This window comes from Bradyrhizobium sp. SPXBL-04, from assembly GCF_051853035.1.
GTDB classification, from domain to species: domain Bacteria; phylum Pseudomonadota; class Alphaproteobacteria; order Rhizobiales; family Xanthobacteraceae; genus Bradyrhizobium; species Bradyrhizobium zhanjiangense.
The window spans coordinates 680,799-794,337 of sequence record NZ_CP182472.1 but is presented as its reverse complement, the minus strand read 5'-3'; the positions used below and the strand labels follow the sequence as shown (position 1 = coordinate 794,337).

102 protein-coding genes, 2 tRNA genes, 1 other RNA gene and 3 pseudogenes (2 of these 108 only partly in view) are annotated in these 113,539 nt (G+C 64.5%); 52 read left to right on the top strand and 56 right to left on the bottom strand.

Annotation, left to right across the window (positions count from 1 at the left end):
* The 7 genes in view from ACNJX8_RS03620 to phnG are tightly spaced (at most 8 nt apart) and all read right to left on the bottom strand, a layout consistent with a single transcriptional unit that may run on beyond the window.
* Positions 1-19, bottom strand: partial view of an alpha-D-ribose 1-methylphosphonate 5-triphosphate diphosphatase gene (locus tag ACNJX8_RS03620; RefSeq protein WP_439359653.1) — the beginning only. It extends 1,139 nt beyond the left edge of the window; the window shows 19 of its 1,158 coding nt (coding positions 1-19); it begins with the start codon at positions 17-19; its stop codon lies off the left edge, out of view.
* Positions 20-24: 5 nt separating this feature from the next.
* Positions 25-723 (bottom strand): phosphonate C-P lyase system protein PhnL, encoded by a 699-nt coding sequence (phnL, locus tag ACNJX8_RS03615; protein WP_249759257.1) that lies wholly within the window; start codon positions 721-723, stop codon positions 25-27.
* Positions 724-731: 8 nt separating this feature from the next.
* The gene (gene phnK / locus ACNJX8_RS03610) at positions 732-1,529 is read right to left on the bottom strand and encodes a phosphonate C-P lyase system protein PhnK (protein WP_439361801.1); all 798 of its coding nucleotides are present in this window, start codon (positions 1,527-1,529) and stop codon (positions 732-734) included.
* A 7-nt stretch (positions 1,530-1,536) separates the two neighbouring features.
* Positions 1,537-2,427, bottom strand: a complete 891-nt coding sequence (locus ACNJX8_RS03605; protein WP_439359652.1) for an alpha-D-ribose 1-methylphosphonate 5-phosphate C-P-lyase PhnJ — start codon at positions 2,425-2,427, stop codon at positions 1,537-1,539.
* Positions 2,424-3,524: a carbon-phosphorus lyase complex subunit PhnI gene (locus ACNJX8_RS03600; RefSeq protein ID WP_439359651.1), complete on the bottom strand. Its 1,101-nt coding sequence runs from the start codon at positions 3,522-3,524 to the stop codon at positions 2,424-2,426. Before ACNJX8_RS03600 ends, ACNJX8_RS03605 begins: the two co-directional genes overlap by 4 nt.
* A 3-nt stretch (positions 3,525-3,527) precedes the next feature.
* Positions 3,528-4,136 carry a phosphonate C-P lyase system protein PhnH gene (gene phnH / locus ACNJX8_RS03595; RefSeq protein WP_439359650.1) on the bottom strand — a complete coding sequence of 203 codons (609 nt, stop codon included), beginning with the start codon at positions 4,134-4,136 and terminating at the stop codon, positions 3,528-3,530.
* A 4-nt stretch (positions 4,137-4,140) separates the two neighbouring features.
* Positions 4,141-4,554, bottom strand: coding sequence for a phosphonate C-P lyase system protein PhnG (gene phnG / locus ACNJX8_RS03590; RefSeq protein ID WP_439361800.1), 414 nt, complete (start codon positions 4,552-4,554; stop codon positions 4,141-4,143).
* Positions 4,555-4,711: 157 nt separating this feature from the next.
* On the opposite strand from phnG, the gene phnF reads away from it, so the two are divergent.
* Positions 4,712-5,440 (top strand): phosphonate metabolism transcriptional regulator PhnF, encoded by a 729-nt coding sequence (gene phnF, locus ACNJX8_RS03585; RefSeq protein ID WP_128931091.1) that lies wholly within the window; start codon positions 4,712-4,714, stop codon positions 5,438-5,440.
* A gap of 132 nt (positions 5,441-5,572) precedes the next feature.
* Here the strand turns inward: phnF and phnE (ACNJX8_RS03580) are convergent, their stop codons facing one another.
* The 4 genes from phnE (ACNJX8_RS03580) to phnC all read right to left on the bottom strand — a co-directional run bounded on the left by phnE (ACNJX8_RS03580) (position 5,573) and on the right by phnC (position 9,200).
* Positions 5,573-6,421, bottom strand: a complete 849-nt coding sequence (gene phnE, locus ACNJX8_RS03580) for a phosphonate ABC transporter, permease protein PhnE (RefSeq protein WP_439359649.1) — start codon at positions 6,419-6,421, stop codon at positions 5,573-5,575.
* Complete coding sequence (gene phnE / locus ACNJX8_RS03575) at positions 6,418-7,302, bottom strand: phosphonate ABC transporter, permease protein PhnE (protein WP_439359648.1); 885 nt, start codon at positions 7,300-7,302, stop codon at positions 6,418-6,420. The genes phnE (ACNJX8_RS03580) and phnE (ACNJX8_RS03575) overlap by 4 nt, the downstream gene beginning before the upstream one ends.
* Before the next feature lie 92 nt (positions 7,303-7,394).
* On the bottom strand, positions 7,395-8,330 hold the full coding sequence (phnD, locus tag ACNJX8_RS03570) for a phosphonate ABC transporter substrate-binding protein (RefSeq protein ID WP_439359647.1): 936 nt from the start codon (positions 8,328-8,330) through the stop codon (positions 7,395-7,397).
* 60 nt (positions 8,331-8,390) lie between these two features.
* Positions 8,391-9,200: a phosphonate ABC transporter ATP-binding protein gene (gene phnC / locus ACNJX8_RS03565; protein WP_128947232.1), complete on the bottom strand. Its 810-nt coding sequence runs from the start codon at positions 9,198-9,200 to the stop codon at positions 8,391-8,393.
* 174 nt (positions 9,201-9,374) lie between these two features.
* On the opposite strand from phnC, the gene ACNJX8_RS03560 reads away from it, so the two are divergent.
* The 3 genes from ACNJX8_RS03560 to ACNJX8_RS03550 are packed head-to-tail and all read left to right on the top strand — an operon-like array spanning position 9,375 to position 11,953.
* On the top strand, positions 9,375-10,046 hold the full coding sequence (locus ACNJX8_RS03560; protein WP_439359646.1) for a chloramphenicol acetyltransferase: 672 nt from the start codon (positions 9,375-9,377) through the stop codon (positions 10,044-10,046).
* On the top strand, positions 10,043-11,236 hold the full coding sequence (locus ACNJX8_RS03555) for an alpha-D-ribose 1-methylphosphonate 5-triphosphate diphosphatase (RefSeq protein WP_439359645.1): 1,194 nt from the start codon (positions 10,043-10,045) through the stop codon (positions 11,234-11,236). The genes ACNJX8_RS03560 and ACNJX8_RS03555 overlap by 4 nt, the downstream gene beginning before the upstream one ends.
* Positions 11,237-11,254: 18 nt before the next feature.
* Entirely contained in the window at positions 11,255-11,953 is a 699-nt protein-coding gene (locus ACNJX8_RS03550) for a DUF1045 domain-containing protein (protein WP_439359644.1), read from the top strand.
* A gap of 212 nt (positions 11,954-12,165) precedes the next feature.
* Here the strand turns inward: ACNJX8_RS03550 and ACNJX8_RS03545 are convergent, their stop codons facing one another.
* The 12 genes and pseudogenes from ACNJX8_RS03545 to ACNJX8_RS03490 form a co-directional block, all read right to left on the bottom strand.
* Positions 12,166-12,774 (bottom strand): hypothetical protein, encoded by a 609-nt coding sequence (locus tag ACNJX8_RS03545; RefSeq protein ID WP_439361799.1) that lies wholly within the window; start codon positions 12,772-12,774, stop codon positions 12,166-12,168.
* A gap of 83 nt (positions 12,775-12,857) precedes the next feature.
* Entirely contained in the window at positions 12,858-14,258 is a 1,401-nt protein-coding gene (locus ACNJX8_RS03540; protein WP_439359643.1) for a selenium-binding protein SBP56-related protein, read from the bottom strand.
* Positions 14,259-14,530: 272 nt separating this feature from the next.
* Complete coding sequence (locus ACNJX8_RS03535) at positions 14,531-15,472, bottom strand: dihydrodipicolinate synthase family protein (protein WP_439359642.1); 942 nt, start codon at positions 15,470-15,472, stop codon at positions 14,531-14,533.
* A 139-nt stretch (positions 15,473-15,611) separates the two neighbouring features.
* Positions 15,612-17,693 (bottom strand): methyl-accepting chemotaxis protein, encoded by a 2,082-nt coding sequence (locus ACNJX8_RS03530; RefSeq protein ID WP_439359641.1) that lies wholly within the window; start codon positions 17,691-17,693, stop codon positions 15,612-15,614.
* A 121-nt stretch (positions 17,694-17,814) separates the two neighbouring features.
* Positions 17,815-18,585, bottom strand: coding sequence for an enoyl-CoA hydratase (locus tag ACNJX8_RS03525; protein WP_249759243.1), 771 nt, complete (start codon positions 18,583-18,585; stop codon positions 17,815-17,817).
* Between the two features lie 13 nt (positions 18,586-18,598).
* Positions 18,599-19,048, bottom strand: a complete 450-nt coding sequence (locus ACNJX8_RS03520) for a MarR family winged helix-turn-helix transcriptional regulator (RefSeq protein WP_128931079.1) — start codon at positions 19,046-19,048, stop codon at positions 18,599-18,601.
* Between the two features lie 48 nt (positions 19,049-19,096).
* Positions 19,097-20,758: a tannase/feruloyl esterase family alpha/beta hydrolase gene (locus ACNJX8_RS03515; protein WP_439361798.1), complete on the bottom strand. Its 1,662-nt coding sequence runs from the start codon at positions 20,756-20,758 to the stop codon at positions 19,097-19,099.
* An 82-nt stretch (positions 20,759-20,840) separates the two neighbouring features.
* Positions 20,841-22,085 (bottom strand): phosphoglycerate dehydrogenase, encoded by a 1,245-nt coding sequence (gene serA, locus ACNJX8_RS03510; protein WP_128931078.1) that lies wholly within the window; start codon positions 22,083-22,085, stop codon positions 20,841-20,843.
* 326 nt (positions 22,086-22,411) lie between these two features.
* Entirely contained in the window at positions 22,412-23,644 is a 1,233-nt protein-coding gene (locus ACNJX8_RS03505; RefSeq protein ID WP_439359640.1) for a rhodanese-like domain-containing protein, read from the bottom strand.
* Between the two features lie 107 nt (positions 23,645-23,751).
* Entirely contained in the window at positions 23,752-24,663 is a 912-nt protein-coding gene (locus ACNJX8_RS03500) for a DUF1963 domain-containing protein (protein WP_439359639.1), read from the bottom strand.
* Positions 24,664-24,863: 200 nt separating this feature from the next.
* A pseudogene (locus tag ACNJX8_RS03495) lies at positions 24,864-24,989 on the bottom strand (PepSY domain-containing protein); the annotation flags it as partial.
* Between the two features lie 410 nt (positions 24,990-25,399).
* The gene (locus ACNJX8_RS03490) at positions 25,400-26,284 is read right to left on the bottom strand and encodes a dihydrodipicolinate synthase family protein (protein WP_439359638.1); all 885 of its coding nucleotides are present in this window, start codon (positions 26,282-26,284) and stop codon (positions 25,400-25,402) included.
* Between the two features lie 180 nt (positions 26,285-26,464).
* On the opposite strand from ACNJX8_RS03490, the gene ACNJX8_RS03485 reads away from it, so the two are divergent.
* Positions 26,465-27,877 (top strand): FAD-binding oxidoreductase, encoded by a 1,413-nt coding sequence (locus ACNJX8_RS03485; RefSeq protein ID WP_439359637.1) that lies wholly within the window; start codon positions 26,465-26,467, stop codon positions 27,875-27,877.
* An 11-nt stretch (positions 27,878-27,888) separates the two neighbouring features.
* Positions 27,889-28,599, top strand: a complete 711-nt coding sequence (locus ACNJX8_RS03480) for a GntR family transcriptional regulator (RefSeq protein WP_439359636.1) — start codon at positions 27,889-27,891, stop codon at positions 28,597-28,599.
* A 6-nt stretch (positions 28,600-28,605) separates the two neighbouring features.
* On the opposite strand, the gene ACNJX8_RS03475 is transcribed toward ACNJX8_RS03480, so the two are convergent.
* Positions 28,606-28,743 carry a hypothetical protein gene (locus ACNJX8_RS03475; protein ID WP_164934848.1) on the bottom strand — a complete coding sequence of 46 codons (138 nt, stop codon included), beginning with the start codon at positions 28,741-28,743 and terminating at the stop codon, positions 28,606-28,608.
* A 283-nt stretch (positions 28,744-29,026) separates the two neighbouring features.
* On the opposite strand from ACNJX8_RS03475, the gene ACNJX8_RS03470 reads away from it, so the two are divergent.
* Complete coding sequence (locus ACNJX8_RS03470) at positions 29,027-31,048, top strand: YgiQ family radical SAM protein (RefSeq protein WP_439359635.1); 2,022 nt, start codon at positions 29,027-29,029, stop codon at positions 31,046-31,048.
* A gap of 293 nt (positions 31,049-31,341) precedes the next feature.
* Here ACNJX8_RS03470 and ACNJX8_RS03465 read toward each other — a convergent pair whose 3' ends face one another.
* Complete coding sequence (locus ACNJX8_RS03465; RefSeq protein ID WP_439359634.1) at positions 31,342-31,584, bottom strand: hypothetical protein; 243 nt, start codon at positions 31,582-31,584, stop codon at positions 31,342-31,344.
* A 117-nt stretch (positions 31,585-31,701) separates the two neighbouring features.
* Here ACNJX8_RS03465 and ACNJX8_RS03460 point away from each other — a divergent pair, with 117 nt between their 5' ends.
* The 3 genes from ACNJX8_RS03460 to ACNJX8_RS03450 are packed head-to-tail and all read left to right on the top strand — an operon-like array spanning position 31,702 to position 33,924.
* Positions 31,702-32,160, top strand: coding sequence for an Rrf2 family transcriptional regulator (locus ACNJX8_RS03460; protein WP_439359633.1), 459 nt, complete (start codon positions 31,702-31,704; stop codon positions 32,158-32,160).
* A 20-nt stretch (positions 32,161-32,180) separates the two neighbouring features.
* Positions 32,181-32,864, top strand: a complete 684-nt coding sequence (locus ACNJX8_RS03455; RefSeq protein WP_439359632.1) for a class I SAM-dependent methyltransferase — start codon at positions 32,181-32,183, stop codon at positions 32,862-32,864.
* A 37-nt stretch (positions 32,865-32,901) separates the two neighbouring features.
* Entirely contained in the window at positions 32,902-33,924 is a 1,023-nt protein-coding gene (locus ACNJX8_RS03450; RefSeq protein ID WP_439359631.1) for an LLM class flavin-dependent oxidoreductase, read from the top strand.
* Positions 33,925-33,949: 25 nt separating this feature from the next.
* Here ACNJX8_RS03450 and ACNJX8_RS03445 read toward each other — a convergent pair whose 3' ends face one another.
* From ACNJX8_RS03445 to ACNJX8_RS03435, 3 genes are all read right to left on the bottom strand, one after another.
* Entirely contained in the window at positions 33,950-35,269 is a 1,320-nt protein-coding gene (locus ACNJX8_RS03445; protein ID WP_439359630.1) for an aminotransferase class V-fold PLP-dependent enzyme, read from the bottom strand.
* 241 nt (positions 35,270-35,510) lie between these two features.
* Entirely contained in the window at positions 35,511-36,554 is a 1,044-nt protein-coding gene (locus ACNJX8_RS03440) for a zinc-binding dehydrogenase (RefSeq protein ID WP_439359629.1), read from the bottom strand.
* A 13-nt stretch (positions 36,555-36,567) separates the two neighbouring features.
* A complete protein-coding gene (locus tag ACNJX8_RS03435; RefSeq protein WP_439359628.1) occupies positions 36,568-37,233 on the bottom strand; it encodes a class I SAM-dependent methyltransferase in 666 nt (221 codons plus the stop codon).
* A gap of 352 nt (positions 37,234-37,585) precedes the next feature.
* Here ACNJX8_RS03435 and ACNJX8_RS03430 point away from each other — a divergent pair, with 352 nt between their 5' ends.
* The 3 genes from ACNJX8_RS03430 to ACNJX8_RS03420 all read left to right on the top strand — a co-directional run bounded on the left by ACNJX8_RS03430 (position 37,586) and on the right by ACNJX8_RS03420 (position 44,098).
* Complete coding sequence (locus tag ACNJX8_RS03430; protein ID WP_439359627.1) at positions 37,586-38,377, top strand: phytanoyl-CoA dioxygenase family protein; 792 nt, start codon at positions 37,586-37,588, stop codon at positions 38,375-38,377.
* 508 nt (positions 38,378-38,885) lie between these two features.
* The gene (locus ACNJX8_RS03425; protein ID WP_439359626.1) at positions 38,886-43,712 is read left to right on the top strand and encodes an NAD-glutamate dehydrogenase; all 4,827 of its coding nucleotides are present in this window, start codon (positions 38,886-38,888) and stop codon (positions 43,710-43,712) included.
* 65 nt (positions 43,713-43,777) lie between these two features.
* On the top strand, positions 43,778-44,098 hold the full coding sequence (locus ACNJX8_RS03420; protein ID WP_091887339.1) for a hypothetical protein: 321 nt from the start codon (positions 43,778-43,780) through the stop codon (positions 44,096-44,098).
* A 180-nt stretch (positions 44,099-44,278) separates the two neighbouring features.
* Here the strand turns inward: ACNJX8_RS03420 and ACNJX8_RS03415 are convergent, their stop codons facing one another.
* On the bottom strand, positions 44,279-44,857 hold the full coding sequence (locus ACNJX8_RS03415; protein ID WP_439362067.1) for a hypothetical protein: 579 nt from the start codon (positions 44,855-44,857) through the stop codon (positions 44,279-44,281).
* Positions 44,858-45,049: 192 nt separating this feature from the next.
* Between ACNJX8_RS03415 and ACNJX8_RS03410 the strand changes: the two genes are divergently transcribed.
* Together ACNJX8_RS03410 and ACNJX8_RS03405 are read left to right on the top strand one after the other, a co-directional pair.
* Positions 45,050-47,914, top strand: a complete 2,865-nt coding sequence (locus tag ACNJX8_RS03410; RefSeq protein ID WP_439361797.1) for a penicillin-binding protein 1A — start codon at positions 45,050-45,052, stop codon at positions 47,912-47,914.
* Positions 47,915-47,924: 10 nt separating this feature from the next.
* A complete protein-coding gene (locus ACNJX8_RS03405) occupies positions 47,925-48,944 on the top strand; it encodes a hypothetical protein (RefSeq protein ID WP_439359625.1) in 1,020 nt (339 codons plus the stop codon).
* Between the two features lie 191 nt (positions 48,945-49,135).
* Here the strand turns inward: ACNJX8_RS03405 and ACNJX8_RS03400 are convergent.
* Positions 49,136-49,212 (bottom strand) — tRNA-Arg (locus ACNJX8_RS03400).
* Positions 49,213-49,341: 129 nt separating this feature from the next.
* On the opposite strand from ACNJX8_RS03400, the gene ACNJX8_RS03395 reads away from it, so the two are divergent.
* Positions 49,342-49,695, top strand: coding sequence for a hypothetical protein (locus ACNJX8_RS03395; RefSeq protein ID WP_439359624.1), 354 nt, complete (start codon positions 49,342-49,344; stop codon positions 49,693-49,695).
* Positions 49,696-49,756: 61 nt separating this feature from the next.
* On the opposite strand, the gene ACNJX8_RS03390 is transcribed toward ACNJX8_RS03395, so the two are convergent.
* The 4 genes from ACNJX8_RS03390 to ACNJX8_RS03375 form a co-directional block, all read right to left on the bottom strand.
* The gene (locus ACNJX8_RS03390; protein WP_439359623.1) at positions 49,757-51,727 is read right to left on the bottom strand and encodes a sigma-54-dependent Fis family transcriptional regulator; all 1,971 of its coding nucleotides are present in this window, start codon (positions 51,725-51,727) and stop codon (positions 49,757-49,759) included.
* 201 nt (positions 51,728-51,928) lie between these two features.
* On the bottom strand, positions 51,929-53,122 hold the full coding sequence (locus tag ACNJX8_RS03385; protein ID WP_439359622.1) for a serine hydrolase domain-containing protein: 1,194 nt from the start codon (positions 53,120-53,122) through the stop codon (positions 51,929-51,931).
* An 82-nt stretch (positions 53,123-53,204) separates the two neighbouring features.
* The gene (locus ACNJX8_RS03380; protein WP_439359621.1) at positions 53,205-54,839 is read right to left on the bottom strand and encodes a flavin-containing monooxygenase; all 1,635 of its coding nucleotides are present in this window, start codon (positions 54,837-54,839) and stop codon (positions 53,205-53,207) included.
* Positions 54,840-55,128: 289 nt separating this feature from the next.
* Positions 55,129-56,010, bottom strand: a complete 882-nt coding sequence (locus ACNJX8_RS03375; RefSeq protein WP_439359620.1) for a LysR substrate-binding domain-containing protein — start codon at positions 56,008-56,010, stop codon at positions 55,129-55,131.
* A 185-nt stretch (positions 56,011-56,195) separates the two neighbouring features.
* On the opposite strand from ACNJX8_RS03375, the gene ACNJX8_RS03370 reads away from it, so the two are divergent.
* From ACNJX8_RS03370 to ACNJX8_RS03350, 5 genes and pseudogenes are all read left to right on the top strand, one after another.
* The gene (locus ACNJX8_RS03370) at positions 56,196-56,564 is read left to right on the top strand and encodes a nuclear transport factor 2 family protein (protein ID WP_439359619.1); all 369 of its coding nucleotides are present in this window, start codon (positions 56,196-56,198) and stop codon (positions 56,562-56,564) included.
* 3 nt (positions 56,565-56,567) lie between these two features.
* Positions 56,568-56,801 (top strand): annotated as a pseudogene (locus ACNJX8_RS03365) (ribbon-helix-helix domain-containing protein); the annotation flags it as partial.
* Positions 56,802-57,064: 263 nt separating this feature from the next.
* On the top strand, positions 57,065-57,349 hold the full coding sequence (locus ACNJX8_RS03360) for a GYD domain-containing protein (RefSeq protein WP_091887314.1): 285 nt from the start codon (positions 57,065-57,067) through the stop codon (positions 57,347-57,349).
* A gap of 70 nt (positions 57,350-57,419) precedes the next feature.
* On the top strand, positions 57,420-57,662 hold the full coding sequence (locus tag ACNJX8_RS03355; RefSeq protein ID WP_439359618.1) for a hypothetical protein: 243 nt from the start codon (positions 57,420-57,422) through the stop codon (positions 57,660-57,662).
* A gap of 48 nt (positions 57,663-57,710) precedes the next feature.
* The gene (locus tag ACNJX8_RS03350) at positions 57,711-58,166 is read left to right on the top strand and encodes a nuclear transport factor 2 family protein (RefSeq protein ID WP_439359617.1); all 456 of its coding nucleotides are present in this window, start codon (positions 57,711-57,713) and stop codon (positions 58,164-58,166) included.
* Positions 58,167-58,317: 151 nt separating this feature from the next.
* On the opposite strand, the gene ACNJX8_RS03345 is transcribed toward ACNJX8_RS03350, so the two are convergent.
* Complete coding sequence (locus ACNJX8_RS03345) at positions 58,318-58,701, bottom strand: antibiotic biosynthesis monooxygenase family protein (protein WP_439359164.1); 384 nt, start codon at positions 58,699-58,701, stop codon at positions 58,318-58,320.
* Between the two features lie 368 nt (positions 58,702-59,069).
* Between ACNJX8_RS03345 and ACNJX8_RS03340 the strand changes: the two genes are divergently transcribed.
* The gene (locus tag ACNJX8_RS03340; protein WP_439359163.1) at positions 59,070-59,960 is read left to right on the top strand and encodes a LysR substrate-binding domain-containing protein; all 891 of its coding nucleotides are present in this window, start codon (positions 59,070-59,072) and stop codon (positions 59,958-59,960) included.
* A gap of 227 nt (positions 59,961-60,187) precedes the next feature.
* Here ACNJX8_RS03340 and ACNJX8_RS03335 read toward each other — a convergent pair whose 3' ends face one another.
* Positions 60,188-60,427 carry a hypothetical protein gene (locus ACNJX8_RS03335; protein ID WP_439359162.1) on the bottom strand — a complete coding sequence of 80 codons (240 nt, stop codon included), beginning with the start codon at positions 60,425-60,427 and terminating at the stop codon, positions 60,188-60,190.
* 1,692 nt (positions 60,428-62,119) lie between these two features.
* Here ACNJX8_RS03335 and ACNJX8_RS03330 point away from each other — a divergent pair.
* A complete protein-coding gene (locus ACNJX8_RS03330; protein ID WP_439361796.1) occupies positions 62,120-63,769 on the top strand; it encodes a recombinase family protein in 1,650 nt (549 codons plus the stop codon).
* Here the strand turns inward: ACNJX8_RS03330 and ACNJX8_RS03325 are convergent.
* Together ACNJX8_RS03325 and ACNJX8_RS03320 are read right to left on the bottom strand one after the other, a co-directional pair.
* A tRNA-Arg gene (locus ACNJX8_RS03325) sits at positions 63,725-63,801 on the bottom strand. The genes ACNJX8_RS03330 and ACNJX8_RS03325 overlap by 45 nt on opposite strands.
* A 270-nt stretch (positions 63,802-64,071) precedes the next feature.
* A complete protein-coding gene (locus ACNJX8_RS03320; protein ID WP_128940839.1) occupies positions 64,072-65,574 on the bottom strand; it encodes a sensor histidine kinase in 1,503 nt (500 codons plus the stop codon).
* Between the two features lie 349 nt (positions 65,575-65,923).
* On the opposite strand from ACNJX8_RS03320, the gene rpmH reads away from it, so the two are divergent.
* The 13 genes from rpmH (at position 65,924) to dapE (ending at position 76,603) form a co-directional block, all read left to right on the top strand.
* Positions 65,924-66,058, top strand: a complete 135-nt coding sequence (gene rpmH / locus ACNJX8_RS03315) for a 50S ribosomal protein L34 (RefSeq protein ID WP_008542748.1) — start codon at positions 65,924-65,926, stop codon at positions 66,056-66,058.
* 28 nt (positions 66,059-66,086) lie between these two features.
* On the top strand, positions 66,087-66,485 hold the full coding sequence (rnpA, locus tag ACNJX8_RS03310; protein WP_128940840.1) for a ribonuclease P protein component: 399 nt from the start codon (positions 66,087-66,089) through the stop codon (positions 66,483-66,485).
* Between the two features lie 16 nt (positions 66,486-66,501).
* Positions 66,502-68,355, top strand: coding sequence for a membrane protein insertase YidC (yidC, locus tag ACNJX8_RS03305; RefSeq protein WP_128930898.1), 1,854 nt, complete (start codon positions 66,502-66,504; stop codon positions 68,353-68,355).
* Between the two features lie 141 nt (positions 68,356-68,496).
* Entirely contained in the window at positions 68,497-69,150 is a 654-nt protein-coding gene (gene yihA, locus ACNJX8_RS03300) for a ribosome biogenesis GTP-binding protein YihA/YsxC (protein ID WP_128930897.1), read from the top strand.
* Positions 69,150-69,515 carry a DUF423 domain-containing protein gene (locus ACNJX8_RS03295; RefSeq protein ID WP_439359616.1) on the top strand — a complete coding sequence of 122 codons (366 nt, stop codon included), beginning with the start codon at positions 69,150-69,152 and terminating at the stop codon, positions 69,513-69,515. The genes yihA and ACNJX8_RS03295 overlap by 1 nt, the downstream gene beginning before the upstream one ends.
* 116 nt (positions 69,516-69,631) lie before the next feature.
* Positions 69,632-70,519, top strand: a complete 888-nt coding sequence (gene argB / locus ACNJX8_RS03290; protein ID WP_128930895.1) for an acetylglutamate kinase — start codon at positions 69,632-69,634, stop codon at positions 70,517-70,519.
* Between the two features lie 182 nt (positions 70,520-70,701).
* Positions 70,702-71,688: a DUF1036 domain-containing protein gene (locus ACNJX8_RS03285; RefSeq protein WP_439361795.1), complete on the top strand. Its 987-nt coding sequence runs from the start codon at positions 70,702-70,704 to the stop codon at positions 71,686-71,688.
* A gap of 215 nt (positions 71,689-71,903) precedes the next feature.
* On the top strand, positions 71,904-72,593 hold the full coding sequence (locus ACNJX8_RS03280; RefSeq protein WP_439359615.1) for a pyrimidine 5'-nucleotidase: 690 nt from the start codon (positions 71,904-71,906) through the stop codon (positions 72,591-72,593).
* Positions 72,594-72,616: 23 nt separating this feature from the next.
* The gene (locus ACNJX8_RS03275) at positions 72,617-73,522 is read left to right on the top strand and encodes a LysR family transcriptional regulator (RefSeq protein ID WP_439359614.1); all 906 of its coding nucleotides are present in this window, start codon (positions 72,617-72,619) and stop codon (positions 73,520-73,522) included.
* Between the two features lie 106 nt (positions 73,523-73,628).
* Positions 73,629-73,988, top strand: a complete 360-nt coding sequence (locus ACNJX8_RS03270) for a carboxymuconolactone decarboxylase family protein (RefSeq protein ID WP_439359613.1) — start codon at positions 73,629-73,631, stop codon at positions 73,986-73,988.
* Positions 73,985-74,428, top strand: a complete 444-nt coding sequence (locus ACNJX8_RS03265; RefSeq protein ID WP_439359612.1) for a DUF302 domain-containing protein — start codon at positions 73,985-73,987, stop codon at positions 74,426-74,428. Before ACNJX8_RS03270 ends, ACNJX8_RS03265 begins: the two co-directional genes overlap by 4 nt.
* 140 nt (positions 74,429-74,568) lie before the next feature.
* The gene (gene dapD, locus ACNJX8_RS03260) at positions 74,569-75,414 is read left to right on the top strand and encodes a 2,3,4,5-tetrahydropyridine-2,6-dicarboxylate N-succinyltransferase (RefSeq protein WP_439359611.1); all 846 of its coding nucleotides are present in this window, start codon (positions 74,569-74,571) and stop codon (positions 75,412-75,414) included.
* A gap of 10 nt (positions 75,415-75,424) precedes the next feature.
* Entirely contained in the window at positions 75,425-76,603 is a 1,179-nt protein-coding gene (gene dapE / locus ACNJX8_RS03255; protein ID WP_439359610.1) for a succinyl-diaminopimelate desuccinylase, read from the top strand.
* 136 nt (positions 76,604-76,739) lie between these two features.
* On the opposite strand, the gene truA is transcribed toward dapE, so the two are convergent.
* From truA to def, 3 genes are all read right to left on the bottom strand, one after another.
* Complete coding sequence (truA, locus tag ACNJX8_RS03250; protein ID WP_128930887.1) at positions 76,740-77,477, bottom strand: tRNA pseudouridine(38-40) synthase TruA; 738 nt, start codon at positions 77,475-77,477, stop codon at positions 76,740-76,742.
* Positions 77,478-77,595: 118 nt separating this feature from the next.
* Positions 77,596-78,531: a methionyl-tRNA formyltransferase gene (gene fmt / locus ACNJX8_RS03245; protein WP_439359609.1), complete on the bottom strand. Its 936-nt coding sequence runs from the start codon at positions 78,529-78,531 to the stop codon at positions 77,596-77,598.
* Positions 78,532-78,723: 192 nt separating this feature from the next.
* The gene (gene def / locus ACNJX8_RS03240) at positions 78,724-79,251 is read right to left on the bottom strand and encodes a peptide deformylase (protein WP_091887295.1); all 528 of its coding nucleotides are present in this window, start codon (positions 79,249-79,251) and stop codon (positions 78,724-78,726) included.
* A 171-nt stretch (positions 79,252-79,422) separates the two neighbouring features.
* Between def and ACNJX8_RS03235 the strand changes: the two genes are divergently transcribed.
* Together ACNJX8_RS03235 and ACNJX8_RS03230 are read left to right on the top strand one after the other, a co-directional pair.
* Positions 79,423-80,622 (top strand): DNA recombination protein RmuC, encoded by a 1,200-nt coding sequence (locus ACNJX8_RS03235; protein ID WP_439359608.1) that lies wholly within the window; start codon positions 79,423-79,425, stop codon positions 80,620-80,622.
* Positions 80,623-80,824: 202 nt separating this feature from the next.
* Positions 80,825-82,183 (top strand): AmpG family muropeptide MFS transporter, encoded by a 1,359-nt coding sequence (locus ACNJX8_RS03230; RefSeq protein ID WP_439359607.1) that lies wholly within the window; start codon positions 80,825-80,827, stop codon positions 82,181-82,183.
* A gap of 166 nt (positions 82,184-82,349) precedes the next feature.
* Here the strand turns inward: ACNJX8_RS03230 and ACNJX8_RS03225 are convergent, their stop codons facing one another.
* The 5 genes from ACNJX8_RS03225 to ffs form a co-directional block, all read right to left on the bottom strand.
* Entirely contained in the window at positions 82,350-82,784 is a 435-nt protein-coding gene (locus tag ACNJX8_RS03225) for a hypothetical protein (RefSeq protein ID WP_128947261.1), read from the bottom strand.
* Between the two features lie 27 nt (positions 82,785-82,811).
* On the bottom strand, positions 82,812-83,414 hold the full coding sequence (gene recR / locus ACNJX8_RS03220) for a recombination mediator RecR (RefSeq protein ID WP_091887285.1): 603 nt from the start codon (positions 83,412-83,414) through the stop codon (positions 82,812-82,814).
* A gap of 1 nt (position 83,415) precedes the next feature.
* A complete protein-coding gene (locus tag ACNJX8_RS03215; protein ID WP_128930882.1) occupies positions 83,416-83,736 on the bottom strand; it encodes a YbaB/EbfC family nucleoid-associated protein in 321 nt (106 codons plus the stop codon).
* A 133-nt stretch (positions 83,737-83,869) separates the two neighbouring features.
* On the bottom strand, positions 83,870-85,711 hold the full coding sequence (locus ACNJX8_RS03210) for a DNA polymerase III subunit gamma/tau (RefSeq protein WP_439359606.1): 1,842 nt from the start codon (positions 85,709-85,711) through the stop codon (positions 83,870-83,872).
* A 94-nt stretch (positions 85,712-85,805) separates the two neighbouring features.
* Positions 85,806-85,902, bottom strand: an RNA gene (ffs, locus tag ACNJX8_RS03205) — signal recognition particle sRNA small type.
* Between the two features lie 184 nt (positions 85,903-86,086).
* Between ffs and ACNJX8_RS03200 the strand changes: the two genes are divergently transcribed.
* The 9 genes from ACNJX8_RS03200 to ACNJX8_RS03160 all read left to right on the top strand — a co-directional run bounded on the left by ACNJX8_RS03200 (position 86,087) and on the right by ACNJX8_RS03160 (position 93,632).
* A complete protein-coding gene (locus tag ACNJX8_RS03200) occupies positions 86,087-86,941 on the top strand; it encodes a transporter substrate-binding domain-containing protein (protein WP_439359605.1) in 855 nt (284 codons plus the stop codon).
* 186 nt (positions 86,942-87,127) lie between these two features.
* Positions 87,128-87,790 carry an amino acid ABC transporter permease gene (locus ACNJX8_RS03195; RefSeq protein WP_439359604.1) on the top strand — a complete coding sequence of 221 codons (663 nt, stop codon included), beginning with the start codon at positions 87,128-87,130 and terminating at the stop codon, positions 87,788-87,790.
* Entirely contained in the window at positions 87,787-88,593 is an 807-nt protein-coding gene (locus tag ACNJX8_RS03190; RefSeq protein ID WP_439359602.1) for an amino acid ABC transporter ATP-binding protein, read from the top strand. The genes ACNJX8_RS03195 and ACNJX8_RS03190 overlap by 4 nt, the downstream gene beginning before the upstream one ends.
* On the top strand, positions 88,593-89,348 hold the full coding sequence (locus ACNJX8_RS03185) for an SDR family NAD(P)-dependent oxidoreductase (RefSeq protein ID WP_439359600.1): 756 nt from the start codon (positions 88,593-88,595) through the stop codon (positions 89,346-89,348). Before ACNJX8_RS03190 ends, ACNJX8_RS03185 begins: the two co-directional genes overlap by 1 nt.
* The gene (locus tag ACNJX8_RS03180) at positions 89,345-90,472 is read left to right on the top strand and encodes a muconate cycloisomerase family protein (protein WP_439359598.1); all 1,128 of its coding nucleotides are present in this window, start codon (positions 89,345-89,347) and stop codon (positions 90,470-90,472) included. The genes ACNJX8_RS03185 and ACNJX8_RS03180 overlap by 4 nt, the downstream gene beginning before the upstream one ends.
* Positions 90,473-90,713: 241 nt before the next feature.
* Positions 90,714-91,133: an HIT domain-containing protein gene (locus ACNJX8_RS03175; protein ID WP_164939773.1), complete on the top strand. Its 420-nt coding sequence runs from the start codon at positions 90,714-90,716 to the stop codon at positions 91,131-91,133.
* A gap of 10 nt (positions 91,134-91,143) precedes the next feature.
* Positions 91,144-92,088, top strand: coding sequence for an NAD(+) diphosphatase (nudC, locus tag ACNJX8_RS03170; protein WP_128930876.1), 945 nt, complete (start codon positions 91,144-91,146; stop codon positions 92,086-92,088).
* Between the two features lie 13 nt (positions 92,089-92,101).
* Positions 92,102-93,055, top strand: coding sequence for a sugar kinase (locus ACNJX8_RS03165; protein ID WP_439359596.1), 954 nt, complete (start codon positions 92,102-92,104; stop codon positions 93,053-93,055).
* A 67-nt stretch (positions 93,056-93,122) separates the two neighbouring features.
* Positions 93,123-93,632 carry an Lrp/AsnC family transcriptional regulator gene (locus tag ACNJX8_RS03160; protein WP_008542650.1) on the top strand — a complete coding sequence of 170 codons (510 nt, stop codon included), beginning with the start codon at positions 93,123-93,125 and terminating at the stop codon, positions 93,630-93,632.
* A 153-nt stretch (positions 93,633-93,785) separates the two neighbouring features.
* Here the strand turns inward: ACNJX8_RS03160 and ACNJX8_RS03155 are convergent, their stop codons facing one another.
* The 4 genes and pseudogenes from ACNJX8_RS03155 to ACNJX8_RS03140 all read right to left on the bottom strand — a co-directional run bounded on the left by ACNJX8_RS03155 (position 93,786) and on the right by ACNJX8_RS03140 (position 100,186).
* Positions 93,786-95,285: a phosphomannomutase/phosphoglucomutase gene (locus ACNJX8_RS03155; RefSeq protein ID WP_091887264.1), complete on the bottom strand. Its 1,500-nt coding sequence runs from the start codon at positions 95,283-95,285 to the stop codon at positions 93,786-93,788.
* A gap of 192 nt (positions 95,286-95,477) precedes the next feature.
* On the bottom strand, positions 95,478-95,990 hold the full coding sequence (locus ACNJX8_RS03150; protein WP_164934860.1) for a TIGR02281 family clan AA aspartic protease: 513 nt from the start codon (positions 95,988-95,990) through the stop codon (positions 95,478-95,480).
* Positions 95,991-96,149: 159 nt separating this feature from the next.
* Positions 96,150-98,728 (bottom strand): annotated as a pseudogene (gene hrpB / locus ACNJX8_RS03145) (ATP-dependent helicase HrpB).
* A gap of 141 nt (positions 98,729-98,869) precedes the next feature.
* Positions 98,870-100,186: a UDP-glucose dehydrogenase family protein gene (locus ACNJX8_RS03140; protein ID WP_439359592.1), complete on the bottom strand. Its 1,317-nt coding sequence runs from the start codon at positions 100,184-100,186 to the stop codon at positions 98,870-98,872.
* Between the two features lie 194 nt (positions 100,187-100,380).
* On the opposite strand from ACNJX8_RS03140, the gene ACNJX8_RS03135 reads away from it, so the two are divergent.
* The 3 genes from ACNJX8_RS03135 (at position 100,381) to ACNJX8_RS03125 (ending at position 105,644) form a co-directional block, all read left to right on the top strand.
* Complete coding sequence (locus ACNJX8_RS03135) at positions 100,381-101,448, top strand: acyltransferase family protein (RefSeq protein WP_439359590.1); 1,068 nt, start codon at positions 100,381-100,383, stop codon at positions 101,446-101,448.
* 192 nt (positions 101,449-101,640) lie between these two features.
* Entirely contained in the window at positions 101,641-104,736 is a 3,096-nt protein-coding gene (gene polA, locus ACNJX8_RS03130) for a DNA polymerase I (RefSeq protein ID WP_439359588.1), read from the top strand.
* A gap of 272 nt (positions 104,737-105,008) precedes the next feature.
* On the top strand, positions 105,009-105,644 hold the full coding sequence (locus ACNJX8_RS03125; protein WP_128940864.1) for a LysE family translocator: 636 nt from the start codon (positions 105,009-105,011) through the stop codon (positions 105,642-105,644).
* A gap of 13 nt (positions 105,645-105,657) precedes the next feature.
* On the opposite strand, the gene ACNJX8_RS03120 is transcribed toward ACNJX8_RS03125, so the two are convergent.
* Positions 105,658-107,511: a feruloyl-CoA synthase gene (locus ACNJX8_RS03120; RefSeq protein WP_439359586.1), complete on the bottom strand. Its 1,854-nt coding sequence runs from the start codon at positions 107,509-107,511 to the stop codon at positions 105,658-105,660.
* Between the two features lie 151 nt (positions 107,512-107,662).
* Here ACNJX8_RS03120 and ACNJX8_RS03115 point away from each other — a divergent pair, with 151 nt between their 5' ends.
* Together ACNJX8_RS03115 and atzF are read left to right on the top strand one after the other, a co-directional pair.
* Positions 107,663-108,157 carry a MarR family winged helix-turn-helix transcriptional regulator gene (locus ACNJX8_RS03115; protein WP_439359585.1) on the top strand — a complete coding sequence of 165 codons (495 nt, stop codon included), beginning with the start codon at positions 107,663-107,665 and terminating at the stop codon, positions 108,155-108,157.
* A 180-nt stretch (positions 108,158-108,337) separates the two neighbouring features.
* Positions 108,338-110,143 (top strand): allophanate hydrolase, encoded by a 1,806-nt coding sequence (gene atzF, locus ACNJX8_RS03110; protein WP_439359583.1) that lies wholly within the window; start codon positions 108,338-108,340, stop codon positions 110,141-110,143.
* Positions 110,144-110,253: 110 nt separating this feature from the next.
* Here atzF and ACNJX8_RS03105 read toward each other — a convergent pair whose 3' ends face one another.
* The 5 genes in view from ACNJX8_RS03105 to ACNJX8_RS03085 are tightly spaced (at most 26 nt apart) and all read right to left on the bottom strand, a layout consistent with a single transcriptional unit that may run on beyond the window.
* Positions 110,254-110,976 (bottom strand): GntR family transcriptional regulator, encoded by a 723-nt coding sequence (locus ACNJX8_RS03105; RefSeq protein ID WP_128930865.1) that lies wholly within the window; start codon positions 110,974-110,976, stop codon positions 110,254-110,256.
* Positions 110,973-111,368 (bottom strand): oxalurate catabolism protein HpxZ, encoded by a 396-nt coding sequence (gene hpxZ, locus ACNJX8_RS03100; RefSeq protein ID WP_128930864.1) that lies wholly within the window; start codon positions 111,366-111,368, stop codon positions 110,973-110,975. Before hpxZ ends, ACNJX8_RS03105 begins: the two co-directional genes overlap by 4 nt.
* 12 nt (positions 111,369-111,380) lie before the next feature.
* The gene (locus tag ACNJX8_RS03095) at positions 111,381-112,775 is read right to left on the bottom strand and encodes an AtzE family amidohydrolase (protein WP_439359580.1); all 1,395 of its coding nucleotides are present in this window, start codon (positions 112,773-112,775) and stop codon (positions 111,381-111,383) included.
* Between the two features lie 7 nt (positions 112,776-112,782).
* Positions 112,783-112,962 carry a DUF4089 domain-containing protein gene (locus ACNJX8_RS03090; RefSeq protein WP_128930863.1) on the bottom strand — a complete coding sequence of 60 codons (180 nt, stop codon included), beginning with the start codon at positions 112,960-112,962 and terminating at the stop codon, positions 112,783-112,785.
* A gap of 26 nt (positions 112,963-112,988) precedes the next feature.
* Positions 112,989-113,539, bottom strand: the 3' end of a protein-coding gene (locus ACNJX8_RS03085; RefSeq protein WP_439362061.1) for a dipeptide ABC transporter ATP-binding protein. The gene runs 1,288 nt beyond the window's last position; the window shows 551 of its 1,839 coding nt (coding positions 1,289-1,839); the start codon falls outside the window, past its right edge — the gene reads right to left on this strand; it ends in the stop codon at positions 112,989-112,991.

The window sequence follows — 113,539 nt, the reverse complement described above, 5'->3', positions numbered from 1 at the left end:
CCTTGGCGTTCATATCCATTCCCTTCAGGCCGCGGCGGCGAAGCTGGTGACATCGACGATGCGGTCGGCAATCAGATGACGTATTTCGTCGTCATGGACAATGGCGACCATGGCGACACCCTGGCGCTTCTTTTCAGTGACCAGCTCGACCACGACGGCGCGGTTGGCGGCATCGAGCGAGGCGGTCGGCTCGTCCAGCAGCAGGATCGGCAAATCCGAGATGAAGCCGCGCGCGATGTTGACGCGCTGCTGCTCGCCGCCGGAAAAGGTCGCAGGCGGAAGCTGCCAGAGCCGCTCGGGGATGTTGAGGCGATGCAGCAGGCTGCCTGCGCGCTGCTGTGCATCGGATCTGGCCACGCCGTTCACGATCAGCGGCTCGGCCACGACGTCGATAGTGGCAACCCGCGGCACCGCCCGCAGGAACTGGCTGACATAGCCGATGCTGGAACGGCGAACGTTGAGCACTTGCCGCGGCTCGGCACTGGCGAGATCGATCAGCGCGCCGCGATGGCGGATGCCGATGCGGCCGGAGTCGCACCGGTAATTGCCAAAAATCATCTTCAGGATCGACGATTTGCCGGCGCCTGATGGCCCTGACAGCACAACGCACTCGCCCGGATTGACGTGGAAGGTCACGCCGCGCACGACAGGCAGCTCGATCCCGCCTTGCAGGTGCATCGTAAAGGTCTTTTGGGCATCGGCAACGTCGATCATTGCGGTCATCGAAAAGCTCATGGCGGGAGAATCGAGGAGACGAGGAGTTGGGTATAGGGCTCACGGGGATCGTCGAGCACCTGGTCGGTGAGACCGGTCTCGATAACGCGGCCGCCCTTCATCACCATCACGCGGTGCGACAACAGCCGCGCCACCGCAAGATCGTGGGTCACGATGATGACGGCGAGGTGCAGCTCGGCGACCAGGCTGCGCAGAAGGTCGAGCAGGCGGGCCTGCACGGAGACGTCGAGGCCGCCGGTCGGCTCGTCCATGAACACCAGCCGCGGCTCGGTGACGAGGTTGCGCGCGATCTGGAGGCGCTGGCGCATGCCGCCGGAATAAGTGCGCGGCGCATCGTCGATGCGGGCGACGTCGATCTCGACCCGCGTCAGCCAGTCCGACGCGGTGTCGCGGATGCGGCCGTAATGATCCCACCCGACCGCCATCAGCCGCTCGCCGACATTGGCGCCGGCCGAGACCGCCATGCGCAGGCCCTGCGCGGGATCCTGGTGCACATAGCCCCAGTCGGTGCGGAACAGGAATCGCCGCTCGGCTTCGCCCAGCGTGGTGAGATCGCGAGTGACGCCGTCGCGCATCCGGTAGGAGACCTGGCCGGCGCTCGGCGCGAGCTGGCCCGACAGCATTTGCAGCAGCGTCGACTTGCCCGAGCCGGACTCGCCGACGATCGCCAGCACTTCGCCGGGGTAGAGCGCGAAGGAAACGTCGCGGCAGGCGGCGATGCGGCCGAAGGACTTGCTGAGCGACTCCGCAACCAACAACGGCTGGTCGTTTTCGAGCGTATCGAGATCAGCCATGTCTTGGTCAACCATGTGAGCCCGCCTTCTCCTTGTACGGCGCGGCGCTCAGGCTGCCGTGATGGCCGGCGGCCTGCCGTCCCTCGCAATAATCGGTATCCGAGCAGACGAACATGCGTCCGCCCTTGTCGTCCGTGACGATCTCGTCGAGATAGGAATTTTCGGCGCCACACAGCGCGCAGGGCGCGTTGAAGCGGTAAGGCTCGAACGGGTGGTCCTCGAAATCGAGCGATACCACCTGCGTATAGGGCGGGATCGCATAGATGCGCTTCTCGCGACCGGCGCCGAACAATTGCAGCGCCGGGCAATTGTCCATCTTGGGATTGTCGAATTTCGGCGTCGGCGAGGGATCCATCACATAGCGCGCGTTCACCTTCACCGGATAGGCATAGGCGGTCGCGATATGGCCGAAGCGGGCGATGTCCTCATAGAGCTTCACATGCATCAGGCCATATTCGGCGAGCGCATGCATGCGCCGCGTCTCGGTCTCGCGCGGCTCGAGGAAGCGCAGCGGCTCCGGGATTGGTACCTGATAGACCAGCACCTGGTTTTCATTCAGCGCCGTCTCCGGGATGCGGTGACGGGTCTGGATCACGGTCGCATCAATCGTCGCCGTCGTCGTGGCGACGCCCGCGGTCTTGGCGAAGAACTTGCGGATCGAGATCGCGTTGGTGGTGTCGTCGGAACCCTGATCGATCACCTTCAGCACGTCCTCGGGACCGAGGATCGCGGCGGTGACCTGCACGCCGCCGGTGCCCCAGCCATAGGGCATCGGCATTTCGCGGCTGGCGAACGGCACCTGATAGCCGGGGATCGCGATCGCCTTGAGGATCGCACGGCGGATCATCCGCTTGGTCTGCTCGTCGAGATAGGCGAAGTTGTAGGCGGGCGCGTTCATTCCGCGGCCTCCTTCATGGGCTCAGCATTGGCCTCGGCAAATTCTTGGCGCAGCTTGCGGAGCAGGCCGAGCTCGGACTGGAAGTCGACATAGTGCGGCAGCTTGAGATGCTCGACGAAGCCGGTCGCCTGGACATTGTCCGAATGCGACAGCACGAATTCTTCATCTTGCGCCGGGGCGAGCGCCTCTTCGCCAAGTTCGCGGGCACGCAGTGCGCGGTCGACCAGCGCCATCGACATGGTCTTGCGCTCGCTCTGGCCGAAGGCGAGGCCATAGCCACGGGTGAAGCACGGCGCTTCCGTCGCCGATCCCTTGAACTGGTTGACCATCTGGCACTCCGTGAGCTCGATCGAGCCGAGCGGCACGGCGAAGCCGACGTCTTCAGCGAAGAATTCGACCTCGACCTCACCGAAGCGGATCTCGCCTGCGAAGGGATGGTTGCGGCCATAGCCGCGTTGGGTGGAATAGCCCATCGCCAGCAGAAAGCCTTCGTCGCCACGCGCCAGATTTTGCAGGCGCAGGTCGCGGTCCGCCGGAAAATTCAGCGGCTCGCGGGTGAGATCGCCGACGCCGGCGCCGTCCTCGGCCTGTGGCGAAGATTCGATCAGTCCGTCACGGCCGAGAATATCCGTCACGCGCGGCGTCGCCGCGGTCGAGGCTTCGGCTATCGCCGGTGCTTCCGGTACAAAGCCTTCGGCGAGCGAGGGATCGAGCAGGCGGTGGGTATAATCGAAGGTCGGCCCGAGGATCTGGCCGCCCGGAATGTCCTTGAAGGTCGAGGACACCCGCCGCTGCACGCGCATGGCGCCGGTGTCAACCGGCTCGCTCGCGCCGAAACGCGGCAGCGTGGCACGGAAGGCGCGGACCAGGAAGATCGCCTCGATCAGATCGCCGCGCGCCTGCTTGATCGCAAGCGCCGCGAGCTCGCGGTCGTAGAGCGAGCCTTCGCTCATGACGCGGTCGACGGCGAGGCCGAGCTGCTCCGAGATCTGGTCGAGCGTGACTTCCGGAACGCTTTGGTCGCCGCGCCGCGCATTGGCGAGCAGGCGATGAGCGTTCTCGATGGCGCGTTCGCCGCCTTTGACTGCGACATACATGCTTCAGCTTCCCTTGTTCGCGACGCGCGTGGTGCGCGGAATCGCAACCACGGCATCATCGGCGACCAGCACCACATCGAGGCCGCGCGGAAACAGCGCCTCGTTGAACCGCAGGCGTTCGAACAGGTCGAACGGCTTGACCGACGCCTGGAGCGTGGCGACGCCGTCAATGCCGGGCCCGCGCAGCTCGAAGCCGCGTCCCGAGCCCAGACTCTCGACCTGCAGGATCAGTGTGGTCGAACGATCCGGATATTCGTTGGTGCCCAGCGCGAAGCGCTCGAACGGCGGAAGCAGTGCGCCATCGCCGATCAGCGCGAAGCTCGCAATCGAGGTGTCCTGCACCACCGGCGCGCCGGTGTGGAACCTGAGCCACTTCACCACGTCGGAATTTTGCGCCATGCACGCATCGAGCCAGAGTGGCGTGTCGTGATCGAACAGCGTCAGCGCGATCGCGGCGGTGCCGCGCATCATCGTATGGGGCGTTCCGGCTGTCGGCACGATACGCTGGACCGAGCCCGGCCGCGCCATCGCGTCCATCACCGAGCGGAAGGTCGATTGCGCCGACAACACCTTATCGGCGAACCCCGGCGGCAGTTCCGCAATCGTGGTCATGACCTCACCCCTCACCGCGCACCATGGTGTAGAAATCAACCTTGGTTGCGGCAGTCTTCGCCGCCACCTGCTGGCGCCTCGTCATAAGCTGCTCGCGCAACGGCGCGATCACGTCGCGCTCGACGGCTGCGTCGAAATCGCAGGACTGCACCAGCGCGTCGCACAGCGCGATCAGCCGCGCCTTCTCACCATCGCGGCCAAGGGTGTAGCCGAAGCCGACCTCGCCGCTGGCAAGCCGGACCGCCGCGCGCGACACCGTGGCTTCGCCGAGGTTGAACGGCGCACCGTCGCCGCCGACCCGGCCGCGCAGCATGACCAGACCGTTTTCGCCTTCGCGCAGATCCTGATGGGCCGGCAGGGCTAAGTTGCGGAGGCGAGCGGCGATCTCGCCCGCCTCCGCGTGCGCCAGCACGGCCATCGCGGCCTTGCGCTGGGCTTGCTGATTGTTGTGTTGGGTCACCGGTTCACCGATCTTGCCGATTCTAAGTTGTCTATGATACTAGACAACTCCATAGTGGAGCGCCATGACTGTTTCGTGACAAAGGCGTGATTTCTGGGCTAGGCTGACCGGCGATATGAGCATGCAAGACACTGCATCGTCGGGCGTCGCGCTGTGGCGCCTCGTCGCCGACGGCATCGAGCGCGGCATCGCCGACGGCCGCTTTGCCGCCGGCGACAAATTACCGGGCGAGATGGAGATCGCCGAAACCTACCGCGTGAATCGCCACACCGTGCGGCGCGCGCTGGCCGCGCTTGCCGAGCGCGGCCTCGTGCGCGCCGAGCGCGGCAGCGGGACCTATGTCGAGGCGCAGAAGCTCGCCTATCCGCTGCGCTCGCGCACGCGCTTCTCCGAGATCGTCGGCGCCGGCGGCCGCGAGCCGCGTGGCCAACTGATCGAAGCTTCCGATGACGTCGCGACCCGGGAGCTGGCGCGCGAACTGGGTTTGAAGACCGGTGCGCCGCTGGTGCGGATCGAGGCGATCCGCCTCGCCGACCGCACGCCGATCTGCGTCTCTACCACCTGGCTGTCGGCGGAATTGTTTCCGGGCGCAGGCGCCGTGTTCGCCACGACGCGCTCGATGACGAAGTTGCTCGAGCACTACGGCATTCGCGACTACCGCCGCGGCGCGACCCGGATCACCGCCGGCATCGTCGACGCGACCGACGCCGCCCGGCTCGATCTTGCGCTGGGACGTCCGATCTTGGTGGTCGATGCGACCGACCACGCTCTTGACGGCAAGCCGCTGGTGACGAAGCATTCGCGGTTCGCGGCGGAGCGGGTGGAGTTTCTGGTGGAGTCGTAGCAGCGGAGCTCTCTCCGCGAAACCGGAGCCGTAGGGTGGGCAAAGGCGCACTTGCGCCGTGCCCACCATCTTTCCAAGATTCGCGAGAAGCGGTGGGCACGCTTCGCTTTGCCCACCCTACGGCAGCGGTGATTAAGCGACAGCCCTTCGCCCGATAATCGCAAAGCGCAGCTTGCCCGAGATGAAATCGATCGCAGCAACCGCAATCAAAATCATCAGGATCAGGAACGACACCTTCTGCCATTCCAGCACGCGGATCTGCTCGGCGAGCTGGAGGCCGATGCCGCCGGCACCGACGATGCCGATGATGGTGGCCGAGCGCGTGTTGGATTCGATGAAGTAGAGCACCTGGCCGGCGATCACGGGCAGCACCTGCGGCAGCAGGCCAAAGCGGATCTCGTGCAGCGTGCTGCCGCCGGAGGCGCGGATGCCTTCGACCTGCCTCTGGTCGGCGCCCTCGATCGCCTCCGAGAACAGTTTGCCGAAGGCACCGAAATCCGACACGGCGATGGCGAGCACGCCGGCGAACGGGCCGAGCCCGACCACATTGATCCACACCAGCGCCCAGATCAGCGTGTCGACGCCGCGGATCGAATCGAGGAAGCGGCGAACCGGGAAGCGCAGGATGATTGACGGCACCACGTTGCGCGCGGCCAGCAGGCTGACCGGCAGCGCGAACAGGGCGGCGAGCGTCGTGCCCAGCAGCGCGATCGACAGCGTCTCGCCCAGCGCTTTCAGATAGACCGGCAGCGAGGAGCCGGGATCGGGCGGGATCATCATCAGGCTGATCCAGCCGAGCTGGCTGAGACCGGCGAGGAACCGCGACGGCGAGAAGTCGAGATCGACCAGGCCGTAAGTGAGGATCGCAAACGCCGCGACGATCATCGCGGGCGTTGCAAGCCGCGCCGAGGCCGGCCGGTCGAATACATCGGGGTAGCGCGCACGGATCTCTCGCGTGTCGACCTGCTGCGGCTTCGTCACGTCCGCGCCTCCTTGCCGAACAGGCGGCCGCGCAGCCAGCCGGTGGCGATGTCGATGATGAAGACGGTGACGATGATGGTGAGCAGGATCGCGCTGACGTCGGAGTAATAGAACTTGCGGATAGCGACCACGAGTTCCTGGCCGATGCCGCCGGCGCCGACAAAACCCATCACAGAGGCTTCGCGGACGTTGATCTCGAAGCGCAACAGCGCGTAGCTGGCATAACCCGCGGTGACCTGCGGCACGACGGCGAAGCGCATGCAGGAGAGCCAGCTCGCGCCGGTCGAGCGGATTCCCTCGACCGGCTTCATGTCGGCATTCTCGACGATCTCCGAGAACAGCTTGCCGAGCGCGCCGGTGGAATGGATCGCGATCGCGAGCACGCCGGCCATGGGTCCGAGTCCGAAGGCGATGACGAACACCAGCGCGAATACGATGCCGGGAACGGTGCGGGCGAATTCGAGCAGGCGACGCACGACAAAGCGCAGCCAGGGCGCGGGCGAGGTATTCTCCGCCGCGAAGAAATTCAGGGCAAAGGCGAAGGTCGCGCCAATCAGCGTGCCGACATAGGAGATCAGCAGGGTCTCGCCCAGCATCCTCAGCCATTTGCGCCAGCCCCACAGCCACTCGCCGACATCGGTCCAGACCCGCTGGCCGCTGTCGAGTGTGAGGACGCGGTCGAAATAGCTGATGAAGTTGCCGAAATAGGTGAACAGCGTGCGCAAATTCACTTCGGCGCCGATCGCGGCGAGAACCAGCGCTGCGGCAAAGATACCGGCTCCCACCAGCAGACGCCATCGCCTGCGCGCGACCGCCTGGCGATAGGCGGCGTTGAGCACGGCAAGCTGCTGCTCGGGGAGGATCGAAACCGCGGCGGTCATCTTGTCAGGGAGAGTGGCCTGTAAGAGAGAATGGCCTGTAAAAAGAGAAAGAGCCGGGTCCGTCGACCCGGCTCGAGTAGCTCGTCCTGAGATCAGGACGCCTTCTTCTTACGCAGCGCATCGACGAACTTGATCAGCTCGATCGTGCCATCCCAGTCCTTGGTGGTGGCGGGATGAAAACCCTTCTTCTGGCCGTCGGAGAGACGGTCGAATGCCGCCTTGTCCTTGCTCGGAGCGTCGAAGAACGCCTTGGCGATGGCGGCCTTGGCATCTTCCGGGAGATCCGAGTTGTAGGCGTAGGGGCCGTTGATGATCGGCGCCGACTTGTGGATGATGCGGAAATCGTCCTTTTTCATCGCCGAGCCATCGGCACTCTTCAGCATGCCCTTGGTCAGCATCTGCGCCAGCGTCGAATCGTCATCGCTGGTCCACTGGTTGGCGGCAACGTCGACCGTGCCCTGCGCCAGCGCCAGCATCGCGTTCTCGTGGCTGCCGGTGAAGACGACCTTGCTGAAATAGCTGTCGGCATCGTGGATGCCCATCTTGTCGAGCTCGAAGCGCGGCACATTGTTTCCGGAAGTCGAGTTCGGATCGACGAGGCCGAGATTCTTGCCCTTGAGGTCATCGACCTTCTTGTAGGCGCTGCTCGCCTTGACGAAGAACACGGAGTAGTAGCCGGTCGAACCGTCGGCGTTGATGTCGTTAGCGAAGGCATCGGTCTTGACGCCGGTCAAACGTGCGCGCGCGAACGAGGCCGAGCCGTAGCTGGCGATATGGATGTTGCCGGCGCGCTGGCCTTCGATGACGGCGGCGTAGTCGTTGGCGATGCGCAGCGTGACCTTCACGCCCAATTCCTTGGAGAGATAGGTCATGAACGGCGCCCAGCGCTCGGTGACGCCGGAGGCGTTCTCCGCCGGCACGACCGCGAAGGTCAATTCGGGATATTTGGTTTTCCAGTCGTCCGCGGAGGCGGAAGTCGTGAACGCGAGCGCGGCGGCGCCGGCAAGGATCAATCTGCGAGTGATCATGATACCCTCTTCATCGGTTGGGGTCGGTTGACGCAAAGACTTGAACTAAACAGGCTAGGCTCAGGCCGCCGCGGCCGTCCCGAGCGCCGGAACGCCCTCGGGCGCCGGGACGGGCATGCCGCCCATGACGTCGGCGGCTTCGAGATCGTAGAGCTCGCGCGCCACGCGATCGGTCAGCGCGGACGGCGCGCCGTCGAACACCACGCGGCCCGCGGCCATGCCGATCAGGCGGTCGCAATAGCTGCGCGCCAGATCGAGTGAATGCAGATTGCAGAGCACCGTAATGCCGAAATGCTTGTTGATGCGCAGCAGCGCATCCATCACGATCTTGGTGTTGCGCGGATCGAGCGAGGCGATCGGCTCGTCGGCGAGGATGATATCGGGCTGCTGCACCAGCGCGCGGGCGATCGCGACACGTTGCTGCTGGCCGCCCGAGAGCTGGTCGGCGCGCTGGGCGGCGAGCGCAGCGATGTCGAACTGCTCCAGCGCGGACATCGCCAGAGCCTTGTCCTGCTCGGGCCAGAGCTGCGACAGCGAGCGCCAGGCCGGCATCGTTGCGAGGCGCCCCATCAGGACGTTGGTGAGAACATCGAGCCGGCCGACCAGGTTGAATTGCTGGAAGATCATCGCCGAACGCGCCCGCCACTGCCGCAACTCCTTGCCGCGCAGCGCGGTGACGTCGACGCCGTCGAACAGGATGCGCCCCTCAGTCGGCGTCACCAGCCGGTTGATGGTCCGCAACAGGGTCGACTTGCCGGCGCCGGACCGTCCGATCACACCGACGAAGCCGCCGGGGGAGACTTGAAACGAAGCGTCGTCCACCGCGGCTTTTGCACCGAAGCGACACGTCAGACCTTCCACCACCAGCATGCAGCGCTCCAGATTAACTGGAGCCCACCGCTAACGCCGGCGCTTAACACTTGTGTGACATCCGCGTTGCGGTGCGGCGATCCAACACACGTCATCCCCTGTCATCGCCGCGTCATGACATTGTCATCAAGCCGCTCGAAGAGGAACGCCCCGCCCTCGCGCTTCGGATACGACATGGCCGCCAAAGCTCTTTCGATTCAGCCGACCATCGATCCCTCGGCCAAGCTGCACGAGGCCAGGCTCGGCGCCTACACCGAGGTCGGCGCGCGCACGATCCTGCATGAAGTGACGATGGGCGATTACTCCTATGTCGTCGACGACGCCCAGATCACCTACACGACCATCGGAAAATTCTGCTCGATCGCGGCGATGACACGGATCAATCCGGGCAATCATCCGATGCACCGCGCGACCCAGGCGCACTTCACCTATCGGTCGAGCGCCTACTTCGAAGGCGAGAGCGACGACACCGAGTTCTTCGACTGGCGGCGCCAGCATCACGTCCATATCGGTCACGACGTCTGGATCGGCCATGGCGCGATCGTGCTGCCGGGCCGCAACATCGGCACCGGCGCGGTGATCGCGGCCGGCGCGATCGTCACCAAGGACGTGCCGGCCTACACCATCGTCGCCGGCAACCCGGCGCGCATCGTGCGGCGACGGTTCTCGGAGGAGATCGCCGGACGGCTCGCCAAGCTCGCCTGGTGGGACTGGGATCACGACAAATTGCGTGAAGCGCTGCCCGATTTCCGCAGGCTCGGGATTGAAGATTTCCTCGCGACATACGAAGCACGGGCGAGCTCTTTCACCGGTTCTCCTGCCAGCAAACGAAGCGCGGTCGCGTGACAGACATTTTCCTTGAAGGCGGCCGGGCCCTGATCGGCGCCGAGCTCGTCGAAACCTCCCTGCTCGTGTCCGGAACTGATATCGCGCAGGTCGATGCCTCTCGCGGCCGCGCGCGGCTGGCGATCGACGCCCGCAACCTGCTGGTGTTGCCCGGCATCGTCGATCTGCATGGCGATGCCTTCGAGCGCCAGATGATGCCGCGCGCCGGCGTCGATTTTCCGATCGACGTCGCGCTCGCCGACAGCGACCGCCAAGCGATCAGCAACGGCATCACAACGGTGTTCCACGCCACGACCTGTTCGTGGGAGCCGGGCCTGCGCAGCGTCGACAATGCGCGCGGCCTGATGGAGGCGATCGAGAGGCAGCGTCCGCAATTCGCCGCCGACACCCGCTTCCACCTGCGACACGAGACCTACAATCTCGATGCCGAGGCCGAGATCGCCCAGTGGCTCGCGGAAGGCCGCGTCGACCTGTTCGCCTTCAATGACCACATGGACGGCACCGTTGCCGACATGGCCAAGCCTCGCAAGCGCAACCGGATGGTGGAGCGCACCGGGCTATCGAGCGAGGAGTTTGACCGGCTAGTCGAACGTGTGGTGGCGCGCGCCGCCGACGTTCCAGCCTCCGTGTCGCGGCTCGCCGCTACGGCCCGCGCTGCCGGGGTGCGGATGCTCTCGCATGACGACGCGACGCCGGCGATGCGCCAGGAGTTTCGCGAGCTCGGTGCGATGATTGCCGAGTTTCCGATCAACGTGGAGACTGCGCGAGCGGCAGCAAGCCACGGCGATGCCATCGTCTATGGCGCGCCGAACGTCGTGCGCGGCGGCAGCCACACCGGCTGGACCAGGGCGTCGGACATGATCGCCAAGGGCCTCTGCTCGGTGCTGGCGTCGGACTATTACTATCCCGCACAGCTGCTCGCCGCATTCCGGCTCGCCGCCGACGGCGTGCTGCCGCTGGAGAAGGCCTGGGATTTGGTCTCTGCCGGGCCTGCCCGTGCAACCGGCCTCACCGATCGCGGCATCCTCGCGGAAGGACGCCGCGCCGACATTCTTTTGGTCGACGATAGCGTGCAGCTGCGGCCGCGGCTGATCGCCGTGATATCAGGCGGCAAGCTCGTGCATCTCACCGATGCGACGCGGCTGCTCACAGCGGCGGCGATGCCACGCGAGACTGTCGTTGCGGCATGAATTGGCTATGCTGAGGCAATGACAGGTTTTCCCCGCTACGCGATCTATTTTGCCGCCGGCGCCGACGGCGCCCTCTCCCGCTTTGGCGCCGAGCTGCTCGGCTACGATGCCTACACCGACGACGAGGTGCCGTTTCCGCGCGAGGCACTGCATGTCGCGGCCGACTGGCGCGACGTCACCGCCGATCCCCGCAAATACGGCTTCCACGGCACGCTGAAGGCGCCGATGACGCTGGCGGCCGGCAGAACCGAGGCCGAGCTTGCGGCGGCCTGTGCGGCATTCGCCAGCAAGCCGCGGCCGATCCCGGCGATCCGACCGGTCGTCGATTCCATCAGCGGCTTCATTGCCGTCATTCCGGCTGAGCCCGTCCACACGCTCCAGCAGCTCGCCGCCGATTGCGCTCGCGAGTTCGACTCGTTCCGCGCCGCGATGACGGCGGAAGATCGCGCACGTCGCAGGCCTGAGAAGCTGAGCGAGCGGCAGCGCGACTATCTCGACCGCTGGGGTTACCCTTACGTCATGGAAGAATTCCGCTTCCACATGACGCTGACGGGGCGGCTGGACGCCGAGCGCCGCGGGCCGATTCTGGAGATGCTGCGGAGGAGGTTTGCGACGTTGAAGCTTGATGCGCTGACGATAGATCGGATCGCGCTGTTCAAGCAGGATGATCCCAAGGCTCGCTTCCGCATCGTCGGCGAGTGGGCTTTGGCGCGATAAAGCTTGATGGGATGAGGCATTGATCGTTGCAACGAGCGAAGTGCACTCCCTCTCCCGCTTGCGGGAGAGGGTTGGGGAGAGGGTGTCTCCACGATGGGACAATCCCCAAGAGGAGAGAGCCCTCACCCGGCGCTTCGCGCCGACCTCTCCCGCAAGCGGGAGAGGTGAACCACCCGCGGCAATCGATTCAACCTAACGCCATTCCGCTTTAGTCACTGCCGGCTCGACAGATTGAAGGCGAGCGCCACGACGCCAACCACGATGAGGCTGGCCGCCCAGATCAGATCCAGATTGAACCAGCTTCGCGAGACAAACCTCAATCCGAGATAGCGGTATACCAGCCACGCCAGACATCCGCCCGCGCCGATCATGGCGGCAACGTGCACCAGTGACACCAGCACCGCCATCCCAAGACTTGTCTTCACAAGACTTGCCTTCATTAGCGCGCCGGCGGCCTCATGGCCGGCATCGAGTTCGAAGGCCTGGCAGAGACCGAGATAGATCGGCACCAGCATCAAGGCGGCGCCGTGAGCAATGGCAACAGCAAATGACCAGAGCGCCAATTGCGTTGGCGGAATTCGGGCCAGCGCGCGCGGATGACGCCGCTCGATCAGCCGATAGACGCCAAAGCCGATGACGAGAAGGCTCGCACCGATCTGGATCGAGCGCTGCCACTCGGCCAGCACGAGCAGCAGCGCGAATGGCAGCAGAACGAGAAGCGTTGCCAGGAGATGTCCGGCCGCCAGAGCCAACAATGCACGGAAGAGCGCGCGCGGGCTCTTGTCCATGAGCCCGGCCGATACGGCGAGCGGCCATCCCATCCCCGGATTGATCCCGTGATAGAGACCGCTCGCAACAAGCGCGAGCCAGAGCCAGCCAAGCGCCGGGCTCGCGTGTCCCCAATCTAGGCCGACGGGTAGCAAAAGGAGTCCGTCGAACAATCGCCGCCCTCCAGCCTGATCTGGTGCGCACGATATCCGTCGGGGAAGCTCACGAAGTAATCCTTGTCGAGCTCGAGGCCGCCGTCGCGACCGACATTGGCCATGACCTCCACGCCCGGAACTCCGTCGGGATAGAACTGGTCATCCCAGGTGGAATAGAGCGAATTGGTCCAGTACACGCGCCTGCCGTCGCGGCTGATCTCGACCATCTGCGGACCGGCCGCGAATGCCTTGCCGTTCGGATGCGGCGTGCGGCGCGCGATGCCGCCGATGTGGACCGAGCCTGCATGCTTTGGCTTGCGCGGATCACTGACGTCGTACTGGCGCATTTCACCCGTTCCCCAGCACGAGACATAGAGAAAACGATCATCCATCGACAGGTCGATATCGGTCACCAGCGGCGGCACGGCGCCAAAGCCTTGCAGCAGCGGCGGGAGCTTCTCCTTTGGCGCAGGCTCGGGCGGGATCGTCGCCGTCTTCTCCACGTGGAACGTCCCGCCGTCTCGCCACCAGGTCCAGATCGATGCTTCGAGATTCGTGGTGTCGACCACGACGCCGACGAAGCCGTACTCGCGAACCGGATCATGCGCCGGTCGTACTTCCAGGGCCATCTGATGATTGGCGCCGAGGTCGATGGTCTGGACGTTGCGACGGGCGCGAAGATCCCAGAAGTGGAGACGATGGCCATATTTATTCGCAAGCAGATCTTCCGGGACGATCCCGTTCTCGAACTGCGGCGGCAACGCCCATTCACTCGTCACCATGTAGTCGCGCGGCAGGTTCCACCAGAAATCATAGTGCAGCGTCTGCGGACCACGGTCGATCTCCCATCGTCCCAGGACCTCGAACGTCTCGCAATCCATGATGAAAACGCCTGGAGGACCGTTGGTGCCGTCTTTGCCGCCACCGCCCAGCGTGCTCACATAGATGCCGTCCGGCCCGCAATGGATGGTATGCGGCCGCGAGTAACCGGTCTTCTTGAAGACTTCCTCGGGCTCGATGATCTTGTGAATCTTGGCTTTGGTCGGATCCGGCTTGGTGTCGATGATGTAGATCCGCGACGAGCGCAGTCCGGGGATGATGAGATAGCGCCGCTCGATGAAGGCATGTCCGGTGAGTGGCGACAAGGCGGAGGAGCAGGCATTCCAGCCGAAGTGATGAAACTCATCGCCCTTGTTGGGCATCGTCACGGTATGGACGATTTGGCTGTAGGTCGGCGATCCCGGCTTGACGTCGATGACCGCGAGAGCATCGGGTTTTGAGAAATCTGGACTGAGCAGCAACGTGTAGGCAAAGTTCTCCGCTGGTGCTTCCATCGCAAGCTTGGGCGATGCGTGAAAGGTGGGATCCGGCCTCATCGTCATGGCACTGCCTCCCTGTTTCGTTGGCTCGCTCCAACCTGGCCCGGGATAACGGCATAATGAAGAGGTGTTACGCGATGTCTCGGGGTTGCTCCGCAGGGCCCTGGTTGGCGCGCGTATAATATGTCATCGCCGGGCTGCGGGAAACGGGCGGAATCGCGTTAATTCGACGCCATCCGGCGAGATGGGCAGCCCCCCGTCATTGCGAGCGAAGCGAAGCAATCCAGGCTGCCTCCGCGGATACATTTGCAATGACGAGGGCCAAGAGAGTGCCCCTACTTCCCCCACCGCAGCGCCAGCGCATCGCGCTCCTTGGCCAGCTCCAGCAGCCCCGCGCGCGTCGCCGGATGCAGCGGTTGGAGCGGATGGCGCACGGTGTCCGACTTGATCACCCCGCCGGCCTGCATCATCACCTTGCAGGCGATCAGGCCGCATTGGCGGTTCTCGTAATTGATCAGCGGCAGCCAGCGCTCATAGGCGGCTTTCGCCTCTTCGCGCTTGCCGGCGAAATAGGGATCGATGATCTGGCGGATGCCGTCGGGATAGCCGCCGCCGGTCATCGCGCCAGTGGCGCCGGCATCGAGGTCGGCCAGCAGCGTGATCGCCTCCTCGCCGTCCCAGGGGCCCTCGATGTCCTTGCCGCCCGCCTCGATCAGGCTGCGCAGCTTGGCAGCGGCGAAGGGCACCTCGATCTTGAAATAGCGGATGTTGGCGAGCTCGCGTGCCAGCCGCGCGAGCAGATCGACGGAGAGCGGCGTGCCGGCCACAGGCGCATCCTGGATCATGATGGGAATGTTGATCGCGTCCGAGAGCACCTTGAAGAATTCGACGACGCCTTTCTCGGGCACGCGGAAGGTCGCGCCGTGATAGGGCGGCATGACCATCACCATGGCAGCGCCGGCCGCCTCGGCCTGCCGGCTGCGCGCGGCGCAGACGGCCGAGCTGAAATGCGTGGTGGTGACGATCACGGGAACCCGGCCCGCCACATGTTCCAGCACCGTATGCATCACCGTTTCGCGCTCGGCATCGGTGAGCACGAACTGCTCGGAGAAATTGGCGAGGATGCAGAGGCCGTTCGAGCCGGCATCGATCATGAAATCGATGCAGCGACGCTGGCCCTCGAGGTCGAGCTCGCCGCGCTCGTCGAAGATGGTGGGCGCGACCGGGAACACGCCGCGATAGGGGCGCTGGACCTTGTGTTGTGGCGTGACCGGCATCGAACTCTCCATCCCTGATGTCTCTTACGTCTGTCTCAAGCGCTCGCGGAGCGAGGCGGCACAGATGTACCCGCCGCGCGGACCGGCGGCAATGCCCGCGCGCCGTTGGATGGAAGAACTGAGAGGGACTACGAGGCGACTACGCGGTCTTTACGGCGCCCAAGAAGCCCTCGACCGCGACGCGGAGACGATCGGCGTCGGCCGACATCTTCTTGACGGAATCCGACAACATCGTGCCGGCGTTGCCGGTCTCCTGGTTCAGCCTGGCGACGCTGCCGATGGTATCGGTGACTTCGCGGGTGCCTTGTGCGGCCTGCTGGAAGTTGCGCGAGATCTCGGTGGTCGCCGCGCGCTGCTGCTCGACGGCGGCGGCAATCGCCGTCATCTTCTCGTCGATGCCGCTGATGGCGCCGCCGATTGAACGGATGGCAGCCACGGCCTGGCCGGTGGCGCCCTGGATTTCCTCGACCTGGCGCGAGATCTCTTCGGTCGCGGTTGCGGTCTGCGCCGCAAGGCTCTTGACCTCGCCGGCGACCACGGCAAAGCCGCGGCCGGCCTCGCCGGCACGCGCCGCTTCGATGGTGGCGTTCAAGGCCAAGAGGTTGGTCTGGCCGGCAATGGCGTTGATCATCTTCACGACCTCGCTGATGCGGCTTGCGGTCTGGTCGAGGATCTCCACCGTCGCATTGGTCTGCTCGGCCTGCGCTACGGCCTCGCGGGCCTCGCGGGCGCTGGACTGCACCTGCGCGGAGATCTCGCCGACGGATGCGGAGAGTTCCTCGGTCGCGGCCGCGATGGTCTCGAGATTGTTGGTGGCCTGCTCGGCCGCGGAGGAGACCGCCGCGGTCTGGCTGCCCGATTCCGAAACCAGCGAGCGCACGTCAGTCGCAGTGGCATCGAGCTCCTTCGTCGACGCTACGACGCTCTGGATGACCGCCTGCACCGTATCGTCGAAGCTGCGGCAGGCCGCATCGACGGTGCCGGAGCGGGCGAGCTGGAGCGCCTGCTGCGAGTCGCGCTCCTGGCCCAGGCGTTCGGCGGTCGCCGCGCTTTCGCGCAGGCTTTCGAGCGCGGCGGCCATCGTGCCGAACTCGTCGGGATGCCGGGATTGCGGCACCGGAGTCGCATAGTCGCGCGCGCTGATGCGGGCGATGGCATCGAGAATGGCGCGCACCGGGCGCATGAGGCGATTGCGCACCACGAACACGCCGGCCAGGGTCACGGCCAGCGCCAGCAGGAACGCGAGCGACTGCACGATCAGATTGGTGAGGGCTTTCTGCTGAACCGTCTCCGCGCGTGCGATCGACTGGTCGAGGGCCTTGTTGGCGATCGCGACAATGGACGCGAACGGCGACTGGCACAGCGCGTTCCATTCCGCGGCGGGCATCGCGGGACGGCCGCTGCCGTCGAAGCCTTTGGTCAGCTCGCCGATCTGCTTGAGGACACCGTTGGTCTTGGCGCGCGCCTCCTTGGCCGCGTTGGCGAGGTCCGCGGTCACATCAGGCGCAGCCAGCAACTCGTCCATGCCGGTCCAGCCGGCGGTGACGATGCCGTTCCAGCCGGCCACGGTCTGCTTCTGAGTCTCGTCGAGCGGCTTGGAGCTGTTGACGTTCGGGCGCAGGGTCGAGCACTGGATGCCGTAGCGGTCGCGCACCTGCCAGGCGAGGCGGCGGGCCTGGATCATGCGGGCGATGAAAGGATCGTTCATCCAGGCGCGGTTCGACACCGCGGTGGACGCGAGATTGGCGGTCTCGATCACCCTGGTGACGGCATCGTACCAGGCGGCGGTGCGCTCCACCTTGCGCTCGCCGCGCGGCTGCTTGGCCTCGTCGTAGAACAGCTGGAATTTCGGCGCGGCCTCGCTCCAACGCTGCTTCAGCGTGCTCGCAAGCTCGTCCCGGCGGGCGAATTCGACGGTGGAGAGCGCGGCCATGATGGCGTCAAAGCCGGCCTGCTCTGCCTTCTCGGCGGCGCCGAGCTTGGCGCGCGGATCGTCCTCGCCGAGCAGCGCGCTCTGAGCATCGCCGCGATTGTTGCGCAAGGACAGCACGCCATGGAAAATCGCCTTGTCGGCGTTCGCGAGCCGTTCGGTTTCCAAACTGTCGCTGTAGCGGCCGAAGGCGCCGAACATCTGGATCGCCGTGCTGGTCAGCGCACCAACCGCCAGCAGCGCCATCAACACCAGGAGAAGCGTGCTTACCGATTTCTTAAACATTGCCATGGGTCGGGGCCTACTCGTCACGAATAGGCCACCTTGCATCGCGACATGCCAAGGTTTGGTTAAAACTCTAATCAAACACCTGCGGTTGTGCCTGCGGCGCCTCCCCAGCAGCCACGCTCTCTCACCCAACCTTGGTGAAGTCAGGCGGACGGCGCTCCGCAAAGGCGGTGAATGCCTCGCGCGCTTCGGCGGTGCGCAGGCGCTGCGCGAACTGCTCGCCCTCCGCGTTCATCTGCGCGACCAGCGCCTCGCCATTGCGCATCAGCTTCTTGGTGGCGATGAGCGCGCCGGCCGGCTGACGAGCCAGACGCTGGGCGAGTGCGAGCGCCTCGGTATCGAGCCGGTCGAGCGGCACCACGCGGTTGGCGAGGCCCCATTCCAGCGCGGCCTGCGCCGGAACGGTTTCGCCGAGCGCAAACATCTCGTAGGCGCGGGCATAGCCGATGCGCGCCGGCATCAAAAGGCTGGAGGCGGCTTCCGGCACCAGCGCCAGGCTGACGAAGGGCGTCGACAATTGCGCATTGTCGGCGAGCACGACGAGATCGCAATGCAACAGCATCGTGGTGCCGACACCGACGGCGCGGCCCTGCACGGCCGCAACCAGCGGCCGGGTGCATCGTGCCAGCGACTGGATGAAGCGCACGACGTTGCGGCTGCCTTCCGATTTGCCCGCAGCGACCGCCGCGAATTCGCCGACGTCGTTGCCGGCGGTGAACATGTCGCCCTCGCCGCGGATCAGGATCACGCGGGCCGACGGATCGAACTCGGCGGATTCGATGCTGTCGGCGAGCTTGCCGTACATCGCGTCCGTGAGCGCGTTCTTCTTGTCGGGGCGCGCCAATGTCAGCGTGAGAATTCCGCCATTGCTCTCGATCCGGACGTGCTCGGTCATTCGTCTGCTCCTACTATTCGTCTGAACTTCTTGGGAACTTGTCCTGAATGCTCGTCAGCCAGCGCGCGACGATGTCGATCTCCGCACTGGTGAATCCCTCCGTCAGCGCCGCATTGATCTCCGCCGCGCCTGCTTTCGCCTGCGCCAGCGCGGTGCGCCCCTTCGGCGTCAGCCAGATCCGCCAGGCGCGTCCGTCCTCGCGGTCGGCCCGCCGCTCGATCAGTTTGGCGGCCGCGGTGCGGTCGACGAGGCCGGAAATGCCAGCCGGGCCAAGATCGAGCGCCGCGCCCGCCTCGCCCATCAGGACGCCGTCTTGTCGGCCGAGGATGAAGAGCAGCCCGGCCTGCGCCGGCGTCACTTCGCTCTCGGGTCGAGCCGCCATCCAGCGCTGCAACCGGCGTTGCGCGACGCTCAGGAGGTAGATCAGCCGATGGTGGCTCGCACCGGCTCCTTTATTTCGCATGCGAAATATATAGCTGAGCGCGAGGCGGTTGTCAAACGAGCGGTTTCGCTACGGCGCGCAGGTAAAGCTCGACGCCTCCGTCAACGGGCCGCTCTTGTAGTGCGGCCAGGCTGGCCAGCGGCACAGCGGCAGCGCGCGGGTCACCGCAAACGACGGCGCCTCGACCTTCTGCTCGGCGACTTCGAGATCGCCGGGCGCCTTGCCGTTCTCGACCCAGTCGACCAGCGCGCTCAGCACGTCGACATTAGCCGGCGCGCCGGAGCCGACATGGTCGACACCGGGGGCGGTGTAGAGCCGCGCAAACTCGGCCGTCTCGGCCTTGCCGAGCTTGCGCTCGACGCTCTCGAAATAGCGGATGCCGGCATAGGGGCTCTGCGCGTAGTCGGCCATGTGCTCGAGCATGATCAGCCGGCCGCCGCGCATCCGGAAGCGGCTGAGATCGGGATCGGTCGAATCCATCAGCTTGGAGACTTCGAGCAGCCGTGCCTTGTGCTCCTCCAGCTTGTAGGTGGTGACGTCGAGCTTGGGATCGCGCGCGAACACATATTGAATGCCGCCGGCACCGTAAATCCAGGCGATGCCGTTGTTGGGCGCAGGCGGCTGCGCGGGCGGCGCGGTGCCGAGCCACCAGGCCACCCAGCCGCCGGTCGGGCCGATTGCCGGCGTGTCCTCGCCGGAGATGCCCCAGCCCGGATAGTCGTCGAGACCGTTGGCGAGCGCGAACGGGAATTTGTAGGTGCCGTGCAGCGTGTTCACGGCCTTGATCTGCGCCTCGGTGAGGCACTGATCGCCGCTCTGGCCCGCCGCGCAGCGCAGCGTCTCGACCTTGAACGCCGCCTTGCAGGCGACCGGATCCTGCACCAGCGCATCGTCGGAGCCATCGGCCTTGTCGCAGGCCGCGCGCACCGCGTCACCCACGAGCTTGACCTGTGCCGGATTGATCCAGCCCTCGCCCATGGTCGCGAGACCAGAGCGGGTGCCGGCATGCTGCAAGCCGACCCAGTTGATGACGGGCACGCGGGCGAAGATACCGTCGAAATCGTCGGGGTAGCGCTGGGCCATGGTGAGGCCTTCGCGGCCACCCTCGGACGAGCCCATGAAATACATCTTGTCCGGCTTCCTGCCGTAGGCGCGCTGCATCAGCGCGACGGCTGCATCGCGCACCTTCTTGTAGGCGCGATGAGCGAAGTTCTCGAACGCTTCGTCGTTGAGCGCGAACAGCTGCGGTGGCTCGCCCTGCTTGGTCTCGTGGCCGGAATCGGTGCCATAGGTGACGAAGCCGCGCGCGAGCGGCGACGGCTTGTCGAACGGATAAGCCGGCGGCAGCGCAAGTCCCGTGATCAGCACGCCATTAAAACCGCCGCCGCCATATTGCAGCGAGCGCCCGTTCCATTCGACGGGAAGATTGACCTGGAATTTGATCGGCGGCGCCGTGGGATCGGTGGGATCGATATGGCCGAGCACCTTGCAGAAGCGCGGATTGGCCGGCGTGATGCGGCCCGACGGCGTCGGCCCGCGCTCGGCGACCGCGAGCTGCGACGGCGCCTGCAGGGTCGCGGAATCAATCTTCACGGCGTCAGTGCCGCCGACGAGCGCCGTGCAGACGGCATCTGCATCTTCCGCCAGCGTCGCCGCCGACACGCTGCCCGCAGTCAACGCAGCCGCGGTCCCTACGAGCAAAACACAGAGCTTCGCACGCATTTGCGCCATCGTTCCCCCCGATTTCTTGTTCTCGTTCGATCCGTCAGGAAGCCGCATTGAAGGCGACCTCCGGCCGGCCGTCAATGACGCGCTAGTGTTCGAACACCAGTCGCGCGCCGACCGTGCCATCGAGGGCGCGGATCTGCTGGAGCAGCGCGGCTGAATCCTGACCGCCGAGGTCGGCATCGAGCACGACGTAGCCGAGGTCGCCGGCGGTCTCCAGATATTGCGCGGCGATGTTGATGTCGCGCTGGAGGAAGACTTCGTTGAGCCGGCGCAGCATGCCGGGCACGTTGCGATGGACGTGGCTGAAGCGCGCGCCGGAGGGGCGTAAGTGCAGCTGCACCTCCGGAAAGTTCACCGCGCCCATGGTCGATCCCGTGATGAAATAGTCGATCAGCTTGCGCGCGACTTCGCCGCCGATGCGCTCCTGCGCCTCCTCGGTCGAGCCGCCGATATGCGGCGTGAGGATGACGTTCTCGAGGCCCTGCACCGGACTCTTGAACCGGTCCGCGTTCGAGGAGGGCTCGACCGGAAACACGTCGACGGCCGCGCCGGCGAGATGACCATCGCGCAAGGCGCGCGCGAGCGCATCGAGATCGACCACGGTGCCGCGGCTGTTGTTGATCAGGAACGAGCCTGATTTCATCGCCCGCAGCTCCTTCTCGCCGATCATGCCCGCAGTCTCCGGCGTCTCCGGCACGTGCAGGCTGACGATGTCGCTCTGCGCCAGCAGCTCTTCCAGTTTCTCGACCGGCTCGGTGTTGCCGTGGCGGAGCTTGTCGGTGCGGTCGAAATAGATCACACGCATGCCCATGGCTTCGGCGAGCGTTGAAAGCTGCGAGCCGATATTGCCGTAGCCGACGATGCCGAGCGTGCGGCCGCGCACCTCGCGGCTGCCGGTCGCCGACTTGTCCCAGCCGCCCCCATGCGCCGACACCGAGCGCGGAAAGATCCGCCGCAGCAGCATCACGATCTCGCCGATCACGAGCTCGGCAACGCTGCGCGTGTTGGAGAACGGTGCGTTGAAGACGGGAATGCCGCGCTTACGCGCCGCGGTGAGATCGACCTGGTTGGTTCCGACGCTGAAGCAGCCGACCGCGAGGAGCTGGTCGGCGGCGCCAAGCACCTCGTCGGTGATCTGGGTGCGCGAGCGGATGCCGAGCAGCGTCACGCCCTTGAGCGCCCGCCGCAGATCTTCGCCGTCCAGCGCCTTGGTCAGGCGCTCGACATTGGTAAAGCCCGCGCTTTTGAACAGGTCGACAGCGCTATCATTGACGCCTTCGAGCAGCAGCGCCTTCGCATTCCGCTCGGGGCTTTGGCCGGGGGCTGGCATGGTGTCTCCGTAAGTAGCAGCTTTGCCGCAGCTCATAGACCGCGGACGGTGCGCGGCACAATAGGAATTGGATACGGGGAGAAGATGGCGGCGGCCGGTAAGCAGGGAGGCACCGCTCTCAGCTTCAAAGTTGTCCTGGCGAAAGCCAGGACCCATTATCCCAGGCGCCTGGTGTCTGGCAATCTGGGGCCACGAAATCCCCAAACAACACGGGGCGGTGGTAATGGGTCCTGGATCAGCGCTCGCTATCGGACAACGCTACGCGTTGCTAAGCGCTCGCTTGTCCAGGATGACGAAGAAGATTTGTTGCGTGCGCGGCAACAGAGTCAAATCACATAAAACCCGTGCGTTCCATCCCTGCGGAGCTGCTCGACGAGACCATATTCCCAATCCAGATAGGCCTGCATCGCGGCTTGCGCGACGTCGGTGCCTTCATAGGGCCGGCGGTAGCGATGCGCCGGGTCGGGCTTGGGCAGCAGGCGCGGCGGACCAACTTCGAGCGCACCGTCATAGCCGCCTTCGAGCACATAGACCTCCCAGCCCATCTGCGCCAGCCAGGACGCCGTCATGTCGGCACGCACGGCCTTGTCGTCGGTCAGCAGGATACGCGCTCCGCGCACCGGCGCGGCCATGTCGGTCTCCTGGACCAACTGGCCACCGGGATAATGACGGAAACCCGGCAGATGGCCCGCGACATATTCCTCCGCGTCGCGCACGTCGAAGCGATAGAGCGTGCGATCGGTCTGCACGACAAGCGCCGCCGCCTCGCTCGCGCCGATATGACGAACGCCGGCGCGATAGGCGACGTCGCGGGCATTGGCTGGACCGCCTTCGAACGGCCCGATCGCGCCGCGCCTGTCGGCACCGTGATCGAGCGTGTGGCGCGACAGCGTCCAGCCGATGGTGCCGTTGCGCAGCGCGCGCACCTTGTTGGGCACGCCGGCATTGATCAGCGACTGGGTGCCGATGATCGAGCGCGTGCGGCCGGCGCAGTTGACGATGATGGTGGTTTCAGGATCGGGCGCGGCCTGCCCGGCCCGCAGCACCAGCTCCGCGCCGGGCACGCTGACCGAGCCCGGAATGTTCATGGTGGCATATTCGTCGAAGCGGCGGACATCGAGGATGGCGATGTTGGCCTTGTCGGCAATGAGTTTCGCCACCTCGTCGGCGCTGAGCGAAGGCGTGTGGCGGCGCGCCTCGACCAGCTCACCAAATGCTTTTGAATAGGAATTGACGTCCTCGAACACTTCATAGCCCGCTGCGCGCCAAGCCTTTAGCCCGCCTTCGAGCACGCGGATGTTGCTGTAGCCGAGCGCGGCCAGCCGTTCGGCCCCGGTTGCGACCAGCCCCTCGCCGTCATCATATAGCACGATCGCCACGTCCTTGCGCGGCAGCCTGACCTCGGCTTCGACCGCGATCCGGTCGGCAGCCATGTTGGCGGCGAACAGCGGATGACCGGTCGCGAACGCGGCCTCATATCTGAGATCGAGCAGCGCGATCTCCTCGCGCAGGAGCAGGGCGCGGCGGATCTCGGCGGGAGTGACGGTGGGAAGCTTCATGGCGTGAACCCTGACGAGAGAGCCAGAAGCTTTTGAACCATTGCGGCGCTGTTGGCTAGCCATATCGGAGAACAGGACGAAAGCAAGTTCGCCGCGCAGAGATCAGACTAGTCGCATTCGCATGTGGCAACGGCTTTCGAGAAGTCACGTTGAGCAAGAGCATCCCGATCAATCCAAAAATGAAGCACACCACCGACATTGGAGTGCCAATCGAAAAACGCGAGATCTCCTTGTATCTGGAGCAACAACATGTCCTCCAGATGCTCCTCGGTCGCATCTTGCGGGCCGCTGCCATATCCCAGCATCTGATGAAGCGCTGTTCTGAAGTGGCGCCGCCGCCCGTCGTCCACGGTCGGGGTTTTCCAATGATTCTGCCGCGCGAGATTCGTAACGTAGCTGAAAGGGGCGTCTTCGGAAGCATCGACCTCCTCGGTCGCCATGCAACGGATCGTGTGATTGATGGCATTACCTAGGTCCGCCGCGAATTCGCTGGTGTATGTGCGTACCTGCCCGTCCATTTTCTCGTAGGTCTTCACCACCTCGAACCACCAGCTCCTGAAGGACACCTTTGTGTCAGGATCGACGTCATCCATTGGGGTGAGCGTCCGACAGCGCTCGAGCCACGCGATCGCGCCAGCGCGAACACGATTCAATTCCACAGTTGCTACGTCGGCGAGCGGCTTGCCATAGTATCCAAGCTTCAGATCGCGCTGAATGTGCGACAACACCGACCGAACCACGCAAACGATCAGGAGCCAATTGAAGGGCCAATCCTCGTCTTTCTCGTACTTGGCCGCGCTTCGGAATTGAAGCAGATCATACTCCTGCGGCTCGCCCGGACCCAGCGCCCTGCATAATTCTTCGACCATAAGCTCGCCGCCGACGGCATCGTCCCGGAAGTGGAAGTCGCGGAACAGCCGGAAGGAGACAGGATATTTGAACTCGATCTTGGAATGAAAATCGAGGTTCGGATCGAGCCATTTGACCTGATAATCACCGTCGGTGCCTCCTAGCGGCATCAGATCCGGCGGTGGTGGACGGTCAGGATACGCGTCGCCGCCGGCAGCGCTATAGAGGACGCGGCAAGCTGGATGTCTTTCGCCAACGAACACCGAACTGCAGAAGAAATAGAGTGTGCCTCGCTTCGGAAGCGGCGACCAGCCGGAGCCGGGCACGTCGGCCAGGTCAATTTGAGCCACGAATGTGAGCGCAACCGTTTCTCGTCCTCAAAACTCATGATTGCGCCGGTCAGCGCGATCAAGGCGAGCAGCAGCGCGAGCACCAGGCCCGCGATGGAATGGACTTGAAGCAGGATGGACTTGAAGGCGGGCCAGGACTCACGCATCGGCACCGACCCCTCTGGTCAGGACGACCCGCAAATCGGCTTCGGCGCGCTGCGGCCCCATCACTAGAACTTCACGGTCGCCGACAGCGAGTAGCGACGCGCGTCGCCAGCAGCACGGCCGCTCCGATGAGAAGACCTGCGCGGCTCTTGCCGGCACGAAGACGATGGCCGCTGACGCGTTGGCCATCCACGAAGGCACGCACTTTCATTCCACTTCAAGTCAGGAGCATTGAAGTGTGCGCGTGTAACAGCCGTCGAGATCGAGGAGAACCGTAGCGGAGCTTGAATCGCTCTAGTGTTGAATCATTCTAAGAGCAGACCGGCGCTGAACAGCATCATGAATTGCCGGTGCGCCCTGCGCGACACGCAGCACGCGAATTTGCCGCGGCGTGTCGCGATCTTGCGCGATCTCAGGCGACGGCAGGCGCGATCAGCGCGTCGATCTTCCGCAGGAACGCGGCGCCGTCGGACAAGGCGCGAAGCGGCGGACGCACACGCAGCCAGCCGGCATCGCCCGTCTGCGCCGCGAGGATGGCCTTCAGCGTCGCTACCAGCGATGGCGTCTTCACCACGACGTCGATCGCCGCCTGCATGCGCGCTTCGACGTCTTTGCCGTCAACCATGCCCTTGACCAGTTCGGGCACGACATTGGCCATGCCGCAGATGGTGCCGGCGCCGCCGGCGGCGATCGCACGGGCGATGTCGGCTTCGTTGCCGACGGTGATGGCGAGTTCGGGCGCGGCTTTGCGGAACGCCTGGAATTGCTTGAAATCGCCACTGGAGTCCTTCAGGCCGGCGATAATCTTGCCGTAGCGCTTGCGCAGGCTTGCGGCGACTGTCGTCGGGATCGCGACGCCCGAGACCTGCGGGATGTGATAGAGATAGGCGCGAAGGCGATCGTCAGCGACGCCGTCAATGATGGCGGCGAAGGCATCCTCGATGCCTTCGGGCGTGACGCTGCGATCGAAGTAAGGCGGCAGCAACAGGACGTGACGCAGGCCGAGGCCAAGCACGGCGCGCGTCAATGCGATGCTGTCGGTAATAGCGGGGAAGCCGCCGCCGATGCCGATACGCTCCGGCGCGACGCCGGCCTTGAGCATGGCTTCGATGGTCGCAACACGCTCAGGGACATTGAAGGAGGTGCCCTCGCCGGTGGTGCCGAACAGCACGACACCGTCGACGCCCTTACTGAAGAGTTGCTTGGCATGCGCCGCGAGCTTTGCGGAGTCCACGCTGCCGTCCGTCGCCAGCGGCGTCGCCGACGCCACCCAGAACCCGCGAATTGCCTCCGTCATCTCACTACCCTTTAGCTGCGACCTCGGACCAAGCCTCTGATCTCCTGACGGACCTTGAGAGGGCTTTCCGAGTCTTGTTTTTGCTTTACTTTCGATCTTGTACCTTACATACAAGAAGGAGGCAAATCCTTTCCACCGTCGCGGCGCGCATAGGCGCAGTCAGATCTGAGGAGGTCTCGCATGGACATGGTGACCCCGAATGAGCGTCCTGACCAACTGCTTGGCGCATTGCGCGACAAGCTCGGCGCGGCCGCGGTGCTGACCGGCGGCGACGTGCCGGCGCGCAATTGCAACGACTGGAGCGCGAGCCTGCCGCAGACACCACTCGCGGTGATCCGTCCGCTCGATGCGCAGGGCGTTGCCGATGCGATTCTGACCTGCCGGAAGGCGCGACTTCCCTTCGTGCCGCAGGGCGGATTGACCGGGCTGTGCCGCGGCGCCTCGCCCGAGACAGGCTGGGTCGCGATCTCGCTGGAGCGCATGACCGGGATCGAGGAGATCGATCCTGCCTCCGCGACGATGACGGTGAAGGCCGGCACGCCGCTGGAGACGATTCAGAAGGCCGCGGATGAGGCCGGCTTCTTCTTTCCGCTCGATCTCGGCTCGCGCGGCTCCTGCGCCATCGGCGGCAATCTGTCGACCAATGCCGGCGGCAACCGCGTGATCCGCTACGGCATGACGCGCGAGCTGGTGCTCGGGCTCGAAGTGGTGCTGCCCGACGGCACCATCATCACTGGCCTCAACAAGCTGATGAAGAACAACGCCGGCTACGATCTGAAGCATCTGTTCATCGGTTCCGAAGGCACGCTCGGCATCATCACCCGCGTGGTGCTGCGGCTGTTTCCAAAACCGCGCTCGACCATGGCCGCGCTCTGCGCGCTGAAGGATTATGCCGCGGTGATCGCGCTGCTCGGCGCCGCGCGCAGCGGGCTCGGGCCGCTGCTGTCGGCCTTCGAGGTGATGTGGCCGGACTATTGGGACGTGATCACGACGCGCGCCGGCGTGAAGCCGCCGGTCGCAGCAAGCCACGGCCTCTACGTGCTGGTGGAGGCGCAGGGCACCGACGAGAGCTTGGATGCACCGCGCTTCCAAAACTGGCTAGAAGAGCTGATGGAGCGCGGACTGCTGGCGGACGCCGCCGTGGCGCAATCGCTGGCGCAAACGCAAGCCTTCTGGCGCGTGCGCGACATCTGCGCCGAATTCGGCCAGGTGCTGGGGCCGCACATCTCCTACGACATCGGGCTTGCGGTGGCGCGGATGGACGAGTTCGCGACGCGCTGCAAAGCCGCACTCGCGAAGGGCATCAAAGGCTGCGAGAGCGTCTATTACGGCCATATCGGCGACGGCAATCTGCATCTCGTCTCCTGGGTCGGTGGTCTTCCCGTCGCGCAGCAGCCGAAAGAACAGATGGACGCGATCATCTATGGTCTGGTGCGCGAGATGGGCGGCAGCGTCTCCGCCGAGCACGGCATCGGCACGCTGAAGAAGAAGTGGCTGGATCATGCCAGGAGCGAGGCCGAGATCGCGCTGATGCGAACCCTGAAGGCCGCGCTCGATCCCGAGCATCTGCTCAATCCCGGCAAGGTGATCTGACCGGAGAGCCCATGAAGTCGCTGAAGTTCGATACGCCGAAATCGCTGTCGCAGCGGGTGATGCAGCGGCTGCGCCAGGCCATCGTCGACGGCGAATTCGCGCTCGGCGCCGCCATCTCCGAGGAGATGGTGGCCAATTCCTTCGGCGTCAGCCGCACGCCGGTGCGCGAGGCGATGGGCCTATTGCAGGCGCAGGGGCTCGTGGCGATCCGGCCGCAGGTCGGCAGCTTCGTGTTCACGCCGAGCGCAGAGGACATCCATGCGCTCTGCACCTTCCGCATCGCGCTCGAGCCGAAAGCGGCCGAGCTCGCCTTCCGCCACGATCGCGAATGCGCAATCGCGACAATGAACGCAGCGATCGCCGCGATGGAGCCGGCGATCGCGGTGAAGGACAACATCGCTTATGGCCGCGCCGACGCCGCTTTTCACGAGGCGCTGTTCGCCCATTGCGGCAACCGTTACCTCGCCGAATCCTATCAGCTCGTCTCCGGCCGCGTCGCCGCGCTCCGCACCAATTTGACCTCGCCGATCGACGTGCGCACCCGCTCGTCCTTCGACGAGCATCGCAGGCTGCTCGATCTGTTCGCCCGCGGCGAATTCGCGGCCTTCGAAGCGCTGATGACGACGCACATCACCAATTCGGGCGTTGTCTATGCCAAGGCGCTGAAAGTAGAGGCACTGAAAGTGGAGGCGCCGCAGATGGACGCGCCGAAGGTGGATTGAGCGCCGTCACGGTCCCTCCCTCGGTCCCGGCCTGTCCAGAAAATCCAGCGCGGTGTTGATCTGTTCGAGCTGGTGCTCGAGCCTGTCGCGGTCTTCGACCGACTGCGTCGTCTCGAGCTGTTCCACGAGCTTCTGCTTCCGCATCAGCAAGTTCTCTATAACCGTGCTCACAATTCCCCCATCGCCAGAGGCGAAGATCAGGGCAATGCCAAACCCGAACGCGAGCGCGCGCGACCCGGGCCGCATCAACCCTCCATCAGAATGTTCGCGGAGGCGGATGGTTCCTGCAGGTGAACCACGACGCGCTCGCCGAGGTCCGGCAGTTGCTCGCAGGCGGCTGAAGGTTGGCTGGCAGCCCGGGGAACCCCGACCTTTCACGCGCCCGTCGGTTGAATTCGGGGCCTCGGCGTCTTATCCGTAAGCCCCCATGGACACCCAGATCATCACCGCCGAAAAACCCCTGATGGCGCAGGCCCGCCCGCGCAAGCCGGCGCCGTTCCTCCCGATGAGCCGCGCCGAGATGGATGCGCTCGGCTGGGATGCCTGCGACATCGTGCTGGTGACCGGGGACGCCTATGTCGACCATCCGAGCTTCGGCATGGCGATCATCGGCCGGCTGCTGGAGGCGCAAGGCTTTCGCGTCGGCATCATCGCGCAGCCGGACTGGCATTCGGCCGAGCCGTTCAGGGCATTGGGCAAGCCAAAGGTGTTCTTCGGCGTCACCGGCGGCAACATGGACTCCATGGTGAACCGCTACACCGCGGACCGCCGCTTGCGCCATGACGACGCCTATACCGCCGGCGGCGAAGGCGGCAAGCGGCCGGACCGCTGCACCATCGTCTACGCGCAGCGCTGCCGCGAGGCGTTCAAGGATGTGCCGATCGTGCTCGGCGGCATCGAGGCCTCGCTGCGCCGGATCGCGCATTACGACTACTGGTCCGACAAGGTGCGCCGCTCGGTGCTGGCCGACGCCAAGGCGGACTTGCTGCTCTACGGCAATGCCGAGCGCGCCGTGGTCGAGGTGGCGCAGCGGCTCGCTGCCGGCGAGGCGCCGCGGGAGCTCGACGACATCAGGGGCGTCGCGCTGTTCCGCCGTGTGCCGGAAGGTTATTCCGAGCTGCACGCCGACGATCTCGACTCCGCTGACGAAGGCGCATCGCGGAAGCCGGGCGCCACGGTGATCCGCCTGCCGGCGCTGGAGCAGGTCGAGCAGGACCGCGAGGCCTATGCGCGCGCCTCACGCGTGCTTCACCGGGAGAGCAATCCCGGCAATGCGCGGCCGCTGGTGCAGCGTCATGGCGATCGCGATCTCTGGCTCAACCCGCCGCCGATCCCGCTCACCACCGAGGAGATGGACGCGGTCTACGATCTGCCTTACGCACGCGCGCCGCACCCCTCCTATGGCGAAGCACGAATTCCCGCCTGGGAGATGATCAAATTCTCGGTGACGATCATGCGCGGCTGCTTCGGCGGCTGCACCTTCTGCTCGATCACCGAGCACGAGGGCCGCATCATCCAGAACCGCTCGGAAGGCTCGATCCTGCGCGAGATCGAGAAGATCCGCGACAAGACGCCGGGCTTCACCGGCGTGATCTCCGACATCGGCGGCCCCACCGCCAACATGTACCGGATGGCGTGCAAGGACCCGAAGGTCGAGGCGGCGTGCCGGCGGCCGTCCTGCGTCTTCCCAGAAATCTGCCCGAACCTCAACACCTCGCATGACGATCTGATCCGGCTCTATCGCAAGGTGCGCGAGACCCGCGGCATCAAGAAGGTGATGGTCGCCTCCGGCGTGCGCTACGACCTCGCGGTCGAGAGCCCCGAATACATCAAGGAGCTCGTCACCCATCACGTCGGCGGCTACCTCAAGATCGCGCCCGAGCATACCGAGCGCGGTCCGCTCGACAAGATGATGAAGCCGGGCATCGGCGCTTACAACAAGTTCAAGCGGATGTTCGATGAAGCGGCCGAGCGGGCCGGCAAGAAATATTACCTGATCCCCTATTTCATCGCGGCGCATCCGGGCACGACCGACGAGGACATGATGAACCTCGCGCTGTGGCTGAAGAAGAACCGCTATCGCGCCGACCAGGTGCAGACCTTCCTGCCCTCGCCGATGGCGACCGCGACCGCGATGTACCACACCGGCGTCAATCCCTTGCGCGGCGTCCGTCACGGCGGCAGCGACAAGGTCGAGGCGATCAAGGGCCTGCGCCAGCGCCGCCTGCACAAGGCGTTCCTGCGCTACCACGACCCTGACAATTGGCCGGTGCTGCGCGAGGCCTTGATCGAGATGGGCCGCCGCGACCTGATCGGCTCGCAGCCCCACCAGCTCGTCCCGGCGCACCAGCCACCCGGCACCGGCAAGGCCGCCGGCACCAAGCGTCCCGTTCGATCGGGCGGCAAGACGCAGAAGTTCACGACCAAGGGTCTGCGGGTGATGAAGTAGCGGAGGCTGGATCAAGTACGGTTCAGCCTGACGCTTTCGGCCCCCTAAACAAAAATGTCGAAAAACAACCCCATGCACAGTAGCCGGGGATAGCAAAATCAATGACTTAAAGCGCGACGAGATGAGGGAGAATCGCGATCGCGCCTTGGCTCATCGTTTGAGCATGGCCTTTCCGGAAAACCGTGGCTCACTTTTCCAGTTTTACGAAACGGTTGCACCGTCGGGCAAAACAGGCGCAGGATGGCATGATCGGAGGCGCTTCGCGGATCGTCGTTTGCGAAGAAAGCAATCTCTCACGCGGCCCCACCGTCGGATGCATCGGGTCTCGCATCGAACGGCGCCAGATCCATGCCACCGGCTCTGCACAGCCCAATGAGTGTTCGCATTTGATCACGCACCAGTGCGATCGGGTGCTCGGCGGCGATCTCTTTGAGGAGCACCTCCTCGTCATAATCGTAGTCCGCCGAGTACTGAAGCGCGCCCTTGATCAGCTCAGGAACAGAGCAGCCATCCCAGCCCTCAAAGGGAGTGCGCATGTACGCGATCCGCGCGACGGCGTCCCGCTCGGCCGGGCCCCCCAATCCGTTTTCTATTTTTCTGAATGATGCCGAAACCGGTTGACCTCGCCGCCATCATGTAACATGTAAAGTTACATGAAACGAGACAGCCGATTGTCCGGCGTGCTCCATGTGCTCCTCCACATGGCGCAGCAGGTCGACCCTTTCACGTCCGAGACCCTGGCGAAGGCGATGGACACCAACCCGGTCGTGATCCGCCGCATCATGGCGGGCCTGCGCGAGCTTGGTTATGTCCGCTCCGAGAAGGGCCACGGCGGCGGCTGGACGCTGGCCTGCGACCTTTCCAAGGTGACGCTGCGCGACGTCTACACTGCGCTCGGCAGCCCGCAGCTGCTGGCCATGGGCAACCGGACGGAGGCGCCGGGTTGCCTCGTCGAGCAGGCCGTCAATGCCGCGCTCGATCGGGCCTTTGCCGATGCGGAGGCGCTGCTGCTGTCGCGCTTTGGCGAGGTGACGCTGGCGATGCTGGGCGACAATCTGCGCAAGCGGCTCGGATCGCGGAAGCATCAAGGCATGAGCGCGCATCACGCGTGATGAATTCGGCAGGACGACAGATGAGCGACATTCAAAGCGCGTTCGCCGATCCGCAAATGGTGGCAAAATATACGGAAGGACCGCCGCGGTTCGTTCCTGGTTATAACACCATGCTGTCGATGGCGGCGATCCTTCTGGGCGAGCGCGCGCCTGACGATGCGCGGATACTCGTGCTCGGCGCCGGTGGCGGCCTGGAGTTGAGAGCCTTTGCCCAGGCGCAGCCACGCTGGACCTTCGATGGCGTGGACCCGTCCGCGGCGATGCTGGATCTCGCCGGGCAGACACTGGGTCCGCTCGTCTCGCGCGCTCGTCTGCTCCATGGCTATATCGACGTCGCGCCGGAGGGGCCGTTCGACGGCGCCACCTGCCTGTTGACCCTGCACTTCGTGAACGCCAAGGAGCGGCTGCGAATAGCCTCCGAAATCCGCCGCCGCCTCAGGCCGGGCGCGCCCTTCGTCGCAGCTCATTTCAGCATCCCCGATGGCGACAATAAGCGACCGATCTGGCTATCGCGGTATTCCGCGTTCCTGTCCGCATCCGGTGTCGAACCCGACAAGGCCGCCGCCGCCCGCGAAGCGGTCGACGGCCAATTGAGCATCCTGCCGCCCGAGCAAGATGAAATAATTTTGCGTCAGGCCGGCTTCTCGGACACAACCCTGTTCTACACCGGCTTCACCTTCCGCGGCTGGGTGGCCTACGCTTGATGCGGCCCTGCTTCGTCAACAGAGATAGACTGTTCCAATGAAAAAGATCGGATTCCTCTCCTTCGGGCACTGGACGCCCTCGCCGCAATCGCAGACCCGCTCTGCCAGCGACACGCTGCTGCAATCGATCGAGCTTGCGGTCGCGGCGGAACAGTTAGGGGCGGACGGCGCCTATTTCCGCGTGCATCACTTCGCGCGGCAGCTGGCCTCGCCCTTTCCCCTGCTCGCCGCAGTCGGCGCCAAGACCAGCAAAATCGAGATCGGCACGGCCGTGATCGACATGCGCTACGAGAACCCGCTCTACATGGTGGAGGACGCAGGAAGCGCCGACCTCATCGCCGGCGGCAGGCTCCAGCTCGGCATCAGCCGCGGCTCGCCGGAGCAGGTGATCGACGGCTGGCGCTATTTCGGCTATCGGCCAGCCGAGGGCCAGAACGATGCCGACATGGGCCGGCGCCATGCCGAGGTCTTCCTCGACCTGCTCCGCGGCGAAGGTTTTGCCGAGCCCAATCCGCAGCCGATGTTTCCCAATCCGCCCGGGCTGTTGCGCCTCGAACCGCATGCGCAGGGCCTGCGCGAACGGATCTGGTGGGGCGCCGGCTCGAACGCGACCGCGGTGTGGGCGGCCAAGCTCGGCATGAATCTGCAGAGCTCAACGCTGAAGAACGACGAGACCGGCGAAGCCTTCCACGTGCAGCAGGCCGCGCAGATCCGCGCCTATCGCGCCGCGTGGAAGGAAGCCGGCCACAGCCGCGAGCCGCGCGTGTCCGTCAGCCGCAGCATTTTTGCGCTGATCGACGATCGTGACCGCGCCTATTTCGGCAGGAGTGGTGAAGGCGAGGACCAGATCGGCTTCATCGACCCGCGCACGCGCGCGATCTTCGGCCGGAGTTATGCGGCGGAGCCGGATGTACTGATCGAGCAGCTGCGCGGGGACGAAGCGATCGCGGAGGCTGATACGTTGCTGTTGACGATCCCGAACCAGCTTGGCGTCGCCTATTGCGCGCACGCGATCGAGGCGATTCTGACTCACGTCGCGCCGGCGCTGGGGTGGCGGTGAAACGAACGGCGATATATCCCTTGGCTCACCCCGTCTTCGTCCCCGTGATGACGGCGAGCGCCTCTGCGAAGCGATCGAGATCGGCCTCATTGGTAAAGAGTGCCGGCGTCACCCGGATGCACTGACCTTTGGCGACGCCCGCCCGGCGCACCGTCAGGATCTTGTGGCCGTCCCTGAGCTTCGCGACGATGGCGTCGTTGTCGGCCTTGCTGGTCTTGCCGGCGAGGCGGAAGGACGTGAGCGCTCCGTATGAGCCGACTTCATCCGGCGTCAGGATCTCGATGTCCTTGAAGCCGCGGGCGCGGCTCACCCAGTAGTCGCGCAAATAGCGCAGGCGGGCCTGCTTTGCTGCTGCGCCAATCTGCTGATGCAGCGCCACGGCCGTGGGCACCGTCAGCACCGTCGCGAAATTGACCGTGCCGGTGTGCACCCGCGAGCGGATATCGGTCTCGGCAAAATCCTCGTCGCCCATGTCGCGGTCGATGGCGGCGAGACGGTCCTTTCTGATGTAGAGGAAGCCCACGCCGACCGGCGCGCCGATCCATTTGTGCAGGTTGAAGCCGACGAAATCGACATCGAGCTCACCCACCCTGAAGTCGATCTGCCCCCAGGAATGGGCGGCGTCGACGATAACGTCGATGCCCTTGGCTTTGGCCATGCGGGCGATCTCGGCGATCGGCATGACGAAGCCGGTGCGATGGCTGACATGGGTGAGGAGGAGAAGTCTTGTCTTCGGGTTCGCCTCGATGGCGCGGGCATAGGCGTCGAGCACCGCCTGGCGGGTGGCGGGCTCGGGCACATCCAACTTGACCACGTCGACGCCGCGGCGCGCCTTCAGCGCGTTCATCGCATACTGCATCGAATCATAGTCGAGGTCGGCATAGAGCACGGCATCGCCCGGCTTCAGCCTGTTGTAGCCGCCGATGAGAAGCTGCAGCGCTTCGGTCGCGCCACGGGTGAGCGCGATCTCCTCAGGTGCCGCGCCGACCGCCTCCGCCACCTTGGCGCGCACGGCCTCGAAATCCGCACCCGCGCGCTGCCGCGCGTAGTAGGTGTTCTGATAATTGACCATGTCGGTTTGGCGAATGAACTCGCGCCTCACCGGCTCGGCCATGATGCCCCAATAGCCGTTCTCCAGATTGACGACGTCAGGCGTCACGGCATAGAGCCCCTTCACGGCCGTCCAATAGGCCTTGTCGGTGGCGATGGCGGCCGCCGCGCCGGTCGGCTGTGCCGGAAGGCCTTCAGCCGCCATCGCCGGTACTGCCAGCGACGTGACCGCTGCGGCCGCGAGGCCCTTCAGGATCGACCGGCGGTCGGACGACATAGTCTCAATCAGATGCATATCAGCCTCCACGATGCGCGGCGAAGGGAGCAGCGATCGATAGAGCGCGAATGACGGAGCGATGACAATTCGATGATGCCCGGCCCGCCGGTTACACGCCGACCATTGTCTCGTAGATCGCGTGCTGCGCCGATGGCGGCCGTTCCGGGAAGCCCGCCCGCCGGAACGGGGTGGCGATGCCCATGCGCCGCTGAAAGCCGCTCTGGCGATGATTGCCGATGCAAATGACCGGCGGCCACGCTCAGCTGATGTTCAGAAGGATGCGCCCCGACTTGCCGCTGCGCATCAAATCCAGCGCGTCGTTGATGTCGTCGAGCGCGAACTCGTCGGTCACGATGCCGCGGTAACTGACCTTGCCGACTTCGTCGAGGCGAACGAGGCGCGGGATATCGCGCGCCGGCTGGCATTGTCCGCCTTCCGAGCCCTTCAGGACTTTCTCGAAATGGAGCGGCAGCGTGTAGATCTCGACCTTGTCGCGGGGAACACCGACCAGGATGCAGCGGCCCTTCTTGGCGGTGATCTCGTAGGCGAGCTCGATCAACCGGCTGACGCCGGTGGTCTCGACGACCTTGTCGGCTCCGTCGGTGCCGGTGATGGCCTGGACCTCGGCAGCGAGATCCTTCACCGCGTCGGAGTTGATGGTGTGGGTGGCGCCGAACTGCCGGGCCATCTCGAGCTTGTTGTCGAGACGGTCGATCGCAACGACCGGATAGGCGCCGACCATCGCGGCAAATTGCACGATGTTCAAGCCGACGCCGCCGACGCCGAACACGACGACGGCTTCGCCGATGGCGACCTGCGCATCGTTATTGACGACGCCGAGCGCGGTCGTCACCGCGCAGCCGAGCAGCGGCGCGCTCCTGCGATCGATCGAGGCCGGAACGGGCGTGACGCGATTTTCCGACACCACGGCATATTCGTTGAACGTGGTGACCCAGCCCGCGTTGAGGCGCTTGCCGCGCCAGGAATAGACCGGCGTATTGGACTGGATGCCCTTGCCCGGCCGCCAATGCATGACGACGGTGTCGCCCTGCTTGCAGGAGACGACGCCGGGTCCGGTTTCGACGATGGTCGCCAGCGCTTCGTGCCCCAACAGATGCGGCAGGAACTTGTCGACGCCCTTGACGGCGTCGATCTCGTTGATCTGTGCCCCGCAGATGCTCGACGTGTGCACCTGCGCAAGCACCTGGCCGTGCTCGAGCTTATCCGGCAAGGTGAACTCGTCGACGATCAGCGGCTTGCCGGACTCGACGAGAATCGCCGCCTTGGCTGTCTTGATATCCATGGGTCGTGCCCGGTCACTCGAAATAGATGAATTCGTAATCGCCGGTGTAGCCGAGCTTGCCGTAGAGCCAGATCCATTCCGATGTGTGCAGGATGGATTCCGCCGTCAGCGCCCAGCATTCGAGATTGTGCAGCTCGGCGACGTTGCGGTAGCCCTCGACCATGACGTATTTGTTTTTGCCGACCCGCTCGATCTCCTTGAACGCCGCCTCGAGCTCATAGAGCCGGAGATTGTGCAGGGTGCCGAGCGAGATGACGAGGTCGAAACTGTCGTCGCCATAGGGATAGACGTCCTGGGCGCGATAATTGAACAGATACGGTTTCACCTGCTCGTGCGCATGTGCGAGGCCGTGTTTGGAGATGTCGAAGCCGACCACCTTCAGGCCCGGCAGGATCTTCTGCATCTCGTAGAGCAGAAAGCCCTTGCCGCAGCCGACGTCGAGCACGCTGGACCCATCCTTCAGACCATAGGTCTCGATCAGCGCCTTGGCGACCGGCGCCCAGCGCCCCTCGATGAAGCGGTAGCCGCCATAGCCGAAGCGGCGGTCGCCATCCCAATAATCGGCCTCGTATTCCCGCGCCTTCAGCGAGCAGGCGATCTTGTCGTCATTCATGCGGCCCATGTAGTCGCGCTTGGTCGCCGTATGCAGCGGCGTCACGATATTCAGGAGTCGTCCCATTGAGCCCTCGGATTCCAACACGCGCTGAGATTGTCTCGACCGGCCTTTGATGCCTTGCGTCGCGACCTGCGACTCGGCCTAGCATTTGTGCCGAAGACCATCATTGTTTCAGATCAATGATGTGGACATCCGTAGCCGCAACCGCACGCGTGTCCGAGGCTCGCTCGGCCTTTGTTCGGGATGCGAGGTCGGGCGAACCTTGATTCCACGCTCCACCGCGGTATACGTTCCCACCATGATGTTCATGTCCACATTCTTCCCGCTGATCTGAACGACTGAAGTCGTTCCGGCGCATCCGCTCCAATCAGATCAAACGGCTGCGCTTGATGCGTAGCCGAACGGAGAATGTGCAATGCCCAAGACCGAACAGGCTGGCCTGACGCCCCGTCAGGTCCAGAACTTCATCGACGACGGATTCGTCAAGATCGAACATGCCTTCAGCGCCCAGCTTGCAAAGCGATGCAGGGACGAGCTGTGGGCGGACATTGGCCTGTCGCCGGACGAACCCGAACACTGGACCAAACCCGTTATCCGGGTGGGCGCCAAGGCTTCGCCCCCGTTCGTTGAAGCCGCGAACGCGCCGTCCCTGCACAAAGCCTACGATCAACTCGTCGGCGAAGGGCGCTGGCTTGCGCCCAGGGCCCTCGGAACTCTTCCGATCCGCTTCCCCTCCGCGGAATCCCCCGATGATGACGGCTGGCATGTGGACATGAGCTTTGGCACCGCCAGTCCGGATTTCATGGAGTGGCGTGCCAATGTGAAAAGCAGCGGACGTGCACTGCTGATGCTCTTCCTGTTCTCGGATGTCGGCCCGGACGATGCGCCCACGAGGATCCGGAAAGGCTCGCATGCCACCATCGCGCGGGAGCTGCTGCCCTATGGCGACGCAGGCGCGACGCTCCGGCAGCTCTCTGCCGAGGACTACGCCTCGACCGCAGATTGCGAGGTCGAACTGGCGACCGGTGCGGCAGGCAGCGTCTATCTGTGCCATCCGTTCCTTGTTCATGCCGCGCAATCCCACCGGGGGAAGCGGCCGCGCTTCATGGCACAGCCTCCGCTGCTGCCGAAGGGCGAATTTGATCCGGCGTTGCCACCTTCGCCGGTTCAGATCGCCATCCGGCAGGCGTGTGGGCTGGCGTTGTAGTCGGACAACATCCGGGACCGCTGGGGCGGCTGATGTTCCGGTTGCTCCCGGCGTTTCACGGGGCAACGGGCTGAAGGGCCGAATGCTGAGTCCGGTGGCACAGGTGTTTGGCGATTGCGTTCGCGAAATTGCCAAGCCGCTTGCCCGCCACTGAGGGCACGGCGTGATGAGAGCGGCGGCGAAATCGTACTGAAGCGCGCGAAATCGGAAATGGCGTGCCGTTCAGAACAAAACAACGAACTCATACATAATTGAAATTGCGTGTGATTTTTCCTGCCCCAGGCGTTCCACCGCCGTCGGCGCAGACTTCGGGTCCCACCCGTTGTCGTAGGAAAATTCAACACACCTCACGACAGCGTGCACCTTTCGCTCCTGGGACGTAGTATGTTGCCGGAAGCCGTCGACGCTTCGAGACCGACATTTCGCGTGGCACTCGATCGCGAGCGCTCGAAGAGATGCACTCCAGAATCAAGCTGATGATCGCGGCAGCGGTCGGACGGCGCGGCAAATGGAGGACACGATGGTGTGGCGTGACGACAAGGCCCGGGCAACCCTGATCCGCGATGCAGCAGGCAGCGTGCCAGCCGGCAAGAGCCCCCGGGCCTTTGCCGAGCCTCTGTTCGGCTACACCAATGCCGAGGACCTCGCCAATTACGATGCGGCCTCGCTTGCCCTCCTGGCGGAGCAAGCCTGGGAACACGTGCAGCGGCGCACGGCCGGCCGCGCCGATATCCGCGTCTTCAATCCGGTGCTGCCCGACGGACGCGAGATTTCCGTGCTCGAAATTCTCAACGACAACATGCCTTTCCTGTTCGACTCCACCATGGCGGAGCTCATCGAGCAGGGCATCGAAGTCACCCTTGTCGCTCATCCGATCATCGCCGTGGAGCGCGATGACCAGGGCAAGCTGCTGCGCTTCTACGGCGAATCACTGCCGGAGGGAGCAAAGGGCACGCGCGAAAGCCTGATTCATCTCCACATCACTCGCCTGGACGCCGATGCGGATCGCAAGAAGCTGATCGAGGGCCTCACCAGCACGTTGAACGACGTCCGCGCCTGCGTCACCGACTGGCGCGCTATGCGCGACCGCGTCGAGGAAGCGATCAAGACTTTCTCTTCCAATCCGCCGCCGCTGCCGATCGACGAGGTCGCCGAAGCAAGCCAGTTCCTGCAATGGCTCTGCGCGGACAATTTCACCTTCCTCGGCGTGCGTGAATATCGCTTCTCGTCCGACAGCGACGCGTCCGACGACATTACAACCGGCGAAGGCCTCGGCATCTTGCGCGATCCCGACGTGAAGGTGCTGCGCCGCGGCACGGAAATGGTGGTGATGACGACGGAAATTCGCGAATTCATGCGCGAGCCGACGCTGCTGATCGTCATCAAGGCCAATGTCTCGAGCCGCGTCCATCGTCGCATCCGGATGGATTATGTGGGCATCAAGCTCTATACGCCCGACGGTCGGCTCGAGGGCGAACTGCGCGTCGTCGGCCTTTTCACCTCGGGCGCCTATACCCGTTCGGTACGACAGATCCCCTATGTCCGCCACAAAGTTTCGGGAGTGCTCCAGCGCGCGGGCTTCGACCCGAGCGGCCATTCCGGCAAAGCGCTCATGCATATTCTCGAAGAATACCCACGTGACGAACTATTCCAGATCGACGTCGATACTCTGAACAATTTCGTCATCGAGGTCCTGATCCTCTACGAGCGCCCCCGCGTCCGGGCGCTGGCGCGGGTCGACAAGTTCGATCGCTTCGTATCCGTCCTCACCTTCATTCCACGCGACAAGTACGACACCAATGTGCGCACGCGTGTCGGCGCCTTCCTGGCGCAGGCCTACAAGGGCACCCTGTCGGCCTCCTACGTAGCATTCCCTGAGGGGGCGCTTGCGCGCGTCCACTACATCATCGGGCGCTATGAAGGCAAAACTCCCCTCGTCGAACGCGCCGCGCTCGAAGCCGGAATCAGCGCCATTGCCGCAACCTGGGCCGACAAGCTGAAGGCTGCGCTCACTGCGTCGACCGATGGCATGCGGGCACGCATGCTCGCCAATCGCTATGCCCAGGCCTTTAGCGGCGGCTATACCGAGGTATTCACGGCAGAACAGGCGATCGCCGATATCGCGACCATCGAGAAGCTCACGCCGGCGCGCCCGGTAACGATTTCGGTTCACCGCTTCGAGGGCGAGGGCAATCCCAGGCGCTTCGGCCTCAAAGTTTTCTCGGACGCCGCACCACTGTCGCTGTCCTACCGCGTGCCGGTGATCGAAAATCACGGCCTGCGCGTGGTCAACGAACGCACCTATCAGATCGTGCCCGGTAACAGGCCCGCCCCGGTCTGGCTGCACGACATGACGATCGACACCAACGACGGTCAGCCGATCGAGATCAACCCGGACTTCAGCCATCGCCTAGAAGCCTCGATCATGGCCGTGGTCACCGACCGCGCCGAATCCGACGGGTACAATGCCTTGATCCTGCGCACGGCCCTGGGCTGGCGGGAAGTCTCGACCATCCGGGCGCTGTCCCGCTATTTGCACCAGATCCGTGCCCCGTTCACCCAGGATTATATGTGGGAGACCTTGCGCAAGAACGCCGCGATCACGGCCAACCTCGTCGCACTGTTCCAGGTTAGCCGCGATCCGCATCTTATCCTTACCGATCGCGAACGTTCAGCGCGCGAGGCAACTCTCCTTGCCGAGATCGAGGAGCAGCTCAAATCCGTCGCCTCGCTCGACGAAGACCGCATCCTGCGCCGCTTCACCAATCTGGTGCAGGCAACCGTTCGTACCAATCTGTGGCAGATCGGCGAGGATGGACATCCGCGTCCGGTGATCTCCTTCAAGTTCGAGGCGCGCCGAATCGACGACCTGCCCGCTCCACGACCTCTCTACGAGATCTTCGTCTATTCACCTCGTGTCGAAGGTATTCACCTGCGCTTCGGCAAGGTTGCGCGCGGTGGCTTGCGCTGGTCCGATCGGCCGCAGGATTTCCGCACCGAAATCCTCGGCCTGGTGAAAGCACAGCAGGTCAAGAACGCCGTGATCGTGCCGGTCGGGGCCAAAGGCGGCTTCGTACCCAAGCGCCTGCCATCGCCCTCCGATCGCGAGGCGTGGCTAGCGGAGGGCACGGAAGCCTATCGCATCTTCGTTCGTTCGCTGCTCGAACTCACCGACAATCTCGGCGGGGACATCGTGGTGCCGCCCGACCTGACCGTGCGGCATGACGGTGACGACCCCTATCTCGTGGTAGCCGCCGACAAGGGCACCGCCACCTTCTCCGACGTCGCCAACGCGATCTCGGCCGAGAAGAACCATTGGCTCGGCGATGCCTTCGCATCCGGCGGCAGCCAGGGTTACGATCACAAGAAGATGGGGATCACGGCGCGCGGCGCCTGGGAGGCGGTCAAGCGCCACTTCCGCGAGCTCGGCACCGACATTCAGACCACGCCGTTCACCGTTGCCGGCGTCGGCGACATGTCCGGCGACGTCTTCGGCAACGGCATGCTGCTCTCGCCGACGACGAGGCTCGTCGCCGCCTTCGATCACCGCGACATCTTCATCGATCCCTCGCCCGATCCCGCGATCAGCTTCCATGAGCGCCAGCGTCTGTTCGACCTGCCGCGGTCGAGCTGGCAGGACTACAACAAGTCGCTGATCTCGCAAGGCGGCGGCGTGTTCTCGCGCTCGCTCAAGGCGATCGCGCTCGCTCCGGAAGTGCGCACCCTGCTGGATCTCGATAAGCCGCAGGCGACGCCGTTCGAGGTGATGACGGCAATCCTGAAAGCGCGCGTGGACTTGCTGTGGTTTGGCGGCATCGGCACCTATGTTCGCGCGTCGGCGGAGAGCGACGATCAGGTCGGGGACCGCGCCAACGATCCGATCCGCGTCGCGGGTGGCGACGTGCGCGCGCGGGTGATCGGCGAAGGCGCCAACCTCGGCGTCACCCAGCGTGGCCGCATTGAAGCGGCACAGAAGGGCGTCAAGCTCAACACCGACGCTATCGACAATTCGGCCGGCGTGAACACGTCCGACGTCGAGGTCAATATCAAGATTGCGCTGGCGCGCCCCGAGCGCGAGGGACGCCTCAGCCCCGCTGACCGCAACAGCCTGCTTGCCGCAATGACCGACGAGGTCGGTACGCTGGTGTTGCGCAACAACTATCTGCAGACGCTGGCGCTCTCGCTCGCCGAGCGCAAGGGCGTGGCCGAGGCCGGCTTCCTCGCCCGCCTGATGCAGTCGCTCGAGCAGCGCGGCTTGCTCAGCCGCGCGGTGGAGTACTTGCCCGACGACGCAGTGCTCACCGAGCGCATACGGCGCGGCCAGTCCCTGACGCGGCCCGAGCTTGCGGTGCTGCTCGCCTACGCCAAGCTGACCCTCTACGATGATCTGCTCGTCACCAGCGTGCCCGATGATCCCTATCTTGCCCGCGAGTTGTCTCAGTATTTTCCGCGCGAAATTCAGGACAAATTCCCGACAGCGGCCGAACTGCATCGTCTGCGGCGGGAGATCATCGCGACCAGCCTCGCCAATGCGGTGATCAACCGCGGCGGCCCGGCCTGTGTCGTACGTCTGATCGACGAGACGGACGCCGATATCCCGACCATCGTCATGGCCTACGTGGCGGTCGATGAATGCTACGGTCTGAAGGGGCTCAATGACGCGATCGATGCACTCGATGCCTGCATCGACGGGCAGGTGCAGCTGTCCCTCTACGCTTCCGTGCAGGACCTCCTGCTCTCCCGCATGGTCTGGTACGTGCGCAATGTCGATTTCAAGGGCGGGCTGGAGGCCGTGGTCGCGCGCTTCGGCCCGGCGATCCGCCAGATTGTCGCCGCGCTCGACACTACCCTGCCGCCGGACTTGCAGGCCGCACGCGCCAAGCGTCGGCAGGACCTGACCGACGCTGGCGTCCCGGCCGGCCTTGCCGGCGAACTCGCCGATCTCGACGCTCTGGTCTCGGCACCCGATATCGTGACGGTCGCCGAGCGCACCACCCGCCCCATTGGCGACGCCGCCGCGACCTTCTTCGCCGCCGAGGCGAATTTCCGTCTCGACCGCATCATCGCCGCCGCGCGCCACGTGCCGGCAAACGACTATTTCGAACGTATAGCCATCGATCGCGCCGTTGAGCAGATCGCTGGCGCCGAAAGAAGACTGGCCGCGGATATGCTGGCGACCGGCCAGTCCGGCCAGCAGGCCGTCGAGACCTGGCTCGCGGCTCACCCCCAAGCGACGCGCATCCGCAGCTCGGTCGAAGAGATTGCTGCCAGCGGCCTGACGCTCGCCAAGCTGACGGTGGCGGCGAACCTGCTGGGCGACTTGGTCAAGGCCTGAGGGCGTAGCGAGGCAGCGATGTGAAAAGTCTAGCCAGGTTGTCAGCCGGCGAATGGAGGCATCCAATGATCCACGCTACTTGCCATACAGCCGATAATGTCCGCTGCATCGAGTTCGATGCCACACCCTGGTTCAGCGAGGCTGACGCTCCGAGCATTATCGACTTGGCCCAACGCGGATGGGCCAGTACCGCGATTGCCGATTCCCTCGAGGGCCGACGCGGATACGAACGACTGCACGACCTCGTTGAGTATGCGGCGAAGCGGCTGCAATCAGAATCCCTGGAGGACCCGACCTGGGAAACCTTCGAGTGCGTCGTCGACGGACCGGAGGCCGTGGCCTGGCTCGAGAAAAACCGACCCGACGTGGTGACAAGGATCCGGTAAGCCATGAAAAGCGCTGCAACGGCGACGCTTGATTTTTGCGATTGCAAACGAAAGAAATGGCGCTCCCTGGGGACGGGCCAGAAGCGAGTGATCTCAGTGAACTAAAGAAACGTTTGGGCAGCAACAGCCTTATTGCCAGGCACGGTCGCTACGACTGCAAATCAATTCAGGCGTAAAGCTTCACTCATCCAATTTCTTGTTCAGTTCAGGATCGAGCTTGGTCCGGTCGACAGACTGATAGAACGTGATAGGTCTGCATTTTCCGTCGAAATCCGCGAGGACGACGGCCGTCCAGGGACTCGTGGTCTCGCCCGAACTATCGCGGGAGTCCGGCATGACCTTGCGAGCAGCGACGACATACCAAGCGCGACCAGCCGTTGCCGCCTTCGCAGCCGCAGCGAACTCATCCAATATTCCGCGCAGATTTTTGCGCATTTCTTCTTCCGTGTCGCCGCGGAGGTATTTTCGAGACGACTTTCCCGCCTCCCCGTACTCATGCTGAATGTTCAACTGCAGTCGGGCATCGTCCACTTCGATCTTGGTCACCCGTGTCACCGCTCCGCCTTCGCGAAGATAATCCCGCACCCGGACGTCGCAGGCCAAAAATCTGTCCGTGGGCGGCTGAGCGACGCTAGCTGCAGGGGAGACTGCGGCAAGTGTCCTGGTGTGCTTTTTTCGAGGAGCAGCGTCCGCAGGCATCGTGGCGATGGCGGCGCTGAGGAGCGCCACGGCGAGCACGACTGGAAGACGGGTATTCATGAGTGCGCTGCCAATTCGGTCTTTCTAAAACGCACGGGCCTCGGCGTTGGTTCCGCGGCGCGGCCAGGTCGGAGCAATCATGAAGGACCGGAGAAGCGGGCGGCGGCTCCTCAGGAACTTTTTCCTCAACACAGTCTTGTTTGTTATTGTTCTACGACCTTGCGGAGGCGGCTTTTCGACCATCGGCCGGTCATGGACTCGATACTCATCAAGATCTTCGCCACGGCGCTTGCCTTCAGCCAGGTCACTACCCGGCCGGATGGGATCAAGACGGAGTTCGATGCGGTGCGCGACCGCTTCGAGGTGGCGGAGCTTTTGAGTGCCGGCTGCGCCCACATGCGCAAGGCTTTCGACATCGAGGACATCAACCTGGACGATCTGATTGCCACCGCCATGGATGACAAGGAGGCGTTGAGCAGCGAGATCAAGGCGCTCAAAGGACTGAATCTGGCCGACCTCCAGGTGGCCTATAGGCAGTTCTGCAAGGTCGAAAACGTGCAAGACTCTCCGGTCGATCTCGGTCAGGTCATCACCTTCTACAACAGCGCGGTCAAGGATCTGCCCGACGCGGCGCAGCTTGAGCAGCTCAGGCTTTCTGGCACCAGCGAAGTCCTCGACAACAAGGGCGAGCAGCTTGCTGAGATTTACGCGCCTAACAACCGCCGCATCTCGGTCAAGCTTGCGGATATCCCGGAAGCGGTACGCAACGCATTTATCGCCGCCGAGGACAAGCGCTTCTTCCAACACGCCGGCATTGACGAGCGCGGACTGGTCCGCGCCTTCATCGGCAACTTCACGCACCCGGGCCGGCCGCAGGGAGGCTCGACCATTACGCAGCAGGTCGCCAAGAACCTGCTGGTTGGTAACGACATCACTTACGAAAGAAAACTGCGTGAAATGATCGTTGCCTCGCGGATGGAGCGCGCCCTGACCAAGGCGGAAATCCTCGAGCTCTATCTCAACTCGATTTATCTCGGTCGCGGAGCCTGGGGCATCGAGATCGCGGCGCGCAGCTATTTCGGCAAACCGGCCAAGGCGCTCTCCGCCGTCGAGGGCGCCCTCCTCGCCGGGCTAGCCAAGGGACCGAACTACTTCAACCCCGACCACCACCCCGAGCGCGCGCGCGAGCGTCTTGCCTACGTGCTCGGCCGCATGCGGGACGACGCCATGATCGACGACGCCGCGGCGAAAGCAGTATTGCCACAGCTGGTCGAGTACCGGCCGACGCGACGGGACTTCGGCTTTCACTTCGTCGATCACATCGCCCGCGAGGCAAAGTTGGTCGCGGGCCTTGAGACTCTCACCAACGCCTCCTACACGGTGCGCTCGACCATCAACTCGGCCTTGCAGCGCGTAGTCGAAGCGACATTGCAGGAGGGCCTCGCGCGGTACGAGCTGAATACCGGCCGCTACAAATTTGAGGGACCCGAGGCGAACATTTCCGATGCCGTCCGTCGCATTGCGACAGACCTGAAGGCTACGGAACCGGCTTGGCTCGCGGCGTTGAAGGCGACACGGCTACCTCTCTACGACGTTCACTGGGACTCGGCGGTCGTCCTGGAGAATGCGCGTGGCAAACGTGGCCACGCGATCAACGTCGGTCTGACCGACGGAAGAATCCTGCCGCTGAACACCTGGAGCGCCGCGATCCAGCGCGGCCTCAAGCCGTACGATGTGGTCTACGTGCAACTGCGCGAAGCCAAGGGCAAGGAAGCGGCGCGTGCCGATCTGCGTATTCGACCGAACGTGCAGGGAGCGGCACTCGTACTCGGGAACGAAACCGGCCGCATTCTCGCGATGGCGGGCGGCTTTTCGTATCCGGCAAGCCAGCTCAACCGCGTCGTCCAGACCCTGCGCCAACCCGGCTCCACCTTGAAGCCGCTGACCTATCTCGCTGCCCTTCGCAAGGGATTGCAGCCCAACACGCTGGTGATGGACGAACCCATTACGCTGACACCGATCGGCGCGACGGTCCACGCGCGCCGGGGCGATTTCTGGTCGCCGAAGAACTATGACGGCGGCGCTTTGGGTGCCATTACACTGCGGCGTGCGCTGGAAAACTCCCGCAATCTCGCCACCGTGCAACTGCTCGCGTCCGGCCTCGACGACAGTGCCGAGCGAGGCCTCGACCGGGTCTGCGAGCTCGCGATGGAAGCGCAGCTCTACAAGGACTGCATGCGCTACTACCCGTTCGTGCTCGGTGCCCAAACCGTGCGGCTCATCGACCTTGCGGCGTTCTATGCAGCGATCGCCAACGAGGGCGCCCGGCCCCGGCCCCATGCGATCGAAACGATCGAACAGGACGGCCGACCAATCTACCGGCACGATCCGCGTGCGGTGGACTGGATCGGCTCGGCCGACCGAGCATCGTTTTACCAGTTGAAATCAATGCTGCAGGGCGTGCTCGCGCGCGGAACCGCGCGCGTGGTGAAGCATCTTTCGCCCTTTGTCGGCGGCAAGACTGGTACCACTGATAATGCGGTCGACGCCTGGTTCGTCGGCTTCACAAATGACGTTACCATCGCCATCTGGGTCGGCTACGACAACAGCGATGGCGGGCGCCGCTCCCTTGGCAGCGGCCAAACCGGATCAAAAGTGGCGCTGCCGATGTTCGAGCCGATCGTGCAGGCGGCCTGGGAGCTGCACGCTCCCAAGATGGCATTGAACGGCCCTTCGCGCGAAGCACTGCGTCAGCTCGTTCCCCTGTCGATCGATCCCCATACCGGCGATCCTTCACCGCCCGGCTCCGGCCGCGCTTTCACCGAGTATCTCAAGAGAGATCCGTCGGGCAGAATCGATGATACGCAATTTCGGATCGTCTCGCGTGCAGAAAGCTACGCCCATCGTGGCGGCCGTGACGAAGACGACGGGCCATTCCAGCAGTGGTCCTACGACAACCGCCATTACGGCGATAACCGGTCGCCCTTTCCATTCCCGACCTGGCGTCTTGGTCCGCGCGAATATCCCTCCTGGCGCGGACCTCCCGATGACGAGGACCGCCTCCCGCGACCGCCGCTCCGAGTCGATCCCGATTATTTCTGGCGGCGGCTGAATTGAGCATTGACCCATGAGACTTCACCTGAGACTTCACCGTGCCGCAGTCCTCATCGCCGCCTGGCTGGCCGCTTGCACAGGTGCGGTCGCGCAGGAATTCCAGCTGGAGGACGTGGCCGCAGTCGCCAGCATCCCGATCGCACAGATCAAACCGCACACCGTCATCTTCGCCGACCAGCGCAACGATAAACTCGCCGATTCCTCGACCGAGCTCATTCCTTTCGACGATTGGGCCCGCTCACGTCCGGTTCAGCGGCGCTTCCTCTCGCTCTTCCCGAGCTTCGTTGAGCCCACGCTCAACCAGCAAACGAAGCTGAAGCTCTCGGTCTACCAGGCGGAGGCCCGGTTTCGACTTCCAAGACCGGCAGTGGCATTGGATCTGTCGCGGTATGCGAATGTCGCGTTCCTCGAGCAGATCGATCGGGCAGTCAAGCACTGGCCGATCACGGCGGCCGATGATGTTCCCAGCAAGGACGCGGGCGCCGCGCAGAACCGTCCGCCGGATCGCCGCTGGTGCGAGGACGCGAACGCGATCTGCGTGCGGTCCCGCTACGTGTTCGAAGGGAAAATTCCGGCGGGCATTCAGCTTGCCAACAAGCTGCGCGAGGAGAGCAAAAAACCGATTCCGGATTTCATCGAGTTCCTGAGTGAGATCATGTTGGTCACGCAGCCGCGCCTTGCCGAGCTGCCGACCCTGACAGGCCTCGACTCCACAGTCACCAGCGCGCTCGAGCAGAACATCTTTTGGGTGAACCAGGTCATCCAGTTCGGCAAGCTGCTTGCGGTTCTGCAACAGCATCCGACCCAGCCGGAAGCCGCCATCGCAACGGTCTACATCCTGATTGCGGTCAGGAACGACGTGCTCAACAAGCAAAGGGAATACAGCAATACACCCGTTCTGCGAAACCTCGTGCCCGCGCAACTGCTCATGGGCAAGAGCTCCTTCAACAGCGGCGATTCGCTGAGCGCCGGCCTGCCGAAATACGCCAGAAGCCGCATCAAGGCGATCGCCAACATGATGGAGCGGGAATGAGTAGATCGTGCGCGGCAACGACAAATCGCGTTTGCCGTCGACAGGCGTCTGAGAAATCCCGAAGAACTGGCAAACAGTCTCCGAGCCAGGGCAAGACTCCTGCCCGCCACCCCTTGCAAGATCAGTTGATCAAGAGGCTGGCACTTCCGATCGGGACTCCCATCCCAAAATATCGCGGAATATCGTGCATCTGGCGCGTCCGGAACGATTCGAACGCCCGCCCCTCAAATTCGTAGTCTGATGCCCTATCCGGCTGAGCTACGGGCGCGTTTTCGCGAACAGCGATGGCGGGCTTGGCCCGCGACACCCGGTTCGTGAACCGGAATGGCGTGGAGGCCGACGAAGATGGGCACTCTTGCATCTTCCTGGCCTCCGCCTGTCCGATAGAGAGCGAAGAATGAGACGGCAATTTTTTTTGGTGATTCTCGTTGCGGCTCTGCCGATCCTGTCGGCGTGCGGGCAGCCGGTGCCGGACGACAAGGCCGCTTATGTCGGCGAGTGGCACGCGCAGGCGATGGACGTTGAGCTCACGAAGGACGGGACGGTCCGCTACAAGCGCGTCAAGCGCAACACCACGGCAGGCACCACCACGATATCGATCGACGCCCCGTTGCGGCGGTTCGAGGGCGACAATTTCGTCGTCGGCATTCCATTCCTTACGGCGACATTCGAGGTATCGACGCCACCGCACCAGGAGGCGGGGACATGGAAGATGGTGGTCGATGGCGTCGAACTGTCCCGCATTCCCTAGCCGGACTTTTCCGCCGGAAACCTGGCGGCCCACCCCCAATGCTCAGAGAACGGCCCTGGTTTCAGGCGGGGTCGTTTGCGGAGCCCAGGTCGGGACGAATGCCGTAGCGGCGCAGCTTGGCATAGACCGTGCTCTTGGCGAGACCGAGTGCGGACGCGGTGGCTGCCACATGACCATCGCATGAGCGCAGCGTGCGCGCGATGAGATCGCGCTCGGAAGATTCGGCGAGCGACAGGCCGTGGTCACCTCCGGCGCGCAATTCCGTCTGGGGGATGAAAGCGGGCAGATTCGAAACTTCGATCACGTCCCCGTCCCCGGTCAACATCAGGCTTTCGACCAGATTACGCAGCTCGCGCACGTTACCGGGCCAGTCATAACCTTGCAGGCGCGCAAGCGCCTGCGGCGTGAAACTGCGATCGCCGAGGCCATAGCGCATCCTTGCCTGAGCAACGAAGTGTTCGACCAGCATCGGAATGTCATCCGGCCGCTCCTTCAAGGGAGGCACGACGACCGGGACCACCGCCAGCCTGTAGTAGAGATCCTTGCGGAAGCGCCGTTCATTGACCTCGATTTGCAGCTCGCGGTTCGTTGCAGCGACGAGGCGGAAGTCCACCCTGCGCGTCGTGGTTTCGCCGATGCGGTTGATCTCGCCGCTTTCCAGCGCCCGCAGCAACATGGGCTGGAGGTCGAGCGGCAATTCGCCGATCTCGTCGAGGAAAAGAGTTCCGCCTGAAGCGGCTTCGATCTTTCCGGCGGAGCCGCCGCGACGCGCGCCGGTGAAAGCACCCTCCACATAGCCGAACAGCTCGCTGGCGAGCAGCTCGCGCGAGACGCTGCCGCAATTGACGACGACGAAGGGACGCTCGCGCCGAGGCGATGCCGCATGGATGCCTTGGGCAAATATTTCCTTGCCGACGCCGGTCTCACCAAGCAGCAGGACGGGCGCGGAGGTCGCGGCAACGCGGCGGCATGTCTCGACCACCGCATGCATCCTCGCATTGCCGTGGACGACGCTTGCGAATGCATGCGTCCCTTCGCGCGAAAGCGGCAGGCACGTCCTGCTCGCCGCCACCGGCTTTGGCGCGACCATGACCGTGCCGAGATGTTCACCCTGGTAGACCACCGGCCGCAGCCACTCCTCCTTGATCCAGGCCGGGCGTGACGTACCCCAGGGACGGTCATCGCTGGTCCCGATCTGAGGAAAGTCGGGCTGGCCCCGTGGCGCGCCGAGGTCGCGCATGATCTGCGCCATCTCGCCGTTGGCCTTGAACGGACGCCCGGCACTATCGAACAGCACCGTGTGGTGGCGGTCCGCGGCAGGCACCATCCAGAAGCACTGATCAAGCAGCCGGTAGCGGGCGTCCATCTCCATCTGGAGCAGATGTGCCTCGATGCGCGCGGCCGCCGAGATCGCCAGTGCGAGGGCCTGCCGTCCGTAGGAATCGGACAGCCCGGAAATGTCGATGGCCCCGATGACTGCGCCGTCGATGGGATCGCGGATGACGGAAGCCGAGCAGGTCCAGCGCTGGATCCCGGAGCAGAAATGTTCGGTGGCATGGACCTGAATAGCCTGGCCGGTCTGCAGCGCCGTGCCGATCGCGTTGGTGCCGCACGTCGCCTCACTCCAATTGCTGCCGGGCAACAGATGCGTCTTCTCCACGGCATTGCGCAGCGCGAGCCTGGTATCGCCTTCCAGGCGCAACACGATGCCATCGGCATCGGTCAGCACCATCACCGTGCCGGTTTCGAGCATGTAGTCGCGCGCCAGCGCCATGGTCGAAGCGCCGGCGTGGACCAGGCGGGTGCGCTTGTCGAGTAGGCGGTGCAGCCGGTCGTCGTTCATCGGCAGAGGCGCCTGGCTGCGCCGATAGTCCACGGCCGATTGCTGGCTCCGCCGCCAGGACTCGTTGATCGCGGGCCGAACGACCTGCCCGCCGGCGGCGCTTCCGGACATGAAGCGCTCCCAGCTGGTCAGGACGGCGCGTTCAATACCTGGATTGGCAAAGGCTTCCTCCGGTGTCTGCCCCAACACGCTTCCTCCTTTGACGCGCTGAGCGGTCCAAGATCTTTTTGTTGTTGGGGGACCCCAAGCTTTATCGCCTGATTTTGAAATCATTCCATGCTGAGGCGCAACTGACAACCGGATCAGGGCGCAACTTAGGCGCGCCTCCGACCGCACTGCGAAAGCCGTGAAGCCGAAAGGCGCGCCGAATGTCCTAACCTGACAACGCGCTTACGCGGCCTTGCGCCGGTGCAGGGCGTCGTAGAAGGCCGTCTCGAAACGCATATATCCGGTGAACGAAGCCGGGTCGCCGAACGGCAGGATCTGGGTTGCCCAGTAGCCGCCGAAGCCATTCTGCCGGTCGATCCAGTAGAACAGGTTTGCCAGGCCCGCCCAGCCGAGCGCACCCGCGGGGCGGCCCGTCGGTGCTTCCTCGTCATTGACCATGAACGTGAACGCCCACGATTTCGATTGACCCGGGAAGAACTCGGCATCGTTGGAGAGCGACTTGATCACGCCTGGCAGCGCCGTCACCTTGAGATCGCCGAGATGGTTCTTTTCCGCCATCTGCACGGTCTCCGCTTTCAGCACGCGGCCGTGCGGGCCATTGCCGTCGTTCAACCACATCCGGATGAACCGCATGTAGTCTCCGACCGTGCTGTAGAGGCCGTGCCCGCCCATATGGACCTCGGGGCTCGCCGGCAACTCGAAATCCATCGGCGTGAGCGAGCCGTCGGCGTTGCGGGCGTGCACGCCGGCGAGCTTGCTGCGGACGGCATCGCTGATCTCGAACGTCGTGTTCGCCATTCCGAGCGGCTTGAAGATGCGCTCGGCGAAGACCTCGCCCAGCCGTTTGCCGGTAATACCCTCGACGACCTGCCCCACCCAATCGATGTTCGTTCCGTACTCCCACTTCGACCCGGGATCGAACAGCAGCGGCGTCATGAGCGAGGCCTTGGACGAGGTGATCACGCTCGGTTGTCCGTGCTCGGTCGCCAGGCGCAAATAATTTTCGTTGAAGAAATCGTAGCCGAAGCCGCCGATGTGCAGCAGCAGCATGCGCGTGGTCAGCTCGCGCTTCGGCGCCCGCAGCCTGGGCTGGCCCTTGGCGTCGAAGCCGTCGATCACCTGCAGCTTGCCGAGATCGGGCGCGTATCTCTTGGCGGGAGCATCGAGATCGAGCCGGCCCTCTTCGATCAGCTGAAGTGCGGCGGTGCCGGTGATTGCCTTGGTGGTCGAGAAGATGGCGAAGCTCGAATCGGTCGTCATCGCCTCCGGCTTATCGGTCCGACGCTTGCCTGCAGCGCCTTCGTAGATGTTGCCGTTGCGATCCGTCACCATGGCGACGACGCCCGGCACACCGTTCGCGTTCGCGACCGTCTCATTGAGGATTGCGTCGGCGTCGACAGTGAATTCCTTGCGCATGTGTTTCTCCGTTCTGTGTTGGCGAGATGCAAAAAGCGAGGCCGCGCTCACGCGACGGATCGCGCGGCCCTGTTTGCGGTGCTTATTGCTTGGCGAAGCCCTGGTAGCCGGCGGCGGCGACTTCATCGCACTTCTTGCGATAGGTCCCGACGCCGCCGATGTAGGACAGCAGTCGGCGCGGCTTGCCCTCGACGTTAGAGCCCATGTACCAGGAGTGAGTCTTGGTCACGAGAGTCGCGCTCGCGATCTCGTCGTGATGGGCGACCCAGGCATCCTGCGCTTCCCGCGTCGGCTCGATGACGCTCAGCTCGTTCTTGCGCAGATAGCCAATGCAGTCGCTGATCCACTCGACCTGCTGCTGAAGACACGTCGTCATGTTGCACAGGGCGGTGGAGGGTGCCAGCGGCGCTCCGGTCGTGAACATGTTGGGATAGCCATGGACCTGCAACCCCATGGTGGTACGGATATCGCGGCTCCATTCGTCCTTCAGCGAACGGCCGTCGCGGCCGCGGATGTCGATGCGGGTGAGCGCGCCCGAGCCGGCGTCGAAGCCGGTCGCGAGGATGATGACGTCGAGATCGTACGTCGTGCCGTCGGCGAGCTTGAGGCCTGTGGGCGTGATCCGCTCGATCGGATTGTCCTTGACGCTCACCAGCTCGACATTCGGCTGATGATACGCTTCGAGATAATTGGTCTCGAGCGGAACGCGATGTGTCCCGAAGCCGTAGTCGGTCGGAATCAGCGTCTCGCACAGTTTCGGATCCTTGAGTCGCGCGCGCATCTTCCTGCGGACGAATTCGGAGATTTCCTCGCTGACGTCCTCCTCGAAGAACATCTCTGCGAACGAGGCGAGCCACAGCCGCAGCGAGCCCTCGTCCCAGATCTTCTCCAGCACCGCATGGCGCTGCTCGCTGGTCAGGTCCTTCCAGTTGCCGTTGGTGAAGTCGTACTCGAAGCCGGTGAAGCTATGGGGAAGCGTCTCGCAGAACTCCTTGAAGCGCGCTTTGTAGGCCTCGACCTCCTTCGGGCCGTATTTCGGATTCTTCATCGGGATGATGTATTGCGGCGTGCGCACGAACACCTTGAGGCTGCCGACCTCGCTTGCGATGGTCTGGATCACCTGGATGCCGGTCGCCCCGTTACCGACGACGCCGACGCGCTTGCCGGCAAGATCGAGATCCTGCTTCGGCCAGCGGCCGGTGTGAACGAGCTTGCCCTTGAACGTCTCCTGTCCGGGAAACACGGATGTCAGTGGCGCCGACAGCATGCCGGTGCACGTGATCAGGAATTGCGTGTCAATGACCTCGCCGCTGTCGGTGGTGATCGTCCAGCGCTGCGTCGCCTCATTGTAGACGGCGGAGGTGATCGTCGTGCTGAAGCGGATGTCCTTGCGCAGGTCGAGCTTGTCGGCAACATAATTGAGCCAGCGTTCGATCTCGGGTTGGCCGGGGAAGCGTTCGCTCCAGCTCCAGCCCTTGTAGAGCTCTTCGGAGAACAGATACTGGTAGATGTAGGCCTCGGAGTCGAAGCGCGCGCCAGGGTAGCGATTCCAGTACCACGTTCCACCGACACCGGTTGCCGCGTCGAACGCCTTGACCTTAAGACCCTGCTCGTCGCGCAGCTTATAGAGCTGATAAAGGCCAGCAACGCCCGTACCGATGACCACCGCATCGAAACTCTCGTGTTGACGCGCGGAGTTGGTCCTGTTCCCACTCATGCATTCCTCCAATCTCGCTTGTTGTCCTCCCCCCGCCGCAAGGCGTGAGGTGCCAGTGGGAAACGCAGATTGTGTGCCAGCCCCGACGCGCGGCTCTAAGCACTTGCGATGATTGAGTTTATGGTTTGCCGGCTGCGGCGCGGCGCGTTCGAAATTCGAACTGGGCGAGATGCGCGAGACCGAAATCCGATCGCGCATGCGCCTTCACGCTTCCGGGGGCGCCGTGCAACTCATCAGGCGCAGACGAGGCGGCCAACGCAGGATTCCGCGGGCCTGAGGCAAATTCCTGTCAAGTGAGCCGCAGCGCGTTCACGAGTGCAGCCAGCGCAGCAGGCTGATGCTGACGACTGGGGTAATACATGAAGAAACCGGGAATTGGCGGCGTCCAATCCTCCAGGACGCGGATAAGCCGACGCTTCGCCAAGTGCTCAGCGACCTGCTCTTCATAGGCGAGCCCGATGCCAGCTCCAGCGAGCACCGCCTGAATCACCAAGTGCGTATCGTCGATGATGAGCGGTCCGTTCACGCTGATCGTGACCGATTTTCGTCCTTGCTCGAATTCCCATCGATATGGACCGCTCGGAAGACGCAAGGTGATGCAGCGATGATCATTGAGATCCTTTGGTCTTTGCGGAATGCGTCGTGACGCGAAATAACGAGGCGATCCAACCACCGCCAGTCGCAAGTCCGGCGTGACCCGCACGGCGATCATATCCTTTTGAATGTACTCGCCGAGCTGAATACCGGCATCGAACTCGCCCGCAACGAGGTCTACGGGGCCGGTGACGGTGACAACGTCGAGGACGATGTCAGGATAGGCCTCGACGAATGCCGTCAGCTTCGGCAGCAATACCATCACCGCAGCCGACCGGGACATTACAATTCGAAGGCGCCCAGCAGGTCGCTGCCGAATGCTTCGGGCTTTGTTGAGAGCACGATCAATCTGCTCGAGCGCCGGAGACAAGTCGTTCAAAAGAGCTGCCCCTGCAGCGGTTGGCGCGACACTCTTGGTTGTTCGAGCAAGAAGCTGCAGCTCAAGCCGTTGCTCAAGTCTCCGGATCGTGTGGCTGAGAGCAGACTGTGACACGCCGAGCTTTACTGCGGCCCGCGTGAAGCTTCGTTCACTCGCGACGACTGCAAAGGCTGTCAGTTCGTTCAATTCCTTTCTCATGATTTATGAATATCACTCATGACTCCATCCCGTGCAACAGATCTAGCATCATAAGCCGCTTGGCCCTAGGTTCGGCCAACAGGGAGCATGAGGCACTTTCGGCACATCCCGGGTGCTTAAGACTCTCGACACGGCAGGCGGGCCGCGCGAGTCGGTCCGTTGTAACGGTTTTTGCAGGATGACTGATGGACACGGATGTTCGCGCCTTGCGCTCCCTGGCGCAGACCTATTTCGACGCGGCCTATGAAATGGATGCTGAGAAATTTGCATCCATATTCCATCCATCGAGTTCCGTCACAAAGGTCGGTGACGATGGCAACGTGGCTGTGACGCCGATTGCCGCGTGGCTCGCAGCTGTCCGCAACCTTAGAGCACCGAAAGAACAGGGCCTCGAGCGCGACGACCAGATCGTGTCAATCGACGTCGAAAGAGAGCTCGCGCTCTTGACGTTGAAATTTCAGATTCCGCCTCGTTACTTCACGGACATGCTGTCATGCTTAAAGGTCAACGGGGCCTGGAAGATCGTTCAGAAGGTGATGACTTCGAAAACGTAGACCCTCGTCAAGTCCGGCCGCTACCAGAATGCCAGCGAAGTGCTGCGCGAAGGGTTGCGGCTCGTGGAGCAACGAGAGGCCGAGGATGCGGGCAAGCTGAAAGCCCTGCGAGCGGCGGCTCGCGCCGGTGTCGGGGCGTTGGATCGGGGAGACTTCAAAGAATTCGGGAATATCGAGGAGCTGCAAACCTATTTGAATGACCTCTCAGAGAAGGTCATCTTCCGAACCGCCGAATAGAGCCCTCATGGCCGACCAGAGACTACCGACGAAGATGGGCACTATTGCTTCGCCGTGGCGCTATGATGCTGTGGCCGGGAACACGGTCCGGTCACCAATGCATGGCTAGCCTTCGATTTTGCACTACGCGTCATCGGGCAATGTGCTCTCAGGCCCGGCTCCCCATACGCCTCCGCCACGGAACGGCATGTACGTGGGTCGCGGGAAGGCGTATGGTTGTTGGGTCCTTCTCGCACGACGATCAACATGACGTGGAGGTGGCCATGAAATATGTGCTGCTTGGTAATCTGAGCCCGGAGTGGGCGAGCAAGCAATCGGAGCGGATCGGCAAGGCCAAGGCAAAGCTCGACAATCTGGGTATCAAGATCGAGTCGATCCACTACACGCAGGGCTACTACGATTTCGTCGACATCATTGATGCCCCGAATCCGGAAGCGGTGCTCGCGTTCTCGGTCTGGTACTCGACCCAGGGTCTGGGGCGGATCCAAAGTATGCCAGCCTTCGACGCAAAGAGCTTCGAAGCCGCGATCAAGAACGCAGCGGGCTAAGCGCTGCCGGCTCACGGATCGCAGACCGAGCGACGGCAAGATAAAAGCGACGGTGTCACTCCGGGCCCTTGTGCGCGGCGTTGATGAGATCATCGCGCTTCACGCTCCGATCCACGACGCGATCTATCGCGACTCGACGCTCGAAAACGAGGTGATCGATGTGGTCGCCATCGGCGATGGCGTGGCGGTCGCGCATTCCTGGAGCCGTCTCACGGTTGGCGCCGGGCATCCAGCCGGACCACATTCCGTGGACACCTTGATCCAAGCGGTGCTGACCCCGCTGGGACGGCAAATGGCTGATCAAGGCGCTTGAAAACGTGACCTTGACGAACCCACGCACCGGCGAGCCGGTCCTGCGAAAGTGACGGACCCGACACGTGTTGGAGGCGACGATGAAGACGATGGAGACGAACTCAGGAAGCTGTTCGAGCGATATGAGAATATCTCCAAGGCTTCTCTGCGCGGCGACGTCGACATGGATGACGTCGCGGCGCTCTACGCCTCCGAGTTCGTCGCGGCCACGCCGGCCGGCGTGATGACCGGGAAGAACGACGAGCATCTCAAGCAGGTCATCGCCGAGGGCTATGCCCACTACCGGGCTATCGGAACAAAGGAGATGCACATGCGGGGACTCCGCATCTCGCCGATAGACGAACACCATTGCGTCGCCCATGTCGCCTGGAGATCGACGTATGTCCGCAAGAACCAATCCGACGTCGTGATTAATTTCGACGTCCACTACCTCGTCCAGCAGTTGGGCGCAGAGCCCAAGGTCTTCGGATGGGTGTCGGGGGACGAGCAGGCGCTCCTGAGGTAGCACGGCATCATTTGACGCTGGCTAGGCCCCTCACGCACATCTTGATACCGAAATGGCGCGCCACGGCCGATGAAGATGGGCACTATTGCTTCGCCGTGGCACTATGATGCGGCGGCCCGCCACGCGCCTCAACCGACAAATCAGCGACGGCCTACGATTTTGCGGTGGGTCGCGCGCAGCTCCATACGCGATCCCGAATGACCGTGCATATCTGGAATTTGTAGTCGCTGAAAAAGCTCTGGATGCCGCGCCGCTTCGCCTTGGCGTGCTCGGGATGATGGCGCCATTCCTGCAAGGCCTCCTCCGATTCGAATTCGACGATCGTCACCCGCTCCCCGTCTTCGGCGACGAAGCCCTTGTGGGAAATGTAGCCGGGAATCGTACGCGCCAGCTCGCTCATCTGCCTTGCCGTGGGGCCATACTCTCCTTCGACCCCCGGATTAAGCCGGGAGCGAAATATGGTGACGATCATTGGTCGATTCCCTTGCGGTGATGGACTGGATTTTGCTGCATCGGCGCGGCTGACGGTCGTCACCAAGCCTCTGTTGGGGCCTCAGGTACCGTGACCGGGAGCTGCCATTCGGACTTTCGGCGATGGTTTCGCTGTGCCGGCGGCGCCTTGCGTAGGCGACCAAGCAACCAGGCAAACATCGCGCCGATCACCCGAGCACGCTCGGCATTCGCGCGGCGAATGATGCACTTCCTGAGCGCCTCCCGCTCTTTCGACGACAGCGCTTTGAGGTCGATCGGTCCAATGTCGGATGCATTACCGTCTCGCATGTCTTGGTCCATCGCTTGTGCCGAGCCACCGGGAGCGGCGGCTTGCCGGTAATGAGCTTTACGTGTGACAACAGATCATGCAAAATGAATAATAATGATGTTTTTCATCTTGAGGAGAGATGCTTGGACTTGTCCGATCTCCGCATCTTCAGCACGGTGGTGCGCCAAGGCGGTGTGACGCGCGCCGCCGAGCAGCTACATCGCGTACAGTCCAACGTAACCACGCGGATTCGCCAGCTCGAAGAGGATCTGGGCGTTGCGCTTTTCATTCGTGAGGGCAAGCGTCTTCATCTCGCGCCGGCTGGCCAAACGCTGCTCGATTATGCCGATCGTCTACTGGCGTTAGCCGATGAGGCGCGCGTGGCGGTGCAGGATCCGCGCCCGCGCGGCGTGTTTCGCCTTGGCGCCATGGATAGTACGGCGGCCGTCAGGCTTCCCGGACCTCTCGCCGAATATCACAGGCTTTATCCCAACGTCGTCTTGGAGTTGCGCACGGGAAACCCGACGCAACTCGGTGCTGCAATCCTTGCTGGCGAGCTCGATGCCGCATTCGTTGCCGAGCCCATCCCCGACGAGCCGTTCGAGAAGATTTTCGCATTCGAGGAAGAGCCGGTCATCGTTGCGGCTGCCGATCATCCACCCATCGGTAAGAAGGGTGCGATCCCACGTACAATCATCGCCTTCGAACATGGTTGCCCGCATCGCAAGCGGCTGGAGGATTGGTACGCCAGGCGCGGCGAGATGCCGGAGCGCACGATCGAGCTTGGCTCATATCCTGCCTTGCTGGGCTGCGTCGTCGCCGGCACGGGCGTGGCACTGTTGCCGCGCAGCGTCCTGAGTACGTTTCCCCTTAGCAAGCGACTTTCGGTCCATGCGCTGCCGCCAGGCGAGAACCGGGCTGAGACCGTTCTCATCTGGCGCAAGGGTGCGGGCTCACCTAACATCCGGGCTTTGCAACTGCTCGTGAGCGGCAACAACCGGACGGGCAGGGCTAAGGCTGAACGTAAAGTCTGAGAGCGCCAATCCCCGCACCCCGACCGACGCGTGCGGGCGAAAGTCGGCAGCGTAGAAGCAGCAAGGCCCGCGCAGGATCGGCGCTTTTTTGTCGGCGATAGCGTGCTTTGGCGTAGCTGGCGCGCCGCGGCCGATGAAGATGGGCACTACTGCTTCGCCGTGGCGCTATGATGCGACGTCGCCCACGCGATTCAATCGCCCAATCCGCGAAGGTTTGCGATCCTGCCCTACGCCTCACGGGCGCCGTCTCCCCCGGTTTCGCCGGTTCGTCCGGCAAAGCGGCCTTCTTGACCAATCCCAAGATCGACGCGATGGGCCAAATGCCGAGATTGCGTAATCGCCGTGAAGTTGCGCGATTCCGCGTTGCCATCTAAATTAAACGGATGCTTCCCAACGCTGAGCCCAATCTCACCGATGAGTTCGATTTGCTTTACGTCCGTGGCGCTCACGGTTGGAGCGATTTGCATGTGGTCACCCGTGGCACTCAAATCGCAGTTAGAATTACACACATTTTTTCTGATCCGATGGACCAGCTATCTGCACTGTGTTGCGAACTCTTGCGAGGTGAACCTCAGTGCGTTGCACGATTGCACGATGAGCCTGGAATGACGGTAGTCACGGCATCAATTTATGCCCAACAGAGACATGTGGCCCACGTTGAGTTCTGGGACTGCCCCGGCTGGGGGGATTACACGCGCTCAGATGGAAGACTGACGTTGAGCGTCGACATCAAGATCCGGCATTTCGTTGGCTTGATATACCGCCAATTTGAAAAGGTGCGGTGGCTATACGAGGAAAAGAGCTATCAAAAGGATCGTAGCTCATTCCCACATGCCTCGTTTGAAGCGCTCCGACAGTCGTGGTTGAACTCAGCGAGTTAGCGGTTCAATGCGTCGAAGTTGCGCAATGGGGCGCAGGCTGACATTAGCCCGCGATGCGCATCGGATGCCTTGGGTTGCGGCGTATGAAGTCATCAACGTCCCGCAATCGTTCTGGCAATGGTTCAGCGTCGGGGTGGCTCCGGTAGCTCCAGAAGCGGAAACCTGCTGACCAGAGGGCTTGCACCTTCTGCCATTGTTCGGCATCGGACCGCTTCGGAGCTTTGAACGAGCGGCCCATCTCATGGAGACAAGAGCCGCACTGCGGACAAGCCGCGCCCGTGTCCGCCCGCACCTTCCATGATTTCCGACACTCGAAGCAGGCATGGGCTATGAGGTAGTCAGGTCCGCGCACCACTTTAGGCGGACGCGCGTCAGCACGCGTGCCTGTGGAGCGCCGCAAATCCATCCGTCGAGCTTTTTCCCAGCCGCCTACCATCCGGAGAGAATGACAGCGGACCCCAATGTCTGCAATGGGGTCATTCGCTCGATATTGCCAAGTCCGCCCGCTCGTCTGCTATCGACAATACCCGACCTTCCCAACCAAGAGTTGGGCGCGAATCTCGACGGATTAGGACGACAAGATAAAAACGACGGTGTCGCTCCGTGCTGTCGGGGGTCGTAAGTGTTTGTCTGCACATTGTTTTGGATGGCACTGCAGCGGCACCGTATGAAGTGGCCTGGTGCCGCTCGAACCGCGAAAGCATTCAAAATCAACGTTCCGAACGCCATCATTCGCAGCCTAGCGTCTTGTTGCGCGTGCTCGGCGTTATGTCCGGCCATGATCGCATGGGACGCCGCTGCCGGACCAACGGTGCGCCGTCAAGGCTCGCGCTGCGCGCGACCGGCTCCGCCGGCTTGCGGCCTTGACCGCGCTCCGCTGGCTCGGCTCTATTGCTTCCACGCGTTCACGGCCTGCTCTGCGCGATCGCGCTCATGCTGCAGAGAAAGTGCGAGTTCGCAGGGCTGCAGCGTGACTTGGCGTAGACATCGGCCGTTCTGTGGATCGGTCAGGCTTGCCACAGTGGCGCCATGGCTCCCCCTCACAAATCGCAGCTACGGCGTCCGCCGGACCGCGCCTCACTTGACGATCTCTACGACTATGCGCGTGCGCCCGCGCGTCCTGGCCGACGACGAGCGAAGCGCGCTTCGGTGACATGGGCGGTGACGGACGACTGGCCGAAGGATGTGCCGGTGACCGAAACGGAGATGGATGTCTTCGAAGCTTGGTTCGGTGATCTGTTCGACGAGTTGCTTGGAAAGGATTGAGGGGACATCAACATGGCTGCAACGGTTCGGGCGGCTCTTTACCTGCGAGTCTCGACGGGGCGGCAGGCCGACAGCGATCTCTCCATCCCAGATCAGCGCCGCCAGGCGAAGGATTATTGCGCATCGCGTGGGTGGGAGATCGTCGCCGACTATGTCGAGCCCGGCGCGTCCGCCACGGACGATCGGCGGCCGGAGTTCCAGCGCATGATCGACGCGGCGACGGTCAAGCCGCCGGCGTTCGACGTGATCCTCGTGCACAGCTTCAGCCGGTTCTTCCGCGACCAGTTCCAGCTTGAGTTTTATGTCCGCCGACTTGCCAAGAGCGGTGTGCGTCTGGTGTCGATCACCCAGGAGCTCGGCGACGATCCGATGAGCAACATGATCCGCCAGATCATGGCGCTGTTCGACGAATACCAGTCCAAGGAGAACGCCAAACACACGCTCCGGGCGATGAAGGAGAACGCACGGCAAGGCTTCTGGAATGGCGCGCTGCCGCCGATCGGCTACCGCGTTGTTGAAGCCGCCGAGCAGCGCGGCCACCGCACCAAGAAGATACTGGAGATCGATCCTATCCAGGCCGAGACCGTGCGGCTGATTTATCGCTTGGCGCGCGAAGGAAACGGCTCATCCGGATCGATGGGCGTCAAATCGATTGCCAAGCATCTGAACGAATCCGGCATCCGAACGCGCGATGGCGGGCGCTGGGGCGTCGATGCCGTGCACAAGGTACTGACGCGCACGACGTATATCGGCCGCCACCGGTTCAACACCAAGCATTGGAAGACCCGCGAGCGCAAACCGGAGGCCGAGGTGGTCGAAATGGCGGTGCCCCCGATCATCGACTTGGCCGAGTTCGAGGCGGTACAGACGCTGCTCAAAGCGCGCAGCCCTGCACTGAGCGCGCCGCGTGTCGTCAGCGGCCCGACCCTCCTTACCGGCATTTGCTTTTGCGCCACCTGCGGCGGCGCGATGACACTGAGGACCGGGAAGAGCGGGAGATACAGGTACTACACCTGCTCGACCAAGGCCCGGCAGGGCGAGACCGGCTGCAAGGGCCGCACCGTTCCGATGGAAAAGCTTGACGGCATCGTGGCCGAGCACATCGAGCAGCGCCTTTTGCAGCCAAAACGCCTCGAGGAAGTTCTGTCGGCCGTCCTGCACCGCCGGAAGGAGCGTGCCGAGCGCCGAACGACGCATATCGCCGAATTGCGCAAGCGTGCGGCCGAAGCAGAGGCCAAACTCAAGCGGCTGTACGACGCGATCGAAAACGGGATCGCTGACGTCTTCGATCGGCTGCTCAAGGAGCGCGTGTCCGAGCTGAAGTCCATCCGCGACCAGGCCCGCGCCGACGCAGAGCGGGCCGAGGGCGCGCTTGATCGAGCCGGACCGAGCATCACACCCCAGGGGCTCAAAACCTTCGCCAGCCAAGCCCGCAAGCGGATGCGGACCGAGTCTGGCGGTTATCGCCGCGACCACCTCCGTGCACTGGCCCAGCGCATCGAGGTGGACGCGAAAGAGGTTCGCATCATGGGATCGAAAAGCGTGCTCTTGCGCACTCTCGTCGCCGCATCCGGCGCAAAATCGGTAGGTTTTGGAGTGCCCAGTTTTGTACCGAAGTGGCGCGCCCGGAACGATTCGAACGTCCGACCCTCAGATTCGTAGTCTGATGCTCTATCCAGCTGAGCTACGGGCGCGTTTTTCGCAAACAGCGATGGCGGGGGTGACCCGCGACGCATCTCCCGGAGGGCCGGGAGGGGTGCGAAGAGCGCTCTGACTAGCCGCTCTTGCCGGCGTTGGCAAGGTCCGGGATGGGGAGATTTTGCAAGGAGATGACGGCCTCTTCCCTGTCATTCCCGGACTCGCGGAGCGAGAAGTGCGGAATCTCGCGTCCAAAACCTCCGGATTCCGGGTTCGGCGCTTCGCGCCAGCCCGGAATGACGGACTCAGCGCGGCCGCTGGCCGACTTACGCTCGCGCCCGCTCGTTGCGGATGGAGAGCAGTTCCACGGGGCGATCGGGGATGACGATGCGGAAGGTGGCGCCGATGGTGCCTTCGACGAGGTGGATGTCGCCGCCATGGGCGCGGACGAGCTCGGCGGCGATGGCAAGGCCAAGGCCGCTGCCGCCGGGGCGGCCGGAGGTCTGGAACGCCTCGAACAGGTGCTCCCGGGTCTTCTGGGGAACGCCTGGACCGGTATCGGAAACCTCCAGGATGGCGACGGCGCCCTCGCGTTTTCCGGTGATCCGGATCTGCCGCACGCCGCCATCGCCGGACGAGGCGTGGGTTTCCAGCGCCTGGGCGGCGTTGCGGACGAGGTTGAGCAGCACGCGGAACAGCTGGTCTGGATCGGCATCGACCGCAAGCCCGCGTTCGATCGCCGCGACCCAGGCGATCGTGGCATCGCTGGCCAGCCCCGCGGTCTCGCGCACCTCCAGCACCACCGGCTCGATCAGAATCATGCGGCGGTCGGGCGCGGCCTCCTGGGCGCGGCCATAGGACAGCGTCGACTGGCAGAAGGCGATGGCGCGCTCGAGCGAGCGCACCAGCTTCGGCGCAAAGCGCTGCACCCGCGGATCCGGCACGCTGGCGAGCTGGTCCGACAAAAGCTGCGCCGAGGCCAGCAGGTTGCGCAGATCATGGTTGATCTTGGAGACGGCGAGCCCGAGGGCAGCGAGCCGGCTCTTCTGATTCAGCATCGACATCAGATCGCGCTGCATGTCCGACAATTCGCGCTCGGCCACCCCGATCTCGTCGCTGCGCTGGCTCGGCACGATGATCCGCGCCGCGCTCTCCGGGTTCTCGTGGAAGCCGACCAGGCTCGCGGTGAGCCGCCGCATCGGGCGCACGAACAGGTAATGCAGGGCGAGATAGACGAGGCCCGCGGTCAGCGCCGCGATGATCAGCGCGACCACCACGACGTTGCGCGAGAAGCGGTACATCTGCTGCCGCAGCGGCAGCTCGTCGGTCACGATCTCGATGAATTGGGCATTGCCGACGCCGGGCCCGACGATGCGGATGGCCTGGTTGCCGGTCTCCAGCATCATCCGGAACGAGCCGGTGATCGCGTCCCAGGCCGTCATGTCGCGCAGATCGATGTCGTGCTCGATGGCTGTCGGAAGGTTATCGCTGGCGAGCAGCCGGCGCTGCTGACCCATCTTGATGGCGACGGCGCGGGCATTGATGCTTTTCAAGATCTGCCGCGACAGCGAATCGGGAACCATGCCAAGCGGCGCGGCATCCAGCACCAGCGCTGCCGTATTGGCCGCCGCCACCCGGTCGTTGAGCCGGTTGACCCAGAAGTTGGCGATGGCGGGCACGTAAAGCAGGCTGGCCGCGATCATCACCAGAGGGACGGTAAGCAGCAGCAGCTTGCCTGACAGCCCGAGCCCGCCCGACCCGCGCGGCCGCATCGCCGGCTGGTCCGGCGGATCCAGATCTTGGATCGGCTGGCGATCTGTGGCTGCCACGAAATTCGCCCCTGTTGACCTTGGCTGATGCAGGATGCGACCCGTCCCGGGTCCGGTCAAATTACGGATCGCTAATCTGCCAAGGTGAGATGTAAGCGCTGGTAAAGCGAGTCGCCACCTTAAGGGTTAAAAACCCCGCACAAACAGCGATATTCACCGGAAACGTGCGCTTGTGCGGCGTTGACGAAAACAAGGCGCTCCCTTATAAGCCGCGCGAATTGTCCGCGATGACCCGGTGCGACACCGGGAGCGGCTCTTTTGGGGCCGGAAACGGCCCGTTTTGGGCCGCATCTTCGGGACTTTACCATCAATTCTACAGGCAAATTGCCCGGTCAGCGGAGAAAAACCCGTGAAGCGGACTTATCAACCCAGCAAACTGGTGCGCAAGCGCCGTCACGGCTTCCGTGCCCGTCTCGCCACTGCCGGCGGCCGCAAGGTTCTCGCCGCCCGCCGCGCCCGCGGCCGCAAGCGTCTGAGCGCCTGAGCCGGACCCCCCTTTTTGGGATTTCATCATGGATCGGCTGAGGCAGCGGGCGGATTTCCTCGCCGTTGCCAATGGCGCGCGGGTGAATAATCCCGCGTTCGTGCTGCAAAGCCGCCGCCGGGACGACGGCGGCCCGATCCGGATCGGCTTCACCGTTTCCAAAAAGAACGGCAACGCCCCCGAGCGCAATCGTATCCGGCGCCGGCTTCGCGAATTGGTGAAGCGGCTCGATCCGGTGTCGATGCAACCCCATCATGATTATGTGCTGGTCGGACGAAGGGACGCGCTCTCGCGCGACTTCGCGACCATGCTCGACGATCTGCGCATAGCATTCACGAGGCCGGCGCGGCATACGGCCAAAGGACCGGCCAAGGCGCGCGGCCAGAGGCCGGATCGCGCCACAGCGACCAGCCGCAAACCGGATTGATGACGAGACAATCGAGATGACCGACAATCGCAATACCATCCTCGCCGTCATTCTATCCGGCCTGGTGCTGATCGCCTGGCAATATTTCTACAACGTGCCGCAGATGGAGAAGCAGCGCGCCCAGCAGCAGGCACAGACCGAGCTCCAGAAATCCACGCCGCAGCCGACGGCGTCGGCAACGCCGGGTACCACGCCGCAGGCGGGCGGCGCGACTCAGCCCTCGACACCGGCCGCGAACCAGCAGCAGGCCCAGCCGGTCGTTGCCCGGGACGCCGCGATTGCGGCCAGCCCGCGCGTGAAGATCGACACGCCGCGGATTGCCGGCAGCATCGCGCTGAAGGGCGGCCGCATCGACGACATCGCGCTGGTGCAATTCCGCGAAACCGTCGACCCGAAGTCGCCACCGATCATCCTCTATTCGCCCTCGGGCACGGCGGAGCCCTATTACGCCGAGTTCGGCTGGGTGGCGGCGACGGGCGTGACGGCGAAGATGCCTGATGCCCAGACCGTCTGGCAGCAGGACGGCAGCGGCAGCCTGACGCCATCGACGCCGGTGGTGCTGAAATGGGACAATGGCGAGGGCCTCACCTTCCGCCGCACCATTGCGGTCGACGACCATTATCTCTTCACCATCAAGGACGAGGTGAGCAATGTCGGCAACGCGCCGGTCACGCTCTATCCGTTCGCGCTGATCTCGCGCCACGGCGCGCCGCAGGTCTCGGGCTACTACATCCTGCATGAAGGCCTGATCGGCTATCTCGGTGACCAGGGCTTGCAGGAATACGCCTACAAGAAGATCGACGAAGCCAAGACGGTCAACTTCAAGGCCACCAATGGCTGGCTCGGCATCACCGACAAGTACTGGGCCTCGGCGCTGCTGCCCGACACCAATGCGCAGCTTCAGGCGCGCTTCTCGTCGAACCCGGTCGGCAACGTCCACACCTACCAGACCGACTATCTGCTCGATCCCGTCACCGTCGCGATCGGCGGCACGGCCACTGCAAACGCGCGGCTGTTCGCGGGCGCCAAGGAAGCCGGCGTGGTCGGCGTGTTCCCGTTCGCCGGCCTCGGCGGCTACAACAAGGCGCTGGGGCTCAACCACTTCGATCTCTTGATCGACTGGGGCTGGTTCTACTTCATCACCAAGCCGATGTTCCTCGGCCTCGACTTCTTCTACCGCTTCTTCGGCAATTTCGGCATCTCGATCCTGCTCGTGACCGTGATCGTGAAGCTGCTGTTCTTCCCGCTGGCGAACAAGTCCTACGCCTCGATGGCGAAGATGAAGTCGATCCAGCCGCAGCTGCAGGCGCTGAAGGAGCGCTATCCCGACGACAAGGTGAAGCAGCAGCAGGAGATGATGGAGATCTACCGCAAGGAGAAGATCAATCCGGTCGCCGGCTGTCTTCCCGTGGTGATCCAGATCCCCGTGTTCTTCTCGCTCTACAAGGTGCTGTTCGTCACCATCGAGATGCGGCACGCGCCGTTCTATGGCTGGATCAAGGACCTCTCGGCGCCCGACCCGACCAATTTGTTCAACCTGTTCGGACTGATCCCGGTCGACCCGACCACGATCCCCGTGTTCGGCCACTACCTCGCGCTCGGCATCTGGCCGATCATCATGGGCATCACGATGTGGTTCCAGATGAAGCTGAACCCGACGCCGCCGGATCCGACGCAGCAGATCATCTTCAACTGGATGCCGCTGATCTTCACCTTCATGCTGGCCGGCTTCCCGGCGGGCCTCGTGATCTACTGGGCCTGGAACAATCTGCTCTCGGTGGTCCAGCAGAGCTTCATCATGCGTCGCAACGGCGTGAAGGTGGAGCTGTTCGACAATCTCAAGGCGACGTTCGCGAGGAAGGCGACGTAGGCGCCGTTGCCGGGCGCAAATGCCTCCACATCGTCATGCCCGGGCTTGTCCCGGGCATCCACGTTTTTGGAGGCTCGTTTCGTGACTAAGACGTGGATGGCCGGGACGAGCCCGGCCATGACGAGAGGATAGACTGCTCGCATGAACGACAAGACCGACGAGCGACTGATCGAGGCCGGGCGAAAACTGTTCGCCCGCGACTGGCAGTTCATCTGGGCCTCGCCCTCGATTGCCACGCTGCCGCCGATGGCCGGGCTGGAGATCGCCTTTGCGGGACGCTCCAATGTCGGCAAGTCCAGTCTCATCAACGCGCTGACCGGCCGCAATGCGCTGGCGCGCACCTCGCATACGCCGGGCCGCACCCAGGAGCTGATCTTCTTCGAGGTCCCCGGGAAGAGTGACCTGCGCCTCGTCGACATGCCCGGTTACGGCTATGCCAAGGCGCCCAAGAGCCAGGTCGCGTCGTGGACCGAGCTGATCCACAAATTCCTGCTGGGACGTGCCTCACTCGCGCGCGTCTATGTGCTGATCGACGCGCGGCATGGAATCAAGGACGTCGATCTCGAAGTCCTGAAGACGCTCGATCGCTCCGCGGTCAGCTACCAGATCGTGCTGACCAAGGCCGACCAGGTGAAGGCCTCCGAGCTGCAGGCGCGCATCGCCGAGACCGAGGCTGCGCTGGCCAAGCACCCCGCCGCGTTCCCGAACGTGCTCGCGACCTCGTCGCGGAGCTCGACCGGCATGGAGGGCTTGCGCGCCGCGATGGCGAAGCTCTTGGAAGAGCGGGCCTCGTGATGGTGGCACAACGCCTGCTGATCGGGCTTGCCGGTTTGATTGGCGCCGCCGGCGTCGCGCTGGCGGCCGCCTCCGCGCATGGCGCCGATGCGAGCCGGCTGGCAACGGCCAGCGCCATGCTGCTGTTTCATGCAACTGCCATACTTGCGACCGTCGCGCTGCTCGCGCGCGGCCTTCTGCACGGCGGAATTGGCCTCGTTGCCGCGTTCGGCTTCGCAGCTGGCGCCGCATTGTTCGCGGGTGACCTGACCTTGCGGCAATATGCGGGGCACGCGCTGTTTCCCTACGCGGCGCCGACGGGTGGGACGATAATGATCTTGGGCTGGTTGGCGGTGAGTGTGGCGGCGGCGGTGGCGAAGAAGTGACGCTCGCTCCTACCCTCCCCTGGAGGGGAGGGTAGGAGCGAACGCCACACTTTGCGCCGCGCCCGCCAATCAGATAGAACGCAGGCCGCGTTAGTCCCGCCAGCGAGATCCGCCTCATGACCGACATCTCCCCGCTCGACCAGGCCCGCATCCTGTCCGAAGCGCTGCCGCACATGCAGCAGTATGACGAGGAAACCATCGTCATCAAATATGGCGGCCATGCCATGGGCGACGAGGAGACCGCCAGGAACTTTGCGCGCGACATCGTGCTGCTGGAGCAGACCGCGATCAATCCGGTGGTGGTGCATGGCGGTGGGCCGCAGATCGCGACCATGCTCAAGCGCCTCGGCATCGCCTCGGAATTCGCCGCAGGCCTGCGCATCACCGATGCCGCGACCATCGAGATCGTCGAGATGGTGCTCGCCGGCTCCGTCAACAAGCAGATCGTCGGCTACATCAACGAAGCCGGCGGCAAGGCCGTGGGCCTGTCGGGCAAGGACGGTAACATGGTGAAAGCGTCGAAGACGACGCGGACCATCATCGATCCGGGCTCGAACATCGAGAAGGCGATCGATCTCGGCTTCGTCGGCGACCCCGAGAAGGTCGATCTCACTTTGCTCAACCAGCTGATCGGCTACGAGCTGATCCCGGTGCTGGCACCGCTCGCAACCTCCAAAGAAGGCCAGACCCTGAACGTCAACGCCGACACGTTTGCCGGTGCCGTTGCCGGCGCGCTGAAGGCCAAGCGTCTCCTGCTGCTCACCGACGTGCCAGGCGTGCTCGACAAGTCCAAGAAGCTGATCCCGCAATTGTCCGTCAAGGACGCGCGAAAGCTGATCGCCGACGGCACCATTTCCGGCGGCATGATCCCGAAGGTCGAGACCTGCATCTACGCGCTCGAACAGGGCGTGCAGGGTGTCGTCATCATCGACGGCAAGATGCAGCATGCGGTACTGCTCGAGCTCTTCACCAACCAGGGCACGGGAACGCTGATCCACAAGTGATGCGGGAGCGGACAAAGAAAGCCGTCATGGCCGGGCAAGAGCGCGAAGCGCGTCTTCGCGAAGATCTCCCGGCCATCCACGATCTTTCGTTCCGCGCCAAGAACGTGGATGCCCGGCACAAGGCCGGGCATGACGAGCGGAGAGAGCGGCAGCCTCGCCGTCCTCCCCTGACCCGCTTCCTGATGACGCTGCCCGCCGCAGCCGTCTCGTTCTTCTTCTCCTCCGCGCCGGCTCTCGCCGACCTCAAGATCTGCAACCGCATGTCCTATGTCGTCGAGGCCGCGATCGGCATCGACGACAAGGCGGCGACCGCGACGCGGGGCTGGTTCAGGATCGATCCTGCCACCTGCCGCGTGGTGGTGCAGGGCACGCTGATGGCCGACCGCATCCTGCTCAACGCCCGCGCGCTCGGCGTCTATGGCGCCTCCCCGATCCCGCAGAACGGCCGCGACATGCTGTGCGTGGCGCAGGATAATTTCGTCATTGCGGCGGCGCGGCAATGCCGCAGCGGCCAGATCCAGGCCGCCTTCACGCAAGTGACGCCGACGCAAGGCGCGGACGGCAACCTCATTGCCTATCTCGCCGAGGATTCCGAATATGACGACGAGCAGGCGCGCCTTGCCAGCATCCAGCGACTGCTGGTGATCGCGGGTTACGACGTCGGCGCGATCGACGGCGTCGACGGGCCGAAGACGCAAGCAGCGCTGGCCGCCTTCCTGAAGAGCCGCGGGCTGTCGTCCGACGTCGTCTCGTCGCCGAATGTGTTCAAGACCATGGTCGATGCGGTGCAGACGCCCTCCGCGACCGGCCTCACCTGGTGCAACGACACGCCGCACAAGGTGATGGCGGCAGTCGCGAGCGACGACGGCAAGTCGGTGACGAGCCGCGGCTGGTATCGCATCGATCCCAAGACGTGCCTGCATCCTGACGTGACCGGCCAGCCCAGGCAGATCTTCAGCTTCGCGGAAGCGGTCGACGCCGACAACCGCGTCATCAAGCTGAAGGACCGGCCGCTGAACTGGGGCGGCGACAAGCAGCTCTGCACGCGCGAGACCAAGTTCGAGACGAGCGAGCAGACCGATTGCGGCGCGCGCGGATTCGCCGCGACTGGTTTTGGCGCGGTGGACATGTCGAGCGGCGGCAAGACGCTGCGGTTTGCGCTGCCGTGATGGGTGGGATTGCTGTGACGATTGTTGCGGTGACCGCGCCACAAACTCCACCGTCGTCCTGGCGAAAGCCAGGACCCATTACCCCAGGATGGGGTTTGGCAAAGAACGACAACCAGAGTGCCCCATTGATAGGTCACGGCGTATGGGTCCTGGCTTTCGCCAGGACGACGATTGAGGGTGAGGCCACAGCGCCGCCCAACGGATAGAGAGTTGCGATGACTTGGCCCCGCACCTTCGCCCATGTCGACACCTGGGTATTCGATCTCGACAACACGCTCTATCCGCATCACGTCAATCTGTGGCAGCAGGTCGATGCGCGGATCGGCGAGTTCGTGTCGAGCTGGCTGAACGTGACGCCCGAGGAGGCGCGCAAGATCCAGAAGGACTATTACCTGCGCTTCGGCACCACCATGCGCGGCATGATGACCCTGCACGGCGTCTCCGCCGACGACTACCTTGCCTACGTCCACAAGATCGACCATTCGCCGCTGGAGCCGAACCCGGCGCTCGGTGCAGCCATCGCCGGGCTGCCGGGGCGCAAGCTGATCCTGACCAACGGCTCGGTCGACCATGTCGATGCCGTGCTGGCGCGGCTCGGCTTCGCAACGCATTTCGACGGCGTATTCGACATCATCGCCGCCGAGTTCGAGCCCAAGCCGGCACCGCAGACCTACCGGAAGTTCCTGAGCGACCATGCAGTCGATCCGACCCGCGCCGCGATGTTCGAGGACCTCGCGCGCAACCTCGCCGTCCCGCACGAACTCGGCATGACCACGGTGCTGGTGGTGCCCGACGGCACCAAGGAGGTGGTGCGCGAGGACTGGGAGCTGGAGGGCCGAGACGCCGTCCATGTCGACTACGTCACGGATGATCTGACGGGGTTTTTGCAATCGCTCGCCGCCTGAGCGCGACCATGCAAGGAGCGAACGTGTCCCGGAAACCGCCAGGCCTACCCGCCATCGAATGGGACGATCTGCGCTATTTCCTGACCCTGGCTCGCGAGAAGAGCCTGTCCGGCGCGGCGCGCAGCCTCGGCACGACGCAGCCGACCATGAGCCGCCGACTCGAACTGTTCGAGAAGAAGCTTGGCGCCGTGCTGTTTCAACGAAGGCCGTCCGGCCTCGAGCTCACCGACACCGGGCGGCAAATCCTCGACTATGCCGGCAGGATGGAAGACGCAGCTCTTGCTGCCGAGCGGATAGCGACCGGTAGCAGCGCCGGGCTCAGTGGAACGATCCGCGTGACCTCCGCCGAATGGCTGGGCGCGCGGGTTCTGTCGCCCCTGCTTGCCGAGTACTGCACCCTGCATCCCGAAATGAACATCGAGCTCGTCACCGACACCGAGGCGCTAAGCCTGACCCGACGCGAGACCGATATTGCCGTGCGTTTCGGACGCTTCGAGCAGGAGGGGCTGATGCAACGCAAGATCGGCAGCCTTCCGTTCGGCCTCTATGCGGCGCCCGGCTACCTCAAAGCGAAAGGTCTCCCGGATTTTCGGCAAGGCGGCGCCGGCGCCACGGTCATCGCCATGAACGCGGCGCTTGCCGAAAGCGTCGCCGAGACAAAGTGGCTCCGCCACCATTTGGCACACGCCCACATTGCCTTTCGCAGCAACAGCCGCGACGGCCAGGCGGCGGCGGCCGTTGCCGGCGCCGGCCTGGTTTGTCTGCCGGCACGTCTCGCCGGCGCATATCCGCAGCTGCGCGCAATCGAGACGCCGGCCCCTGTTCCGAGCCGCGATGTGTGGCTCGGATTCCACCGCGACACGCGCGGGATTCCCCGGGTGCGCGGTGTTGTGGACTTCCTCGCCGCGCGCACGCGTCGGCTCCGCTGACGATCTCCGGTCCGCGTATAGGGATCATACGCCGGCAGCCGATGGGCATCGGCGCAGCTGCCGCTTATGTCGTCTCCCGAGCCCCCCGCAATCGAGGAGATCTGCAATGTTGGACTGGAAGACCTATCAAGGCGAACTGCTGGCGCGCATCGGTGACGTCGGCAAGCTCAGCCCGGAGACGGTGAAGGGTTATCGCGCGCTCAGCACCGCGGGCGCACAGAGCAGCCGGCTCGGCGACAAGACCCGCGAGCTGATCGCGCTCGCCGCCGCGGTGACCGCACGCTGCGATGGCTGTATCGCCGTCCATGCCGAAGCCGCGACCCGGCACGGCGCGAGCCGCGAAGAGCTCGCGGAAGCACTTGGCGTCGCGATCGCAATCGGAGCGGGCGCCGCGCTGGTGTATTCCGCCCGCACGCTCGATGCATTCGAGGCGAACAATGCGGCGAGCCCAGCGGCGGTCCGATGACGGAGGCGGCCCTTCAGACTGTCGCCTTTTCCGAGAGCGGCACCGCGGCAGCTTCTTTCCAACGCGCCCTCTCCTCGACGCTGCCGGTCGAGGAGATCGTGACGCGCCTCAAAGACAGAATCCTCGCTGCCGATCTCTGGGTGCTGTACGAGATCAATCCGCAGATGCTGCTGCATCGCGGCGGATACGACATCGGCCCGGCTCGGCAGATCCTGTTCTTTCACCCGCGCCTGATGTCGCGTCTGCTGGCGGCCGATTCGGCGGCCTTGCTCGAAGTCCCCCTGAAGTTCACAGTTATCGGCTTCCGCGAAGGACGAACCGAACTGCGCTGGCTCGATCCCGGCAAAGCCTTTGCGCGATATCAATCGCCGGCGCTTGCAGCGCTTGGCGACGAACTGGCCGACGTTTGCGAGAGCATCGTCGCCGGCCTCGATCCCTGAGAGGCAGGCCCCCGCCCACGTTCCGGGTGCGTCGGCGCCATCCGGAACAAGGCCGAGAGCGTTCTTGACTCTCCTCGTCCAAATCCCGAAAAAGCCCCCTCGATTTCCCGCAAATAACTCCGGTTTTGAGGAAGCCTCCGATGTCCCTGTCCGCCCTGGAATCCACCATCAACAGCGCCTTCGATGCGCGTGAGACCATCTCGACCACGACCAAGGGCGAGGTGCGCGAGGCCGTGGATCAGGCGCTGGAGATTCTGGACAAGGGCGAGGCGCGTGTTGCCGAGCGCGGCAGCGACGGCAAGTGGAAGGTCAATCAATGGCTGAAGAAGGCCGTGCTGCTGTCCTTCCGCCTCAACGACATGGGCGTCATTCCCGGCGGATCGGGCAAGGCGACCTGGTGGGACAAGGTGCCCTCGAAGTTTGAAGGCTGGGGCGAGAACCGTTTTCGCGATGCCGGTTTCCGTGCCGTCCCCGGCTCCATCGTGCGCCGCTCGGCCTTCATTGCCAAGAACGTCGTGCTGATGCCGTCCTTCGTCAATCTCGGCGCCTATGTCGATGAGAGCACCATGGTCGACACCTGGGCCACCGTCGGCTCCTGCGCCCAGATCGGCAAGCGCGTGCACATCTCCGGCGGCGCCGGCATCGGCGGCGTGCTCGAGCCGCTCCAGGCCGAGCCCGTGATCATCGAGGACGACTGCTTCATCGGCGCGCGCAGCGAGGTCGCCGAAGGCGTGATCGTGCGCAAGGGCGCGGTGCTGGCGATGGGCGTGTTCCTGGGCGCCTCGACCAAGATCGTCGATCGCGAGACCGGCGAAATCTTCATGGGCGAAGTGCCTGAATATTCGGTCGTGGTGCCCGGCGCGCTGCCCGGCAAGCCGATGAAGAACGGCCAGCCTGGCCCAAGCACCGCCTGCGCCGTCATCGTCAAGCGCGTCGACGAGCGCACGCGGTCCAAGACCAGCATCAACGAGCTGCTGCGAGATTGATCGGACGCGCATGACCGATGCTCTCTCCATTGCCCGCGATCTCATCCGCTGCCCCTCGGTAACCCCGGCCGATGCCGGTGCACTCGGGGTGCTTGAAAAAGCCCTCAGCGCCGCCGGCTTCATTTGTCACCGCGTGACGTTCAGCGAACCCGGCACCGCCGACGTCGACAATCTCTATGCGCGGATCGGCAGCGAGGGCCCGCACATCACCTTTGCCGGCCACACCGACGTGGTGCCGCCCGGCGACGAGACCGCCTGGAGCGTCGGCGCATTCTCGGGCGAGGTGAAGGACGGTTTCCTGCACGGCCGCGGCGCGGTCGACATGAAGGGCGGCATCGCTTGCTCGGTCGCCGCGGTGCTGGAGCATCTCGCCGCCAATGGCGGCAAGCCGCGCGCCGACGGCCAAAAATCGGGCTCGGGTTCAATCTCCTTCCTGATCACCGGCGATGAGGAGGACGTCTCCATCAATGGCACCATCAAGCTGCTGAAATGGGCCGCCGAGCGCGGCGAAAAGTTCGACCATTGCGTGCTGGGCGAGCCCTCCAACGTCGAGACGCTCGGCGACACCATCAAGGTCGGCCGCCGTGGCTCACAATCGGGCACGCTCTATGTCGACGGCGTGCAGGGCCATGTCGCCTATCCACATCGCGCCTCCAACCCGGTGCCTGATATCGCGCGACTGATCGTGGCGATCTCCGACGAGCCGCTCGACCATGGCAGCGCCCAGTTCCAGGCTTCCAACCTCGAGTTCACCTCGGTCGACGTCGGCAACAAGGCCAGCAACGTCATCCCCGGCGAGGCCCGCGCGAAATTCAACATCCGCTACAACGACAACCACACCCAGGCGAGCCTGCGCGAATTGGTCGAGACGCGCCTCGCAAAAGCCTGCGGCAACCGCATCCGCGCCCGCATCGTCTGGGAGCCCTCGAACTCCAGCGTGTTCGTGACCAAGCCCGGGCCGTTCACCGATCTCGCGGTGTCCGCGATCGAGGAGGTGACCGGCCGCAAGCCGGAGCTGTCGACGAGCGGGGGTACGTCGGATGCGCGGTTCATCTCCAGCTACTGCCCGGTGATCGAGTTCGGCCTGGTCGGGCAGACCATGCACCAGATCGACGAGCGCGTGCCGGTGACGGATCTGGAGAAGCTGACGCAGGTGTATCGGGGGATTTTGGCGCGGTATTTTGGGTGAGGCGCTAATTCTCGCCAAACCCTCTACCGTCATGCCCGGGCTTGTCCCGGGCATCCACGTTCTTCGGCGCGTCGGACAAGAAAGGTCGTGGATGGCCGGGACAAGCCCGGCCATGACGCCAGTGGCGGCATCAGGGTCAATAATCCACCTTCACCAGATACAACCCCTCCGGCGGGGCGACGATGCCGCAGGCGGCGCGATTGCGGGCAGCTAAGGCTGCGGAGAGATCGTCCGCGGTCCAGCGGCCCTCGCCGACCCAGACCAGCGAGCCCACCATCGAGCGCACCTGGCTATGCAGGAACGAGCGCGCCGAGGTGAGAATCGTGATCTCGCGGCCATCGCGCGCGACGTCGAGCTGGTCGAGCGTCTTCTCCGGTGATTTGGCCTGGCACTCGGTGTCGCGGAACGTGGTGAAATCGTGCTTGCCGAGCAGGCGTTGTGCTGCCGCATGCATAGCATCGGCATCGAGCCGGCGCGGCACGCGCCAGGCGTGGCCGACGTCGAGGGTGAGATTGGCGCGGGTGTTGACGATGCGGTAGCGGTAATGGCGCTTGATGGCCGAGAAGCGCGCCTCGAAGGTCTCGGGGACGATCTCGGCCTCGAGTACCGCGACCGGATGCGGGCGCAGATGCGCGTTGAGCCCGTCGCGAAAACGATCCGGCGCAAATTGCTTCGCGATGTCGACATGCGCGACTTGGCCAAGCGCGTGCACGCCGGCATCGGTGCGGCCGGCCCCATGCACCCGCGCGTCCGCGCCGGTCATCGCCTTGACGGCAGCTTCCAGCGCGCCCTGCACCGAGGGCAGCGTCTCCTGCACCTGCCAGCCGCAGAACGGCGCGCCGTCATATTCGATGGTGAGCTTGTAGCGGGGCATCTCAATCCGGGTGGTGTCATCATCCGCGAAGGCGGATGATCCAGTACTCTGAGACAGCTCCGTTCGACCGAGACGCCTCGGCGTACTGGATACCCCGCTTTCGCGGGGTATGACAGCGTCAGCTGAACTTCGATCCCGCCTTCAGCGGCACGCCCCGCAAAAAGTCAGCGGCCTGCATCCGGGCCTTGCCTTCGCGCTGGAGCTCGATGATGCGGATCGCACCCTCGCCGCAGGCGATGGTGAGGTGGTCGTCGAGCACCTCGCCGGGCGCAGCTGAGCCGTTCGCCAATTCACATCGCAGGATTTTGACGCGCGCATTCTCGCTGACGTCCGCGAGCTCGGCCCAGGCACCGGGGAACGGCGACAGGCCGTGGATGTGGCGCAGCACCGCGCGTGCAGGTTTCGTCCAGTCGATCCGCGCCTCGGCCTTGTCGATCTTGGCGGCATAGGTGACGCCGTCCTCGCTCTGCTTTTTGAGCTGAAGCCCGCCGCGTCCGAGCGCGGCCATGGCGCGGACCATCAAATCGGCACCGAGCCGGGAGAGGCGATCGTGCAGATCGGCCGCGGTCATGCTGTCCGTGATCGCGAGCCGTTCGGCCATGGCGACGTCGCCGGTGTCGAGGCCGACATCCATCTTCATCACCATCACGCCGCTCTCGGCATCGCCTGCCATGATGGCGCGATTGATCGGCGCGGCGCCGCGCCAGCGCGGCAACAGCGAAGCGTGCAGATTGTAGCAGCCGAGTTTTGGTGCATCGAGGACGGCCTGCGGCAGGATCATGCCGTAGGCGACGACGACCGCGGCATCGGCATCGAAGGCGCGAAATTCGTCGAGCGCTTCCGGCGTCTTCAACGTCTTCGGCGTCAGCACGGGAACGCCGAGTTTTCGCGCAGCTTCCTCGACCGGCGTGGGCTGCAATTGCAGGCCGCGGCGCCCGCCCGGCTTCGGCGCGCGGGTGTAGACGGCCGCGATCTCGTGGCCATGCGCGACCAGCTCGAGCAGCGTCGGCACGGAGAAATCGGGTGTGCCCATGAAGATCAGGCGGAGAGGCATGGGACGAGACAATCCTCGGAAAGGAACAGAGTACTCGTCATGGCCGGGCTTGTCCCGGCCATCCACGTTCTTTCTCACTCGACGGACGAAGAACGCGGATGTCCGGCACGTTAGCTTGAAGACGCGCTTCGCGCTTTTGGGCTTGAAGACGCGCTTCGCGCTTTTGGCCGGGCATGACGGCGGAGGACGTGGTTACTCCCCCGCGCGCTTGGCGGCTTTCTCGAACTTCTTCATCACGCGGTCGCGCTTGAGCTTCGACAGATAGTCGACGAACAACACGCCGTTGAGATGATCGATCTCGTGCTGGATGCAGGTGGCATAGAGGCCTTCGGCATCCTCCTCGTGCACCTTGCCGTCGAGGTCGGTGAAGCGCACACGCACCTTCGCGGGACGCTCGACCTCCTCGTAATATTCGGGGATCGACAGGCAGCCTTCCTCGTACACCGAAAGTTCCTCCGAAGAGGAGAGAATCTCCGGGTTGATGAAGACACGCGGCTCGTGCTTGGTCTCGCCGTTCTCGTCGCGCTTGGCGAGGTCCATGGTGATCAGCCGCAGCGGCTGCGCGACCTGGATCGCCGCGAGGCCGATGCCGGGCGCGTCATACATGGTCTCGAACATGTCGTCGGCAAGCTTGCGGATCTCCGGCGTGACCTTCTCGATCGGCTTGGAGATCAGACGCAGCTGCTTGTCGGGCAGGATGATGATTTCTCTGAGGGCCATGGCGGCGATTTAAGCTGCGCGCCGGATGCGGTCAATCCGGCCAGGAACTTCGTTAACCCTCCGCTAACCATAAAACTTCAGCTTTCGTTAACCATAAAAATTAGTGGGTCGTTAACCACCGACGTTCCCTCTTCGTTCGCGCATTCCGGCGAATCGGGTAGAAGGGGACGCATGAACGAGATCATTGTCATGCTGGGCGACTGGCCGGTGCGCACGATCGATGCGCTGATCGGCTTCGGCGCCCTTATCCTCATCCTGCTGGTAGTGATTGCCGTCGTGATCGCGCGCTCCGGGCGGCGCGGCGCGGAACTCGCGATGGCGCATGCGATCCGGGCCGACGAGCTCGAGGAGCGCCTGAGCGAGGTGCTGCGCGCCCAGAGCGAGGCCTCGGGCCGGGTCGACGCCATGACCCAGGCGCTGGCCGGCCGCCAGGCCGAGATGGCGCGGGCGGTCAACGAGCGGCTGGATTCGGTGACGCATCGCGTCGGCCAGTCCATGGAACATTCGACCCGCAACACCATGGAGAGCCTACGCGCGCTGCATGAGCGGCTCGGCATCATCGACAGTGCGCACAAGAACCTCACCGACCTCACCACGCAGGTGACGACCCTGCGCGACGTGCTCGCCAACAAGCAGTCGCGCGGGGCCTTCGGCCAGGCGCGAATGGAAGCAATCGTCCAGGACGGATTGCCCAAGGGCTCGTACGAGTTCCAGTTCACGCTCTCGACCGGCAAGCGGCCCGATTGCGTCGTGTTCCTGCCGGACCAACGCCCGCTCTGCATCGATGCGAAATTTCCGCTGGAGGCGATGACCGCGCTGCACGACGCCCGCACCGACGAGGAGCGGCGCTTCGCCACGCAGCGGCTGCGCGGTGACGTGATGAAGCACGTCAGCGACATCGCCGAAAAATATCTCGTCACCGGCGAGACCCAGGAGATGGCGCTGATGTTCGTGCCGTCGGAATCGGTCTACGCCGAGATCCATGACGGCTTCGACGACGTGATCCAGAAGGCCTATCGCGCCCGCGTCGTGCTGGTGTCGCCCTCATTGCTGATGCTCGCGATCCAAGTCATGCAGCAGATCATGAAGGACGCGCGCATGCGCGATGCCGCCGACCAGATCCGCACCGAGGTGATCAAGCTGGGCGACGATTTGGGCCGCCTGCGCGACCGCGTGCTGAAGCTGCAAAAGCATTTTGCCGACGTCAACGAGGACATGCGGCAGGTGCTGATCTCCGCCGACAAGATCGAGAAGCGCGCCGGGCGAATCGAGGAGCTCGATTTCAGCAAGGCGGATGCGCCCGAAGGCCCACATTTGGTGGCCACCGGTGCGCCGGAGCTGTTTCCGAGGAAGCTCCAGGCGGGGGAGTGACGTCTTCACCTCTCCCCGCTTGCGGGGAGAGGTCGGATTGCCACCGGCGATGCGAAGCATCGTCCGGCGCAATCCGGGTGAGGGGTACAGGTCCCTCGACGAGTTCAAATGTGGCGAGAGGCCCCTCACCCCAACCCTCTCCCTGTAAGAACGGGGGAGAGGGAGAAGAGGCAGCGCCCCCAGAATCTGCTAACACCACCCCATGACCGCACCCGACGCGACCTCCTCCGCTGGCGCCACCGCTGCCTCCTGGCGTGACAGCCTTGCCGTGTACCTGCAACCGCGGGTGCTGATCGTGCTGTTCCTCGGCTTCTCGTCCGGCCTGCCGCTGGCGCTGTCGGGTTCGACGTTGCTGGTGTGGATGCGGGAGGTCGGGGTCGATCTCAAGACTATCGGGCTGTTTGCGCTGGTCGGCACGCCCTACACGCTGAAATTTTTGTGGGCGCCGCTGGTGGATGCGATCCATGTGCCGCTGTTCACCCGCGTCTTCGGGCGGCGGCGGGGCTGGCTCTTGTTCTCGCAGCTGCTGCTGATCATCGCCATCCTGCTGCTGGCGATGACCGATCCTGCGCGCTCGCCGTTCTACGTCGCGCTCGGCGCGCTGCTGGTCGCGACCACGTCCTCGACCCAGGACATCGTGGTCGACGCCTTCCGCGTCGAGAGCCTGCCGGAGAGCGAGCAGGCGGCCGGCATGGCCGCTTATGTCGCGGCCTATCGCATCGGCATGCTGGTGTCGACCGCAGGCGCGCTGTTCATCGTCTCCGGCTTCGAGGGCACCGGCATTACGCGACACTCGGCCTGGATGTTGGGCTACGTGGTGATGGCGGCGATGGTGCTGATCGGGACGCTCACGGCGCTCGTCGCAACCGAGCCTGAGCAATCGACAAAGGCGGAAGCGGCGACGCACGCAGAGCCGGCCTTCGCTCGCGTCGTTCAGGCCGCGATCGGCGCCTTCGCCGAATTCCTCTCCCGCAAGGACGCGCTCGCCGCGCTCGCTTTCGTGGTGCTGTTCAAGTTCACCGATGCCTTCTCCGGCACGATGACGGCGCCGTTCGTGATCGACCTCGGCTTCTCTCGCAACGACTATGCGGCGATCGTGAAGGGCGTCGGGCTCGCCGCGACGCTGATCGGCGGCTTTGCCGGCGGTTTTGTCGCGCGGCGTTATTCGCTGGCGACCAGCCTCTGGATCGGCGGCGTGGTGCAGGCGCTCGCCAATCTTTCGTTCTCCTGGCTGGCGTTCGTCGGCACCAGCCAATGGGCGCTCGCCTTCGCCATCACGGCCGAGAACTTCACCAGCGCCATCGGCACCGTGATCTTCGTCGCCTACCTCTCCGCCCTGTGCAGGAACCCGCTGCACACGGCGACGCAATACGCGCTGCTCACCGCGCTTGCGGCGGTGGGACGAACGTATCTGTCATCAGGCGCCGGCTTCGTGGCTGATACGACCGGCTGGGCGCTGTTCTTCGTGATCTGCGTGCTGGTGGCGATCCCGAGCCTGGTGCTGCTGGCCTGGCTGCAGAAGCGCGGGCATTTCGAGACGCTGGGGCCGGTGAGGGTTTGATACCGCGAGCGCCACGCCCGCGATGCCGTAGGATGGGCAAAGCGAAGCGTGCCCACCAACCTTCAGCGCGATCGACGAAAGATGGTGGGCACGGCGCGTTGCGCCTTTGCCCACCCTACGGCAGCTTGCTCCTCGCAATGACGACGGAGAAAGCGTCGCCATCCCCCTACTGCTTCTTGATCAAACTCCACTTCGTGATCACGGCCTCACTCATCTGGCCGGCATCGCTGGCGCAGGCGATCTCGTCGACCTTGACCGAGATCTCCTTGCCGACGAACGATTTCAACTGCGCGGCCTGCGCGTCGCTGGAGGTGACGAGCTGGAAGGTTTCGGGGCCGGTCTCGAGATTGCACAGCCCGTTCGGCGGCGGCAGGCGGCGCGGCTCGGACGTGATCTGATAAGTCGCGACGCGCTTGCCGTTCTTGACGTCGCGCACCTTCATCGCATTCAGCTCGCCGGAGAGCACGTCGCCGGTGTTGATCGGCTTGCCGGGCTTGGACGGCGGCGGCGTCTCGTCGCCCTGCTGCGCGGAGATGGCCGGGCTCACCAGCACCATCATCGTCGCGACCAAAGCCAATCGTGTGGCGAAAAGTTTCGTCATGTCGTCCGTTCCGTAAAGTCTGGATGGCTAGAACAGGGTGCGCTGCCGCATCGCAGCCGATAGCGTACCTTCATCGAGATAATCAAGCTCGCCGCCGACAGGAACACCATGGGCGAGCCGCGTCACCTTCACATTGGCGTCCTGAAGCAGGTCGGTGATGTAATGCGCCGTGGTCTGGCCGTCCACCGTCGCATTCAGCGCCAGGATGATCTCTTGCACCTGCGAATCATGCGCGCGCGCCACCAGCGCGTCGATGGTGAGATCCTGCGGGCCGACGCCGTCGAGCGGCGACAATGTCGCGCCGAGCACGTGATAGCGCCCCTGGGTGGCATTGGCCCGCTCCAGCGCCCAGAGGTCGGCGACGTCGGCGACGACGACGATGATGGAGGGATCGCGCTTTGGATCGGTGCAGACGGTACAGGGATTTTGCGTGTCGATGTTGCCGCAGGTCTTGCACACCTCGACCTTGTCGAGCGCGACCTGCAAGGCCGACGACAGCGGCATCATCAGCGCCTCGCGCTTCTTGATCAGATGCAGCGCCGCGCGTCGCGCCGAGCGCGGACCGAGGCCCGGCAGCCGCGCGAGCAGCTGGACCAGCCGCTCGATTTCAGGACCTGCAACGGCGCCCATCTTACTGGCCGAACAGCCCCGGCGGCAGGCCGAGCCCGCCGGTGAGGGCCTGCATCTTCTCCTGCATCGCAGTCTCCGCCTTGCGGCGGGCATCACCGAAGGCGGTGACGAGCAGGTCTTCCAGCACCTCGCGCTCTTCCGCCTTCATCAGCGAGGGATCGATCTTGATGCCCTTGACGTCCATCTTCGCGGTCATGCGCACGGCGACGAGGCCGCCGCCGGAGATGCCTTCAACCTCGACGTTGGCGAGCTGGTCCTGCATCTCCTGCATCTTGGATTGCAGCTGCGCCGCCTGCTTCATCATGCCGAGAAAATCAGCCATAGCTCGCGTGTCCTTGAAAGAGGCTAAGGCGCTATGAATCATCATCGTGCCTTAGCATATTGTTTGCGCATGATCTTATCGGAAAACCGCTTCGCACTTTTCGCTACGCGGCCCTTCGGGTCCGGATCATGCGCTAGAGATCGTCGCCGTCGGAACCCTCTAGCGGATCGTCACTGCCATAGTCCGGGTTAATATTGGTTTCCGGCGTCTCGGGGGCAAGCCTGCGGACCTCGACGACCTTCGCACCGGGAAAACGCGACAGCACCTCCTGCACGCGCGGGTCGGCCTCGGCGGTGCGCGCATGCTCCTGCTTCGCGGCCTGGTTCACCGAGCGCAGCGTCGGCTGGCCCTGCTCGTTGGAGACGATCACGGTCCAGCGGCGACCGGTCCACAGCTCGAACTTCTTCGCGAGCTCGGAGATCATGGTCTTGGAGGCGTTGGGCTCGAGCGCGACCTCCAGCCTACCTTCCTCGAAGCGGACGAGGCGCATGTCGCCTTCGAGCGCGCCCTTAGTGAGGAGGTCGCGCTTCTGCCCCGCCAGCGCGACGAGCTGGGTGAAACTGGTGACGCGCAGCACCGGCGCTGCGCCTTGCGGATCGGGCGCCGGCGCCGCCATCTGCGGCCGTGCAGCGCCACCGCCGAACGAGGACGGCGAGGAGGTCGGCATGCGAACCGGGGCCGTGGAAGCAACCGGCGCCGAAGGCGCGCTGCGCGCGGCGCTGGCGCCGCTCACGATCGGCGAGCCGCCGCCGTTCTGCTCCAGCATCCGGATCGCTTCGTCCGGCGTCGGCAGGTCGGCGACATAGGCAATGCGCACCAGCACCATTTCGGCGGCCGCGGCGGGACGCGTCGCGACCTGCACCTCGGTGATGCCCTTGAGCAGCATCTGCCACATCCGCGACAGCACGCGCATGGAAATCTTGGACGCGAAGTCCCGCGCGCGGACCCGCTCGGTCTCGCCATAGGCGACGTTGTCGGCGGTTGCCGGCACTATCTTCACGCGGGTGACGAAATTGACGAATTCGGCGAGGTCCGAGAGCACGACGATGGGATCGGCGCCGACGTCGTACTGGTCGCGGAACTCCTTAAAGGCGGCCGCGATGTCGCCGCGCGTCAGCGAATCGAAGAGATCGATGACACGGGTGCGATCAGCGAGGCCCAGCATCTGCCTGACGGCATCGGCCTTCACCTGCCCCGCGGCATGCGCGATCGCCTGGTCGAGCAGCGACAGCGAATCGCGCACCGAGCCTTCGGCGGCACGCGCGATGATGCCGAGCGCCTCCGGCTCGATCTCGACGCTTTCCTTCGTCGCGATGTTGGCGAGGTGCTTCATCAGCACGTCGGCCTCGACCCGGCGCAGGTCAAAGCGCTGGCAGCGCGACAGCACCGTGACTGGAACCTTACGAATCTCCGTCGTGGCGAACACGAACTTGGCGTGCTCCGGCGGCTCCTCCAGCGTCTTCAGGAAGGCGTTGAACGCCGCCGTCGACAGCATGTGGACTTCGTCGATGATGTAGACCTTGTAGCGGGCGCTGGCGGGGGCATAACGCACGCTGTCATTGATCTGACGGACGTCGTCGACGCCGGTATGCGACGCCGCGTCCATCTCCAGCACGTCCATGTGCCGGCTTTCCATGATCGCCTGGCAGTGTACACCCAGCGTCGGCATGTGGATGGTCGGGCCCTTCACCGAACCATCCGGCATCTCATAGTTGAGCGCACGGGCCAGAATACGCGCAGTGGTGGTCTTGCCGACGCCACGGACGCCGGTGAGGATCCAGGCCTGAGGGATGCGCCCGGTCTCGAACGCGTTGGAGACGGTGCGGACCACGGCCTCCTGGCCGATCAGATCATCGAAAGAGGAAGGACGGTATTTGCGCGCCAGCACCCGGTAGGGCGTGCCCGGCTCGGCGCCGAGTGCAAAGCCAGCCTGGCTGGCGCTGTCGGGATTGGGAGGGGCGCCAGCGTCGGTCATCGGTCGATCCGCAATGAAATCTCTCTCGGCCGGCTTTTGCGGAAAGGAGCGCGCCAGCGGGAGGCCCGCCGGCGCAATTCGCTCGGAAAAAAAGGTAGGAGACTGACGAGCGACCCGATCCAGACCTCGTTAGGGCTGCTTCCTTCCGGACCTGACCCGGTTGGCGAGTGGCTCGTCCACCGCCAATCTCCCGGTCCCTATTTGGGGCCAAAGGGAGCGGAAAGCAAGCGGGTATCGGCTTGAACCGGTTGAGTTTGCCCAGCATCCGGGCAATTCCAGATCTGCCCAGCCGATAGGCTGTGCTTTCGCTGCTGGGACCACCTTGCTAAGAACGCTTGGCGGAACTCCATCCAACCAGAAAAGCGATTGATCCCAATGGTTACACGTCGTGATGTTGCATCGATTGTCGGACTTGGCGCCATTGGTGCGGCGGCTGCAGGGGCGCTGGCCTCCCCGGCCATGGCCCAGGCGGCCGATCCGAACGAATCGACCTTCGCCCGCATCCGCCGGACCAAGAAGATGCGGATCGGCGCGGTCGGCGGCGGTGCGCCCTACTACATGAAGGATCTCGCCTCCGGCCAGTGGAAGGGTTTTTACATCGACATCGCCAAGGGGCTCGCCGACGACATGGAGGCCGAGCTCGAGATCACCGAAACCACCTGGGGCAATTCGGTGCTCGATCTGCAGGCCAACAAGATCGACATCTTCTTCGGCCTCAACCCGACCCCGAAGCGCGCGCTGGTGGTGGACTTCTCGGTGCCGGTTTTCAACAACGCCTTCGCCATCCTCTGCAAGAAGGACTTCAAGCCGAAGAGCTGGGCCGAGCTGAACTCGCCCGACATCAAGATCGCGGTCGACCAGGGCTCCTCGCACGACCAGGTCGTCAGCCGCCTGACGCCGAAGGCGCAGATTACGCGGCTGAAGACCGCCGATGACGCCACCGCCGCACTCCAAACCGGCCGCGTCGACGCGCAGTGTCTGATCACCATGCTGTCGCTGACCGTGCTGAAGAAGAATCCCTCGCTCGGCCAGCTCGTGCTGCCGACGCCGATCTTCGCCACCACGTCCAATGCCGGCTTCCGCCGCGAGACCGACAAGACCTGGCGCGATTACGTCAACACCTGGATCGATTTCAACAAGGGCCTCGGCTTCATCCGCAACGCGATCATCACCAACATGGAGCTGGTGGGCGTGACCGAGGCGGACATTCCGCCGGGCGTGTCGCTGTAGCGTATGATTGGGCGCCGCTGCATCGGCAATCTCGCTGCGCCCCCTCTCCCGCTTGCGGGAGAGGGTTGGGGAGAGGGTGGCTCAGCTGGCAAGACTCCCCCAGGGGAAAGAACCCTCACCCGTGCCGCATCTTCGATGCGGCACGACCTCTCCCGCAAGCGGGAGAGGTGAAGCAAGAAAGCACGCATGTATCAGTGGGACTTCGGCATCCTCTGGGGCTATCGCTGGCTCTTTCTCAACGGGCTCGGCGTCACCGTCGGCTTCACCGTGGTCATCGTCGTCTGCGGGCTGCTGTTCGGCCTGCTGGGCGCGTTCGGCAGCCTGTCGCGCTTCAGGGCGCTGCGCCTTGCTGCGCTCGCCTTCATCGAGGCGTTCCGCTGCACGCCGATCCTGGTGCAGCTGATCTGGTTCTATTACGCGCTGCCGATCCTCGCCGGCGTCGAGATGACGCCGATCGCCGCCTCGGCGCTGGCGCTCTCGCTCTATGGCGGCTCGTTCTATTCGGAGATCATCCGCGGCGGCATCGTCTCGATCGACAGCGGCCAGTCCGAAGCCGGCGCCGCGCTCGGCATGACGCCGATCCAGACCATGCGCCGCATCGTGCTGCCGCAGGCGATCAAGCGCATGATCCCGGCGCTGATGAACCAGTCCATCATCCAGTTCAAGAACACCTCGCTGGTCTCGGTGCTGGCGGTGCCCGACCTCGTCTATCAGAGCCAGGTCGCCGCTCATGACAGCTACCGGCCGCTGGAGACCTACACCGCCGTCGCGGTCGCCTATGCGGCGATCCTGATTCCGCTCACCATCATCGTCCGGCGCGGCGAGAAGCGATTGGCGGTGAGTGAATGAGCGAGACGTCCAATAACACCTCAAAAATCGAAATCCGCGGCCTGCGCAAGAGCTTTGGCAGCAACGAGGTCCTGAAGAACATCAATCTCGACGTCGCCAAAGGCCGCGTGGTCGCGCTGATCGGCCCGTCCGGCTCGGGCAAATCGACGCTGCTCCGCTGCATCAATCTCCTGGTCGTGCCCGACGGCGGCAGCGTGCGCGTCGGCGACACGCGCTTTTCATTTGGCGACGGTTCGAAGCTGCCCGACGTGAAGACGCTGGCAAGGTTCCGCGCCACCACCGGCATGGTGTTCCAGCACTTTAATCTGTTCCCGCACATGACCACGCTCCAGAACGTGATGGAGGGGCCGGTCACGGTGCGGCGGATGACCAAGGCGGACGCCGAGAAGCTCGCGCGTGCGCAGCTCGCCAAGGTCGGGCTTGCAGAGAAGGCCGATCAATATCCGGCAACGCTCTCCGGCGGACAGAAGCAGCGCGTCGCGATCGCGCGCGCGCTCGCGATGGAGCCTGATGTCATGCTGTTCGACGAGGCCACCTCGGCACTCGATCCCGAGCTCGTCGGCGAGGTGCTGAACGTGATGCAGCGGCTGGCATCGGAAGGCATGACCATGGTGATCGTGACCCATGAGATCGCCTTTGCCCGCGAGGTCGCCGATCGCCTCATCTTCATGCGCGACGGCATCGTGGTCGAGGAAGGCCCGGCGCGGCAGGTCATCGACAATCCCAGGGAAGCCGCGACACGCGCCTTCCTCAGCCATTTCCACCGCACCGGCGCACTGCCGCCGGCCAACGCGACACCATGATGCCTGATATCGAACGCGTCTATCTCGTCACCGGTGCCGCCAGCGGCATCGGCCGCGCCACCGCAAAGCTGCTCGCCGCGCCTGGTGTTGGGCTCGTTCTGCACACACGCGCGAATGCAGAAGGCCTCGACGCCACCGCGGCGGACGCCGAAGCGAAGGGCGCTGTCAATGCAAAGTGTCTCGGCGATCTTGCCGAGGAGGCCGCGGCCACCGATGCCGTCGCCGCCGCGCAAGCCGCCTTTGGCCGGCTCGATGGATTGATCCTGGTCGGTGGCCACGCCCGCCGGGGCAGCGCGATCGGCACGCCGGCGGATCAATTCCGGCAGGCGATGGACGAATCCGCGCTGGCGTTCACGCGAATGGTCGAGGCCGCGCTACCGCTGCTGCGCGCAGGGCGAGACGCACGGATCGTCGCAGTCTCCTCATTCGTCGCGCACGCGATCCGGCCCGAATTCGCGCCGTTCGCCGCGACCGCCGCGAGCCGCTCTGCACTGGAAGCCTTGGTGCGGCTGACCGCGGTCGAGCTCGCGAGCGACGGCATCACCGTCAATGCGGTTGCGCCGGGCCTCATCGTCAAGGACAAGCCGAGCGAGAGCCGGCTGTCGCCCGAGCAGATCGCCGCGACCGAGGCGCTGATCCCGATGCGCCGCCGCGGGCGGCCGGAGGAAGTCGCGGAGATCATCGCCTTCCTGGCATCCCCAAAAGCATCTTACGTCACCGGCCAGATCTGGCACGTCAATGGAGGCCTGACATGACCGAAGCGACCATCGAACGTCTCAGGCTGTTCCTGATCGAGAGCCCGATCAAGATGGCGCGCCTGCAGGGCGTCGGCAACGTCAAGGGCACGGTGAAGCGCGTGCTGATCGAGCTCACCGCGAGCGACGGCGTGATCGGCTGGGGCGAGGCAGCGCCGTGGGAGGTGTTCACGGGAACGCCGGAAGCGGCGTTCTCAGCGCTCGACATTTACTTAAGGCCGATCGTGCTCGGCAAGCCGGTGCGCCGTATCCGCGCGCTGATGGCAGAGCTCGACCGTGCGCTGGTCGGACATGCCGAGGCCAAGGTCGCCATCGAGATGGCGCTGCTCGACATCGTCGGCAAGTCGTCCGGCTTGTCGGTCGCCGACCTCCTCGGCGGCCGGGTGCGCGACACGATTCCCCTCTCCTTCTCGATCGCCGATCCGGATTTCGCCGCCGATCTCGACCGCATGCGAAACATGGTGCCGGACGGCAATGTCATCTACAAGGTCAAGACCGGCGTGAAGCCGCATCGCGAGGACCTCGACCACCTCGCGGCGATCCGCAAAGAATTCGACGACAAGGTCGATCTGCGCGTCGACTACAATCAAGCATTGGCGCCGTTTGGCGCCATCAAGACCCTGCGCGATGTCGAGGAGTTTGCGCCAACCTTCATCGAGCAGCCGGTGCCGCGCAAGTTTCTCGACGTGATGGCACAGCTCACCGCGGCGCTGGAAACGCCCGTGCTCGCCGACGAAAGCTGTTTCGATCGCCGCGACATGATGGAGGTGGTGCGCCGCGAGGCAGCCGATGCCGTCTCGATCAAGCTGATGAAGGCCGGCGGCCTGTTCGAGGCGCAGGCGATCATGGCGATCGCCGACATCGCCGGCCTGCCCGGCTATGGCGGCACGCTGTGGGAGGGCGGCATTGGGCTCGCCGCCGGCACGCAGCTGATCGCGGCGACGCCGGGCATCTCGCTCGGCTGCGAGTTCTACATGCCGCATCACGTGCTCACCGAGGACGTGCTGGAAGAACGCATCGCCAACCGCGGCGGCCATGTCGTGGTGCCCGACGGCCCCGGCCTCGGCATTCGTGTGAGCGAGGCATCGATCCGCGCCAATGCGCGCGTGCTGGCTGAGGCGTAACTCGCTGTCGTCCTGGCGAAAGCCAGGACCCATTACCCCAGGGGGAAGTTGTGGTCCGCGCTGGTCACCACAAATCTTCGCCAAACTACTTCCTGGGGTAATGGGTCCTGGATCAGCGCTTCGCTTGTCCAGGACGACGACGGTGCATGCAGCCCCTGCGGAGCCCGATCCTTCCCCTCGCTAACCGCGTATCGTATGGTCGGCCCCAACACGCCCGCCCCCCGGCTATCCGGAAAGACACATGCCCGAACCCGCCTGGTCGCTGCACTCCCGCCTGAAAGAGGACACCATCGACATCGGCGATTTGCCGCTCTCGAAGGTGCTGGTCATCAAGGACGCGCATTATCCCTGGCTGCTGCTGGTGCCGCGGCGGCCTGACGCGGTCGAGATCATCGATCTCGACGAGGTGCAGCAGGCGCAGCTGATGACCGAGATCTCCCGCGTCTCGCGCGCGCTGAAGGAGATCACCAAATGCGACAAGCTCAACATCGCCGCGCTCGGTAATCTCGTGCCGCAGCTTCACGTTCACGTCATCGCGCGCCGGACCAGTGACGCGGCCTGGCCGCGGCCGGTGTGGGGCGTGATGCCGCCGCTGGCGCACGACGCCACTGAAGTGCAGAATTTCATCAGCGCGCTCCGCCGCAAGATCTGGTTGGGTTGAAAGAATCATAATGTCAGCATTCGACGCGTTTCCGCTGGGACAGCCGGCCTTCGTCACCAACGTCCTCGACCGCGCCGCGCATCTGCGCCGCGACGACGAGAAGCTGTTCGCGATGGAGCAGAAGCCGTCATCGCGCGCCTATGTCGTCTATCGCGACTCGCTCCTGGTGAAGCGCGAGGGCGACAAGGTTCGGGCGCTGCTGGGAATCGACGAGGCGCTGAAATGCGGCGCCAATCCCGGCACGGTCTTCTTGGGGCTGCGCGATGGCGCGGCGATGTTCGGCATGGGAATGTCGCAGGCGGCGGCCGAGAAGCTGGTCGGCCGCGACGACTACACCGTGACCGAGCTGCGCGGCATGGCGATGCAGGGCGCGCTGCCGCCACAGGAGTTGTCGGCGATCGCGATGGCGAAGTCGATGGTGGGCTGGCATCAGCGCCACGGCTATTGCGCCAATTGCGGCGCACGCACCAGCATGAAGGAAGGCGGCTGGAAGCGCGACTGCCCCGCCTGCAAGGCCGAGCATTTTCCGCGCACGGATCCCGTCGTGATCATGCTGGTCGCCTCCGGTGGCAAATGCCTGCTCGGCCGTCAGAAGCAGTTTCCGCCCGGCATGTATTCGTGCCTCGCCGGCTTCGTCGAGGCAGCCGAGACCATCGAGGACGCGGTGCACCGCGAAATCCTGGAGGAGTCCGGGATCCGCTGCACCGACGTGCAGTATTACATGACCCAGCCCTGGCCCTATCCGTCGTCGCTGATGATCGGCTGCAGCGCGCGGGCGCTGAACGAGGACATCGTCGTCGATCGCATGGAGCTGGAAGACGCGCGCTGGTTCACGCGCGAGGAGGCCGCTCTGATGTTGACGCGGACGCATCCGGACGGGCTCGCCGGCCCGCATCCGTTCGCGATCGCCCATCATCTGCTCGGCCGCTGGGTGCACGACAAGAGCGGCGCTTGAGCTGAGAGCGCCGATGACCGCAACGGGACTCGCGCCGCACATCCTCTGCATCGGCATTCCCGTGCGCGACCTCACCTTTCGCGTCGAGGCCGTGCCCGAACGCGGCAGCAAGGCCAACGCGAGCCATCTTGCGGAGATCTGCGGCGGCAACGCGCTCAATGCTGCGATCGCCATCGCCCGTCTCGGCGGCCGGGTCTCGTTCGCCGGACCGATGGGCGATGCCGGCGAGACGTCGAGCGGCTTCATCCTCGAACGGATGGCGCAGGAGGGCATCGAAACCACGCACATCGTGCGCATGCCGGGCCTGGCCACGCCGGTCTCGGCGATCATGATCGAGCCCTCCGGCGAGCGGACCCTCACGATCTATCGTGATCCCGCTTTGTGGACCGTGAAGCTGGCGGACGCGGACGAATTGCTCGCCGATTGCCGCGCGGTCCTCGTCGAAAGCCGCTGCGCTTCGTTCGCGACCTCGCTCTGCACTGAGGCGCGCCGGCGCGGCATTGCCGTCATCGTCGGCGTCGACCGCGCGATGTCGTTACAGGACGGCCTGCTCACGACAGCCTCGCATCTGCTGTTCGCCAGCGAACAGGCGCAGGAGACCGCCGGCATCGCCGACGACGGCGAGGCCTTGAAGCGCCTGGCCGGGTTGACGCCGGCCTTCCTCGCCGCCACCCGCGGCCCCCGCGGCACGATCTGGCTGAACGAGGCGGGCGAGTTGGAGCAGACGCCAGCCTTCCCGATCCAGGCGGTCGATACGCTCGGCGCCGGCGACGTCTTCCATGGCGCCTTCGCGCTTCGCCTCGCCGAGGGCAAGGGGGCGCGGCAGGCGCTGCGATTCGCCGCGGCCGCCGCAGCGCTGAAATGCGGCCGCCATGGCGGTGGCCTAGCCGCCCCACAACGCGTTGAAGTTGAAGAGTTTTTGAGCGAGCAGCCGGCGGCGATGCCCGGCCGGTCGCCAACATTATAGACTTGCTATAGAATGATTTTCTCTATATCAGGGAAATCTGCCCCTGAAATGGAACAAAGTTCTTCAAATGACCGACCTTGCCGTCCAGATCCCCGAGACCAGCCGCCGCCTCGATGCCATCGACCGCAAGATCCTGATGGTCCTCCAGGAGGATGCCTCCCTGTCCGTCGCCGAGATCGGCGATCGCGTCGGCCTGTCCTCGACCCCCTGCTGGAAGCGCATCCAGCGGCTCGAGGCCGACGGCGTGATCATCAAGCGCGTCGCGCTCGTCGACCAGAACAAGATCGGGCTCGGCATCTCCGTGTTCGTCTCGGTGGAGAGCTCCGACCATTCCGACGCCTGGCTGAAGCGATTCGCCGAAGCCGTCAGCGCCATGCCGGAGGTGATGGAGTTCTATCGCATGGCCGGCGACGTCGACTACATGCTGCGCGTCGTGGTGGCGGACATGCAGGCCTATGACGTGTTCTACAAGAAGCTGATCAGCGCCGTGCCGCTGAAGAACGTCACCTCGCGCTTCGCGATGGAGAAGATCAAGTCGGTCACCGCGCTGCCGATCCCGGCGGTGGTGGCGGCTTAGGGCTTTCACCACACGACGGCTGTCATCGCCCGGCTTGACCGGGCGATCCGGTAGTCCGTGACGCCTGCGATCGAATCGAGAAGCTGCGGCGTACTGGATGCCCCGCCTGCGCGGGGCATGACAGCGGTGCGTGTGGCGACTTGCAGCTACGCCTCAAATCTTCTGATTGTACTCGCCGACTTCGGGATGGGTGCGCAGCACGCTGTTCACCATCTCAAACATGTCGTGCATGCGCTGCTCCGAGACCGGGCTCTCGACCACGACCACGAGCTCGGGCTTGTTGGAAGAGGCGCGCATCAGGCCCCAGCTGCCGTCCTCGACCGTGACGCGCACGCCGTTGACGGTGACGAGATCGCGGATCGACTGGCCGCCGATCTTGGCGCCCTTCGCCTGCAAGCCTTCGAAGTGCTTCACCACCTTGTCGATGACGCCGTATTTGACCTCGTCGGCACAATGCGGCGACATGGTCGGCGACGACCAGGTCTTCGGCAGCGCGTTCTTCAGGTCCGCCATCGACTTGCCCGGCGCGCGGTCGAGCATGTCGCAGATCGCGATCGCCGAGACCAGGCCGTCGTCATAGCCGCGGCCGAATGGCTTGTTGAAGAAGAAGTGGCCCGACTTCTCGAAGCCCGCCAGCGCGCCCATCTCGTTGGTGCGACGCTTCATGTAGGAATGACCGGTCTTCCAATAGGCGACCTTCGCGCCCTGCTTCTGCAGCACGGGATCGGTGACGAACAGGCCGGTCGACTTCACGTCGACGACGAACTGCGCCTCCTTGTGGATCGCTGACATGTCGCGCGCCAGCATCACGCCGACCTTGTCGGCAAAGATCTCCTCGCCGGTGTTGTCGACGACGCCGCAGCGGTCGCCGTCGCCGTCGAAGCCGAGGCCGACATCGGCCTTGTGATGCAGCACCGCGTCGCGGATCGCGTGCAGCATCTCCATGTCCTCAGGGTTCGGATTGTATTTCGGGAAGGTGTGGTCGAGCTCGGTGTCGAGCGGGATCACCTCGCAGCCGATCGCCTCCAGCACCTGCGGCGCGAACGCGCCGGCGGTGCCGTTGCCGCAGGCTGCGACGACCTTCAGCTTGCGCGTCAGCTTCGGACGAGAGGTGAGGTCAGCGATATAGCGCGCCGGATAATTCTCGTGGAATTGATAGGAGCCGCCGGCCTTGTTCTTGAACTCGGCATTGAGCACGATCTCTTTCAGCCGCGTCATCTCGTCGGGACCGAAGGTCAGCGGGCGATTGGCGCCCATCTTCACGCCGGTCCAGCCATTGTCGTTGTGCGAGGCTGTCACCATGGCGACGCAGGGCACGTCGAGATCGAACTGCGCGAAATAGGCCATCGGCGTCACCGCAAGCCCGATGTCGTGCACCTTGCAACCTGCCGCCATCAGGCCGGAGATCAGCGCGTATTTGATCGAGGCCGAATAGCCGCGGAAATCGTGGCCGGTGACGATCTCCTGCTTGACACCGAGCTCGGCGATCAACGCGCCCAGCCCCATGCCGAGCGCCTGCACACCCATCAGGTTGATTTCCTTCTGGAACAACCAGCGCGCGTCGTACTCGCGAAAGCCCGTCGGCTTCACCATCGGCTCGGATTCGAAGGCATAGGTGTTGGGCAACAATACGGATTTCGGCTTCGGGAACATTGAGACGGTCTCGTGAAAAGGGGGCAGGATTTGCTGCAGCCTTAGCGAATGCCGGGCCACAGCGGAAGGCGGGAATGAAGGCTTGTGGCCGATAATTGCGGCAGTTTGGTAACGAAGAAACGTTACCGCGAGGGCGGTGAAAGCAAAGAGATTTTCTTGAAATGGACGGCCGCGTGATCGCGCGGACTGCGCCTACTGCTCGAGCACCATCTGGCCGTTGGCGTATTCGAAGCGCTTCAGACGGGACAGGAAGGAGAGGCCGAGCAGGTTCTCCGACAGCGCTGCGTCCGGCAGCACCATGGCATCGACGTCACGCACGATAAGGCCGCCGACCTCTAACATGGCGATGCGGGTGCGCGCGGCCTTGATGGTGCCGTTGGCGGTCGAGACGGTGGCAGTGTACTCGCTGCGCGAGGGACGCAGGCCAAAGCGTGCGGCCGAGGTCTCGTTCAGCGCGACCACGGAGGCGCCGGTATCGACCATGAAGCCGATACGCTGGCCCTCGATCCGGCCCTCAGCCTGGAAATGACCGCGACCGTCGCGGGAAATGGCCAGGCTGCGGCCGCCGGCGGGCGCGGTGGAGGCGACTGCCACCGTCGTGCGCGGCACCGAGGTGGCGGAGGCGGAGCTCATCTTGTCCGCCATCTGGGCCATGAAGGTGCCGAGGCCGATCATGACGGCCGCGAAGATCACTATGTTACGCATCACACCACTTCCGAGCCGAAAGCTCGATTTCACCACGCGGCGCGCCCGTCCGCGAGCGAAGGCACGCCGGGGCGCGTGTCATTTTGACGAAAAGAATGAGCGGATGGTTAATGCGGTCGCTTGAACCTCTGCCCGCCTGCGGCAGGGGGAGAGGACCTCTTACGTCCCCCGCGGCTTCGCTCGCCTGGTCGGCAGCGCGCTGGCGGGATCGTCGGGCCAGGGATGGCGCGGATAGCGGCCGCGCAGATCGGAGCGTACCGCGCTGTAGCTGCCGCGCCAGAAGCCGGGCAGATCGCGCGTCACCTGCACCGGGCGCTGCGCCGGCGACAGCAATTCCAGCACCAGCGGCACCTTGCCGGCGGCGATCGAGGGATGGGTGTTGAGGCCGAACAACTCCTGCAGCCGCACCGCGATGGTCGGCCCCTGCTCGGCTTCGTAGTCGATCGCGAGCATGCTTCCGGTCGGCGCCTCGAAATGCGTCGGCGCCTCGCGGTCGAGGCGCGCACGCATCTCCCAGGGCAGCAGCGCCATCAGCGCATCGGAGAGATCGCCGGCGGAGATGTCCTTGAGCGCGATCTTGTCGTAGAGCGCGGGGACCAGCCAGTCGTCGCGGCGCGCGATCAGTCCGTTGTCGGAGAGATCCGGCCAGCTGTCGCCCTCGGCCTTGCGCAGGAACATCACCCGGTCGCGCCACTGCTTGGCGGCCTTCGACCAGGGCAGCCGGTCAAGGCCCGCGGCGATCAGGCCATCCGCGAAGATGCGCGCCGTATCCTCCGAGGGCGACACGGCAAGTGTCGCCTCGGCGAGCGTGATCGCATGCAGCGCGCGCTTGCGCCGCGCCCGCAACGCCATCGCGCCTCGATCGAACGAGATCTCGTCGGCACTCTCGATATGCTCGGCGAAATGCCGCTCGATCTCGTCCTGCGTGATTTGCGCGGCGAGTAGGATGCGCCCGCTCGCCGCCGTTCCCGTCATTTCGCCGATCGCGATGTAGGGCGCGCGGGCGAGCGAGGAGGTCTGCTCGACGGAATTTGCGATTTGGCGAGTAGGATGCGCCCGCTCGCCGCCGTTCCCGTCATTTCGCCGATCGCGATGTAGGGCGCGCGGGCGAGCGAGGAGGTCTGCTCGACGGAAGCACCGCGGCCATTGGCCAGCACGAAGCTGCCATTGCCGCGGTTGCGCGCGACACGGTCCGGAAAGGCATAGGCGAGCATCAGGCCGGTGGAGAGATCCTCCTGCTGCCCCGCCGTCTCCGAGGCAGCCACCTGCGAGGCCCAGCGCCGCGCCAGGTCACGCGCGCTCGCCGCGCGCGGCGAGCGATCACGGCGGAACTGGTCGCGCCTGTGTTCGAGATCGACGCTGTCGCCGCCGAGCCCGCGCTCGGTGATGATCGCCGCGATCTCGGCCGCAGCCTCGCCGCTGCCTGCACGATGCGAATCCACGATCATGCGCGCCAGCCGCGGCGGCAGCGCCAGCGCGCGCAGGCTCTTGCCCTCCGCGGTGATGCGGCCGTCGCCATCGAGGGCGTTGAGCTCGGCAAGCAGACTCTTGGCTTCCTTCCAGGCCGGCTGCGGCGGCGGATCGAGGAACGACAGCGCAGTGGGCTCGGCGACGCCCCATTGCGCAAGATCGAGCACCAGCGACGACAGATCGGCGCTGAGGATTTCCGGCTGGGTGTAAGGCGCGAGCGAAGCCGTCTGTGGCTCGTCCCAGAGCCTATAGCAGACACCAGGCTCGATGCGGCCGGCGCGGCCGCGGCGCTGGTCCACCGCCGCGCGCGAGGCGCGCACGGTCTCGAGCCGGGTCAGCCCGATGTCGGGCTCGTAGCGCGGCACGCGGGCAAGACCGGAATCGACGACGATACGCACGCCTTCGATGGTGAGCGAGGTCTCGGCGATCGATGTTGCCAGCACCACCTTGCGTGTGCCCTTGGGCGCTGGCGCGATGGCGCGGTCCTGCACGGCGGCATCGAGCGCGCCGAACAGCGGCACGATCTCGATGGAAGCGTCCTGCACGCGTTCGCCCAGGAAGTTCTCGGTACGGCGGATCTCGGCGGCGCCGGGGAGGAACGCCAGCACCGAGCCGCTCTCGGCGCGCAGCGCGGATGCGATGGCGTCGGCCATCTGCCGCTCCACCGGCGCGTCTGCCTTGCGGCCGAGATAACGCGTCTCGACCGGATAGGCGCGGCCCTCGCTCTCGACGACGGGCGCCTCGCCGAGCAATCTTGCCACGCGCGCGCCATCGAGCGTGGCCGACATCACGAGGATGCGGAGATCCTCGCGCAGGCCGGTTTGCGCGTCGCGCGCCAGCGCCAGGCCCATGTCGGCATCGAGCGAGCGCTCGTGGAATTCGTCGAACAGAACGGCGGCGATGCCGGAGAGTTCGGGATCGTCGAGGATCTGGCGGGTGAAAATACCTTCGGTCACCACTTCGATGCGCGTCGCGCGCGAGATCTTGGAACCGAAGCGGACGCGATAGCCGACGGTCTCGCCAGTACGCTCGCCGAGCGATTTTGCCATGCGATCGGCACTGGCGCGCGCCGCGATGCGGCGCGGCTCCAGCACGATGATCTTCTTACCCTTGGCCCAGGGCGCATCCAGCAGCGCCAGCGGTACCCGCGTGGTCTTGCCCGCACCCGGCGGCGCCACCAGCACGGCCGCGTTGTGCGCCTCCAGCGTGCGCGACAAATCGTCGAGCACGGCATCGATCGGGAGGGGCGTGTCGAAGCTGCGGGGCAAAAGTCTCGGTCCGTCATCGTCTGCCCTGTACGCAATTGCGCACTGGGGCCGGCGATCCAGTAACTCGGATCCCAGTTATTACGAAGGTCACGGGCTCCTGGATACCCCGCCATCGCGGGGTCTGACAATCATGTGTAGCTATCAGCCCTGCACCGACGGGCGGCCGATGCTCTCGTAGACGAAGCCGGCGGCTTCCATGTCCTCGGGGCGGTAGATGTTGCGGAGGTCGACGACGACGGGATTTGCCATGGTCGCCTTCAGCCGGTCGAGATCGAGCGCACGGAACTGCACCCATTCGGTGACGATGACGAGCGCGTCGGCACCTTGCGCGCAGGTATAGGCATCCTCGCAATAGGTGATGTTGGGCAGCTCGCTCCTGGCCTGCTCCATGCCGACGGGATCGAACGCCTTCACATTTGCGCCCATGTCGATCAGGCCGGTCACCAGCGGGATCGACGGCGCATCGCGCATGTCGTCGGTATCGGGCTTGAAGGTGAGGCCGAGCACCGCGATGGTCTTGCCGCGCAGCGAGCCGCCGAGCGCCTGGCTCACTTTGCGCGCCATCGCGCGCTTGCGGTTCTCGTTGACGGCGAGCACGGATTCGACGATGCGCAAGGAGACGTCGTAGTCCTGCGCGATCTTGATCAGCGCCTTGGTGTCCTTCGGGAAGCACGAGCCGCCGAAGCCGGGACCCGCGTGCAGGAATTTGGTGCCGATGCGGTTGTCGAGGCCAATGCCCCGCGCGACTTCCTGGACGTTGGCGCCGGCTTTTTCCGAGAGATCGGCGATCTCGTTGATGAAGGTAATCTTGGTCGCCAGGAACGCGTTGGCGGCGTACTTGATCATCTCGGCGGTGCGGCGCGCCGTGAACATCAGCGGCGCCTGGTTCAGCGACAACGGACGATAGATGTCGCCCATCACCTTGCGGCCGCGCTCGTCGGAGGTGCCGACCACGATGCGGTCGGGGAATTTGAAGTCGCGGATCGCGGCGCCTTCGCGCAGGAATTCGGGGTTGGAGGCGACGACGACGTCGGCCGACGGATTGGTCTCGCGGATGATGCGCTCGACCTCGTCGCCGGTGCCGACCGGCACGGTCGACTTCGTCACCACGACGGTGAAGCCGGTGAGCGATTGCGCGATCTCACGGGCGGCCGCGTAGACATAGGAGAGGTCGGCGTGACCATCGCCGCGGCGCGAGGGCGTGCCGACCGCGATGAAGACGGCATCGGCCTCCGCGACCGGCTTGGACAGGTCGGTGGTGAAGTCCAGCCGCTTGGCTTTCACATTGTTCGCGACCAGCTCGTCCAGCCCGGGCTCGTAGATCGGGATTTCGCCGCGATGAAGGCCAGCGATCTTCTTCTCGTCCTTGTCGACGCAGGTGACGTCGTGACCGAAATCCGCAAAGCAGGCCCCGGACACCAGTCCCACATAGCCCGTGCCGATCATCGCGATGCGCATGAAAATCCCTGTTTTAGATTGGTTAAGAAACCCCGACGTGAGGCGGTTTAGCATTTTCCTGAGGGGAGGGAACAGTGGCGCATACAAAAAAGCGGTACGGAAATTGAACCGGTAAAGAAGTCTGAAACCGCAAGGCGCCACACTGTCCCGCTGACGGACAGGGACTGGCGGAACACGCCTCAAGAAGGGACATCATGGCACGATCAGGCACAATCGCTGCGGGCGGGCGTTCCAAGGCCCCTTCTGCCGTGCGTGTCGACTGGGTCGACTACGCCAAGGGCATCTGCATCGTCATGGTCGTGATGATGCATTCGGTCCTCGGGGTCGAACTCGCCGCCGGACAGACCGGCTTCATGCACGTCGCCGTGGCCTTCGCAAAGCCATTCCGGATGCCGGATTTCTTCCTGATTTCGGGCCTGTTCCTGTCCCTGGTGATCGACCGGGACTGGCGAACCTATCTCGACCGCAAGGTGGTGCATTTCGCCTATTTCTATGTCGTCTGGGTGACAATCCAATTCGGCTTCAAGGCGCCGGCCTTCGCGGCGGAAACGAGCTGGCGCGAGGTTGGCCTGTTGTACCTCGAATCCTTCATCGAGCCGTTCGGCACGCTGTGGTTCATCTATCTGCTGCCGATCTTCTTCGTCGTCACAAAACTGACACGCAAAATCCCGCCGCTCGCGATCTGGATCGTAGCCGCCGCGCTGGAGACGGCACGCGTCACGACCGGCTGGACCGTCATCGACGAGTTCTGCGCGCGTTTCGTTTATTTCTATTCAGGCTATCTGTTCGCGCCTTACGTGTTCGCCCTGTCGGATCGCGCACGGAAGCATCCGGCCTTTGCGCTTGCAGCGCTCGCGACCTGGGTATTGGTCAATGCCGGACTGGTCACATTCGGCGCCAGCGAATGGAAGATCGTCTCGCTCGCGCTCGGCTTCGCCGGTGCCTGCGCCATCATCACGATGGGCACGCTGCTCGCGCGCGCGCAATGGCTGAATTTCCTCCGCTTCTGCGGCGAGCATTCGATCGTGATCTACCTCGCCTTCTTCCTGCCGATGGCGGCGACGCGGACGCTGCTGCTGCGCACGGGCATCATTGCCGATATCGGCACGGTATCGCTGGTCGTCACGGTTCTCGGCGTGCTCGGGGCGCTCGCGATCTGGCAGGCCGCGCTGCGGCTCAACGCCAGCTTCCTGTTCGAGCGGCCGGACGCGTTCTGGATCGCGCCGAAGAAAACGGGGCCAATGTTGCAGGCGGCGGAGTAATCGAGATCGCTGTCGTCGCCCGGCTTGACCGGGCGACCCAGCATCCCAGAGACAGTCGTCATCAACCGATAGGCCGCGGCGTACTCGATTCCCCGCATTCGCGGGGAATGACAGTGGGGATAGTGGCGCCAGCGAGCCAAAAATCCGCCTTCCAAGGCTGTCAAAGCCCGCAAAAATTCATACATTGCGGCCATGCCCAAAACCGCACCCAAAACGTCCCCGAAGACCACCGCCAAAGCTGAAACCAAGGCTGCCGCGCCCAAGGCGGCCGCCGAGAGCAAATCCGCTGCTGCCAAAGCTGCTGCCAAGCCGGTCGCGGCGAAGGCGGCCGGCAAGGGCGACCATGTCTTCCTGGTCGACGGTTCCTCCTACATCTTCCGCGCCTATCACGCGCTGCCGCCGCTGAACCGCAAGTCCGACGGCCTCCAGGTCAACGCCGTGCTCGGCTTCTGCAACATGCTGTGGAAGCTGTTGCGCGACATGCCCGAGGACAACCGGCCGACGCATCTGGCGATCGTCTTCGACAAGTCGGAAATCACTTTCCGCAACAAGATCTATCCCGACTACAAGGCGCACCGGCCACCGGCGCCTGACGATCTGATCCCACAATTCGCGCTGATCCGCGAAGCCGTGCGCGCCTTCGACCTGCCCTGCCTGGAACAGGTCGGGTTCGAGGCCGACGATCTGATCGCGACCTATGTGCGGCAGGCCTGCGAGCGCGGCGCGAGCGCGACCATCGTGTCCTCCGACAAGGACCTGATGCAGCTCGTCACCGATTGCGTCACCATGTACGACACCATGAAGGACCGCCGCATAGGCATCCCCGAGGTGATCGAGAAATTCGGCGTGCCGCCGGAGAAGGTGGCGGAGGTGCAGGCGCTCGCCGGCGATTCCACCGACAACGTGCCTGGGGTGCCCGGTATCGGCGTCAAGACCGCGGCGCAGCTGATCACCGAATACGGCGACCTCGATCAATTGTTGTTCCGTGCCGGCGAGATCAAACAGCCGAAGCGGCGCGAGGCGCTGCTCGAGAACGCGGAGAAGGCGCGGATCTCGCGGCAGCTCGTGCTGCTCGATGACAAGGTCGAGCTCGAGGTGCCTCTCGACGACCTCGCCGTCCACGAGCCGGATGCACGCAAGCTGATCGCCTTCTTGAAGGCGATGGAATTCACGACGCTGACGCGGCGCGTCGCCGACTATTCGCAGATCGATCCCGCCAACGTCGATGCCGATCCCGGCTACGCCAAGGGCGCCAGCGTATTCTCGCCGCTGCCGCCCTCGGATGTGGTGCCCGCGCCGGGAACCGGCACGCCGGCGCAAGCTGCTCCGCGCGAGCGCAACAAATCGGCAAGCAAGGAGGACAAGGCCGCGAGCCCGAAGGGTGCGCCGATTTCGCTCGCCGCCGCGCGCGAAGAGGCGCTGCGCAAGCTTCCAGTCGAGCGCGGCAAGTATCAGGCGATCAAGACGCTCAAAGAGCTCAACGCTTTCATTGCGCTCATCCATGATGCCGGCCATGTCGCGATCGAGACGAGAGCGAATTCGATCAATCCCATGCAGGCCGATCTCTGCGGCATCGCACTGGCGGTGGCGCCAAACGAGGCCTGCTATGTGCCGCTGGCGCACAAGCAATCCGGCGGCGGCGCCGGCCTGTTCGACGCGGGCCTGGCACCCGACCAGGTCAAGCACGACGACGCGATCCAAGCGCTGCGGCCGGTGCTGGAATCGTCAGGCATCCTCAAGGTCGGCTTCGACGCCAAGTTCACCGCGGTGATGCTGGCACAGCACGGCATCACCTTGCGCAACATCGACGACGCGCAACTGATCTCCTACGTGCTCGACGCCGGCCGCGGCTCGCATGCGATCGAATCGCTGTCCGAGCGCTGGTTCGGTCATGCCATGCTGAAGGAGAACGAGCTGCTCGGCAGCGGCAAGGGCAGGATCACTTTCGACCAGGTGCCGATCGACAAGGCCGCTCCGCTGTCGGCGGAAGGTGCCGACATTGCCCTGCGCGTCTGGCGCGTGCTGAAGCCGCGCCTCGTCGCCGAGCACATGACCACCATCTACGAGACGCTGGAACGGCCGCTGGTATCCGTGCTGGCACGCATGGAGCGGCGCGGCATCTCGATCGACCGTCAGGTGCTGTCGCGGTTGTCGGGCGAATTCGCCCAGACCGCGGCGCGGGTCGAAGCGGAGATCCAGGAGATCGCAGGCGAGCCGGTCAATGTCGGCAGCCCCAAGCAGATCGGCGACATCCTGTTCGGCAAGATGGGATTGCCCGGGGGCAGCAAGACAAAAACCGGCGCATGGTCGACCACCGCCCAGGTGCTCGATGAGCTCGCTGAGCAGGGCCACGACTTCCCGAAGAAGATTTTGGAGTGGCGCCAGGTCTCGAAGCTGAAATCGACCTACACCGACGCGCTGCCGACTTACGTCAATCCGCAGACCCACCGCGTCCACACCACCTACGCGCTGGCCGCGACCACGACCGGCCGGCTGTCGTCGAACGAGCCGAACTTGCAGAACATCCCGGTGCGCACCGAGGACGGCCGCAAGATCCGCCGCGCCTTCGTTGCGACGCCGGGGCACAAGCTGGTCTCCGCCGACTATTCGCAGATCGAGCTGCGGCTGCTGGCCGAGATCGCCGACATTCCCGTGCTGAAGCAGGCGTTCCGCGACGGGCTCGACATTCACGCCATGACCGCGTCGGAAATGTTCGGCGTGCCGATCAAGGGCATGCCCAGCGAAATCCGCCGCCGCGCCAAAGCGATCAATTTCGGCATCATCTACGGCATCTCCGCATTCGGACTCGCCAACCAGCTCGGCATCGCGCGCGAGGAGGCCTCGGCCTACATCAAGAAATACTTCGAGCGCTTCCCCGGCATCCGCGCCTATATGGACGAGACGCGCGACTTCTGCCGCAGCTACGGCTACGTCACCACGCTGTTCGGCCGCAAATGCCACTACCCCGATATCAAGGCCTCCAACGCCTCGGTGCGCGCCTTCAACGAGCGCGCCGCGATCAACGCCCGGCTCCAGGGCACCGCCGCCGACATCATCCGCCGCGCCATGACGCGCGTGGAGGATGCACTGGCCAAGAAAAAGCTGTCGGCGCAGATGCTGCTCCAGGTGCATGACGAATTGATCTTCGAGGTGCCGGACGCCGAAGTCGAGGCGACGCTGCCGGTGGTGCAGCACGTGATGCAGGACGCCCCGTTCCCGGCCGTGCTGCTGTCGGTGCCGCTGCATGTCGATGCGCGTGCCGCGACGAACTGGGACGAGGCGCATTGAAGCTGTCTCTTCGCCTCTCCCCGCTTGCGGGAAAGGTCGGATCGCCGCCGGCGATGCGGAGCATCGTCCGGCGCGATCCGGGTGAGGGTAGGCCTCTCGGCGATCTCATCCGTGGAGAGAAGCCCCTCACCCCACCCCTCTCCCCGTAAGAACGGGGCGAGGGAGCGCAGCGAGCGCGCGCCCAGAAACTCAATTGTCCTCCGTGCAATTGCGCGATGGCCCCACTTCGCCGCGCATATTAGAACCATCGCGTCCTCCGCACCGGTTCACCCATGCCCCACACCCCCGCCCTGCTCGGCTTTGCCCTCGTCTGCCTCGGCCTCGTGCTCACGCCCGGGCCGAACATGATCTACCTGATCTCGCGCTCGATCACGCAGGGGCCGGCGGCGGGCATCGTCTCCCTCGGCGGCGTGGCGCTGGGCTTCGTGTTCTACATGCTGTGCGCGGCGTTCGGCATCACGGCGCTGCTGCTCGCCATTCCCTTCGCCTATGACGCGCTGCGCTTCGCTGGCGCCGGCTATCTGCTGTGGCTCGCCTGGCAGGCGGTGAAGCCGGGCGGGCGCTCGCCGTTCCAGGTCAGGAAGCTCGCGATCGACAGCCCGCGCAAATTGTTCGCGATGGGCTTCGTCACCAACCTGCTCAATCCGAAGATCGCGATGCTGTATCTGGCGCTGCTGCCGCAGTTCATCGATCCGACCGCCGGCAGCGTGCTGACACAGTCGGTGGTATTAGGGGCGATCCAGATCGCGATCAGCGTCAGCGTCAATGCGATGATCGCGCTCGCGGCCGGATCGATCGCGCTGTTCCTGGCGAGCCGGCCGAGCTGGATGCTGGTGCAGCGCTGGCTGATGGGCACGGTGCTGGCCGGGCTCGCGGTGCGAATGGCGGTGGAAGCGAAGAAGGTGTGAGGAGAGCGCCCGGTCAAGCACAGCCAATCCACTCCGCCGACGCATCATCATTCAACCGCGCCACCGCATCCGCGCGGCGCGTCAGCACGGCGCGCTGGTTGATGTAGCCCTTGTCGGTGATCTCGCCGCCGTCGACCGACGGCGGCTCGGCGAGCAACAACGCGCGCGTGGCATGGCCGGAGGAGTTGCCGCTCTGCTGTTTCAGCCGTGCCAGACCTTGCGCGATCGCGGTCCTGACCTTGTCATGCGCCAGCACGTCGTTCACAGTTGCCGTCTCGCCCAGCCCGGCATGGGCGCGGCAGGCAGCGATATTCGGGAACACCAGGAAGCGCACCTCGTCGCCGCCATGGCCGGTGACGACGATGTCCTGCGCGAGCGGCGCCAATGCGGCGATGCCGGCGACGCGCAGCGTGCCGACGCTGACCCAGGTGCCGGAATTGAGCTTGAAATCTTCCGCGACGCGACCATCGAAGAACAGACCGCGCTCAGGCCGCTTCGCATCGGCAAACTTCACGGCGTCACCAATGAGATAGAAGCCCTCTTCGTCGAACGCCTGCTTCGTCAGCTCGGGCGCCTTCCAATAGCCCGGCGTGACGTTGGGACCGCGTACGCGCACCTCCAGCTTATCGCCGGAGGCGACGAGCTTGAGCTCGGTGCCGGGAATGGGCACGCCGATATTGCCCGAGCGTTCTGCGAGGAAATGGCAATCGGTCGCGAGCGGGGAAGTTTCGGTCGAGCCCCAGGCCGAGACCATCGGCAACGCACGACCGACGGTCTCGATGGAAAGCTGCTCCAGCGCATCCCAGAGATTCTGCGGCAGCGCGGCGCCAGCATAGAACGCGAACTTCACCTCGCCGAAGAAGCGGCGGCGCAGCTCCTCATCGCCGCGGAGGGCCGCGATCAGCATGTCGAAGCCGCGTGGCACGTTGAAATAGACCGTCGGAATCACGCTTCTTAGATTGGCGAGCGAGATCGCAAACAGGCCCGGAGCCGGTTTGCCGCCGTCGATGTAGAGCGAGCCGCCGTTGCGCAGCACGAGGTTGAAATTGTGATTGGCGCCGAAGGTGTGGCTCCAGGGCAGCCAATCGAGAATCACGAGATCGCCGCAGCCCGGTTCGAGGAATGTCCATGTCTGCGCCTTGGCCTGCTGGCTCGATGTCAGCATGCGCTGGGTGTTGATGACCGCCTTGGGCGTACCGGTCGAGCCCGAGGTGAACAGCAATCTTGCGATCGTGTCTGGCGTCACCGCAGCGAAGGCTTTTGCGACGTCGGACGTTTCGGGCGTCGCCGCGATGGTGCGGAACGACAGCGCGTCGACATCGTCGGCATTGCCGCTGATGATCTGCGCCGTGTGCAGCGGCCTGATCGCATCTAGCGCCGCCGCAAATGGCTTCATCGCGGAGACATAGATCGCGCCTGGCTCGAGCAGCGCGATCATGCTCCTGAGCTTGTCGAAATCTTTCGACATCAGCGAATAGGCAGGCGAGATCGCCGCCGAGGGCACGCCGACATGCTGCGCGGCGAGCGCGAGCAGCGCATGATCAATGCTGTTGTCGGAGAGGATGGCGAGCGGGCGCTCGGCACTGAGGCCCTGCGCCAGGATCCAGGACGCGGCCGCCCGTACCTGCCGCAGCGCCTGCGCGTAGGTGATGGTGGTCCAGGGCCGTTCGGCGCTGCCGCGCTCGGCGAGGAAGATCGTATCGGGCGTTTGCCGCGCCCACTGCTCCAGCCAGTCGCCGGTGCAGCGCGCGCTTTCGCCAAGTGGCTCGGGCGAGCGCAGCACGATGCTGCCGTCGGCGCGATGCTCGGCAACGGTTCTGGGTGTTGCGAACAGGCTCGCAGCATCACCGCGTGAGGCGGCTGTCATCGGGTTTCCTCCTCGCCCCGGATCCGGGATCGGCCGCAGCCTCGTTCCGGGCTGCCTTGGCCACAATGTTGGGCACGACAATTGTTGTCGTCAACAACAAACTTTCACCCCGAGCGTCGAAGCGCTAAGGTTCGGCAGAGGGAGACACGATGTGACAACCAGCGCAGCCCAGACGTCCCCACGCAAACGCGCCGGCAACGGCGCTGCGCAGCGGAACGACGCCGACGAGGTCGGCCTCGACGCGCTGGTCGGCCACGCCGGCTATGCGGTGCGGCGCTTCCAGATCTGGATCTTCCAGGACTTCATCAAGACGCTCGGCGAGGTCGATATCCGGCCGACGCAATATTCGGTGCTGACGGTGATCGGCGCCAATCCGGGCCTGTCGCAGATGGCGGTGGCCAAGCGCCTCGGCATCGAGCGCGCCCGGCTGGTGCATCTGCTCGACAGCCTCGAACAGCGCCGATACGTGAAGCGGATCAAGTCGAAGACGGACCGGCGTTCGCACGCGCTGTACCTTACCGCGCCGGGCGCGGCGGCGCTCAGCAAGTTCAAGCGCCTCGCGGCCGAACACGAGCGGCATGTCGAGGCGAAGCTCGGCAGGGAGAACCGGCAGCACCTGCTCCGGATCCTCGCCGACTTTACCTGATCTCGGCTGCCCACAGTTTAAGCAGATGCCTGCAACCGAGCAATTGCGCTCGACCACCAGAACTCCGCAAGCTACTGATCTCACGACAATATCCGCGACACCTGCCTGGCCCCGATACTGTACACAATGGCACATCGCTTGCTTCAAGCCGGGTAAACCAGTTGCCGGAGTTTTGTCGCCATGGGGGCTGAGCAGCCTGAAACGATCGCCGCGATTGTGGCCGCGCATCGCGCGGGCACCCTGACGCCGGCGCAGACGGTCGCGCGGACTTATCGGCGCATCCGCGACCATAACGATCCCGCCGTGTTCATCAGCCTGCGCGACGAGACGGATGCGATCGCGGAGGCCGAGAGACTTGCCACGAAGGATGCCACGAGCCTGCCGCTCTATGGCGTGCCGGTTGCGGTCAAGGACAATATCGACGCGCTGGGATTTCCGACCACGGCGGCCTGCCCGGCCTTCTCCTACACGCCGACGCGCGACTCCACCGCGGTCGAGCGCCTGCGCGCCGCCGGCGCCATCATCATCGGCAAGACCAATCTCGACCAGTTCGCGACCGGCCTCGTCGGCGTGCGCTCGCCCTACGGCATTCCCAAGAATGCGATCCGCGACGATCTCATTCCCGGCGGCTCGAGCTCGGGATCGGCGGTCGCCGTCGGCGCCGGGCTGGTGCCGCTGTCGCTCGGCACCGACACCGCCGGCAGCGGCCGCGTGCCGGCGATGCTCAACAACATCGTCGGGCTCAAGCCGAGCCTCGGCATGATCTCGACCGCGGGCCTGGTGCCCGCCTGCCGCACGCTCGACTGCATCTCGGTATTCGCCTTGACGGTCGACGACGCCGCGCTGGCGCTCTCCGTGATGGCGGGGCCGGACCAGGCCGATCCGTTCTCGCGCGACCGGCCGCTGGGGCCGATCACGCCGTTCCCGGCGAATTTGCGCCTGGGTGTGCCGCGCAACGGACAGCTGATCTTCTTCGGCGACAAGAAGGCGGAAGCCGCTTACAGCGATGCGCTGAAGCGCTGGACCGCACTTGGCGCTGATCTGGTCGAGTTCGACCTCGAGCTGTTCTACGAGACGGCGCAGCTGCTCTATGAGGGTCCGTGGGTCGCCGAGCGTTACCTCGTGATCAAGAATCTGCTCGCGTCCGCACCCGATGCGATCCATCCGGTGACGCGCGAGATCACGGCGGCCGGCGCGCGGCTGACGGCGGCGGAGACCTTCTCTGCGCTCTACCGCCTGCAGGGCCTGCGCAAGGTCGCCGAGCGCACTTTCGCGCGTATCGACGCCCTGGTGCTGCCGACGGCGCCGACCGCTTATACGACCGCGCAGGTGCTGGCCAATCCGATCGAGCTCAACAGTCGGCTCGGCACCTACACCAATTTTGTCAATCTGCTCGATCTCTGTGGCCTCGCCGTGCCGGCTTCGATGCGCACGGACGGCATTCCATTCGGCATCACGCTGCTCGCCCCCGCAGGATGCGACGCGCTGCTCGCGAGCATCGGCCGTGTGTTCCATGCGGATACGAAGCTGAGTCTCGGCGCACAGCGCGTGGCACAGGCACCGCTCGCACCGCTTCTCGCAAGCAGCGGCGACGAGATTCCGATCGCCGTCGTCGGCGCCCATCTGTCTGGCATGGCGCTGAACGGCGAATTGAAGGCCCTGAACGGGCGCCTGATCGAGGCGACCAAGACAGCGCCCGACTACAAGCTCTACGCGCTCAAGACCACACCGCCGAAGCCGGGCATGCTGCGCGTCGAAGCCGGCAAGGGCGCCGCGATCGAGCTGGAGATCTGGTCGCTGTCGTCGTCCGCCTTCGGCAAGTTCGTCAATGCGATTCCCGCGCCGATGGCGATCGGCACGATCCGGCTCGCCGATGGCCGCAGCGTGAAGGGCTTTCTCGTCGAGCCTGAGGTGCTGGGCGAGGCGCGCGATATCACGGCGTATGGTGGCTGGCGGAAGTATATGAAGGAAGCCGCGACGGCTTAGGTGCCGCAGGGTGGGCAAAGCGAAGCGTGCCCACCATCAACATCAAATAGGAAAGACGGTGGGCACGGCGCTTTGCGCCTTTGCCCACCCTACGGCCCCGCGCGCGCCGCCTACACCGACACCGCGTAGATCTCATACTCGCCGCGCACCAGCTCGATGTGCGCGCGCATGGCAGCGGCGGCGCCTTGCTTGTCGCCGCGCATGATGGCGACGACGACGCGATCGTGCTCGGCTTGCGATTTGGCGAGACGGCCGAGATTGCGGAACTGGGCGCGGCGGAACGGCTGCACGCGGACGCGGGTGGCGAGCGTGATCTCGGCGATGTAGCCATTCTGCGATCCCGCATAGATCGCGTTGTGGAAGCGCTCATTGACCTCGTGGAAACGCTCGGGATTGCCGGCATAGCTCAGCACCCGCAACTCTTCGTGAATGGACTCCAATCCATGTCGCTCGGCGGCGGACATGCGTTCGGCGGCAAGGCCCGCGCACAGCGCCTCGAGCTCAGCCATCGCCTCGAACATGCTCTTGAGACGCTCGATCGAGGGCTGCGCCACCACCGCGCCACGATGGGCGCGCGCCTCGACGAGACCGCTCGCGACCAGCTGGCGCAACGCCTCGCGCACCGGCGTGCGCGAGACGCTGAACCGCCGCGCAATGTCGGTTTCGTCCAACGGTGCACCGGGAGCCAGGGTTCCGCGCACGATCTCATCGGCGAGCTGAAGGCGCAGTTCCTCGGCGCGCGTGACCTTGTGCACCGACGGCGAAGGACGGTCGACGCGCGGCACCACCGGCTCGGCCGGCAACGTGCCCTGCGGGAAGTCGTCAAGCGTCATACGGTCTCTTTCGGCTCGTCGATGATGCTGACATGGGCGGCGACGACGCGCCAGCCCTCGGGGAAACGAATCCACGTCTGCATCTGCCGGCCGACCTTGCCGGGCGCCGTGTCGCGATAGAACAAGGTGGAGGCCACGGCCGCCTCGCGGCCATAGCTCGTAATCACGGTCTTCGCGGTGCGCCGGTTCAGGCCGACCGGCGAGCGGCCGGCGCGGAAGCCGGAGATCGCCTCATAGCCATAGAGATTCTCGCCGATGCCGTAGCGCAGCGTGCGGGAATCATTGCGGAAGAGCTCGCCGAGCACGGCGACGTCGTTGCTGACGAGGGCCTGCTCATAGCGCTCGAATGCGGCTTTGACTTCCGCGATCACGTCGGGGAGATCGATCTCCATCTCAAATTCCTCTTAAAGTCCCCTCGGCGACGGCGCGGATACCACGCCCATCTTCTCCAATGCGTGCGCGACGCGGAGCGCAATGTCCTCGCGCCAGGGCGCGGCGATGATCTGCACGCCCATCGGCAACGGCTCGAGGGGCACCGGCACGGCGACGACCGGCAGGCCGATGAAGGAGATCGGCTGGGTGTGGATGCCGATATTGGCGCGCACCGGCAGCTCGACGCCGTCGAGCGTGAAATTCACCTGACCAAGCTTCGGCGCAGTGCACGGCGTTGCCGGCGCAAGCAGTACGTCGACCGACTTGAAGATTTCGGCCAGCTGAGCGCGATACCAGCGGCGGAATTTTTGCGCGCGGTCGACCAGCGGCGCCGGCACCATGGCGCCGGCGATCAAGCGGTCGCGCACGGCCGGATCGAAATCGTTCGGGCGCTTGCGCAGGCGGTCGAGATGCAGCGAGGCGCCTTCGGTGGTGGTGATGACATAGGCGGCCGCACGGGCGCGCGAGGCTTCGGGGATGTCGACGACCGCAGTCGCGCCGAGCGCCTTGGCAACGCGGCTGATGGCTTCGACCGCTTCCGGAAACACGTTCTTCTGGAAGTGCCCGCCGGCGATCGCGACGCGCAAGCCTGAAATGGACTCGCCGAGCAGCGGCGCCACATGTTCGACACCACGGGTGGTGCAGGCGCCATCATCGGCATCCGGGCCCTGCATGACGTCGTAGGCGAGTGCGAGGTCGGCGACCGAGCGTGCGAAGGGGCCGAGATGATCGAGACTCGCCACGAACGGGAACGAGCGCGCCCGCGACAGCCGACCATAGGTCGGCTTCAAGCCAAAGATGCCGCAGAACGAGGACGGCACGCGGATCGACCCATTGGTGTCCGAGCCGAGCGCGATCGGCACCAGCGCGCCGCCGACGGCGCTGCCGGAGCCGCCCGACGAGCCGCCGGTCATCCGCGTGGTGTCATGGGGATTGCGCGAGGGACCGTCATGGATGTTCTCGCCGGTGAAGTCATAGGCGTATTCGCCCATGTTGAGCGCGCCGACCAGCACGGCGCCGGCCGCTTCCATCCGCTCGATCAGCGTGGCGTCGCGCCTGGCGGGCGCGAGGTCGCGGTTGATCTTCGAGCCGGCGCGCGTGACGACGCCCGCGACATCGAACAAGTTCTTCACCGCGAAGGGCACGCCGGCGAGCGGGCCGACTTTCTTGCCCGCGGCGATGTCAGCATCGATCGCGCGCGCCTTGGCACGGGCGCGATCGGCGGTGACGTCGGTGAAGGAATTGAGGATGGTGTCGTGCTGCTTGATGCGCGCGAGAGCTGCTTCCGTGGCAGCGAGCGCCGACATCCTGCCGCCCGCAACCGCGCTCGCGATTCCCGAGGCCGTCATCTCTGGCTTGATGGTCATGGCGACGTCAGGCCGTGAAAATCGGCGCCGGCTCGGTCTCGTCCGGCAGCGCGAATTCGTCGACGAGGCGGCCAAGCCGCAGCGAGACTTCGAGGTTGGCGCGCACCGCAGGCCTCCAGGCCTCCTCAACCGGCAGTGCCAGCGCTTTCGATACGGCGTCGATATAGTCGTCCAGCGGTTCGGCCATCGCTCTCTCGAACAATCAGTGCACTCTTAGTGTATCTGCAACGGCGGATGCGGGATCGCCGTCAGCAGCTCTTTGGTGTAGTCGTCCTGCGGATCGCTCAAGACATTCTCGGAAGAGCCCTCTTCGACGATCCGACCCGTCCGCATCACAATGACACGATCGCACAACAAGCGCACCACATTCAAATCATGCGAGACGAACAGATAGCTCATACCTAGTCGCGCCTTGAGGTCCTGAAGCAGGTTCAGCACGACGGCCTGCACCGAGACGTCCAGCGCCGCCGTCGGCTCGTCGAGGATGACGAGCTTGGGATGCAGCGCGATGGCGCGGGCGATGCCGATTCGAGCTTTCTGGCCGCCGGACAATTGATGCGGGAAGCGGTCGAGCAGATTGTGCGGCAGGCCGACCATGGTGGCCAGCTCCTCGCAGCGGGCGCGGAGCGCTTCGCGGCCCCTGATGTCGCCGAGTTGCACGATCGGGTCCGCGATGGCGCGCGCGGCGGTGAAGCGCGGGTTGAGGCTGTCGGTCGGGTCCTGGAAGACCATCTGGATCCGGCTGCGCTGCGGCAGCCGGGCGA

Coding starts and splice junctions, on each gene's coding strand:
- ACNJX8_RS03160 (WP_008542650.1), top strand. CDS start 93,123: ATGACCGACCTTGCCGTCCAGATCCCCGAGACCAGCCGCCGCCTCGAT.
- phnK (WP_439361801.1), bottom strand. CDS start 1,529: ATGGCTGATCTCGATACGCTCGAAAACGACCAGCCGTTGTTGGTTGCG.
- fmt (WP_439359609.1), bottom strand. CDS start 78,531: ATGCCTCTCCGCCTGATCTTCATGGGCACACCCGATTTCTCCGTGCCG.
- ACNJX8_RS03120 (WP_439359586.1), bottom strand. CDS start 107,511: ATGACAGCCGCCTCACGCGGTGATGCTGCGAGCCTGTTCGCAACACCC.
- ACNJX8_RS03265 (WP_439359612.1), top strand. CDS start 73,985: ATGACGGAGGCGGCCCTTCAGACTGTCGCCTTTTCCGAGAGCGGCACC.
- ACNJX8_RS03230 (WP_439359607.1), top strand. CDS start 80,825: ATGACCGCACCCGACGCGACCTCCTCCGCTGGCGCCACCGCTGCCTCC.
- def (WP_091887295.1), bottom strand. CDS start 79,251: ATGGCCCTCAGAGAAATCATCATCCTGCCCGACAAGCAGCTGCGTCTG.
- ACNJX8_RS03090 (WP_128930863.1), bottom strand. CDS start 112,962: ATGGCCGAACCGCTGGACGACTATATCGACGCCGTATCGAAAGCGCTG.
- ACNJX8_RS03105 (WP_128930865.1), bottom strand. CDS start 110,976: ATGACGCTTGACGACTTCCCGCAGGGCACGTTGCCGGCCGAGCCGGTG.
- ACNJX8_RS03135 (WP_439359590.1), top strand. CDS start 100,381: ATGGCACGATCAGGCACAATCGCTGCGGGCGGGCGTTCCAAGGCCCCT.
- phnF (WP_128931091.1), top strand. CDS start 4,712: ATGAGCATGCAAGACACTGCATCGTCGGGCGTCGCGCTGTGGCGCCTC.
- phnD (WP_439359647.1), bottom strand. CDS start 8,330: ATGATCACTCGCAGATTGATCCTTGCCGGCGCCGCCGCGCTCGCGTTC.
- ACNJX8_RS03155 (WP_091887264.1), bottom strand. CDS start 95,285: ATGTTCCCGAAGCCGAAATCCGTATTGTTGCCCAACACCTATGCCTTC.
- ACNJX8_RS03330 (WP_439361796.1), top strand. CDS start 62,120: ATGGCTGCAACGGTTCGGGCGGCTCTTTACCTGCGAGTCTCGACGGGG.
- ACNJX8_RS03605 (WP_439359652.1), bottom strand. CDS start 2,427: ATGAACGCGCCCGCCTACAACTTCGCCTATCTCGACGAGCAGACCAAG.
- argB (WP_128930895.1), top strand. CDS start 69,632: ATGACCGACATCTCCCCGCTCGACCAGGCCCGCATCCTGTCCGAAGCG.
- ACNJX8_RS03370 (WP_439359619.1), top strand. CDS start 56,196: ATGGACACGGATGTTCGCGCCTTGCGCTCCCTGGCGCAGACCTATTTC.
- ACNJX8_RS03215 (WP_128930882.1), bottom strand. CDS start 83,736: ATGGCTGATTTTCTCGGCATGATGAAGCAGGCGGCGCAGCTGCAATCC.
- ACNJX8_RS03200 (WP_439359605.1), top strand. CDS start 86,087: ATGGTTACACGTCGTGATGTTGCATCGATTGTCGGACTTGGCGCCATT.
- polA (WP_439359588.1), top strand. CDS start 101,641: ATGCCCAAAACCGCACCCAAAACGTCCCCGAAGACCACCGCCAAAGCT.
- ACNJX8_RS03535 (WP_439359642.1), bottom strand. CDS start 15,472: ATGCCGGTCACGCCACAACACAAGGTCCAGCGCCCCTATCGCGGCGTG.
- phnH (WP_439359650.1), bottom strand. CDS start 4,136: ATGACCACGATTGCGGAACTGCCGCCGGGGTTCGCCGATAAGGTGTTG.
- ACNJX8_RS03545 (WP_439361799.1), bottom strand. CDS start 12,774: ATGGGATGGCCGCTCGCCGTATCGGCCGGGCTCATGGACAAGAGCCCG.
- ACNJX8_RS03385 (WP_439359622.1), bottom strand. CDS start 53,122: ATGCGCAAGGAATTCACTGTCGACGCCGACGCAATCCTCAATGAGACG.
- ACNJX8_RS03185 (WP_439359600.1), top strand. CDS start 88,593: ATGCCTGATATCGAACGCGTCTATCTCGTCACCGGTGCCGCCAGCGGC.
- ACNJX8_RS03190 (WP_439359602.1), top strand. CDS start 87,787: ATGAGCGAGACGTCCAATAACACCTCAAAAATCGAAATCCGCGGCCTG.
- ACNJX8_RS03470 (WP_439359635.1), top strand. CDS start 29,027: ATGGACACCCAGATCATCACCGCCGAAAAACCCCTGATGGCGCAGGCC.
- truA (WP_128930887.1), bottom strand. CDS start 77,477: ATGCCCCGCTACAAGCTCACCATCGAATATGACGGCGCGCCGTTCTGC.
- ACNJX8_RS03225 (WP_128947261.1), bottom strand. CDS start 82,784: ATGACGAAACTTTTCGCCACACGATTGGCTTTGGTCGCGACGATGATG.
- ACNJX8_RS03405 (WP_439359625.1), top strand. CDS start 47,925: ATGAGACTTCACCTGAGACTTCACCGTGCCGCAGTCCTCATCGCCGCC.
- ACNJX8_RS03235 (WP_439359608.1), top strand. CDS start 79,423: ATGAACGAGATCATTGTCATGCTGGGCGACTGGCCGGTGCGCACGATC.
- ACNJX8_RS03520 (WP_128931079.1), bottom strand. CDS start 19,048: ATGCGAAATAAAGGAGCCGGTGCGAGCCACCATCGGCTGATCTACCTC.
- nudC (WP_128930876.1), top strand. CDS start 91,144: ATGTCAGCATTCGACGCGTTTCCGCTGGGACAGCCGGCCTTCGTCACC.
- dapE (WP_439359610.1), top strand. CDS start 75,425: ATGACCGATGCTCTCTCCATTGCCCGCGATCTCATCCGCTGCCCCTCG.
- ACNJX8_RS03440 (WP_439359629.1), bottom strand. CDS start 36,554: ATGGATATCAAGACAGCCAAGGCGGCGATTCTCGTCGAGTCCGGCAAG.
- ACNJX8_RS03150 (WP_164934860.1), bottom strand. CDS start 95,990: ATGCGTAACATAGTGATCTTCGCGGCCGTCATGATCGGCCTCGGCACC.
- ACNJX8_RS03465 (WP_439359634.1), bottom strand. CDS start 31,584: ATGCGCACTCCCTTTGAGGGCTGGGATGGCTGCTCTGTTCCTGAGCTG.
- ACNJX8_RS03480 (WP_439359636.1), top strand. CDS start 27,889: ATGAAGTCGCTGAAGTTCGATACGCCGAAATCGCTGTCGCAGCGGGTG.
- ACNJX8_RS03500 (WP_439359639.1), bottom strand. CDS start 24,663: ATGCCGCTAGGAGGCACCGACGGTGATTATCAGGTCAAATGGCTCGAT.
- atzF (WP_439359583.1), top strand. CDS start 108,338: ATGGGGGCTGAGCAGCCTGAAACGATCGCCGCGATTGTGGCCGCGCAT.
- ACNJX8_RS03175 (WP_164939773.1), top strand. CDS start 90,714: ATGCCCGAACCCGCCTGGTCGCTGCACTCCCGCCTGAAAGAGGACACC.
- ACNJX8_RS03450 (WP_439359631.1), top strand. CDS start 32,902: ATGAAAAAGATCGGATTCCTCTCCTTCGGGCACTGGACGCCCTCGCCG.
- hpxZ (WP_128930864.1), bottom strand. CDS start 111,368: ATGGAGATCGATCTCCCCGACGTGATCGCGGAAGTCAAAGCCGCATTC.
- ACNJX8_RS03210 (WP_439359606.1), bottom strand. CDS start 85,711: ATGACCGACGCTGGCGCCCCTCCCAATCCCGACAGCGCCAGCCAGGCT.
- phnE (WP_439359648.1), bottom strand. CDS start 7,302: ATGACCGCCGCGGTTTCGATCCTCCCCGAGCAGCAGCTTGCCGTGCTC.
- ACNJX8_RS03515 (WP_439361798.1), bottom strand. CDS start 20,758: ATGGCGCAAATGCGTGCGAAGCTCTGTGTTTTGCTCGTAGGGACCGCG.
- ACNJX8_RS03460 (WP_439359633.1), top strand. CDS start 31,702: ATGAAACGAGACAGCCGATTGTCCGGCGTGCTCCATGTGCTCCTCCAC.
- ACNJX8_RS03430 (WP_439359627.1), top strand. CDS start 37,586: ATGCCCAAGACCGAACAGGCTGGCCTGACGCCCCGTCAGGTCCAGAAC.
- ACNJX8_RS03525 (WP_249759243.1), bottom strand. CDS start 18,585: ATGACCGAGCACGTCCGGATCGAGAGCAATGGCGGAATTCTCACGCTG.
- serA (WP_128931078.1), bottom strand. CDS start 22,085: ATGCCAGCCCCCGGCCAAAGCCCCGAGCGGAATGCGAAGGCGCTGCTG.
- ACNJX8_RS03285 (WP_439361795.1), top strand. CDS start 70,702: ATGACGCTGCCCGCCGCAGCCGTCTCGTTCTTCTTCTCCTCCGCGCCG.
- phnL (WP_249759257.1), bottom strand. CDS start 723: ATGACCGCAATGATCGACGTTGCCGATGCCCAAAAGACCTTTACGATG.
- ACNJX8_RS03475 (WP_164934848.1), bottom strand. CDS start 28,743: ATGCGGAAGCAGAAGCTCGTGGAACAGCTCGAGACGACGCAGTCGGTC.
- ACNJX8_RS03410 (WP_439361797.1), top strand. CDS start 45,050: ATGGACTCGATACTCATCAAGATCTTCGCCACGGCGCTTGCCTTCAGC.
- ACNJX8_RS03540 (WP_439359643.1), bottom strand. CDS start 14,258: ATGACGATGAGGCCGGATCCCACCTTTCACGCATCGCCCAAGCTTGCG.
- ACNJX8_RS03295 (WP_439359616.1), top strand. CDS start 69,150: ATGGTGGCACAACGCCTGCTGATCGGGCTTGCCGGTTTGATTGGCGCC.
- ACNJX8_RS03360 (WP_091887314.1), top strand. CDS start 57,065: ATGAAATATGTGCTGCTTGGTAATCTGAGCCCGGAGTGGGCGAGCAAG.
- ACNJX8_RS03380 (WP_439359621.1), bottom strand. CDS start 54,839: ATGAGTGGGAACAGGACCAACTCCGCGCGTCAACACGAGAGTTTCGAT.
- yidC (WP_128930898.1), top strand. CDS start 66,502: ATGACCGACAATCGCAATACCATCCTCGCCGTCATTCTATCCGGCCTG.
- ACNJX8_RS03530 (WP_439359641.1), bottom strand. CDS start 17,693: ATGGCAATGTTTAAGAAATCGGTAAGCACGCTTCTCCTGGTGTTGATG.
- ACNJX8_RS03600 (WP_439359651.1), bottom strand. CDS start 3,524: ATGTATGTCGCAGTCAAAGGCGGCGAACGCGCCATCGAGAACGCTCAT.
- ACNJX8_RS03125 (WP_128940864.1), top strand. CDS start 105,009: ATGCCCCACACCCCCGCCCTGCTCGGCTTTGCCCTCGTCTGCCTCGGC.
- ACNJX8_RS03445 (WP_439359630.1), bottom strand. CDS start 35,269: ATGCATCTGATTGAGACTATGTCGTCCGACCGCCGGTCGATCCTGAAG.
- ACNJX8_RS03550 (WP_439359644.1), top strand. CDS start 11,255: ATGACAGGTTTTCCCCGCTACGCGATCTATTTTGCCGCCGGCGCCGAC.
- ACNJX8_RS03425 (WP_439359626.1), top strand. CDS start 38,886: ATGGAGGACACGATGGTGTGGCGTGACGACAAGGCCCGGGCAACCCTG.
- ACNJX8_RS03485 (WP_439359637.1), top strand. CDS start 26,465: ATGGACATGGTGACCCCGAATGAGCGTCCTGACCAACTGCTTGGCGCA.
- ACNJX8_RS03505 (WP_439359640.1), bottom strand. CDS start 23,644: ATGAAGCTTCCCACCGTCACTCCCGCCGAGATCCGCCGCGCCCTGCTC.
- recR (WP_091887285.1), bottom strand. CDS start 83,414: ATGGGCGCCGTTGCAGGTCCTGAAATCGAGCGGCTGGTCCAGCTGCTC.
- phnC (WP_128947232.1), bottom strand. CDS start 9,200: ATGCTGGTGGTGGAAGGTCTGACGTGTCGCTTCGGTGCAAAAGCCGCG.
- ACNJX8_RS03560 (WP_439359646.1), top strand. CDS start 9,375: ATGGCCGCCAAAGCTCTTTCGATTCAGCCGACCATCGATCCCTCGGCC.
- ACNJX8_RS03375 (WP_439359620.1), bottom strand. CDS start 56,010: ATGAGAAAGGAATTGAACGAACTGACAGCCTTTGCAGTCGTCGCGAGT.
- ACNJX8_RS03415 (WP_439362067.1), bottom strand. CDS start 44,857: ATGAATACCCGTCTTCCAGTCGTGCTCGCCGTGGCGCTCCTCAGCGCC.
- ACNJX8_RS03420 (WP_091887339.1), top strand. CDS start 43,778: ATGATCCACGCTACTTGCCATACAGCCGATAATGTCCGCTGCATCGAG.
- ACNJX8_RS03395 (WP_439359624.1), top strand. CDS start 49,342: ATGAGACGGCAATTTTTTTTGGTGATTCTCGTTGCGGCTCTGCCGATC.
- ACNJX8_RS03335 (WP_439359162.1), bottom strand. CDS start 60,427: ATGCAAATCGCTCCAACCGTGAGCGCCACGGACGTAAAGCAAATCGAA.
- ACNJX8_RS03165 (WP_439359596.1), top strand. CDS start 92,102: ATGACCGCAACGGGACTCGCGCCGCACATCCTCTGCATCGGCATTCCC.
- ACNJX8_RS03195 (WP_439359604.1), top strand. CDS start 87,128: ATGTATCAGTGGGACTTCGGCATCCTCTGGGGCTATCGCTGGCTCTTT.
- yihA (WP_128930897.1), top strand. CDS start 68,497: ATGAACGACAAGACCGACGAGCGACTGATCGAGGCCGGGCGAAAACTG.
- ACNJX8_RS03095 (WP_439359580.1), bottom strand. CDS start 112,775: ATGACCATCAAGCCAGAGATGACGGCCTCGGGAATCGCGAGCGCGGTT.
- ACNJX8_RS03270 (WP_439359613.1), top strand. CDS start 73,629: ATGTTGGACTGGAAGACCTATCAAGGCGAACTGCTGGCGCGCATCGGT.
- ACNJX8_RS03140 (WP_439359592.1), bottom strand. CDS start 100,186: ATGCGCATCGCGATGATCGGCACGGGCTATGTGGGACTGGTGTCCGGG.
- ACNJX8_RS03435 (WP_439359628.1), bottom strand. CDS start 37,233: ATGGGACGACTCCTGAATATCGTGACGCCGCTGCATACGGCGACCAAG.
- dapD (WP_439359611.1), top strand. CDS start 74,569: ATGTCCCTGTCCGCCCTGGAATCCACCATCAACAGCGCCTTCGATGCG.
- rnpA (WP_128940840.1), top strand. CDS start 66,087: ATGGATCGGCTGAGGCAGCGGGCGGATTTCCTCGCCGTTGCCAATGGC.
- ACNJX8_RS03490 (WP_439359638.1), bottom strand. CDS start 26,284: ATGACGGAGGCAATTCGCGGGTTCTGGGTGGCGTCGGCGACGCCGCTG.
- ACNJX8_RS03455 (WP_439359632.1), top strand. CDS start 32,181: ATGAGCGACATTCAAAGCGCGTTCGCCGATCCGCAAATGGTGGCAAAA.
- ACNJX8_RS03180 (WP_439359598.1), top strand. CDS start 89,345: ATGACCGAAGCGACCATCGAACGTCTCAGGCTGTTCCTGATCGAGAGC.
- phnG (WP_439361800.1), bottom strand. CDS start 4,554: ATGGCCGTGCTGGCGCACGCGGAGGCGGGCGAGATCGCCGCTCGCCTC.
- ACNJX8_RS03280 (WP_439359615.1), top strand. CDS start 71,904: ATGACTTGGCCCCGCACCTTCGCCCATGTCGACACCTGGGTATTCGAT.